Origin of the sequence: Deinococcus fonticola (assembly GCF_004634215.1) — a bacterium.
Lineage (GTDB): Bacteria > Deinococcota > Deinococci > Deinococcales > Deinococcaceae > Deinococcus > Deinococcus fonticola.
Genome location: NZ_SMMH01000014.1, coordinates 1 through 100412 on the forward strand (window position 1 = coordinate 1; position 100412 = coordinate 100412).

The window sequence follows — 100412 nt, forward strand, 5'->3', positions numbered from 1 at the left end:
GGTGGGATCCATCGCGGCGGCCGTGAAGGTGATTGCGGCGGTGAGGGTGGTCTTGCCGTGGTCGACGTGACCGATCGTGCCGACGTTCACGTGGGGCTTGTTCCGCTCAAACGTTCCTTTTGCCATGTTCTTACTCCCTCCAAGAGGTGGCCCAGCACTCATCAGGTGTGACACACAAAAATGGCCCTTTGTTCGGGTCTCCCCCGCGCATACCGCAGGGTTCTGATGGTGTGAAACCACATTGGGTTGATTCTCGCCAGGGCAGTGTCCCGCCATGCTGGCACGTTGCGCTGAGTTCAGCCGTGAGAGGGAAGTCCTCGGCGCACCGACTTACAAAGGTACAGCATTTGGCTTATGGACTCAAGTCAACGCACGGTCAGGGGCAGGGACAGAAAATGCAACTGCCCGTCACCGGGCAGGTAACGAGCAAAAGTGTTCGGCTATTTGGGACAATTCGGCATTGATTCTCACATGGCTATCTATGCGTATCGATCCATGACATCTGATTTATAGTGCTCACCATGTTGCGCGTTGCCGTCTTAGCTGTCTTCCTGTTTGCTTCTGTAGTCAACGCTCAAGAAAGCTGGCTCAAGATCGCAACGAAGACGCTTAGCCAAACCAGGGTGCAAGTCAATGTGCAGACCAACCTTCCTGACGGGGCCTGGCTGGGAGCGCAATTTATTCACTCGCAACAAAAGCCTAACGACCCAGCCCTGGATAGCATATTGGAAAGGCAAAAGGTGAAGGCTGGGAAGGCGATTTTTGTACTTGATATGGACAAATCGACTTCAACCATGCCCAGCGGGAAATGGCAAATTACAGTCTTCTACTCTCCGCTTTGGAGGGAAAATCAGGTTGTCCACGAGAAGTACCAGCTTACTTACAGAAAGCAAAGTAAAGAGCTTTTTCTGAAAGCGCACGGGATCGATTATAAATATTGGCTTAGCGCGAGAGCGCGTGGTCATCAGTTCTTCACCGAAATCAACAACGGCAATATAAACTCTTATAAAGCTTTTTTACGGTTGTGGGACTTAAACCGAATGTCTAAAGAATACGGGCCGTACACTAAATTTAATCCGAATAAAGGCAATGCTGAAGCTGCTGCCATCTACTATTTTCAATACTTAGACATGCAGTTTGCCGTAAATAAAGAGGGTCAGTTAATCAATATGGGTTCAGGTAGGGTACTTTCCTCGAAATAGCTCTGAAGTTAACCTTAACCCCGCAGCAACTTCACCGCCCGCACCACGTCTTGCGGAGTAATTTTCTCGCCGGGGTGGGCGCGGCAGCCCGAGGCGTACTGTTCGAGCAGAAGTTCTCCAGCGGCGTCGAGGGCGCTTCTGGTGCCCGAAAGCTGCGTGAGGATGTCCTGACACTCGCGGCCTTCTTCGATCATGCGCTGCAGGCCGCGCACCTGCCCTTCGATGCGGCGCAGGCGTTTGAGGATTTTCGTGTCGGTTTCGCTGAGGGGTGGATTGGCTGTGCTGGTGGGGTTGGTCATGGGGTTTCCTTTGCCTGGCGTTGCAGGGTCAGCAGTTGAGCGCGGGTGAGGGGGCCGAGGTGCCGGGCGGTCACCTGGCCCTTTGAATTGATGACAAGAGTAGTCGGAAATCCGGTGACGTGAAGTGCGGAAGTCACGTGTTCTCCCCCCAGCCACACCCCGTCGGAGCGGCCATTCAGGAACTTTCGGACGGTCTCCGGGGGCTCACCGACGTTCAGCAAGATGAGGTGGGAGTCGTTCCGCGCCTCGGCGATGAGCAGGGGCAGTTCGCTGCGGCACGGGCCGCACCAGGTGGCCCACAGGTTCACGACAGCAGGGCGCGGGAGTTCAGCGGGCCGGCCATCCAGGCGCGTGAATCGCACGTCCGGAAAGGTGGCGTCGGTGGCAGCAGGTTTCAGGAGCAGTGGGGCAACGCCCATGGCGAGGGCAGGCACGGCAGCGCGCAGGGCCGCAGGCAGAAGCGAGGTGCGCACGATCTCTTTTCTGGGGATGCCGATCACCCTGGGCGTATCCGCCAGAGTTTCCACACGTTTCATGTCACGCCAAGTCTGCATCAGCAGGTAAAGCAGGCCCGCGCTCAGTCCAGGCAGCCAGGCCCAGTTGCCGCGCCGCAGATCAAGGATGTCCCACACGTTATCCAGGAAGGGGCGCGAGGCCGTCAGTCCAGGCAGGACGGCCCACAACCGCGCCACGGCGAGGGTGATGAGGGCCGTGGTCTGCGCCTGCGGAAATTTTGCCAGCCCCAGCCACGTGAACAGCCCGAGCAGGAGGCTGAGGTTCTGCCAGTTGAGGACGGCGGGGCCGAGGTTCATGCCGTCCGGGCCGAAGCCGATCACAGGCGCCTCACTGGGTGACGGGGTATCCGGCGGCCATCCAATCGTTCATGCCGCCACTGACGTTTTTCACGTCCTTGCCCGCTTTTTTCAGGAGTTCGCTGGCCTGGGCGCTGCGGTTGCCACTGCGGCAGATGACGTACACGAGTTTGTCGCCCGGGACTTCGCTGGCGCGGGCTGCCACCTCGTCCAGCGGGAGGTTCACAGCGCTGGCAATGTGGCCCTCCGCGAACTCCTGTGGAGTGCGGACATCAAGCACGGAGGCGCCCGAGTCCACGGCGGTTTTCAGGTCTTGCACGCTGACCGTGGGGTATGTGCCGGTCTGCTTGGGGGCGCAGGACATCAGCAGAAATCCGGCGACGGGGAGTAAAGCAGGGAGCGTCCTCATACCCCACGTTATACCCCCCCGGCCTAAGTTGACAGAATACCCAGGGGGGGTATAACCTACAGCGTATCGAAGGAGGAGTCCCTATGTTCTTCAAACGCTTTTACGATACCGATCTGGCGCAGGCGTCCTACATGGTGGGCTGCCAGAAAACCGGAGAATGCCTGGTGATCGACCCCATCCGCGACACCCGGCCTTACCTGAACGAAGCCGCCGCGCAGAAACTGAACATCACTCACGTGACCGAAACGCACATTCACGCCGATTACCTGTCCGGCAGCCGCGAACTGGCCGCCCAGACGGGCGCTCGCCTGCTGCTGTCCGACGAGGGCGATGCCGACTGGAAGTACGACCACTGGGAACACAGTGACGCCGAGAAGCTTCATCACGGCGACACCTTCAAGGTGGGCAACATCAAGGTAGAGGTGAAACATACCCCCGGCCATACCCCGGAGCACCTCAGTTTCCTGGTGACCGATACCCCCCGTGGGGATCAGCCCGTCATGTACTTCACCGGAGATTTCGTGTTCGTGGGGGATCTGGGCCGCCCGGATCTGTTAGATGAAGCAGCCGGCGGTGTGGACACCCGTTTCGTGGGTGCGACGCAGATGTTCGCCAGCCTGCGCGACCACTTCCTGACTGTGCCGGACTTCGTGCAGGTGTGGCCGGCCCACGGCAGCGGCAGCGCGTGCGGCAAGGCGCTGGGCGCGGTTCCCAGCACCACCGTGGGGTACGAGCGAGCACTGGCGTGGTGGGTGCCGTTCGTGGAGAAAGGCGACGAGCAGGGCTTCACCGCTGAACTGCTGAGCGGGCAGCCCGACGCACCCCTGTACTACGGGCGCATGAAGCAGCAGAACAAGCAAGGCCCCGCCCTGCTGGGCGACGTGGTTCCCCTGAAGGAACTGCCCGTGTCGGACGTGCTCGGCAAACTTCAAGGCGGCGCGAGATTGCTGGACACCCGGCAGAAAGAGGTGCACCAGGCCGCCGCCCCCGTGGGCAGTGTGAACATCCCAGCCGGGAACACCTTCGAGACCTGGAGTGGCTGGCTGCTCACGCCGGAGAAGGAACTGGTGCTGCTCTCCCCCGCCCAGGACGCCGAAACGCTGCGCCGCCGCCTGTGGATGGTGGGGTTGGACCACGTGAGCGGGTTTATTCAGACCGCCGACCACCTGCCCACCGAGGAGACCCGGCCCTTCCCCGCGCATGAACTGCCCCAGCACCAGGGCGCCCTGATTCTGGATGTTCGCAAGAAAACCGAGTACGACGAAGGTCACCTCCCCGGCGCCAGACAACTCCACGCGGGCCGCCTCCCCTGGAAACTGAACGAATTGCCGCGTGACCAGGAAATTGTCGTGCACTGTCAGGGCGGAGCACGCAGCGCCGCCGCCGCCAGCCTCCTGCGGGCCGAGGGGTTCAACGTCACCGAACTGGCAGGCGGGTACGAAGCCTGGGAGAAAGCGGGCCAGCCCCAGCCTGCCACTTCCTGATGTTCGGATTCCTGAAGAAACTGCTGGGCCTGCCGGACGGCGTGAGCCCGCAGGACGCGCAGGCGATGGTGAAAACCGGAAGCGCCCTGATTCTCGATGTGCGCACATCTGCTGAACGCCAGGCCGCGCACATTCCCGGCAGCCTGCACCTTTCCCTGGATGAACTGGGCCGCAACGCGGGCAAGCTGCCGAAGGACAAGACCATCATCTGCCAGTGCGCCAGCGGGATGAGGAGCGCCGCCGCTGCCAAACAACTTGCCGCACAGGGCTTCACCACCCTCAACCTCAAGGGCGGCCTCGGCGGCTGGCAAAGGGCCGGACTCCCCACGAAGTAAATGTGAATCGGCTGTTTCGGCAGTCAACCGACCAGCCGATTCAGCAAAAGCGTCCGCGCAAGCCCTTCCGAACGGCACGCCATACATAATGTCCCAAAGGAAAACCCATGTCTTACACGGATCTTTTTACGGCAGAACTGGAAAGCAAGGTGCGCGAGGGCGCAAAAGTTTACGACGTGCGCGAACGTGACGAGTACACGAGTGGGCATATTCCCGGCGCCGTGAATATTCCTCTGTCGGAGCTGGTCGGGCGCGAGGATGAAATTCAGTTCCCGGCGATCATCGTGTGTCAGGCCGGTGGACGCAGTGCGCGGGCGGCCACGCACCTGGCGGGTCAGGGCCGGACAGACATCATGAACCTGCTGGGCGGCACCGGCGCGTGGCTTCAGGAGGGCCGTGAAGTGAGGTCTGGCGAGCAACCTTGATCCTGGCGTGGATGGGCGCGGCCCTGATCGGGCTGAGCCTGGGCTTACTGGGTTCCGGCGGCAGCATTCTGACGGTGCCTGTGCTCGTTTACCTGGTGGGCGAGGAAACCAAGCTAGCCATCACGGAGAGCCTGGCCATCGTGGGCAGCATCAGCCTGTTCGGAATGCTGCCCTACGCCCGGAAGGGGTTGGTGAACTGGCCACGCTTCGCGTGGTTTGGTGTGCCCGGCCTGCTGGGCACCACCCTGGGAGCCAGCCTGAGCCAGCACATGACCGGCAGCCTTCAGCTCACGATTTTTGCCGTGGTTATGCTGCTGGCTGCGTTCATGATGTTTCGCCCGGGCGCGAAGGAACAGCCTGAGCCGGGCCACTGCTCTCCCGGCTTCACGGCCCTTCAAGGTCTGGGCGTGGGCCTGCTGACGGGCGTGGTGGGCGTCGGTGGGGGCTTTCTGATCATTCCGGCGCTGGTGCTGCTGGGCAAACTGCCCATGAAGTACGCCGTCGGCACCAGCCTGGCCATCATTACCCTGAACAGTTACTCCGGGTTCGCCAAGCACGTCGCGCAAGCGCAGGGGCCGCTGCATTGGCCCCTCATCCTGATTTTCGCGGCGATTGGTATAGCCGGCAGCTGGCTGGGGTCGCGGCTCGGACAGAAGGTCAGCAACACGGCCCTGCGCAAAGGTTTTGCGGCGTTTCTGGTGGTCATGGGCGCTTACGTGCTGGGCATGAACGCCCCGAAGATCCTGCATTCCCCGTCAGTTCACCAACCGGCGCCCACCATTTCGTCGACAATGAACCGGTGACCGATTTCCTGCACTTCCTGCAAGCCCCCTGGCCCTGGTGGGTGGGCGGCCCGCTGATCGGGCTGACTGTGCCGCTGCTGCTCTGGCTGGGCAACAAGTCGTTCGGAATTTCCAGCAACCTGCGGCACCTGTGCGCCGCCGTGCTGCCGACCACCCGTCAACCCCGCCTGTTCGCTTACGACTGGCGCGCCGAACGCTGGAACCTGATGTTCGCCGCCGGGCTGGTGCTGGGGGGTTTCCTGGCGGGCGTGGTCTTTGCCAACCCGCACCCCGTGAACCTGAGTCCGGCAGCGCTGAGCACCCTGAACGGCCTGGGCGTCAACGTGACGCCGGGCCTGGTGCCGTCTCAGGTGGGCGACCTTCACCGGCCCGCCGCGGGGGCTTTGCTGGCCCTGTCGGGGCTGCTGATCGGGTTCGGCACGCGTTACGGTGGCGGATGCACCAGCGGGCACGCCATAACCGGCCTGAGTACCCTGCAACTACCCAGCCTGATCGCCACAGCGTCCTTCTTCGGGGCCGGGATTTTCAGCGCAAATGTCCTGCTGCCCCTCTTCCTGAGGTGGCTGACATGACCCGCTCCAGTGCCGCTGCCCAGACGCCCGCCCTGGCCGACACGCGGGCGGTCACCGGCCTGCTGGTGTACCTGCTGGTCGGCGTCTACTTCGGTGTTGTCCTGGTGAAATCCGAGGCAGCCAGCTGGTACCGCCTTCAGGAAATGTTCCGCTTTCAGTCGTTTCACATGTATGGCCTGCTGGGCAGCGCCATTGCCACCGGACTCGTGACCACCGCCCTGCTGCGCCGCTACGGGCACACCCGTGACGGTCAGGCGCTGCACATTCCGCAGAAGGAAAAAGGCTGGAAACGTTATGTACTGGGCGGCATCTGCTTTGGCCTGGGCTGGGGATTGACCGGGCTGTGCCCCGGCCCCATCTTCATCCTGCTGGGCGCAGGTATCTGGCCCATCCTGATCGTGTTCCTGTTCGCGCTGATCGGAACTTACCTGTACGGGGTGCTGCAACCGAGGCTCCCCCACTGAAGCAGGGACGTGGTTCAGCCTCATGCGTTAAGGCAAATTCCACCCGCCACCGCCCGCACCAGCGTACCCTGAAGCATGAGCGACATCCTGACCTGCCAGAAGTGCGAAACGAAAAACCGCGTCACCAACCCGCCCGCAGGTCAGGTGCCGGTCTGCGCCAGGTGCGGCGCTCCCCTGCCCTGGCTGCATGACGGCACCGACGCCAGTTTCGCGGAGGACACCAGGGCCGGCGTCCCGGTCATCGTGGATTTCTGGGCCCCCTGGTGTGGCCCCTGCCGGGTCATGGGGCCGATCCTGGAGCAGATCGCGAAGGATATGCCCGGTAAGGTTCGCATCGTGAAAGTGAACGTGGACGAGAACCCCCGTTCCCCGGCTCAGTTCGGCGTGCAGGGCATTCCCACGCTGGTGATGTTCAAGGACGGCGAAGCGGTGGATCAGATCGTGGGCGTGGTGCAAAAACCCCTGCTGGTCGAGCGGATCAGGCACTTACAGAATCTGGCGTGACCGCCCGTTCGTCCTGCTCTGGCGCTTCAAACTTCGTGATGAACAAGTCCAGTGCCGCGTCGTCGATTTCAAACGTTCCCGGCGTGAGGTTCCGGTTGCGTTCGGCCAGGCGCCGCCGCAATTCATGGCCTGGTACGTCGAAGTAAATCAGCCGCACTTCCGCGCCCACCGCTGCGGCCCGGACGCGGTAGTGTTCGCGTTCTGCACGAGTCCAGAACCCGTCGTCCAGCACGACATTCATCCCGGCTTTCAGGAGTTTTGCGGTCAACTCCCCTTGCAACTGCCGGATAACCGCCAGCCGCTCATCGAACACCTCGCGGGGCATGTGTTGACCGAACAGCGGCACCATCCAGTCGTCGGAGCTGAGGCGTAGGCTGCCGCGTTCCTCCAGTCGGCGGGCGTAAGTGGTCTTCCCGCTGCCCGTCAGGCCGCACAGCAGCGTCAGGGTGGTCATTTCCGGCGGGTGTAGTTCACGACGTCCCGGTCGAAGGCGCCGATCAGCATGACGATGCCCAGCAGGGTACCGAAGGGGAACAGCAGCAGGCTGAACACAGCGATCACGATGGCCGAGACGCGGCCCCAGTGTTTGCCTTCCAGCAGGGCGCGCCGGGTGTTGTAGAGCCACAGGATCAGGGCCATGGTCAGGATCAGGGAGATCCACAGCACAGCCTGAACCGTCTGCGGCGGCAGGGGCGGCAGGGTGGTGCCGGTGAGCTTGCCATACTCGGCCAGCGTGGCGTTCAGGTCGTTGCCCATGAAAGGGGTCATCAGCAGAGACAGGCACTGCGTGAACAGGCTGATCAGCAGGGGAACGGTCAGGAAAGCCAGTTTAGGCGGTCTGGGCTGGGTGGGGGGTTGCGTGGGGTGCGGAGTGGGGGCAGTCATTGCTGTCAGGTTAGCGTGCCGGTCAGGTTCTTTTCTCGTAGAGGGTGAAGGTGTCCGCCTGGCCCAGGGCAGGCAGCGTCATCTGAAATTGCCGCAGGGGCGTGAAACCCTGCTTGCGGTAAAACGCCTGAATACCAGCGTTGCGGCTGTAGGCATCGAACCGCAGCCACGGCGCCCCGGCCTCACGCGCCACGCGCTCGACTTCGCGCAGGCAGTGGGCGCCCAGCCCACGCCCCTGAATGTTCGGGTAGACGGCGAGGCGGTGCAGGTAAGCGGCGGACGCCTGCGGCTGCGTGAACCACTGCGCCTGATATTCCGCCGGCAGATCATAGTCCAGCGTGAAGGTGGCCATGAGTTCACCGTTCTCCTCCAGCACCCACACGAACCCCGCCGCAGCCTGCGCCTGAATGAGTTCCAGCGGATAGGCCACAGCCCAGTTGCGTAGACCGAGGCGCTGCTCGATGTCACGCCCGCACGCCTGCAAAAGTGCACTGACCTGCTCCGCTTCGCTGGCGGTGGCCCGGCGCACGGATTTCAGAGTTGACATGGGCTCATGCTACGAGAAACAGGCCAACAGAAAAGAGAAAACCCGCCACGGTGGGCGGGCTTCTCTTTCGGTTTGACCGGTTGACTTCCTTACTTCCCGTGCAAGTCATGCGTAACGGATGACTTGCACTTTTCCCACTCCCTCCGCTCGGTTTGCACCTGCGGGGCAAATGGAATTACTTCTTCATCAGCTGCTGCGCGAGGTTGTTCGGCACCTGGGTGTAGTGGTCGAAGAACATCGAGTAGCTGGCGCGGCCCTGGGTCATGGAGCGCATGTCGGTGGCGTACCCGAACATTTCGCTGAGGGGCACGAAGGCCTTGACGATCTGGGCGTTGCCACGGGCTTCCATGCCCTGAATCTGACCACGGCGGCTGTTCAGGTCACCGATGATGTCGCCCATGTAGTCCTCGGGGGTGGTGACTTCGACGCGCATGACGGGTTCCAGGATGGCCGGAGCGCCCTTCTGCACGGCTTCCTTGAGGGCCATGCTGCCGGCGATCTTGAACGCCATTTCGCTACTATCGACTTCGTGGTACGAGCCGTCGTACAGGGTGACTTTCAGGTCGACCACCGGGAAGCCCAGCATGGGGCCGCTCTGCATGGCTTCCTCGATGCCCTTCTGAGCGGGGGCGATGTACTCGCGGGGCACGGTGCCGCCCACCACGGCGTTCTCGAACACGAAGCCGGTGCCGGCTTCCAGCGGCTCGGCCTTGATCTTCACGTGGCCGTACTGACCGCGACCACCGGACTGACGGGCGAACTTGCTGTCCACGTCCACGGCCTTGGTGATGGTTTCACGGTAGGCCACCTGGGGCGCACCCACGTTCGCGTCGACCTTGTACTCGCGCTTGAGGCGATCCACCAGGATTTCCAGGTGCAGTTCGCCCATCCCGGCGATGGTGGTCTGACCAGACTCCTGGTCGGTTTCCACCTTGAAGGTGGGGTCTTCTTCGGCCAGTTTCTGAAGGCCCACGCCCATCTTTTCCTGGTCGCCCTTGGTCTTGGGCTCGATGGCGAGCTTGATGACGGGTTCGGGAATGTCGATGCTTTCCAGCAGCACGCGGTCGTCGCCGTCGCCGATCAGGGTGTTGCCGGTGCCGGCGTCTTTCAGGCCGATCACGGCGCCGAGTTCCCCGGCCTTCAGTTCGGTGACTTCCTCGCGGCTGTTGGCGTGCATCTTCAGCAGTCGGCCCACGCGCTCGCGCTTCTCTTTGCTGGCGTTGTACACGTAGCTACCGCTGGTCAGCGTGCCGCTGTAGATGCGGACGAAGGTCAGGCGGCCCACGTAGGGGTCAGCCATGATCTTGAACGCCAGCGCGGCCAGCTTGCCTTCGGGGTCGGCGGGGTATTCCTGCTGCTCGCCTTCCTCGTCGGTGCCTTTAATGGCTTCCACGTCCAGCGGGCTGGGCAGGTAGTCGATCACGGCGTCGAGCAGCAGCTGCACGCCCTTGTTCTTCAGGGCGCTGCCGCACAGAACAGGGAAGATCTGCTTGGCGATGGTGCCTTTACGCAGCGCCGCCACGATCTCTTCGCGGGTGGGTTCCTCGCCTTCGAGGTACTTCTCCATCAGGGCTTCGTCGACTTCAGCGGCGGCCTCAATGAGCTGCTGGCGCATCTCGCCCACCTTGTCCATGTACTGTTCGGGCACCGGGCCGACGGTCACGTCCTTGCCGAGGTCGTCGTTGAAGGTGTGGGCTTCCATGCGCACGATGTCGATGATGCCCTTGAACTCGTTCTCTGCGCCCATGGGGTACTGGATCGGGGCAGGAATGGCGCCCAGGCGCTCGCGGATGTCGTTGATCACCAGGTCGAAGCTCGCGCCGGTCTTGTCCATCTTGTTGGAGAAGGCGATGCGGGGCACGCCGTAACGGTCGGCCTGACGCCACACCGTCTCGGACTGGGGCTCGACGCCCTGGCTGCTGTCGAAAACGGCGACGGCACCGTCAAGCACGCGCATGCTGCGTTCCACTTCAATGGTGAAGTCCACGTGACCGGGCGTGTCGATGATGTTGACGGTGTAGTCCTCTTCGGTGCCGGTGCGCGTCCAGTGGGCGGTCGTGGCGGCGGCGGTGATGGTGATGCCGCGTTCGCGCTCCTGCTCCATCCAGTCCATGGTGGCGGCGCCGTCGTGCACTTCACCGATGTTGCGGTTGCGGCCCGTGAAGAACAGGATACGCTCGGTGGTGGTGGTCTTCCCGGCGTCGATGTGCGCGGCAATTCCGATGTTACGGAAGTGGGTCAGGTACTGCTGGGATTTCGTGATGGTCATAGGACTCCTGCGATGTTAGGGGCAACGTGTCTCGTCACCGTCAGATGGGCTTACAAGAGTGCGGACAGCAGCTTGGGCCACTGTCCACCTTCTCAAACGGCCCGGTCAAGCCAGTAATTTAAGTCAGAATTACCACTTGTAGTGGGCGTAGGCGCGGTTGGCCTCGGCCATGCGCTCCACGTCGTCTTTCTTCTTGATGGCCCCGCCACGGCCCTGCGCGGCGTCCATGATCTCGCCCGCGAGGCGCTCGATGGCGGTGCGCTCGGGGCGGCCGCCCACGGCGGTCATCATCCAGCGCAGGGTCAGGCTCTGCTGACGGCGCGGGCCGACTTCCACCGGCACCTGGTAGGTGCTGCCGCCCACGCGGCGGCTGCGGACTTCCACGCGCGGCTTGACGTTGTCGTAAGCCTGCTTGAAGACCTTCAGGGGTTCCTGGCCGGTCTTGTCCTGCACCAGGCGCATGGCGCCGTAGAAAATGCGGCTGGCCAGGTTCTTCTTGCCGTCTTCCATGATGCGGTTGATCATTGCGCTGACCAGCACGTCCTGATAGACCAGGTCGGGCTGAACGGGGCGCACTTCTGCTGCGCGGCGACGTGCCATGTTGACTCCTTGAGATTCACAACGCCCGGAAAATCGTGGGCGTGAAAGATTCGGTTTAGCTGACCTGCTTCACTGGCATCACCTCTTGAGGGGGTTCACTCACCGCCCTTCGTGATGTCGGAGCGGGGTTACTTCTTCTTGGCGGCGGCGCCCGCTTTGGGCTTCTTGGTGCCGTACTTGCTGCGGCTCTTGTTGCGGTCTTTCACGCCCTGGGTGTCCAGGCTGCCGCGCACGATGTGGTAACGCACACCGGGAAGGTCTTTCACACGGCCACCGCGGATCAGCACGACGCTGTGCTCCTGGAGGTTGTGGCCTTCGCCGGGGATGTAGGCGGTCACTTCGAAGCCGCTCGAGAGGCGCACACGGGCGATCTTACGCAGCGCCGAGTTGGGCTTTTTCGGCGTGGTGGTCTTCACGACGGTGCAGACGCCACGGCGGAAGGGGCTGCCCTTCAGTGCGGGAACTTTGCTTTTCTTCTGGAGAACCGTGCGGCCCTTACGAAGCAGTTGCTGGGTGGTAGGCAAAACATCACTCCTGTTTCTTGGATTGCGCGCCAGACTGTGGCCTGACCGCGCTTGAGAGGCTGCTTACCGCCAGGTATGAAAACCGTGGGGAAGCAGCGCCGGGTTGACGGACGGGCAGGACTTTCTCCTGCCGTGAGGTGGTCACAAGACGCATGAAACGCTGTCAGCATCCACGTTCTCGCCTTGCCAGTGCCGAAGTGGTGCCTCAGGGCAACCCTGGCGAGAGGCCAACTTCCAACCTTTTCAGGATACACGCTCAGGAAAACAATGGCAACTGCCGTCGAGTACGCTGCTGGGGCGTCAGTTTGGGGCGTCAATAAGTCATCTGGCGGGTGCAGTTCGGGCGAACCGGCGGCTAACCTGCCTCATGACCACTCCTGAGAAAACGCGCTTGCTGGCGGCTTACGACGCCCAGTGCCGGGATGAAGCCGAGGTGCTCGCCGCCGACAGGTCTGACCGCTGCGGGCCACTGTGGCGGGCCTGGTACGGAAAGCGGGGGTTCGTGACCTACTGTTCGCTGGACGGCCTGGATGGGCAGGCGCTGGATAACCTGATCGCGCAGACGGTGGCTGACTTCGCCGCCGATCCTGAAATTCAGTCCTTCGAATGGAAGACCCGTGGGCACGACCAGCCGGCCGACCTGCCCGAACGGCTGCTGAGACACGGGTTTCAGGCCGATGAGCAGGAAACGGTGATGGTGGGAGACGCGGCTCTCCTGGCGCAGGACATCGCCTTGCCGGAGGGGGTGACGGTGCGCCGCATCGACAACGTGCCCGACCCCTACCCCGAGATGGTCAGGGCCGCCGACGCGCAGGCCAGGGCCTTCGGTTTTCCTTTCGGCGTGGAGGATTTCATGCGCCGCCTCGAAAAGAAGCCGGGCCTGGTAGAAATCTGGGTGGCCGAAACCCCCGACGAGGTGGTCTGCACCGGACGCCTGGAAGCCGTGCCGGACAGCGAATTTGCCGGCCTGTGGGGTGGGGGCACGGTGCCGGAGTGGCACGGCAAAGGTATTTACCGCGCCCTCACCGCCGCGCGGGCCAGGTCGGCGCTGGCGCGGGGCCTGCGTTACCTGCAAAGCGACTGCACCGAATTTTCGCGGCCCATTCTGGAAAAAAGTGGGCTGCTGGCCGTGACCACCACCACGCCTTACCTCTGGAGGCGCTGAGGGCCGTTTTCCTCACATGCAGGCGCTAGCCTGGAGGAATGACCACTCAATCGGCCACCACCCAGTCCGAGGCTCTTTTTTCCCGCGCCAGGGCCGTCACACCCGGCGGGGTCAACAGCCCGGTGCGCGCCTTCAAGAGCGTGGGGGGCGTACCGCGCTTTATCGCCTCAGCTCAGGGCGCGTACCTGACGGATGTAGACGGCCACCGGTACGTGGACTACGTGGGGTCGTGGGGGCCGATGATCCTGGGGCACAACCACCCGGCGGTGCGGGAGGCGATTGCCGGGGCGCTGCTGACCGGAACGTCTTTCGGGGCGCCCGGCCCGCGTGAGGTCGAGCTGGCCGAACTGGTCACCGAGTTGACCGGCGCCGAGCGCGTGCGGTTCGTGAACAGCGGCACCGAGGCCACCATGAGCGCCCTGCGCCTGGCCCGCGGGGTCACAGGACGGAAGTTCATCGTGAAGTTCCGGGGCAATTACCACGGCCACGCCGACGGCCTGCTGGTGGAAGCCGGAAGCGGACTGCTGACGAACGCCGAGGGGCAACTGGGCGCGGCGGCCCCCAGCAGTGCGGGTGTGCCGGAGGAGTACGCGGCCCTGACCCTGGTCAGCGAGTACAACGACCCGGCGGCCCTTGACCGGTTGATAGCCGAGCGCGGTCACGAGATTGCCGCCGTCATTTTCGAGCCGGTGGTGGGGAATGCGGGCGTGCTGATTCCCACGCCGGCGTTCCTGGCCGCGCTCCACCGCGTGAAAGACGCCGGGGTGGTGCTGATCGCCGACGAGGTGATGACCGGCTTCCGCCTGAGCCTGAACGGCGCGACGGGCCTGCTGGGGCTACAACCCGACCTGCGCTGCTGGGGCAAGATCATCGGCGGGGGGCTGCCGGTGGGGGCTTACGGTGGGCGGGCCGACCTGATGGACTTCGTGTCCCCGCAAGGCCCGGTGTACCAGGCCGGAACCCTGAGCGGCAATCCCCTGGCGATGGCGGCGGGCCTGGCCACCCTGAAGGAACTGCGAGCGAATCCTGGCCTTTACACGCAACTGGAGACTTACACCGGGCAACTGGCAGAGGGCCTGAAAGCCAGCGCAAGGGCTGCCGGCCTTCCCCTCACGGTCAACCACATCGGCTCGATGCTCACGGCGTTTTTTATCGGCGCGCCAGACATTCGCACGTACACGCAGGCCGCACCCAGCGACACCAAAACTTTCGCGGCATGGTTTCAGGGATTGCTGGGCCGGGGGGTGTACTGGGCCCCCTCGCAGTTTGAGAGCATCTTCATCAGCGCCGCACACACCGACACCGAGTTGAATGCCACACTGGAAGCCGCACAAGCTGCATTTCAAGAGGTGAATTCATGACGCTGCTGACTGGTATTCCGGACGTGATCCGCGTCCTCAAAGAGAACAAGGTGATCGCCGTGGTGGGCTTTCACCGCGACACCATGAAACCTGCCCATTACGTCCCGGAGTACATGAGCCGCCAGGGGTACACCATCATTCCGGTGAACCCGTCGCTGGCGGCGCGCGGCGAGAGTTTCTTCGGGCACAAGGCCGTGTCCACCCTGGCAGAAATCAGCACGCCCGTGGACGTCGTGGAGGTGTTCCGCCGCAGCGACAAGGTGTACGACCACCTTCAGGACATCCTGAACATGCAGCCGCTGCCCAGGGTCGTGTGGTTGCAACTCGGCATCCGGGACGACAACGTGGCGCGTGAACTGACGGCGCGCGGCATCGACGTCATTCAGGACAGGTGCATGCTTGCCGACCACCGGGCCCTGCTGTAAAGAGCCGCGCTGTAAAGAAATGAACAGGGGGCGCCGCGCACGCTCCCCTGTTTCAGGCCGGCCCTTTTACCACAGCTCGTCGAGCAGCATGTAGTAGCGGATCTTATCCATATCGACTTTTTCCCTGCCGTAGTGATCCAGAAGCTGCTCGGCATACTCCACGCTCAGGTTATGCCGGGTGCTGCGGTACGCCAGCCCCAGGTCGGCGTGGCGGTCGGCAATTCCCAGCCGGCCCACATCGATGAGGCCCTCCAGCAATTCGCCGTTCACGATGAAGTTGGGCAGGCAGGGGTCGCCGTGTGTGACCACCAGGTCTTCCCAGACGGGCCTGGTCTTGACCAGTTCGTTGAAGACGCTGGTGGCCGTGCGCCCCTGACGCGCCTCGTCGAAGTCGCTTTCGTCGATCAGGCCGGCCTGCACTCGCTCGCGGGCCAGGTGCAGGGCCACGTTCAGGCTCATGTTGAAGGGGCAGTCGCGCAGGGGCAGGGCATGCAGTTCGCGCAGGGCGCGGGCCAGCAGGTTCACCAGGCGTTCGGGGTGCAGCAGGGCGTCCGGGTGGCTCAGGTCGATGCCGGGCAGGCGCGTCATGGCCAGGTATTCGTGCGTTGCGGTGGTGTCGTAGGCGACGACCTGCGGCGCGGGAAGGCGGCCCGCGAGCCAGCGCAGACGTTCGCGCTCCTGTTGCAGACTGACCCCCACTGCGCCTTGATGGCGCTGAATTTTGACGATGTGGCGGGTACTGCGCCACACCTGAGCGCCGCTGTGGCCGGTGTCGATCTGTTCCCAGCGGGCGGCGGGAAGCACGGCCCGCAGGCTGGCGGGCAGGTCGGGGGTGTTCATGCGGTTCAGGATAAGGAGGTTTCGTATTTTGCGCGTACACTGTCAGGAATGAAGGTTGGTTTACTGAATTCGGGGGCGGCGCGGCTGGGGGCCTACTGGGCCGCCTTCCTGCGTGAACTGGAGGTCGAGGTGGTGCCCGGCGCCATTACGGACGCGGAGGCGCTGGAAATCGGGGGGCAGAGTTTGCCGGGCGAGTCCCCGGTGGTGCAACTGGCGCTGGGCCGTATCCTGGCGCTGGGCCGGGTAGACGTGGTGCTGGTGCCGCAGTGGCCGGCGGTCAGTGGGGACGCCTGGAACGAGGCGTTCACGGATCTGTTGCCCCGGCGCATCAGTGGCCTGCCCACCCTGATTCCTGTGCCCGACGCGGGCGAGCAGGTAGAGGCGGTGGCCACCGAAGTGGGGCTGCGCCTGACGCGCAATGCCGGGCTGGTGCGCCGCGCCCTGGAACGCGCCCGCATTCTGCTGAACAGGAACAAGGGAGAGATGCCGGCCCTGAACCGCGCCTCGCAGGTGACGGTGGCGGTGATCGGGCCACGTGCCCTGCTGGGCGAGGACGTGCTGAGCGGCGGGCTGCGGCAGGCGCTGGAGGGGCTGGGCCTGCACGCCGTGTATGGCCCGGAGTTGCCGCTGGCCGAAACGTTGCAGCGCGCCGAGCGCCTGGAGAACGCCGCGAAACTCCCGGCGGGCGAGCGTGAGCTGTTCGGCAGCGCCTCGCTGCTGGCGGGCAAGAGTGCCGTGAAGGGCCTGATCTTCGCGCTGCCCCTGCACGACGGGGCCACGCGGGCGGCCCTGACGCGCATTGCCGGGAAAATGCACAAGCCCACGCTGCTGCTGGACGTGGCGGGCGGACAGGCGGATTTTCCGGAACTGGAGGCCTTCCGTGATCAGGTCACGCTGAGAACCTCCACGGTGGAGAGTGAAGCGTGAACTGGTGGCGCTGGTTGACGACACCCGACCCCAACCCCGGGTACACGACGGGCAAGTTGCTGAAACTGTTCGTGCGCGTGGCCGTTTTTGCAGTGCTGGCGACGCTGCTCAGTACGCTGCTGATGCCCACGCCGGTCGGGAAGTACCTGAACACCTGGTGGGGCAGCATGCTGCTGGTGCTGGTGCTGTACCTGCCGCTGATGCGCTTTCTGAGCGTCGACACTTTTGTTCCCCGGCGCTTCCAGGCGCCCCCCAGCACCAACGCTGCGGGCAAGACCGTGCCGTCCAGCACCGAGCGCCGCAAGGAGAAGAACCGCTACGCAGGTGTGCGTAAAGCCCCGCCGAAGTATGGTGGACGCCGCTGAGCCTGTGGGGATGAAAGCGGCATAAAAGTGCAAGGGCTGGCCAGCAATCTCCTGGGGCAGGCTCACGGCTTTCCTTGTGTCAGGGAAAACGGGACGACCACCGGCTGCTGAAAACAGAACGCTTCATGGGGCCGGCTGTCAGGATCATGTGAGGGCTGACCTGCTGTGATACCAGCATGATCTGGGTCGGGGCCATTCAACGGACGGGCAGCCTGAGCCGCCTGGAACCTTACCGGGGCGATGTGCGGCCCGTGACGGTGTACACGCATACTTTCGTGATGGGCGGCCGGGACAACCTGGCGGACGACCGCGAAGATCCTTTTTTTACCGGCACCGGCAGCACGCCCCAGGAGGCCGAGGCGCAGGCGCGCGCGGTGTATCTGAAGGCCATTTCCTGCACACACCGCATGACCCGCAAGACCCCCATGCTGCTGGAGTGCGAGATGTGTGGCGTGCAGCAGCGCACGCCGCTGACCCCGCAGCCCGCATCGGCAGCACCAGAGGCGGCGGTCAAAGCCGGGAAGCGTTCGCGCCGACCAGGCCTGCTGGGCTGGTGGCGTTCAGCCTGAAGCAAAGTGACAGCGCCCTGTCGCTAAGCAGGGGCCTTATCTTGCAGTGGCTTTCGCGTCTGCCCTGTGTTATGTTATTTACATAAGGAGGACAAAGATGTTACATATTGAATTTCTGACCGACCTGGGCGCACGCGTGACCGTGGACGTGGACAGCCCCGACAAACTCATGGACGTGCAGCGCCAGTACGGCCGGCTGGGCTGGACCAGCGGCGACATTCCCAGCGGCGGTTATCAGTTTCCGCTGGACAACGAGCAGGACTTCGACTGGTCACTGATCGGCGCACGCAAATGGACGAACCCAGAGGGCGAGGAAATGGTGCTGCACCGGGGCCACGCCTACCGCCGCCGCGAACTGGAAGCCGTGGACAGCCGCAAAATGAAGCTTCCCGCCGCTGTGAAGTACAGCCGCGGCGCGAAAAGCACCGACCCCGAACACGTACGCGAGAAATCCGACGGTGAATTCGAGTACGTGACGCTGGCTATTTTCCGTGGCGGCAAACGCCAGGAGAAATTCGCCCTTCCAGGTGGCACGGGCGCCCAGCGCCCTCAGGCCGCCGCTTCAGCTGCACGCCCAGCCCAACAGGCCCGCCCTCAGATGACGGCGGCAAAACCCGCCCCTCGCCAGAACGAGGAAGACACTCCGTTCTGACCCCGGAAGCGACCCAGCCCGGGGCCAATAACGCGGATTTCCAGCCTCCTTATCCCTGCCTCTCGACCGTAGTCAAGGGGCAGATTTGCTGGTTGAACGGCCCGCCACAAGTCGGCATATGGTGCCTGACGACAGGCTGTTCGCGCTGGAAGTCTCGCTGTTTTGAAAGAGGCGGATTACCCCTCTGTGCTGGCGCCGGGGCGGGTGGTCCACTGCGGCTCAGGCTGAATGGTTTCCGCCGGGGCCTTACCGGCTTCCAGCCCGCTGCTCTGCACGGTCTGGAGGGGCGTCAGCCGCATGCCCGGGGTGCACTCGATCTGGCAGGACAGCCGCGCCTGGCCCAGCAGTTCCTTCTCGGTGAGTTTGTCGTACTCGGCCACGGTCATGGTGTCCGGTTCGCCTTCCTGAAAGGACACGCGGCAGGTGGTGCATTTCGCCTGGCCGCCGCAGCGGTGCAGGATGTCCACCCCGCCGCGTTCCAGCGCCAGCACCAGCCGCTCGCCTTCCTGCGCTTCGATGCTGCCGAATCCCTCGACTTCAATGGTCACTGTCTGCGTCATGGTTCCCAGCATGACATGCCCGGCGCGTCAAGCCATGTTCAGGAAAACTCAATCGAAGCGGGTGTTCGGGCGCTTACCCTGCCTCAGCGCCTGCCTCATACAGCTTCCGTCTGTTTCCACTCGCTCTGCTCGGATTGAATCACTTCGTCAACGATTCAATCGGAATCCGTATCATCTATGGTGCGGAGTTTTTCGACCCGCTCGGCCAACGGGGTCAGGTTCAGGGCACGCAGGGCCTTGGCCGAGCGCGCCACCCCAGCGCCGTCCACGCGGCCCTGGTTCCATCCGGCAATGAGCATGGCGCACCCCTGCAGCGCGTCACTGACCGTCTCCTTGTGAAACATGGCGGCCAGGTTCCCCGGCTGGGCGGGGCTGGTCTGCTGCACCTGCGCCTGCACGTCCAGCACCACCTGCATGAACACCTGATCCAGCCGGGCGCGGTCTTCCGGCGAAATGGCTTTATCGACAGTCATACCGGGCAGTCTAGAGCAGGCCGCCTGGCAGGAAACGAGGCCCCGCCCTCAGGTGGAAAAACCGAAACGCCGCAGCACCTCGTCCGGAATGCGGCGCGGGCGCCCCGACGCCGGGTCGACCCACACCCAGTCGGTGCGGCACTCGGCGAGCCGCACAGGCTTTTCGGCGGCCGGGTTCAGGCGGTCGATGCTGTAGACGCGCGTGCTGCGCAGCCCCCCGCTGAACACCAGCGCCGTACGAACCCGCACCAGGTCGCCCAGCAGCGCGGGTTTCAGGTAACGGATGAGGTGTTCGCGCGCCACCGGCACGGCCCCCAGCGCCGCCAGGGCCGGGGTGCCCAGGCCCACGCTCAGGGCGTGCTGGCGGGCCACCTGCTCGCACCAGGCCAGGTACACGGTGTTGTTCACGTGGTTCAGGTCGTCCAGGTCGGCAGGCTGCACCGGCAACTGAATTTTGTAACGCTGCTGGGTTGGCAGGGTGTTCCAGTCCACCGGGTCGCCGGGCAGGCTCAGGTTCACGCGGTGAGCAGCGCGTTGACGGCCCGCGCGGCCCGCAGGTCGACCCGCGTAACGCCGCCCATATCGTGCGTCCAGAAGGCCACGCGCACCAGGCGGTAAAAGATATGCAAGTCCGGGTGGTGATCCATGGTTTCAGCCTGACGCGCCACCGCCAGCGCGAAATTCACGCCGTCGAGGTACTGCTCGAACGTCCATTCGCGCCAGATGCGCCCACCGTCCAGCGACCAGCCGGGCGGCAGTTCGGCCAGGACTTCAGCGTCAGCAAGGCGGGTGCGGCCCAGAGAAGGGGGTCGAGACATAGCGTCAGGGTAAAGCACTTCCGTGAAAAACCAGCAGGTTCGGAATCAGTCTTCCTGCACGGTCACGCCGCGCCAGAAGGCCACCCGCCCGGCAATCTGCCGCGCTGCTTCTTTCGGTTCGGGGTAGTACCACACGGCGTCCGGGTTGGTCTGACCGTTCACTTCCAGGGTGTAGTAATGCGCGGTGCCTTTCCAGGGGCACACGCTGGTCGTGTCGGATAGGCGCAGGAACTCCTGGCGGACGCTGCCCGCCGGGAAATAGTGGTTGCCTTCCACCACTACCGTGTCGGTGGACTCGGCGATGATCTGGCCGTTCCAGACCGCTTTCACTGCTGCTCCCCCAGGGCCAGCCGCACGTGCGCGAGGTGGTGGCGCAGGTGCCAGTCGTGCTTCACCGCCAGTTGCCACAAGTCCTGGCGGCCCTCGGTGGGGTGAACGACCTGACGGTCGAACTGCCCGGCGGGCGTGCCACGCAACAGGGCCACCCAGTGGGCGTTAAGAGGCTCGAGGAGTTGTGCCGCGACACTCACGGGTAGCGCAGCGTCAGCCAGGGTCAACCAGGCGGACTGATCGAACGGTTGAATCTGAAAGTCATCCTGCGTAAGGCCGTGACGCAGGCGGTTCAGGCCGTGCAGGTGGGCGTCCGCCGTGTGGTGCGCGAGTTGCTGCACCGTCCAGCTTGCGGGGCGGTACGTGCGCGTCAGGTCAACGGGCGTGAGCGCCTGCAAGGTGGCCTGCCAGTCGGTCACGGCCTGCGCCATGGAGTTCGCCAGGCCGTGCAGCGTGGCGGGCACGCGCTCCGCGTCGGGCAGCGCAGGCAGCGGGCCGATGGGAAACCGGGGGTCGCTCATGACCTCAGTGTAGTCGAGTCGAATCCAGATGGTTCTGAAGCCGATTTGAAAGTGTAAAGATGACACTTTTGACACGGGCTGACATTTCCCTGACATATTGAGCAAGAATCAGGAGGATTGTCATGGTCTTGTCAAAATTCATGCCCAACAACCCCAAGTTTGCCCTCAAGTTCGAGGAGTCGGCCCGCAACGCCCACGCCACCGCCACGGCCCTGGTCGACCTGCTGGAAAACTACACGGACGTCGAGAACAAGGTCGCCCGCATCAAGGATCTGGAGCACGTCGGCGACCGGCTGGCACAGGAGGTCACGACCCTGCTGGCCGACTCCTTCATCGTGCCCTTCGACCGCGAGGACATCATCGCGCTGAACAACGAACTGGACGACCTGGTCGACGACCTGGAGGAAGCCGCCAGTAAACTCAGCCTGTACCGCATCGCCAGGCCGCTGCCGCAGATGGCGCAGCTGGCCCGCCTGGCCGAACAGCAGTGCGCCCTGCTGGCCCAGGGCATGCCCCTGATCGAGCATCACGGTCATATCTCGCAACTGACCAGCCTGGCCGGGCAGATTCAGGCGCTCGAAGACCAGGCCGACGACCTGGGTGACGACGTGCAGCGCACACTGTACGACGGCGTGACCGACGTGCCCGGCATGATCAACGCCATGCGCAACGGCGAGATCGCGGGCCTGATCGAGAACGCCACCGACCAGGCCCAGCGCGTCTCGAAGACCGTGGCCGGCATCCTGCTGAAGAACGCCTGAAGGCCACTGAAACTTCATGGATACCGCTTTAATCAGCCTGATCGTCATCGTGGCCCTGGCCCTGGCGTTCGATTTCATCAACGGCTTTCACGACACCGCCAACGCCATTGCCACCAGCGTCGCCACCAGAGTGCTGACGCCCGCGCAGGCCATCGCCATGTCCGCCATCCTGAACGTGGTGGGCGCACTCATGGGGACGCACGTCGCCAAGACCGTCAGCAAGGACATCGTCTCGCAGGATTACGCCACGCTGGAACTGGTGGGGGCCGCCCTGGTCAGCGCCATCGCCTGGAACCTCTTCACCTGGTGGAAGGGCCTGCCGAGCAGCAGCAGCCACGCCCTGATCTTCAGCCTGGTCGGGGCCGGGGTCGCGGCGGGCGGCTGGGGCATCATCATTCCCAAGGGCGTGAAGAAAACCCTGATGGGCCTGGTGTACAGTCCAGCGCTGGGCTTCATCATCCCCATTATTCTGATGTTCCTGCTCTCGTGGCTGGTGCTACGGTACATGAAACCCCGCGCCGTCACGAGAAACTTCCGGGTGCTCCAGATCTTCAGTGCGGCCTTCATGGCCTTCTCGCACGGCGGGAACGACGCGCAGAAGACCATGGGCATCATCACTTTCGCCCTGAGCGCCTACTTCGGCACCAAAATCGAGGACGTGCCCACCTGGGTCATCCTGAGTGCCGCTGCCGCCATGGGCGCAGGCACCGCCGTGGGCGGCTGGCGCATCATCAAGACCATGGGCTTCAAGGTCGTCGACCTGAAACCTGTGGACGGCTTCGTGGCCGAAACCAGCGCCGCCTTGATCATCGAGGGAGCCAGCCGCCTGGGCATTCCCGTCAGCACCACGCACACCATTAGCACCGCCATCATGGGCGTCGGCACCACCAAGGGCTTCCGCAAAGTCAAGTGGCAGGTGGCCGGGAAAATCGTGCAGGCCTGGATTTTCACCATCCCCACCTGCATCGCCCTGGGCTGGCTGTGCTTCAAGGTGGCCGAACTGTTCGCCAGATAGCGCAGAGAGGCCAGAGCAAAGGGCAGAAAGCGGGGTGGCCGCTCTCTGCCCTTTCTCGTATCCTTTTTGCCGTTCTCAATCCTCGGCCAGGCGGCGCAGTTCGGATTCGTCGATAACCTGCACCTGGCGGCGTTCCAGGCGAATGAAGCCCAGGCGGTAGAACTCCCCGAGTTTGCGGCTGACCAGTTCCGGCACGGTGCCCAGCAGGGCGGCCAGTTCGCTGTTGGTGGGCAGTTGGTGGGGCTGGGGAGCCTGCTCCAGCAGGTACGCGGCCAGCCGCCCGGACAGCTCACTGAAGACCAGGCGGTCGATGCGCCCGATCAGTTCGGACTGGCGCCGCGCAAAGTAACCCAGCATCGCCTGCGACAGCGAGGGGCTGTGAAAGACGGCCTGCCTGACTTCGTGCAATGGCAGGCTCAGCAGTTCGGTGGGGGTTTGGAGGGCCTGGGCGCTGCCTGGAGCGGTGGCGCGGCTCTGGAAGGCCGCCACCAGCGCCACCAGTTGCCGGGGGCCGTCCACGTGCAGGGTCAGTTCGCGGGTACCGCCGCGTGACAGGCGGTAAATGCGGACGCTGCCGGTCTGGACGATGTACAGCCGCGTGACCGCTTCCCCCTCGCGGAACAGGTGATCCCCGCGCCGCAGGGTCAGGAACGATCCCAGGCGGGCCAGTGACTGCACTTCCTCGCGGTTCGCGCCGCTGAACACGGGCGTGTGGGTCAGGAGGTGCAGCGCTTTTTCTTCAGTCACGCGCTCATGCTGCCATGAAAGGCCCGCCGCCTCGCCTGAATATGAATATCGTCCAGGGGTGCGGCAGAGGGCCGGGTCACTCGTTCAGCAGGCACACCAGCACGCGGCTGTCCTGCCGGGCGTGCATGGACACCTCGGCGTCACCGGCGTGCGTAAGGACTTCCCCGCCGTTCAGCGTGCGAACCTCAGCCGTGGTGACCTCCACTTCCCCGCTCAGGACGGCAATGGTCACCTGGGCGTGCGCGTGGCGGTGCGGCGGAATGACGTTCCCGGCCTGCAGGGTAAACAGCAGGGTGCGGCCCGAGGTCGTTTTTGTGAGGATATCGGGCGCGGCGGCGCGGGTCATGGTGTACCTCCCGGGTTCATCAGGGCGAAGCGTTGCAGGTTGACGCGCATGCGGCTGGCCAGGGTCAGCAGCGTCTGCGCTTCGGGCGGTTCGAGGTGCTCGTTCAATGTTTCGGCCCACAGCTGTAGCCAGCGCTCAAAGTGCCGCTCGTCGGCGCCCAGGCCCATGTGCGCCGGGCCGGGCTGGCCCTTGTAGGCGCTCTGGGCCCCCAGCACCGCGCGCCAGAAGCCTTCCAGGCGCAGCATGTGCACCGGCCAGCCACCCCTGGGGAAGGGGCCGATCTTGCCCAGGAACACCGGGCCGAGCAGGTCGTCCTGCACCACCTGGGCGTAAAAGGCCCACAGCGTGCGGCGCAGGCGTTCCTCGCCGATGCGGGAAAACAGGGTGTCCTGCGGATCGGGCGAGAGCGTCATGTTTACAGTCCGAAGAAAGCGCGGTTTTTCTCGATGTATTCGCTCTCGTTTTCCGGCACGTCTTCCTCGGGGTAGATGGCGCTGACGGGGCAGGCAGGGACGCAGGCTCCACAGTCGATGCACTCGTCCGGGTGAATGAGGAGCATCTCGCCGGCGTCGTAGATGCACTCGACCGGGCAGACTTCGGTGCAGGCCTGATCTTTGGTGCCGATACAGGGGCTGGTAATCACGTGAGGCATGCCAGGCAGTCTGACGGGCGCGGGCGCGGCCGACCATGACCGGAGTCAAGCTGAAAAGAGCAGGGGGTGGAGGGAAGAGAGAAAACCTCTCCACCTTCCACCCGCTGCTTTTTCCCTTCAGCGTTTCTTGGGGGGTTCGTCAATGGCGACGCTGGCGGTCAGGATGACGTTCTCGCCGTCCTGCTCGATCTCGATTCTGCTGTTGGTGGACGGGAAGTAGCGCTGCACGACTTCCAGCAGGTCATTGCGCAGGGCCTCGACCTTCCCGGGGGGAATCTTGGCGCGGTCGTAGGCGAGCACCAGTTCCAGGCGGTCTTTCAGGGTTTCCTTGCTGCGTCCGCGTTTCATCCACGAAAACATGCTTAGCCTCCCCCGAACAGGCGCTTGATGGCGGCCCAGAAGCCCTTGTCCTCGTCGTACCGGGGGTAGGGCACGTCCTCGCCCCGGATGCGCCGGGCGGTGGCCATGAAGGCCTGACCGCTGGCACTGTTGCCCAGCACGGCGGGTTCACCGACGTTGGTGGACACGATGATACCCTCGTCCTCGGGGACAATCCCGATGGGTTTGACACCCAGGATGTCCAGCATGTCGCCTTCACTGAGCATGTTGCCGCTGGCGACCATCTTGGGACGCAGGCGGTTGATGACCAGACGGATCTCGCGGACGTTCCCAGCTTCCAGCAGGCCAATGATGCGGTCGGCGTCGCGTACGCTGGACACCTCGGGGTTCACGATCACCAGGGCCCCCTGCGCCGGCGCGGCGGCGGTGCGGAAGCCAGCCTCGATGCCGGCCGGCGAGTCGATCAGGATGCGGTCGAACTTCTCGTCGTCGATCAGGCCCTGCACCACCGTCTTGAAGACCTCGGGGTCAAGGGCGTCCTTGTCGCGGGTCTGAGAGGCGGGCAACAGGTACAGGTTCTCCACGCGCTTGTCACGAATCAGCGCCTGGTGCATCTTGCACTTGCCTTCCAGCACGTCGATCAGGTCGAACACCACGCGCGACTCCAGGCCCATGACCACGTCCAGGTTGCGCAGGCCCACGTCCACGTCGATCACGGCGACTTTCTCACCGAGCTTGGCTAATGCGGCCCCAATATTGGCGGTGGCGGTGGTTTTGCCCACCCCACCTTTTCCGGAGGTAACAACGATGACCTTGGCGTCCATGCGGGGGCAGTCTATCAAGTCCAGTCCCGCCCCGCAGAAGCCCCTCGCCAGAACGGACAGGCCTCTCCAGCCAGTCAGCCGGGCGCTGCACCACACGTTGTGAAAGTGTTCACAGTGAGAGACTTGTAAGGTCGATTTTCTTACGTTCAGGTCTGGGTTCAGGACGCCCTGACGCTCTCCCCCAACTTCGACAGAAAGGATACCTCCCCATGGCGATCTACGGCGATTTCGAATACCACGCATTCAGCGATATCATCAAGGTCTTGCAGCGGCACACCGGCGTGCTGTTCATGCGCACCGCCCTGGCGGGCCGCAGTGCCGAACTGCACCTGCAACAAGGCACCCTGAACGCCCTGTTCATCGACGGTTTCCCGGTCAGTGAAGCGCTGCGGGTGCGTGACACCATCCGCAGCCTGGTCAGCAGCGCCAGCGGCGAGTACACCTTCGAGGCTGGCCCCGTCAGCACGGCCCTGCACTTGCCGCTGGCCGAACTGATCCGCGACGTGATCAGCACAGCGGACATTGCCGAAACGCAACTGCCGCACCCCGAAACCCGCTTCGAGTGGCAGGTGCACGGCGCCCCCGCGCAGATTCCCGACCCGCTGCGGGACAGTTGGGATGCGGTGGGGCCCCTGCTGCGTCAGGGCGGCTCGGCCACCGACCTGGCCAGTGCCCTGCGCATCAGCGTGCAGGAAGCCCGCATTACCCTGTACCGCCTGCGGGCCGCTGGTTTGATCAGCCCCACCCGCGCCGCCGGCCTTTTCCAGACGCCCGAAACCACGGTGCCCAGCCTCCCGAACCCGGCGGACGGCGTGGGCCTGGCCGACCCGCGCGTCGCCTACGGACGGCCCACGCCGCCACCCCCCCCTGAGCAGGTCGGCCCCGTGCGCCGCCTGCTGAACGCCCTGCGCCGCCTGACCGGAGGCCCCGCATGATCAAACCCATGAAACTCGTCATTTCCGGCCCGGTCGGCGCTGGCAAAACCACCTTCGTGCAGGCCCTCTCGGAAACGGAAACCATCAGCACCGAGGCCGACGCCAGCGAGGACATCGGCAAAGCCACCACCACCGTGGCCTTCGACTTCGGCACCCTCAACATTGACGGCCAGGAACTGCACCTGTACGGCACGCCCGGCCAGGACAGGTTCGACTTCATGTGGGACGTGCTGTGCGAAGGCGCCCTGGGCCTGGTGCTGCTGGTCGCCGGCGACCGACCCCAGGATTTCCTGCACGCCCGGCACATCCTGGAATTCATCACCAGTCGCAACCCGGTGCCGTTCATCGTGGGCGTCACCCGTCAGGACCTGCCGTCGGTGTGGCACCCTGCCGACGTGGCCGCTTATTTCGACCTGCCCGCCACGCAGGTGCAGGGCGTGGTCGCCACCGATCAGAACAGTGCGCGCAACCTCCTGATTCGCCTGCTGGAAGAGGAATTGAGGAAAGAGCCGATCTGACCAGCGGCGGCACAGCCGCACTCGTGAACCACCTTTTGCCGAACTACGCCCTGGCCGTCGCCCCCACTGCGCTGGTGTGAACCTGAGCCCGCCGCATAGGGAAGCGATACAGCAAAAACTGTGGCCCGGTGCTGCAATTTGATTTGACCTCTGAACGCGCGTCCTCCGGGGCGCGTCCTTTTATTTCTCCTGTCTGGCCCTGTCCCAGACTTCGGCCAGTTCCATCAGCAGCAGCCAGGCCGGGGCCTTGATCTGCCCGTAGGCGGACAGGTTCGGGGCCGCAGCAGTGACTTTCAACTTGAACGCTGGCCAGAGTTGCACCTTGTCGGGGTGGATGCGCAGGTCATCACGGAACAGCCGGGCCAGGCGCGTCGTTTCGGTATCCGCCAGCCGCACGTGAATATTGCAGCGGGGCGCTCCGATGGAAGGCGCGAACACCAGTTTCGGCCACAGTTTTCCCCCAGCGGCTTCCTGCTGTTCCAAGGTTCCGGACGGTGGCGATACCCGGCGGCGGTCAGCACGGGGAGCGCCCTGCACGCCTCCAGGTCGTCCAACACAATCATCATGTCGATGCACGCTGTAGCAGACATGCCGGGACTGGAGGTGGAAGCGATGTGCTCGACGGCCAGGGCATCCGGCAGCAGGGCGCGAAGTTCGGCGGCCAGGGTGGCGGCCCGTGCGGCCCATTCGGGCTGGTAGGGCAGCACCTTCACGCCGTCCGGGCCGAGCTCGTCTGGGAAGGGCATGCCCGAGTGTAGGACGGCTCTGTCCCCTAGCCAGTAGCGCTCATGGCCCCCGCCTCAGCCTTTAGCATCTTCCAAACAAACGTTAGTTCAACAGGAGGGTGCAGCATGGAAGTGAAGTCCCTGGGTGACGTTCACCTGCAAATCAACGGGTGGCTTGACCGGTACAATTCCTCGCACGTGGACGTGGCTGCGCTGCTGTGCGACCGCCACGACCCGCAGAAAAGAGCCCTGAACTTCGAGAGTGCCGCCGGGCGCGTGGAAAGCCTCAGCTACGGTGAACTGCAGGAGAAATCCAGGCGTTTTGCCAGCGTGCTGCGCGGCCTGGGCATCGAAAAAGGCGACCGGGTGGCCTTGCTGCTCCCCAAGACGTCCGAACTGCTGATCGCAGCGGTGGCGCTGTGGCAGCTGGGGGCCGTTTACATTCCCCTGTTCACCGCCTTCGGCCCGGAAGCGGTGGAGGTGCGCGTGGAGGACTCCGGTGCGAAGGTCATCCTGACCGACAACACCAACTGCCCCAAACTGAACGGCGTGCAGGGCCGATCCATCGTGAACATCGACGACCGCGAAGGGCAGGGCGTAGGCGAGGACATCCCCTTCCACGCCAGCCTGAAACGCGCCGACCCGCTGGACGAGAACACCACAACGGACGGGAAAGACATGCTGGTGCTGCTGTACACCTCCGGCACCACGGGGCAGCCCAAGGGCGTGAAAGTGCCCGTGCATGCCCTGGCCACCTTCGAGTCCTATATGCGCTTTGCGCTGGACGTGCGCGAGGACGACATGTTCTGGAACATGGCCGACCCCGGCTGGGCCTACGGCCTGTACTACGGCCTCCTGGGGCCGCTGCTGCTGGGCCAGACCATCATGTACTACCAGGGCGCCTTCGACCCTGCCAGGGCCATTGAGATCATGCGGCGCTACGAAATCACCAACTTTGCCAGTGCGCCCACCGCTTACCGGGTGTTCCGCAGCGCCCACCTCGGCAAACCCGAGGGATTGAAGCTGCGCGTGGCCTCCAGCGCCGGGGAACCGCTCAACCCCGAACTGTACCATTGGGCCAGAGAAACACTGGGGGTGGAACTGTTCGACCACTTCGGGCAAACCGAACTGGGCATGGCGATCTGCAACCACCACCACCCTGCATTGAGCCGCAGCATCAAGCCCGGCAGCATGGGGCAGGCCATGCCCGGCTTCCGCGTGGTGATTCTGGACGATCACGGCAACGAGCAAGGCGACGGCGTGGAAGGCCACCTCGCCATCGACCGCCACGCCTCGCCGCTGTGCATTTTCCAGGAGTACTACAACGCCCCGGACCGGACCGCCGAGCGCCTGATGCACCACGGACGCTACTACCTGGCCGGGGACAACGCCAGCCGCGATCATGAGGGTAACTACTTCTTCAGCGGGCGCGGGGACGACATCATCCTCAGCGCGGGTTACCGCATCGGGCCATTCGAGGTCGAGAGCGCCCTGGTGCACCACCCCGCCGTGGCGGAGGCCGCCGTGGTCGGCAAACCCGACGAACTCAAGGGCGAAATCGTGAAAGCCCACGTGGTGCTGAAACCCGGTCAGGAAGCTACCGACGCCTTGAAAGAAGAACTCTCGCTGTTCGTGAAACAGAAACTCGCCGCACACGCCTACCCGCGCGAGATCGTGTTCGTGGATCAGCTTCCCAAGACGCCCAGCGGTAAAATCCAGCGCTTCCTGCTGCGGGCACAGGCGTAAGAGAAGGGCAAGAAAAACCCCTCCAGAACGGCCTTTGAAGCCGGTTTGTAGAGGGGTTCTCTATTTGCCGGAAGTTACTTGACGGCTTTCTCGACGCGCCTGACCACGCGCTCCTGCCCCAGCGCGGCCAGCATGTCCGGCAGGTCCGGGCTTTCCATGGTGCCGGCCACGGCGGCGCGGACGGGCGGCATGACCTTGCCCATTTTCAGTCCCTTCTCCTCGGCGTAATCGTGGAACATCTGCTTGATGCCGGGCGCGTCGAAGGTGGGCAGGTTCTTGAGTTTCGCGGCGAGTTCCGGCAACAGTTCCTGCGCGTCGTCGAGGGCTTTCTGGGCTTTTTCGTTCACCTCGAAGTCGTCCGACCAGAAGTAGGGGGTCTTCTCCATGAACTCGCTGAACACCTCGATGCGCGGCGTCATGAGTTTGACCACCGAGCGGAAGTAGCCGTCGTTCGGCAGGTCGGTCTTGTGCTGCGCCAGGAAGTCGTGCAGGCGCCTGGCCACCTCTTCTTCACTCAGCACTTCGCGCAGGTACTTGCCGTTGTACCAGCGCAGCTTGGCCAGGTCGAACACCGGGCCGCCCAGGGTCACGTCCTCCAGCTTGAAAACGCGCTGCAATTCGGCCAGATCGAAAATCTCCTTGCCTTCCGGGTGCGTCCAGCCCATGGTCGCCAGGAAGTTCAGCAGGGCCTCGGGCAGGAACCCCTGATTCATGTACCACTCGACGCTGGTCGGGTTTTTGCGCTTGCTGATCTTGGATTTATCGCTGTTTCGCAGCAGCGGCATGTGCGCGAAGACGGGCTGGGGCCACCCGAAAGCGCGGTACAGCAGGACGTGAACGGGCGTGCTGGTGATCCATTCCTCGGCGCGAACCACGTGCGTCACGCCCATGAGTTTGTCGTCCACGACGTTCGCCAGGTGGTAGGTGGGGAACCCGTCGGCTTTCAGCAGCACCTTGTCGTCGATTTCGCGGTTGGCAAAGTGGATGGGGTCGCGCAGCAGGTCATTCACCACAGTTTCGCCTTCCAGTGGCGTTTTCAGGCGGATCACGGCGGCTTCACCCGCGTCCACGCGCTTCTGTGCCTCGGCGGGGGCAAGGTCACGGCTGGGCACGGCAATCACGCGCCCTTCCTTTTGCGCCACTTCCCGCAGGGCCGCCAGTTCCTCCGAGGACTCGAAGGCGTAGTAGGCGTGGCCCGCTTCCACCAGCTTGCGGGCGTACTCACCGTACAGCTCCGTGCGCTCGGACTGGCGGTAAGGGCCGTTCGGGCCGTCCTGAAGCGGCGACTCGTCGGGCGTGAGGCCCAGCCACTGCATCATCTGAAAAATGCGTTTCTCGCTGTCCGGGACGTAGCGGTTGCGGTCCGTGTCCTCGATGCGCAGAATGAATTTTCCGCCCTGCTGGTGGGCCAGGGTGTGGTTGAACAGGCCTATATACGCGGTGCCGACGTGCGGGTCACCGGTGGGACTGGGAGCAATGCGGGTCACGACAGACATAAGGCACAGAATACGGCGCGGCAACGCAAACTGGACGGCGCAGCTGCCCCGGCGCCCCTACACTGAACCCATGCGAACCCTGACGGCCCTCCTGACTGGTGCCACTGTCCTGGTCGGCGCGGCGCTGGCGCAGTCGCCCTCACCGGTTCCTCCGTCCAGTTTGCCTATTCAGGCCATTCCGAATGGCCCGGACATCGACCTCGGCGGAAGTTACGTGGGCCGCCTCGTAGGGTACAACAACCAGTCCGCACTGCTGGACATTCAGCTGGAGGTGAACGGCCACGAGGTCACCGCTGCTCTGCTGAACCGCACGGATCGGAAGATCTACCGGGCCACCGGAACCCGCAGTGTGTTTCCGGGCAGTCCAGTGGTGGTGAACCTGCTGGGCACGTCCGGGCAGGGCAGCCCTTGTGAGGGCGGTGCGGCGGAGTGGTACATCGTGACGGCCACGTTCGTTTCCGCCAGTGCAACTACCGGGGCAGGCGGGCGTGGCACCGTCCAGCGCATGATCTGCGACCCCCTGGCCCGGCAGTTTCGACCAGACAACCTCAACAGCGGCTCACTGGAAATCGTCCGGAAATAGCCTGAGCTGCTAAAACATCCAGCGTCTGCCCCAGGCCCATTTGTGCGCTTAGCCAGAGGATAGGGCGAGGGAAGCCCACTTTTCTAGCGGCTGGCTGACGTTCTCGTTGCGCGCGCCTGCCTATGCTCTGGCGCATGGCGAGCAGCGAGAAGATTCAGGTTCCGGTAATCCTGTGGCACCCGGACGGGCAACGCGTGGCCGTGCAAGGGCGGGAGTTCCCGCGGCTGGAAGTCGAGCGGCATGGCAATCTGAAAAAAACCGTGCAGGAAACGTGGCAGCTGACCTCCTGGGAGTTACATGATGCCGGCATCGCCTTCGGCATGACGGGGACGCCCCGCCTGCTGGCCCTGTCCGGCGAATTACCGCCTCACCTGAGCTGGCTGGAAAAAGACCCGCCACCCCTTCCCTTCGAGCAGGTGTGGCAGCGTCCGGACTGGCAGGTGTGCGTCAGGCGTCGACTGGAACAGGCGGGCGTGCAGGCGACCGACTTCACCTCAGTTCACAGCCATGACCTGACCAGCATCGTCCGTGCCCAGACTCCAGCGGGCGAAGTGTTCCTCAAAACCTCGTCCACACCGGACGAAATGCGATTTACAGAGTATATCGCCGCAGCTTTTCCGAACGTGTGCCCTCCCCTGCTGGCCTGTCAGGTGCAGGAGGGCTGGCAGGTAACGGCGTCCGGTGGGCAGCTGCTGGACGCGGTGGCCGACTTGACGGCGTGGCAACAGGCCATCCGGCGACTGACCAAATTTCAGCAGTCGGCGCAGGCATCCAGGCTGGCGGCGCTGGGGGCCAGGGCTTATCCCCTTGAGGAGATGCGCGAGCGTATCCCGGCCTTCCTGAGCGACACGCCCCTTCTGAGGTCATGGGGGGTGCCAGAGGAGAACATCCAGGCGCTCCAGGGCGCGCAGCCCACCATCCGGCAGGCCCTGGAAAAGCTGGCGGCGCTGAAGCTGCCCGACCTGCCCGCGCACGGAGACGCCCACCCCCGCAACGCCCTTTACGGCGAACGCGGGAGTGTGTGGTTCGACTGGAGTGAAACCCTGAGCGCCGCCCACCCCTTCATGGATCTGGGGTGGTTCCTGGGTTTCACGCTGCACCCGGCCCGCCAGACCCTTCCTGTCCGGCAGACGCATCCGGAACTCGAAGCGCACCTCATCCAGAGCGTCCTCAGGGCTTTTGACCTTCCCGCCACGCAAGCGCCCCTGCTCGGAACCGCCATGACGCTGGCCTCCCTGCACCGCGCCGTGGTGTACGACGAGAAATTCAGGGAGTGGCAGGGCAATGTTCCCGGCTGGCGGCCCAATTACGTGCCCTTCGCCCTGCGGCAGGCGGCACGGGAACTGACGCGGCTCAGGGCATGACCCATTTCTGCACTTGACTTGCTTTCCGGGAAAGTACGCTGAAGGCATGAAACGGTTGATCGGTTTGCCCCTCCTGGCCCTGGTGGCCCTGCTGCCCGCCTGCGCCTGGGACCCCATTCCGCGCGGGCCGAACATCAACGTGAACGGCACGTACCTGGGCCGCATTGTCGGCAGCAACAACCAGTCGGCGCTGCTGGACGTGACGGTGGTCGAGAAGAACCTGAACGTCACGGCCACGGTGACCAGCCGAACCACCCAGGAGACGTTCACCATGCTGGGGACGCGCAGCGTGTACGACGCCAGCCCCGTGCGGGTGAACGTGATGACCAGCCTGGGTGCGGGAAGCCGTTGTGCCGGCGGTGTTCAGGAGAGGTACGGCGTGGACGTCAGTTTCTACAAAGACAAAAAGGATGTCGGGGTGGGTAACGTGACGCATGAGGTGTGCAACGCCAGCACCGGGCAGTTCGAGCACAGCAGCGTCAACAGCGGAGCGCTGGAACTCACGCGGAAGTAAGGCGGCCAGGCCGTGCATGAGAGGCCTTCCCATCCAACCGCCAGAATGGCCGGGTACGGTGGGGCATGACCTTGAAAGTGGCGTTTCCCGTGCTCGTATCGGCGGTGCTGGTGGGGTGTGGCATTCCCATTCCGAACGGCGTGAACCTGGACATTCCGGGGCCGTACGCGGCCAGCGTGAGGGGCCTGCAGGGCCAGGACGCGTACGAGGTGGTCATCAGCACGCAGGGCCTGAGCGCGTCGGCCACGTTCCGGCACCGCCTGAGCGGGCAGCAGTTCACCCTGACCGGCCAGCGCAGCAGTGAAGGGGCCACGCCCGTGCAACTCAACCTGACCGGCTACGCCGGCAGCGGCAGCGTGTGCCAGGGCGGCGCGACTGACTACTTCACGTCCTCGTTCACGTTCTACGCCTCGAAGCCCGGCAAGGCTTACGGGAACCTGTGGCGGGAAAGTTGTGACGCGGCTTCCAAAGAATTCCGCATCAACCCGGCCGGCGCAGGCGTGCTGGAGTTAACGAAAGGGTAAGCCTCTGGCAAACATCATCCAGGGGCAAAAACCCATGTCAGCGCCTCTTCTGACGGCGACCGGAAAGCTGGGGCGGTGTTCGCTGTACAGGTTCAGCGTTTGACTTCGTCCCGGCCGCGGGCGACGTCGCGGATATTGCGGCGGCCAAACGCGTGGGCGAGTTCCCGTTCGCTCAGGCGCAGGGTGGTGGGGCGACCGTGCGGGCAGGCCCAGGGCTGCTCGCAGGCGCTCAGGGCACTCAGGACGTGTTCGGCGCGCCCGTGATCGAGCATGCCGGCTTTCAGGGCCGGGGCGCAGGCGAGGCGGCCCAGCACCTCGCGCCGGGGATCGGGGTGCTCGCCCAGCGCGGCTTCCACGATCTGCTCGTGCAGGCGGGGAACCGGCAGGGTAGCCAGGGTGGCGGGCAGCGTGCGCAGGCGGGCCAGACCCGCGCCGAAGTCTTCCAGCGTCAGGCCCCAGCGGCGTAACCCCTCGCCCCTTTCGTGCAGACGGGCGGTCTGCTCGGGTGTCAGGTGCAACAGCTCCGGCTGCGGCAGTTCCAGCGCGGGCGCAGCCTCCAGTTCGCGCGTCAACTGCTCGTACAGCGCGCGTTCGTGCGCGGCGTGCGCGTCGATGACCCACAGGTCACCTTCGCCCTGGGCCAGCAGGTACAACTCCTGATAAATGCCGACCAGCGTCAGTTCAGGAAAATTCCGGGCGTTGACGGGCGCCCCCGTTTCCGGAGCGGCGCTCAGGGCGGGGGCCAGGCGTGCCAGCGGGTGCTCGGCCAGCGCGGCGGCCACGGCCTCACGCACGCGGGCACTCACGCCGGGCAGATCTGCCAGGGCCACCACCTGCTTGGCCGGGTGGACATTCGGGTTGTGGTCTTCAGGGGCGACCGACAGGTCCAGCACGCACAGCGGCGCCACCCCGGCCGGCAGCAGCTCCGCAAAGCCTTCAATGACGGCCCTTTCCAGTTCGGGCGGCGCCTGAATGGGCCGGCCGTTGACGCTGAAGTGCATGCGGTCACGCCGGGCGCGGGTCAGCTCCGGGCGCGACACCACGCCCCGGACGCCGCCCTGGTGGACATTCAGCACGCGGTTGGCACTCAGTGCACCGTACACGCTGGCCACGGCCCCCCGGTGGTCGGCGGGGGCGTGGGTCAGGCGGGCTTCGCCGTCCACCGTCAGTTTCCAGTGCAGCCCCGGGTGGTGCAGCACGTAGCGCCCCACCAGCGTGGTGATTTCCCGCGCCTCGGTATTCGGGCTGGCCTGCGTGCGCAGCCGCGCGGGCAACCCGGCGAAAAGGTGGCGCACCTGAACCGTCGTCCCGGCCGGCGCCGAGGTGCGCGACACCGTGATGTGCTCGCCGTGCGCCAGCACCTCTGAGGCGCCCACCTGGGCCGCGGGCCGGGTCACCAGCCCCAACTCGCCCGCCTGCGCCGCCGCCCACAACGCCTCTCCACGAAAGCCCAGTGTGGTCACGTGATCCACGGCCCGGATGTCCGGTTGCAGTTTGCTGGTGGCGTGCCGCACCGCCGCGAGCTGCACCGAATCGGCGGGAATACCGCAGCCGTTGTCGCGCACCTGCACCAGTTTCAGGCCTCCGCCCGCAAGCTCCACTTCAATGCGGGTCGCCCCGGCGTCCAGCGCGTTTTCGACCAGTTCGCGCACCACGTCCAGCGGGCGCGACACCACCTCGCCCGCCGCGATCAGGCGCGCCACGTGGGCGGGCAGAACATGAATAGCTGGGGCCACCTGCGTCATTCTGTTCACAGCATATCAAGTAGGCGAGGCCGGGAATGTGGTCGGAGAAAGCCCGGCAGACCTGCACGCAGGCGGACAGTTACTGCCCTCCTGTTTCTCTTCTGCGCCATCACCACAAATCTTTTCCAACCCCCTTACGCCTCCAGCAATTCCACCTGCCGGCCGTCCGGGTCCTGCACGAAGGCCATGTCACGTCCGCCGGGGCTGGGTTGCAGGTCGCGGGTGACGTTCACGCCTGCGGCCCGGAGCTGGGGCAGCAGGTCGCGCAAACCGGTGACGTAAACGGCGATGTGCTCGGGCCAGTGCGGGTGAACCTGCGGGGTTTCGCCTGCGATCTGGAAGAACTGGAGTTTGCCTTCGCCCAGCCGCAGCACACCCCGGCGATACCCTTCATGCGTCAGGATGTCCTTTTCGGTCACGCCGCCCAGCCGCCCGTAAAAGGCGAGGGTGGCGCTCAGGTCGCGGGTGATGAAGGAGACGTGCTTGAGCATGCGCTCAGGGTAACGTGGAGAGGCAGAAAATAAAAAACCCGCCTTCTCTGGCGGTGATAATAAAAAGATAGCCCGTTATGCGCGAAAAGTCAAATTCATGCGCCGCATCGAAAAAAGTGTGTGTCAGCGCCGGAAATGACAAGAGCCTGAGAGCTGGCGCTGCATAAGACCTCTCCCCTATCCTGGGGCATGTTCCTGCTGCGCCCTCCGACACCGGCCCAGACCGAACAGTTCCTGACGGCACAGCGGGCGCTGAAGGCCACCAGTTACCGTGAACTCTGCGCGACCCGTGAGGGACAGTGCCCGGTGGGCTACCTGTCCGATCAGCACCGCTTCGTGCTGGGCGCCGGAGAGGCGTACTTCCGGCGGGCGGTGGCGGCCCTGCGCTCGTGGCAGGTCTTCGAGACGCCTTGGGTGACCCTGCTGAACCCGGACGCGCCGTTCGAGGTGGGCGCCACGCTGGCGCTGCTGGTGCGCCACCTGGGGTTTTACAGCCTGATCGGCAACCGCGTGGTGTACCTGCTCGACGAGGAGCGCCGGGTGGGGTTCGGGTACGGCACGTTGGAAGGGCACGCGTTCGCGGGCGAGGAACGTTTTGTGGTGGAGTGGTTGCCGACCGGTGAAGTGGTGTTCGAGCTCTTCGCGTTCTCGCGCCCGGCCCTGCCGCTGGCACGGGTGGGGCAGCCGGTGGTGCGGCGGTTTCAGGCGGCAGGTGCGGCGCAGTACGGCGCAGCGATGGTGCGGGCGGTGCAGGGGCCTGAAGCGTCTCCTCATGATCCAGATGGGGGAAACGCTTCCAGCATGCCCTGAACTACACTCTGGGCATGACCTCACCAGCCACAGTCACCACGGCCGCGCCGGAGTGGTACAAGAGCGCCGTTTTCTACGAGCTGTCCGTGCGCACCTTCGCCGATGGCAACGGTGACGGGAAAGGCGATTTTCCGGGCCTGACCGCCAAGCTGGATTACCTCAAGAACCTGGGCGTGGACGTGCTGTGGCTGCTGCCTTGGTTTCCCAGCCCGCTGCGCGACGACGGGTACGACGTGGCCGATTACCGGGGCATTCACCCCGACCTGGGCACGCTGGAGGACTTCAAGACCTTCCTGGCCGAAGCGCACGGGCGCGGCCTGCGGGTGATCGGCGACCTGGTGACCAACCACACCTCAAGTGATCACGCCTGGTTTCAGGAGGCGCGCAAAGGCCCGAAACTGCCCGACGGCAGCGACAACCCGTACTTCGACTACTACGTCTGGAGCGACACCGGCAGCGAGTACGGCGAGGCGCGAATCATCTTTGTGGATACCGAGACCAGCAACTGGACGAGGGACGAGCAAAGCGGCCGGTTTTACTGGCACCGCTTTTTTTCCAGTCAACCCGACCTGAACTACGACAACCCGAAGGTGGTGGAGGAGTTGCTCTCTGCCGCGCGCTTCTGGCTGGATCTGGGCCTGGACGGCTTCCGGGTCGATGCCGTGCCGTACCTGATCGAGCGCGAGGGCACCAACTGCGAGAACCTGCCCGAAACGCACGACATCCTGAAGAAGATGCGCCGCATGGTGGACGCCGAGTACCCGGGCCGCCTGCTGCTGGCCGAGGCCAACCAGTGGCCGGAGGACGTGGCGCAGTACTTCGGCACCGAGGAAGACCCCGAGTTTCACATGTGCTTCAACTTCCCGGTGATGCCGCGGCTGTACATGAGCCTGAAAAAGGAGGACACCACCTCCATCCGCGAGATCATGGGCCGCCTGCCCCAGATTCCCAGTTTCGGGCAGTGGTGCACCTTCCTGCGCAATCACGACGAACTGACGCTGGAAATGGTCACCGAGGAGGAACGCGCCTTCATGTACGCCGCCTACGCGCCGCAGGCGGAAATGAGGATGAATGTCGGCATCCGCCGCCGCCTGACGCCGCTGCTCGACAATGACCGCCGCCGGATTGAATTGCTCAATAGTGTGCTGCTGGCCCTGCCCGGCAGTCCCATCCTGTATTACGGCGACGAGATCGGCATGGGCGACAACATCAGCCTGTTCGACCGCAACGGCGTGCGCACCCCCATGCAGTGGAATGCGGGCCTGAACGGCGGGTTCTCCACCGCTGCGCGAGAAGCGTGTTTCTTTCCGCCCATCGACGACATGGTCTACGGTTTCGAGCGGGTGAACGTGGTCGCCGCCGAGAGAGACCCCGGCAGCCTGCTGCACTGGACGTCGCGCATCCTGGGCCTGCGCCGCCAGTACCCGACCTTCGCCACCGGCGACCTGCACTTCATCGACACCGACAACCGGGCCGTACTGGCCTTCGTGCGCCAGGATCAGAATGCCACGCTGCTGATCGTCAGCAATTTTGCGGCCACGCCCCAGAGTGTCACCCTGAACCTGGCCCAGTTTGCCGACAAAACCCCCATGACGCTGGCGGGCGGTTCCAATTTCCCGGCCATTCCGCAGGACGGGGGGTACACGCTGGCGCTGGGCCGGCACGATTACTACTGGCTCAAACTGGACTGAGCCGGGTTTGAAGGCAGTGCTGAACGCTGGAGTCTGAATACAGGGACAAAGCCCGCAGAAGGGCCGAAAGACCGGTCACGTCAACCTGAATTGATGGATTTAATTTTTCCGCTGTGGGTGTGCCTATCCTGTCTGGCACACCTGTATTTCTTTCCTGGCGGTCGCCATAAGCCGTGTCTTCTACACGCCTGACACGGCCCGCCAGCGCGTTACCGACCTTGCGCGTGCCGCACAGGTTTGGCGCCCAGAGGGCGGCACAGAGCGGGGACACAGACTTTCCGGCCCTGGTCGACAAAGACCCCAGTACCGGCAGCAGCGAAGCGGGCCTGACTGTCACTCCGGCCGCCTACTTGAACGCCAATGACACCCTCAGCGGGAAATTCAGCAGCAGTCCAGCCAGGTCGTGAGCCGGGCCGGGAACACGGCCAACTTCATGGCGCAGCCTGGTCAACCTGGGCCACAGCGGCCCTACGCATTTTCACACCCGCGCAGATGGCGCTTGCCTGGAACGAGTTGACTGCCTGGGTGCACAGGGGCATGCCCCTATCAGGCGGGCTGAACATCACGAAACGCTAAACCCCGGCGGCGCGGCCAGGGGCGTACCCTGCGGCATGACCATCAAGGCGCTGTTCTGGGATATCGGCGGGGTGCTGCTGACCAACGGCTGGGACCGCGAGCAGCGGGCTGACGTGATCGCCCGTTACGGGCTGGACGCCACCGACTTTACCGAGCGGCACAAACTGGCCGTGCCGGAACTGGAGCTGGGCCGCATGACCCTCGACGAGTACCTGAGTCAGGTGGTGTTCTGCACGCCGCGCGAGTTTTCGCGTGAGGATTTCCGGGCCAGCATGGAGGCCGAGAGCCAGCCGAAGGAAGAGGTGCTGGCCCTGGCGCGTGAACTGGGCGGGCGCCACCGCATGTATTCGCTGAACAACGAAGGGCACGACCTGAACGAGTACCGCATCCGCACTTTCGCATTGCATGATTTCCTGCTGGGGTTTTTCACGTCGTGTTACCTGGGTGTCATGAAGCCCAACCCCGCCATTTACCGCCTGGGTCTGCACCTGGCGCAGGTCTCTCCCGCCGAAGCGGTCATGATCGACGACCGCATTCAGAATGTGGAGGCGGCGCGCTCGGTGGGCATGCAGGCGGTGCAGTACATCAACGCGGCGCAACTGCGCGACGAACTGGCAGCACTGGGCATCCACTGAAGCCCATTCAGACGGCAGTCAGGGCAGTGTGCTGCACTGGGCCATGACCGCAACCTGGCGAAACCTGCTGGCTTTTGTGCTCGGCTGCACCGCCGTGGCGCTCGGTTTCTGGGGGGTGCTGCAAGGGGTCAAACTGCACCACCTGCTTCCCCTGTTGGGTCTCCCGGCAGGGGCGGTTCTGCTGCTGGCAGCCTTCCGGATTTCCCTCAGCGAGTCAACGCCAGGGGCCAGAGACGCGGACAGGTGAAATTCACATCCCGGCGGAGTACAAGTGAAGGCATGCGTCCTGTACCTGTCCTGCTGACGGCTTTACTGCTGGCTGTGCCTGCTTCAGCCGCGGGCGTAGGGCTTCGTTCATTGCTCACCGGCAGCGGCGGTCAGCTGCGGGCCGGCGGGAATTCGTTCGTGGTGGTCAAACGCACCAGTGACCTCAAGCGCTTCGAGCTGGGTGTCATCGTGGCGAACCGGGCCGGCGACCGGGTGCTTGATCTGATTCTGGCCGTCAAGCGCCCGACCCTTTCCCCCAGTGAACTTGACTTGCTCAGGGGAAACGCCGCTTACGCCGCCACGCGCTGCTTTGGGCTGGACGCCACCCAGCTTCCGGTCTTCAACGCATGGATCACGCAGCAGAATGCCGGGGCGGGCCAGCGGGTCAGCGCCACCTTCGGCAAGGTAACGGCCATTTATGTGCGCCAGAACAAACCCGCCGCGCCGTACACCACCGTGGAGCTGTACCGCGAGGCCGACCGGCCCGGCATGGGGGCCTGGGTCAACTACTGCACCCGCTGACTGGCGCCAGTCTTTAGGTTTTTAACCCAGTTCGGCTTCCTGCACGATATGCAGAACGCGCTCGCGGATCTGGCGTTCCTCGCGCAGGTAACGCTGGGCGCTCATCTGCACGCCGATGCTGGCGACCACCTGATCGCCGTGGTGGTAGGGCACACCCAGAGTGCACTGCCCCGGAATCCATTCCTCGATGCTGTAGGCGTACCCCAGGCGGCGCACGCGGGCCACTTCGGTCTTCCATTCGTCCAGGGTGGTGATGCTGCTTTGCGTGCAGGCCTCGAAGGTGCTGGGGGTAATGTCGTTGAAGGCGTACAGCAGTTTGCCGCTGGCGGTGGCAGTGGCCGGCAGGTAGATGTCGAGCGGCAAGTCGATGTCCGCGTCGGGGTGGCGCTCGCGGATGGCGGCGACCACGTCCTCGCCTTCCAGCAGGCACAGGAAAGCCACGGATTTGACTTCCAGAGCCAGGCGCGTGATCAGGGCGCGGGCATCCTGGAACCACGGCAGCGCGGCCGTCAGTTGTGCACCCATCTCACTGATGTGCCAGGACAGGCGGTACTTGCCGTGTGGGGTGCGGCGCAGGAACCCGGCTTCGGTCAGGCCGGCCAGGTAGGCGTGCGCGGTGGCGCGGGGAACATCGAGGTGCGCGGCGAGGGCACGCACACCCCACTCGGGCTGGTCGGCGCTGAAGGCACCGAGGATGGTGGAGGCTTTCTGCAAGGACAGCACCCGTCCAGCCTACAGGGACACAGCGCGATTGTATAGCCCAGGCGTGCCCGTAGGTTCAGCTGCGCCACACCTCATCCGTCACGTCCGTCTAGGAATCATGCAGTTTATTAAGCCAGAAGAAAGCAATTCATTAAGACAAAACGCCACCGCCCAGAGCCAGGGTAGTCGTGAAATGAGTTTTCTCGATTACTGAGATTAAGGTTGTCCATTATACTGTCGTCCATGCAGTCCCCTCAGATGCCGCTCACGTCCTCAGGACTACTGACGGACATTGGGCGGCAAAGAATCGGGGGGGTTAATCAAGACGCCGGTATGGCCCTGGACTTGCCCCGGGGCGGGCTGTACGCCGTAGCAGATGGCATGGGCGGCCACGCCGCTGGGGAACTGGCCGCCAACCTGGCGCTCGATACCCTGACGCAGAACTACCTGGAAGGCCGGGGCCAGCCGCCCGAACGCCTGGCCGAGGCGGTGCAGGCCGCCAATCTGGCTGTGATCCGGCACGCCGTGGGCGAGTCCGTCGGTATGGGCACCACCCTGCTGGCCATCCTGATCGACGGCGGCGCGGCCCTGGTGGCGCACGTCGGCGATTCCCGCGCCTACCTGCTGCGCGACAACGAACTGCTGCGCCTCACCGACGATCACTCCTGGGTGGCCGAGCAAGTACGTCTGGGGTTCCTGACCGAGGAAGAAGCGCACGAGCACCAGTGGAAAAGCGTGGTAAACAATGCCCTGGGCGGCGAGGAGCGCGTCAGGTTGGAACTGTTCGGGCTGCCCGTGAAGGCCGGTGACCGCCTGCTGATTTGCAGTGATGGCCTTAGCGGCGTGGTGGCAGAACCTGAACTGCTGCGTTTCCTGAGCCGCCGCGACGCGCCTGAAACCGTCACGCGCCTGCTGGTGGACGCTGCGAACGACGAGGGTGGCCCCGACAACATCACGGCCGTGATCGTGGATGTCATGCGCACCCTGCCGCTGCCCCGTTACGCCCTGCCCCCCCGCACGCCAGACGGGCCGGAGTACGTGGACGTCCTGCTGACTGCCCGGCGCGGCAGCAGCCTGGTGACGTACCTGATCCTGACCCTGGTGTACTTCACTCTGCTGGGCATGATCCTGATTCCCGAGCATCGCACGCTAATCGGCCTGCTGGGACTGCTGCTGCTGGCCGTGATCGTCTTTCTTCAGGGGAGGGTGCAACGCGGCCTGGTGGCCGCCCGGAGTACCCGCCCGGCGGTGGCCCTCAAGCGCGTCGGCACCTCCCTGCGTTCAGACCCCGACCCCCCGGAACGCAAGTTGAACTGACTCTCGCCTGCCCAGGGTGCAGTGCTCCGTGAAACCCCCGGGCCGCGTGCCCTGAACCCTTCCGGGCATTACAGTACGGTCATGAAAGAAATTATCCAGACGGACACCGCGCCCGCCGCCATTGGCCCCTACAGTCAGGCCGTGAAGGTGGGGCACCTGCTGATCACCAGTGGACAGATTCCCCTGACCCCCAGCGGCGACCTGGTGGCGGGAGGCATTGCCGAGCAGACCGGGCAGGTCATGCGTAACCTCGAAGCCCTGTTGGCCGCCGCTGGCAGCGACCTGAACCGCGTGGTCAAGACTACCGTGTTCCTGGCCGACATGAACGAATTCGCCGCCATGAACGCCGTGTACGAGCAGCATTTCACCGCACCGTACCCGGCCCGCAGCACTGTGCAGGTCGCCCGCCTACCGCGCGACGTACGCGTCGAAATTGAAGTGATCGCCGACCTGAGCTAAGTCGGCTGAAGCCAGAACGCCCCGGTGAAAAGCCCGGAAGCTTTCTGGTCTGGCGCATAGAATAGGGGGTTTGTGCCTTCCGTCTCGACGCTAGGCCCCCATTCGTGGCATTGTGCTGGGGTGTTTGTCCTACCTGTTCGCTTCGAGCGAAGTCCCAAATTGCACAGCATGCTCAGCGAGCAGGACTACCCGGTGGGTACGCGCGTGGTCGTGCAGGGCAAACGCGGCCCCGAAGTCGCCACCGTGCGCGGCCAGGCCAGCCCACCCGACCCCAAAGGCCGTTACGGCGCGTTGCTGCGGGCCGCCAGCCCGGAGGAACTGAACCGCTGGGAAGACCTGCACCGGCAGGGCGAGGACTTGAAGTGGCTGCTGCGGGCCCGGGCCCGCGAACGCCGCCTGCCCGTGAAACTGGTCGCGGTGGAGTTCACGTTGGACGAGAGCCTGGTGACCATCAGTTACAGCGCCGACGAACGCATCGAGCTGGGGCCACTTATCGCCGAGTTGCGCGAACACACCCGCGCCCGCGTGAACTTTGCCGCCATCGGCCCGCGTGAGCAGGCGCAGATGCTGGGCACCCTGGGCGCGTGCGGCCGCGAGAATTGCAGCAGCACGCACCTTCAGGATTTCGCGCCGGTCAGTATCCGCATGGCCCGCGACCAGCAACTGCCGCTAAACCCTGAAAAACTCAGTGGGCCGTGCGGGCGACTGCTGTGCTGCCTGCAGTTCGAGCACACCCAGTACCTGGAACTGCTCAAGGATTTGCCACGCAAGAACGCCCGCGTGTGTCATGAAGGCAGCGGCGCCTGCGGGAAGGTCACCAAACTTCACCCGCTGAAAGGCACCGTCGACATACATACCGAGCAGGGGCCGGTGTACGACCTGCCCGCCAGTGAATTGAAACGCGCGACTGACACTCCAGCCAGCCACCCTGGCAAAAGCCGCGCCGAAAGCCCTTCAGAGTCAGAAAGATAGTCCGCCTGACGGGCCAGGCTCGACGCTATACAAAAGCGGCACCCTGGGCATTGACGACTGAACAGTGGGCGGAGCCATACGGCGTCAGTCGTCAATGTTCGTGGTTCCGCTTCTTCCCATACCTGAGAAGGTGGAAGAGTCCTCTGTGCTGTCGGGTACTTGGATTAGAGATTCAGCGACAGCCAGTCAAAATCTAACGATTCAGGATCAACGCCATTCGTAGGATTTCACACAGATGCCACTGACCGTGAAAATCATCGCGTACAGCGCAGTCAAGCGACTGACGCAGAGAACAAATAAGAAAGGTGAGAGAAAGAAAGCCATATAAACGGAATCCAAGGCCTTCTTCCTTCACACTCATGACCTATCTAACCAGCAGTTTTACTAGCGAACCCGCAGGAGATTATTTAGGCGCGCTAGAAATGCCGAACAGGAACGTGGACGTCTGTGTGGTCGGCCCCCACTGGTACCCGATGGTCGGCCCGATCAGGACGGGCAGGCGCTTATCGTAAATCAGGATGTCCCCACGCAGATAGGTGTAGTCGCCCGTCCAGTTACGGGTGGCGCGAATGCGGAAGCCGCCCAATCCGGTGTTCTGGTTAGGGTTAATCGGCGTCCTGAGCAGCAGGCTGCCATTCGTCTCCTCGTAACGGGCGAAGTTGAAGTCCGGAATGGCCACCTTACCGAACGCGAAACGTTCAAGGTGTGAGACATCCAGCAGCAGCGTACGGCTGGGATTATAGGTGGCCCCAAAGGTCAGATCCACGCTGGTCTGCGCGGTGGACTGCGCCGGGAAAGTGTACAGCCGTGCGGTGGCCACGCCGCGCACCGAGGTTGCCGGGTTCAGTTTCAAGGTATCCCTGGCGGTCACTTCCGACTGCGTGTAGGGAGCAACGACACCCTTTTGCTCGGCGATACCCACATTGTTCAGGACGCGCACCTTGTTATTCGCCACCGTGAAGGCGTACCCGACGGAGACCTTGGAATGATAGCCCGCGCCCTGCCATTTGGCGCTCCACTGTACACCCGTGTAGGGATCGTAGGTCATTTCCGCACGGGGAATCCCTGTTTTGGCGGTCGCGCCGTTATCAAACACACCAGCTGCGATCAGGACACCCTGGTAACGGGTGAAGAGGTTGTATTCCCAGTAATTGGGGCGTTTGGCCAGTGTGAAGCGAATGTCCTGCGTCAGCGGCAGTGGGAAGGCCCTTATCCCAAAGCCGTCGGACGGCGTAACCAGCACAGTCGTGGAGCCGAAACGCGAAAAGTAGTTGGGGGGAAACTTGGCGGCGAAGGCCTCCAATCCCGAAGGCTGGGGGGCTGACGCGGGGGTCACCGAACTTTGCGCTAGGGCACCCCCGCTCAACAGAGTCAGGGTGAGGAGCTTGTGTCCCAAGGACAAGCGGTTAGTAGTGAGGAGTTGAGTCATAAGCCACGTATACTATAACTTTGTTAACCGTTCACTTTTCCAGTTCAACAGTCAAAATTACTTCTACACTTTTTTACGCCCAACTCATTTTCGAGTCATGAGAAACTTGAGGCACGAAATCTCACTTCCCTACAAACTGATATTTTTGCGCATCTATAAGTCTTCTTCACTGTCTACAGGAAAAGAAAGAGTAATATCTTACAATCCGCTCGTACACCAAGGCAGTTTGCAAGGCCCGTCTATGATGCCTTGGTGGGGTCGATTACCGACCAGAATAAAAAGTCGAGAGAGACAGGTTCCTCGACTCTTCGTCAGCTTTACTTGTCTGCTGGGAAAAAGCACCACAGCATAGAAAAAGACCTGAGCTGAACGCTTGGTCGTCCGTCGTGCAGCCGATGACCTCAGCCCGTGGTGTTGAACTTGTTTTCTGGAATCATGTCGGCGAGTAAAAGCCGAACGGTCTGGCTGTCGTTCCGGCGGGCACCCTCGACCAGACGGGTCAACTCGTGTTGCAAAATATTCGGATTGACCTGCTGTAGGTTCGCGCTGAAAATCTCGCTGTGGCTGGTGGCGCTGGTACCCTCGCCGCTGGTCAGCAGTTCCTCGTACAGCTTCTCGCCAGGACGAATGCCGCTGTAGACGACATCCACGTTCCTGGCCCCACTGAGGCGGATCACGTCATGTGCCAGATCGGAAATCTTGACTGGCTCACCCATGTTGAGCAGGTACACCTTGCCGTTTTCCGCGAGCCCTCCGGCCTGGAGCACCAGTCGGGCTGCCTCGGGAATAGTCATGAAGTACCGCACCATGTCGGGGTGGGTCACGGTAATCGGGCCTCCCATCCGAATCTGCTCCATGAAGGTCGGCACTACGCTGCCGCGGCTGCCCAGCACATTCCCGAAACGCACCGACACCAGGGCCTGATGCACATTGGCACGCGCGGCCCCGGCTGCCACCACCATCTCGGCGACTCGCTTGGACGCCCCCATCACGCTGGTGGGATTGACCGCCTTATCGGTGGACACATTCACCAGCCGCGTCACACCGTACTTCAGCGACAGCTCCACGATGTTCTGGGTGCCCACCACATTGTTGAGGATGGCCTCCGAGGGTGTCTGTTCCATCAAGGGCACGTGCTTGTGGGCCGCCGCGTGAAACACCACTTCCGGGCGATACTCAGCAAAAACCGCTTCCAGCCGGGCCAGATCCCGCACATCGCCGATCAGACCAATGTGTTTGATTTCAGGCCAGTGGCGCACCAGTTCCTGCTGAATGGAAAAAATGCTGTTTTCACCACGCCCGAACAGCAGCAGGGTGGCCGGGCCGAATGGCACCAGCTGACGTACGATTTCCGAACCGATGCTGCCTCCCGCCCCCGTCACCAGAATGACGCGGCCCTTCAGGTAACTGGCGATTTCGGACGTATTTAACTTGACTGGAGGGCGGCGCAGCAGATCTTCCAGATTCACCTCACGAATCTGGCTGATATTCACGTCCCCGCTCAGAATTTCGAATACTCCTGGGATAATGCGGTAACGCACCTGGGCTTCACGTGACAGGTCAACCACCCGCCGCACGAACTCACCCGAGGCGGAAGGAACGGCAATCAGCACTTCTTCTGCCTGCTCGCGCTGCACGACCGCCAGCAGGTCACTCACCTGCCCAAAGACTGGCAGGCCCACCACGCGTTGCCGCTGTTTCAGGGGTTCGTCGTCCAGAAAACCGATGGGTTGCAGGCCCGCCTCCGGGTGACGCTGCATTTCACGAACGAACATGCTGCCGGCCTCACCAGCCCCCACGACCAGCACACGGCGCAGGGGGCCGGCTTCGCGGCGCTGCGTGGTTTCGTGAAGCAGGCGCACCGTCAGCCGCACTCCACCCATCATCAGGAAAGCCAGGCCGCCGGCCAGCAGCGGGATACTGCGTGGAAAGTCCAGCCAGGGCCGCAGAATGAATCCGGCGGCAAACACGATCAGGGTCGTGAAAGCCACCATGCGGGCCAGCAGGTTCAGGTCGAGGACACCGACCCGGTTCCAGGCCTGGTGGTGCAGGGCGTACCTCAACTCCATGACCGCCATGACCAGGGCGCTTATCAGGAGGTATGCCCAGACACTTGGGGGGATGCCTTCTCCAAACAGGGTAGGGCGTCTGAAGGCATAGGCCAGGAAGCCCGCTGCCAGCCACACGCCCAGATCGATCAGAAATTTGGTGAGGGCCGTTGAAGGGGGCATGTTCACTCTTGCTGGGCCTGGCGCATCACGTCTTCAACGATGTCTGCCATGCGGCCTACGTCTTCCGGGGTGAGGGTAGGGTGAACGAGAAACATCAGGGACGTTTCGCCGAGTTCCTGGGCCACCGGCAACCGCTCCTGAGGCCCGTACCCTGCGTCCGTAAACGCCTTTTCTAGATAGATTTCAGAGCACGAGCCACTGAAGCAGGGCACCCCCCGGGACGTAATCTCGTTCATGATGCGGTCACGGTTCCAACCTTCGCGCAGTTGCTCGGGCTTCACGAACACGTAGTACTTGTAGTAGGCGTGGTCAATCTCTGACGGCGGCAGGGTCAACCGGAAAGCCGCCACTGCCCCGAAACGCTCGTTGAGCACAGCGGCGTTGGCCCTGCGCCGCGCTGCCCATTCCGGGAGTTTCCGCAGTTGAATGCGCCCAATCGCCCCCTGCACCTCGAGCATGCGCCAGTTCGTGCCGAATGACTCGTGCAGCCACCGGAACCCCGGCGGGTGCTCCTTGTTGTACACCGCGTCGTAACTCTTGCCGTGATCCTTGAAGGCCCAGGCTTTCTTCCACACTGCCGTGTCGTTCAGCGCCAGCAGTCCGCCCTCGCCACCCGTGGTCATGATCTTGTCCTGGCAAAACGAGAAGGCTCCAGCGTGCCCGATACTGCCCACCGGTCTCCCCTTGTAAAAAGCCCCGTGTGCCTGGGCACAGTCTTCAATGACAATCAGGTTGTGCTCGCGGGCCAGTGCCATGATGGGATCCATGTCACACGGCCAGCCCGCCAGATGAACCGGAATGATGGCCCTCGTTCTGGAAGTGATCAGCGGGCGAATAGTCTCCGCCGTGATGTTCTGAGACACCGGGTCGACATCAGCAATGACCGGAACACACCCACGCATCACCGCCGCACTGGCCGACGCGATAAACGTGCGCGTCGTCGTGATGACCTCGTCGCCTTCACCGATCCCGAAGGCATACAGGGCCAACTCCAGTGCCAGTGTGCCGTTATGGAGGGCAATGGTGTGGTTAACGCCCAGATAGTCTGCATACTCCCGTTCAAACTCACGGCACACGTTGCCTGTCCAGTAATTCACCTTGCCGGACTGGAGGACATCGTTCACAGCTTGAATCTCATCCGGCTCGAAGACGGGCCAGCCGGGCAAGGAGCGCTGCTGCGCTGCCAAAGGTTCAATCACCTTCATACCCACTCATCATAAAGACATTGTGGCACCGTGAAGGCGTTCGACGCACTCTATGAAGAAGCATCAGGTTCATATCGTTAGGACAGGTGCCAGCCTGGAGAGCGTTCCTTGATGACGCGCGCGGGCACGCCGACCGCTGTGGTATTGGCTGGAAGGTCGCCCTGTACTACCCCCCCAGCCCCTACGATTGACCACGCTCCCGTATGGCTACCGGGCAGGTGTACCGATCCAGCCCCCGTGAATACACCTTCATCCAGATGAACGCCGCCCGCCAGCCGTGTGCCTGGTGCCACATGTACAAAATCAGCCAATCTGCAGTCGTGATCGACACTTGCGGCCGTATTGACAATGACGTGTTGTCCAAGCCGGGCTCCCGGCTGAATTATACTTCCGGCCATCACGACGCTCCCTGCCCCAAGAACAACGTCAGGAGCAATCCAGGAGTGGGGATGTACCAGGGACACCCAGGTCACATGAGCGAATTGCTGAGCGATGCGCCGACGTATAGCATTGCCACCAATAGCGATTACCGCCTGTGTGTCTGGGATATCGGGAAGGGCAGCAATACCCCCCTGCACCAGATATCCCAGAACGTCCGTCACAGCCCCATCATCGTAAAGCTCTATATGTTCAATCCCTGCTGCAACTGCCATAGCAACCATAACTTTGGCGTGTCCCCCCGCTCCTATGATGCTGAGTCGGCGCACGCGTTAAATCCCCTTCTTCTGGCGGGCCCTTCCAGATGCTCCGGTAAATCTCGGCATGGTCGCCTCACCCTGCGCACTGATCCCTTCGCGTTTGAAGACTTTCTGCACGGTCAGGAGCAGAATCTTCCAGTCCAGGGCCAGCGTACGGTTCTCGACATACCACACGTCGAGATTGAATTTTTCCTCCCAGGACAGCGCATTGCGTCCGTTTACCTGCGCCCAGCCGGTGATCCCGGGCCTAACCTCGTGGCGCCGTGCCTGCCGGGAAGAATAGAGGGGAAGGTACTCCATCAGCAGTGGGCGCGGCCCCACCAGACTCATATCGCCCCATAAAACATTCAGGAGTTCCGGCAGCTCATCGAGACTGGTAGCCCGTAAGAACTTTCCAAAGCTGGTCAGACGGAGATGGTCGGGAAGTAACTCACCGTCGGGGCTGCGCTGGTCAGTCATGGTACGGAATTTCAGCATCAGGAAAGGTTGGCCATGAAGGCCAGGCCGCACCTGCTTGAAGAGAACCGGCGAGCCGAGATTAAAACGTACCAGTAAGGCAAGCAACCCCAGGGGAAGAGCCAGTATCAACAGAGCACCCGTCGAAACACCAAGGTCGAATAGGCGCTTTTCAAAGATCCTCATCGGTGTGACTGCCGACCCGGTCTTAGGGTTTCCAAGATGTTCGGGGCCGAGCAGCCCCAGCGCAGTCAGCATCTGCTGATTGACCAACTCTACACTGTACAGGTTCCGTACCAGTTCCAGGCTGGCCTGTCCCATAGTTTGACGCTGTTCGGGAAACCGAATGAAGGTCTGGATAGCACTGACCAATTCCGGGACGTTTTGTACTGGAACTTTAAGCCCATTGACGCCCTCCTGAACCGTACCCCGGCAACCTGGAGCATCTGTGGTGATAATGGCACGGCCCGTGGCCATGGCCTCCAGCACCGTGCGGGGCGTACCTTCCCGGTATGAAGGCAGCACATAGACACTGCACGCAGCCAGCGCAGGGCGAACATCCTTCAATTCCCCCAGATACTCCACAATCCCTTGCCTTACCCAGTCGTTTAACTCCTCCTGATGAATGGCGGCTGGATTAGAGTCGAGCGGGCCAGCCAGCTGAAAACGGACTTGCGGATAATGCGTTCGGATCTGCCGGGCAGCCTCAACGTACTCACCAATGCCTTTTTCCCTCAACAGCCTGGCAATCAGTAGAAAAACAGGCTGCGGAGGTACGGAAGTCGGCTTATAATGCCTCAAATCCACGCCACTCCCGTTGACGACGACCGTTTTCTCAACGTCTACCAGGCCACGCCGCACAAACAAGTCCCGGTCATCTTCATTCTGAAAGATCGCCCGCTGTGCGCCGTTCAGGGCGGCTTGATAGAGAATTCCCACCCCCCGGGAAAGCAAACGGCGTTTCAGACTAGTTCCCTGGAAGGTGTATCCCAGGCCAGTAATCAGGGCGTAGCGTTCGGGGACTCCTGCCAGGCGAGCCGCCAGCAGGCCGTAAACGACAGGTTTGATGGTGTAGGACAGCAAAATATCAGGCTGTAGATTCCGCAGCACTTTCACCAGCTGCCATATGTCGCCCATATCCTTTCGTAGGCTAAGGCCCGTACGCTCTAGGGTAATAGGCTGATAATGCGCCCCCCACTCGCTAAGTTGAGCCTGCACTTCCGGCGCTTCTCCCGGAGCCACCGCAATGACCTGGTGTCCCTGCGCCAGGAGGGCGCGAATCAGTGGCCCCCTGAAGTTCACAAGGGAGGGTGCGTAGCCCGCCATGACCACGATTCGTTTCGGAATCATCAGAGGTGATAGTACTCGCGGTACCAGGCCACAAAACGCTCCAGACCGCTTTCGATGCTGGTCGCGGGTTTGAAGCCCACGTCGCGGATCAGGTCGTCCACGTTGGCATAGGTAGCCGGCACGTCACCGTCCTGAATGGGCAACATGTTCTTGATTGCCTTGCGTCCCAGTTTCTCTTCTAGCACTTGAATCAGGTGGAGCAGTTGCACCGGATTATTGTTGCCGATGTTGTACAGGCGGTAAGGCGCGCTGCTTGTGCCCGGGTCAGGGTGCGCCCCCGACCAACTGGGGTTACTGGTCGCCACATGGTCGGTCACGCGCACCACACCTTCCACGATGTCATCCACGTAAGTAAAGTCGCGCTGCATCTGGCCGTAGTTGAACACGTCGATGGGCCGACCTTCCAGAATGGCCCGGGTGAACAGAAACATCGCCATGTCCGGGCGACCCCACGGACCATATACCGTGAAGAAGCGCAGACCGGTGGTGGGCAGGCCATACAGATGGCTGTAGGTGTGGGCCATCAGTTCGTTGGCTTTCTTGGTGGCGGCGTACAGGCTCAGCGGGTGATCAACATTGTCATGCACGCTGAACGGCATGCTGGTGTTCAGGCCGTACACACTGCTGCTGCTGGCATAAACCAGGTGCTGCACGTTGAAATGCCGGCATCCCTCCAGAATGTTCATGAAGCCCACCACGTTCGAGTCGATATAAGCATGCGGATTTTGCAGGCTATAGCGTACGCCGGCCTGCGCGGCCAGGTTGACCACTTTCTCCGGGCGATGCTGTTGAAAGAGGAGTTCCACCGCGTCCCTGTCTTCCAGGTTCCCTTCCACCAGCGTGAAGTTCGGTTGGCCCAGGAGGCGTGCAGCCCGGTCGCGTTTCAGGCTGGGGTCGTAGTAGCTGTTGAAGTTATCAAACCCAACCACTTCATCTCCACGCGCCAGCAGGCGCTGAGACAGGGTAGAACCAATAAAGCCGGCGGCACCAGTCACCAGAATTTTCATCACAGGCTCCAGTAACGACCCGGCAGGTCGGATTCCGAGAGGGCGGACTTCACGTCCACGAGTACGCCCTGCGGGCTCAGCATCCCTGTCAACTCCTGGCGGGGCAGCTCAAGGTAAATGCGGTGAGAAACAGCCAGCATCAGGCCATCAAGCTGACGAAACTCCGGCAAGTCCGTCAGTGTCAGCCCGTACTCGTGCTGGGCCTCGGCGCTGTCTGCATAAGGGTCGTGAATTAGCGGCTCAATGCCAAATTGACGCAGTTCCGCCACGATGTCCGGCACCCGACTGTTGCGCAGATCCGGAACATTTTCCTTGAAGGTCAGGCCCAGCACGCCCACCCGCGCCCCTTTGACTGGAATATTCGCCGCGATCAGTAGTTTCACGAGTTTCTGGGCCACAAAAGCGCCCATTCCATCATTGACACGGCGGCCGGCAAGGATGACCTGCGGGTAGTACCCCACTTCCTGCGCCTTCTGGGTCAGGTAGTAGGGGTCGACGCCGATGCAGTGCCCCCCCACCAGACCCGGCCGGAACCCCAGGAAATTCCACTTCGTGCCCGCGGCTTCCAGTACGTCCAGCGTCCGGATGCCCAGACGATCGAAGATAAGGGCCAGTTCGTTCATCAGTGCAATATTCAGATCACGCTGGGTATTTTCGATGACCTTGGCCGCCTCCGCCACCTTGATGGTCGGGGCCCTGTGAATGCCCGCCTTGATGACCGCCCCGTACACGTGCGCCACGCGCTCCAGGGTTTCGGCGTCCTGCCCGGCCACCACCTTAACGATCTTCTCGACCGTATGTACCTTGTCGCCGGGGTTGATACGCTCCGGACTGTAGCCCAGCTTGAAGTCATGGTACTGCCGCAATCCCGAGACCCGTTCCAGCACAGGGCCGCAGATCTCCTCGGTGACACCCGGATACACCGTGGACTCGTAGACCACCACGTCGCCAGGCTTCAGGTAACGGCCCACCGTTTCACTGGCTCGGATCATGGGGGTCAGGTCGGGAGAATTATGCTCGTCTACCGGGGTGGGCACCGTCACGATGAACATAGTGCATCCCGCCAGGTCATCCGGCTGAGCCGAGTAGCGCAGGGAAGACTCGCGCAGCCGAGTGGCCTCGACTTCCTCGGTACGGTCGTGACCCGCCTGCAATTCCTGTATCCGTCCCTGATGAATATCGAACCCCAGGACTTCCGAGAACTGCTCTGCCAGGGCAATGGCCAACGGTAATCCCACGTAACCTAATCCAATCACTGCAATACGTTCATTATTCACGGGTTTTTTCCTCTTGAAGCCATAATTCCAGAACTAGTAGTGCGTAGATGATATAGCCCCAGTTACGTTCCGTTAAAGTTTCATGCCGCAACAGGCTGTCCACAAAAGCGGAGTCTAGATAGTCTTTGACCAGTGCCTGTGGATGGCCCAGTGTATCCATGAGAAGCGGCCTCAGCTCACCGTTCAGCCAGTCTAACAGCGGGATTTCGAAGCCCCGCTTAGCCCCCTGAATCACTTCGTCGGGCAGCTGCTCCCGGTAAGCGTCTCGCAAAATGGCCTTGGGCATTCCGCCACGCACCCGGAAAGAGTCTGGCAGCCGCCAGGCGAACTCAGCCAACCGGTGATCGAGCAAGGGCGAGCGGGCCTCCAGCGAATGGGCCATGGTCGCCATATCCATCTTGACCAGCAGGCCGCTGAGTAAAACCATTCTGGTATCGAGATTCAGTTGTTGATCCAGGGCCCGCAATCCGGGCTGTTGCAAAGCCGCCAGGCGATCCTCGGTGGACAACACTGGGCCGCCTTGCCAGACCGCTTGTTTGTCCTGTTCACGCAGCATGTCGCCGGTCCAGGCCAGGTAACGGTCGACCGACGACAGGGCCAACCCCCGCGTGAACCGGGCGGCCAGACCCAACGGTGACCGGCGCTGCTGGGCGAAAGGTCCTAAAACCCGCGCGGCGGCCTGCGCGGCCGCGGGCGGCAGCCAGTCGAAGCGGGCGCTTTGCACGGCAGCCACATACCGCCGGTAACCGGCGAAGACCTCGTCTCCGCCGTCACCATTGAGCACCACTTTCACCCGTTCACGGGCCAACCGGGAAATCTCCAGGCTAGGAATGGCGCTGGAATCCGAATAGGGCTGATCGTACTGCCGCACCAGCCGCTGCAAGCCTGCCAGGGGGCTGGGTTGAATGTACAATACCTCGTTGTGTATGCCCAGCGCCGCCGCCGTTCGCCGCGCCACGGGCGACTCGTCGAAGCCCTTTCCGGTATTGACGGTAAACGTCTGCAGCGACTCACCCACCTCGCGCGCCGCCTCAAGCGCCACCACGCTGCTGTCGACCCCACCCGATAGAAACACGCCCAGCGGCACGTCCGAACGCAGCCGCAAGCGCGTCGCCTCGCCCACCAGCGAGCGAACCTGCTCCATCGCCTCGGGGTAAGTCAAATCGAGCTTGGGCAAGAAGGTGGGTTCCCAGTAGCGCTGCGTTTGTATACCCCCGGGCCCGAACATCATCCAGTGCCCTGGCTCCAGGGCGTAGACACCCAGAAACACGGTACTGGGCTGAGGCACCACGCCCAGCGAAAGGTAATCGTAGATGGCCTGTTCATTCAGTTTCCAGCGTTCGCCGGCGGCCTGGGCTAGCGGGCGCAGCGCCTTCAGTTCAGACCCAAAAATTAGGCCGCCGGATGCAGGACGCATGTAATACAGCGGCTTCTTGCCAAAGCGGTCTCTTGCCAGAAAGACCCGCTCATTTTTGAGGTCATGAATGCAGAAGGCGAACATTCCCCGCAATTCGGACAGCATCTGGGGGCCACGTTCTTCAAAGAGATGCACCAGAACTTCGGTATCCGAGGCCGTTTGAAAGACATGGCCACGCGCTTTTAGGCCTGCTCTCAGTTCACGGTAATTATAGATTTCACCGTTGAAGACCACGGCCAGGGTACGGTCTTCGTTGTAAATGGGTTGCTGGCCGCATTCCACGTCGATAATGGCCAGCCGGCGCATGCCCAGATGACACCACTGCTCCTGATGAATGCCCTGGCCATCCGGCCCCCGATGCTTGATGGCCTGCAAGGCGCGGTGCAAAGCCGCCTGGCCCTGTTCCGGCTCCAGAGCAGGCACGGCAAAACCCCCCGCAATGCCGCACATGGTTAGCCTCTTCCTTGCCGTACCGCCTGAAAGACCGCGGCCAGGGTCGCCACCTGCGAATGCAGGCTGAAGCGCTCCTCGACCCTTTGCCTACCCCTCAGGCCTAGACCCCGGCCCAGATCGGGGAGGTCGAGCACCTGGCGCAGACGCTCTTCGAGTTCCGAGGCGTCACGCCCCAGAAAGCCGTTCAGGCCGTCTTCAATCACTTCGCGGTTGGCGCCGATGTCCGAACCCAGGCCCGGAATCCCCACCGCACCATATTCAATTAACTTGAACGCACATTTACCGCGCACATAGGCATCATCGAGGAGGGGCATTACCCCCACATTAAACCGCTGCAACTCCTCGACTTCACTCGAAAGTGACCAGCGCACAAAGGTGGCGCCAGCGGCTTCCACCTCGGCCTGAACATCTGGACTGGCAATCACGCGAAATTCTGCCCCGAACTGCTGGCAGACCTGGAGCAGGCCCGGCAAAAAGGGCAGCAGATACCGCCTGAAGGTCGAAGCCGTACCAATCCAGCCCACCACAGGCCGTTCACCAGGCTGTGGGGGAGGCCGCACGGCGTAATGTGCCGTGTCCACCACGGTGGGAATGACATACACAGGGACGCCCGGGGCCACCTTCCGCACGTAGTCTGCCAGATAGGCGTTGCCGACGGTGACCGCCGCGCTGGCCCGTAGAAGGTGGTCAATGGGATACCCGGTAAATACGGCGTCATCCATGTCAAAGACAATAGGCACGCCCGAGCGAATAAAGCCGGCATCGAAAAATCGCTGAGCAAAAGGGGCCGTTTGCCTGGAAATGAAAATAGCATCGTATTTGGTCTTGACAGAACGGGCTTGCAGGAGGCGGTCAAGACTTGCCACGGCCACCCGCGCCAGGACAAGAGGATGATTAGGACGCCCCAGAGTACGCAGCTGAAACGCTTGCGAGGTCAAAAAGGAACGAACATCAAGATGAATCCCGCGCTGACGCAACGGTTCAACAAATTGAAAGATGCGGTAGCGGGAGCTGGGGCCAGCAAGTGGATAGGGGGAAAGAGCAAGAATTTTCATTCTATTCTTTCCGATACCAATGCAGCATACATTTTTGAGTATTGCTCAAGTGCTAAGCCCGAACCGAAACGTTCTTTAACCCTAAATAAATTATTCTCTATTATTTTTTTTAGTTCTTCCTCGTCTATTTGTAGTATATCTTCAATCGCACCAACCAGAGAAAGCACATCTGGAGCAAATCTAAACACTATGAACCCGTCTAGCACTTCATCTAATTGCTGAATATTCGAAGCTAAAAGAATACAGCCGCTAGCAATAGCCTCAACGGCAGAAAAGCCAAAGCTTTCAGTAAGCGAGGGTAGGATGAAGAACCTTGACTTACTCATTAGCTCCGTCGCTTCATGAGTAACATGATTTACCGCAATATTAGGATTACCTTTCGACGCATAACATAACTCTTCATATAGTTCTCCGTAACCATATAGATGAAATTTTACATCCGAGTATCGACGGAGAATTAAATTCGCGGCTTCGATGACGATAGATGGATTCTTTTCGTTTGCGTACCTACCAATATATAAAAAATCAATTTCTTTATTAGAGATTTCACAATAATCATTAACATTAAGTGATTCTTCATTGAGCCAATTAGCAATTGGAACAGATTGAATCCTATAGTCCCTCAAGAGATGATGTGCCAAAGTTTTACTCACTGCAATACGCAATCCGACCCGCAATGCTAATGCTAATTCAAGCTTATTTTTAATTTTTTCCATTTTTCTATCTGAAATACCAATATATTGATGGAAAGTATATACGAATCTTCTCGGATACATTAATATCAGAGGGGCGAAAGAAATTATAGTCAATCTGCCATTTAAATGTACAATTGAATTACTAAATTCGTGTCTATTAATTATAAGCCTCACCCAGTTAAACAAAAAATTTATTCCACGAAAATCCATAGGAATTTGACCTTGGGGTATTTCAAATTTTGAACTAGGTTTCAAAATCATCACTTCAGAAAATATAGGCTTCATCAGAAGAGCAAGGTTATTAGCATAAGTCCAAACGCCAGAAGGTAGATCAGTTGATACAATAATTATCAGTTTTCTATTAATTTTTTCCATTATTTCCATCTCCTTCCGAATGACCGATTAACACTATATAGTACAAAGCGCCTATAATGGGATCTGCGAGGGTGCTTCCTGTTAAGCTAATAGATAGCATGCCTGTTAAAAAGATAAATTTTACACTACCTCTTTCAGAATTATAAATTAGAAGACATACGTAAATTATAAAAAGAAAGAGAGAAATTAGACCAAATATAGACAATAAATCTAGAAAATAGTTATCTGATGTCAAACCTACGAGAGCGTGAAATCGCAGTGTGCCGCTCCCAAAAAACAAAGTGTTAAAATTCTCAGCCCAAAGATCATAGCTATCTTTCCAATATACGAAACGGGTGAGAATAGAATCGTTAGAGTTAGTATCGGTCATGAAAGAATCACTGATTCTATCCAGTTTAATCTTTTCCGAAACATACGAATAAAGAAAGGCAACAGGGAGCGCATAAAATATAGGAGTAGTCGACCAAAAAGAAAATTGTTTAGCTCTTAAATTTTTAACTATTCTGTCGAACATAAGTAAAACGCTCATAATAACAAACGCCAGTAAACTACTCCTTGACTGGGTCAAAACTAAACCAAATAGACATATTAATAAGCAAAAAGAGTAATACAGAGAAAGCCTGTCCATAAGACGATTAAGACATAATGCGGCCGCTAGGCAAAGAAGGGCTCCCCACTCATTGTAGCTAGCTTGAGTTCCTAAACCATCGCCTCCGGCATAAGAAAAAGGCCCCGCAATTCTATGTAGGTTGGGAACGGTAAAAAATATAAGAATTGACGATAAAGCCAAAATAGATGATGTAAATACAAATACGCCATCTAAATCATATTTCTTACCATAGGCTAGGTTTACTATAGCAGGAGCCCACAATAAGGTAGAAAGAATTCGCAGATTTTTTGAAATGTCTAGACCGAACTCGGAAAATAAAAAATAATTCATGCAAGAAGATATAAACCACAAAATAGCTAAAATAAAAAGAATTATCGAAGATAATTTAATTTTTAAATCTCTGTTGAGAAAAAATGAGCTAAAATAGCAAATTAATAATAGTATATCAGAAAAACGCAAAAATCCTATACTAAGAATTGGATTCAATATCAATGATGCAGGCAAAATACCCATGTAGAAATAGGGTGATTTAAGCACTAGCAAATCTCATATTTCTCCCTAAAGTTTTTTAGGGTCGATTCATCAGTATGATTTGTTTTGAAAGAATCTATAATTGCGGGAAAGTAAGCTCTTCTAACAATTTTTTGATCAACATTGCGCTTTAAAATTTTGCTAAATAAATATCCAAAACCTCCTGAAGATATAATTAAAGAATATACTCCAAATGCAAGCAGCCATAAAGAGCTAACAATAAAACTATTATTTCTTTTAACAAAAATAATCTTTGAGAGCATACCAAGGTACAAATAATCCGTGCGATTTGGATGATGTGAACCATGTGCATCATGATATAAAATCAGTCTTGGGTCATAAATAAGCTTCGCTCCACTCTGTCGCAGCCTTAAACAGTATTCCCAATCTTCTTTTCCGAAAAAATAGGCTTCAGATAGGTATCCAATTCGCTCAATAGATCTTCTAGGTATACACATAAAGGCCCCAGATATGAAAGATCGCTCATTCTCCAGATCATATTGACCAGTATCAACCTTACCATAACCAAAGTATTTGATATTTCCAAGAGAGTCGACACTTCCTCCAACGCTCCAAATTTTATTTGTATCAGGCCAGTTCAGAATCTTGCCCCCCATTATACCAATAGTTTTATCTTCCGAGAGCCGCTTTTGTATATAAGTAAAATCAATGCTATATATTCGGCAATCGTTATTCATAAGTATCATAACTTCGCAGCCATCATCATAAGCAGCCTTCAAAGCACGATTACACCCTGCGGCAAAGCCGAGATTACTGCCATTTTCAATAAATGAAACATTATCATAGTGTTTAAATTTTTCCTTCAATAATAATAGAGATGTATCTATAGAGCCATTATCGGCCAGGTAAATAGTAATTGGCTGCCCTATAAGCGACAACATCAAACTCTCACTATCATCAAAACTGTTCCAATTCAGTATTACAATACCAACTTTGTACATATGCACGATACCTCCCTATCTTATAGAAAATTTAAAGGGCCACAGTCCACTTCTTACGGTTTGTATTGACATTATCAGCAGATTAAGAGACTCAAGCATTACCACACCTAATGCATAACCAATCACACCAAATCTCATTCCAAAAAATAGGATAAATGGTATACCAATAGCAACTGAAACAAGGATTGAGACTGTTATGACATCTTCTCTACCTATAGAATTTAACCAAAAAGACCCCAATGCATACATTATAGAAATAGGGATCATAACAAGTGAGTATACTGTTATTACTCTTTTTACTTCATCGTATTGTTGGCCAAAGAGTAAGTCTACAATAGGACTACCAAATACACGTAGAATAATCACATATAGCAGATTAAGAAATAACAATATAAATCCAAGTCGGGTAACTAAATACTTTTTCTTTTCCCATTCAGATATTTTTATTAGTTTACCGTAGTAAGATTTAACTCCAGTATCGTTTACAACATTAATAGCTTTACATAATTTTTCACTGTTTGAAAAAACGGCTGCCGCCGATGCTCCAAGAAGCACATAAACTATAAAGCTGTTTAGGGCGGTATATAAGCTAATTACAATTCGATTTAAAATTAGTCCCCGGCTATCATACGAAAAACGGAAAACTTCACTCATAATAAAATCGGATCGTTTAAATCCATTTTCTAGAAATACCGTATAATTTGCGATTAAACTGTATAAAGAAAATAATACTACGTAAAGCGGAATGAGAAATTTAATGTCGATCACTTCTATAGATATAAAAAAGCTAATTAATAATATAGAGATCTGTACGACAAAGTCGGCCATAATTATAATATGGAGCCTATCTTTATATATATAAAACCAAGTTGGAATAAAACCTTGCGCAATACCAAGAATAATTCCATAAAAAATAGTATCAGCAGGAAAACTCGAAAATAAAGCAAAGACTAAACCAAATATCATCACGATAATCGAAGTCAAAAATTTAACAGAAAAAACTAGTGCTGATATATTATTTAGGCTGCCTTCATTAGCTAAACGAGGGGCAGAAATGTTTGTTCCAAACTCAACAATGAGAAAGATCCAAGCAGCGAAAGACAACATAGCAGCATAGGAACCCAAAAAATCTCTTGAAAGACTATGACTTAACAAAGAAAGACTCAGAAAGGGTACAATGGTTCTTAAACCAGAAAATATAATATTCCTAAATAGCATGATTTCTATAAGCCATCCTTACCTAGCCCTTATCTTCATGCCACAAACCCACACCAAATATGTCCCAACTTAGCCGGCCTTCGTTCGGGTCTTCCAGATTGAACTGGGCGTCCATGGTATACAGCAGCGTGGCTCCCTGATCACCTGCCTGATACCCGTGGGCCACGCCACTGGGAATATGCACCAGCGTGGGCTGCTCGCCACTGAGCACGAGCTTGCGTCTGGTGCCCAGTGTGAGGCTGTCGGCGCGGCAGTCCACCAACCAGATCATCAGTTGCCCTTGCAGCACACACCAGATCTCGTTCTGCTCTTCCTTGACATGAATATGAAAGGCATTCATGCGGTTGGGCGCGGCCCATGAAACGCTGATCTGGCGAGGAACAAGTGCACCGGGCAGTTGCTGAACCCCCTGGTCGTTCAGGCGCAGATATTCCATGAAGGCGCCGTTCTCGCTTCTGTTCTTTCGCAGCGGATGCGTCCAGACCCCTTCAATTTGCGGTGCGGCAGGATAAGACTCAAACGTCAGGGCCTCGGCGTAAGGCGCGGCAAGTTTTATGGTGTGGTCAGGCATACTGTTTCTCCAGGCTTATTCTCCTCAGATACTGACCGTACCTGTTCTTGGCCAGTTTCTCGGCCTGGGCCAGCAGGGCATCGGTGCTGATCCAGCCACTGCGCCAGGCGATCTCTTCGGGCGAAGCGACCTTGAGGCCCTGGCGGTGCTCGATGGTCTGAATGAATAGGCTGGCTTCCAGCATGCTTTCATGGGTGCCGGTGTCCAGCCATGCGAAACCGCGCCGCATCAGTTGCACGTCGAGTTGTTGGCGATTCAGATACACGCTGTTCACATCCGTGATCTCCAGTTCACCCCGCGCCGAGGGCTTGATCCCCTTCACGATATCCACGACCTGTTCATCATAGAAGTACAGACCTGTGACCGCGAAATCAGATTTGGGTTTCTGCGGTTTCTCTTCAATAGAAAGCGCTTTCCCTGTGTCATCGAAGTCCACGACACCATAACGCTCCGGGTCGCCCACCTGATAGGCGAACACTGTTGCGCCGGTGGTTCTGGTATTGGCGTGGTGCATCAGATCCGATAGGTCGTTGCCGTAAAAAATGTTGTCTCCCAGAATCAGCGCACTAGGCTGGCCCTTCACAAAGTCCTCTCCGATCAGAAAGGCCTGTGCCAGGCCCTCGGGTTTGGGCTGCACCGCGTACTGAAGGTTGAGGCCCCACTGCCGGCCGTCTCCGAGCAGTTGCTCGAAGCGCGGCGTGTCCTCGGGGGTGGAGATGATCAGGATGTCACGCATCCCCCCCAGCATCAGGGTGGTCAGGGGGTAGTAGATCATCGGCTTGTCGTAGATGGGCAGCAGTTGTTTACTGACCGCCAGGGTAGCCGGGTAGAGGCGCGTGCCGCTTCCACCGGCCAGGATGATGCCCTTTCGGCTGACCATCCCATGTTCCGGTATCTGTGCCGGCATCTGTTTTATCGTCATTGTGCGCCGCCCTCGGCCAGCCGCTGGGCGTACTGCCGGTCGTAATATTCACGAAATTCACCACTGCGAATGGGCGACCACCACCACTCGTTCTGGGCATACCACTTCGTCGCTTCGGCCACGGCTTCCTTTGGATCGTAGCGGGGCTCCCAGGCCAGGCGGCGCAGCTTCTCCACGTTCATAGAATAGCGGCGGTCATGCCCCGGGCGATCGGCCACGTGTTTCACCAGCGCGTAGTCTTTGCCCAGGGTGGTCAGGACAATGTCGACCATTTCCAGGTTGGTCATTTCACGGCCTGTACCGACGTTGTACACCTGGCCCGCTTCGCCCCTCAGCAAAACGGTTTCTATGCCAGTGCAGTGGTCATACACGTGCGCGTAGTCGCGCATCTGCTGGCCATCTCCGTAGACGGGCAAAGGCTCACCCAGCAGGGCGTTGGTGCTGAACAGCGGAACGGCCTTTTCGGGGTACTGATAGGGGCCGACGTTGTTGGCGCCGCGGGTGATGGTGACCGGCAGTCCGTAGGTGATGAAGTAGGCCTGGACAAGCTGGTCGGCCGCCGCTTTGCTGGCGGCGTAGGGACTGCGGGGAGCCAGTTCGTCTGTCTCGACACTCTGATGCCCGTCACGGATATGGCCATAGACCTCATCGGTACTGATGTGATGAAGGCGAATGCCCAGTTCACGAACCACCTCAAGCAGCACGTGGGTACCACGCACATTGGTCTCGGTGAACACCAACGGCCCAAGAATGCTCTGATCGACATGGGTCTCGGCGGCAAAATTGACGATCAGATCTATGTTTTTCGTCTGGCAGGTCTGGCGCACAAGCGCCAGGTCACCTATATCACCCACGACCAACTCCAGACGTGGGTCGTTCCAGAGGTCGTGGAGATTCTCACGGCGCCCCGCATAAGTCAGTTTGTCGTAAACGACCACCTGATCCTGGGGGTGTTGGCCCAACCAGTAGCGCACAAAATTACTGCCGATGAAGCCGCATCCGCCTGTTACGAGAAGGTTCATGTTTTCTGGGTCTCCGTTGAATTGGGTTCGTAGCTGTACCCGTAGCCGTAGCTGTAAGCACTGTCGTCGGCATTGGATTTATTGATAATGAAGCCCAGCAGGTTGACGCCGGCATGCTCGGCACGCCGCAGAGCGCTGCGGATGGCCGTCATTTTGGTCTGACCGTGCTCCACGACCAGCAGGACACCGTCGGCATGCTTCCCAAGAACCAGACCGTCCACCAGGGCCAGCAAAGGAGCACTATCGATCAGTACGATGTCGAACTGTTGCCGCCACAGAGTCAGGGCGTGGCCGATGTCAGCCCTGTTCAGGACGCCCAGGCTGTCCTGAACGCCTCGGCCGGCGGGCAGGAGAGAGATGTTGGGCGCCACTTCCAGCACCTGCACATTCTCTGGGCTGGTCAAGGCTTCGGGGGTGGTTCGGGCACCGCCTTGCCCCACCAGCTGCTGCCACTGGCCCTGATCGTTGAATTTGCGCCAGACGTTTTCCTGAGTCCCGCGACGCAAATCGGCGTCCACGATCAGCACCCGCTGGCCGTTGGAGGCGAACCCATCAGCCAGCGTGGCTGTGGTGCTGGTCTTTCCTTCGCCTGGAGCGGTACTGGTCACCATGACGATAGGGCGGTTCTTATCTTTCAGCAGGGTCATCAGATTGACCCGCAAGAACCCCAACGCCTCGTAAGAACCACTTTGCCGGGCCGCGCGCACAATGCCTAACATCAGGGTGCTGCGCTGGCGCAGGCGCGGCAAGACCCCCAGGGTAGGAAGGCCCAGCGGCAACAGGTCGTCTTCAAGCCGGATGGTCCGGTCCGTGACCGTCAGAAGGGCACTGATGCTTATGGCCAGCAGCAGCCCCAACACCCCCGCCAGCACAGCGTTTCTAAGGGGTTTGGGGGCCACTGCCCGGCCTGGCGTGACCGCGTCGGACAGCGGGCTGAGGACGCCGTTAGCCGACACTTCCAGGATATTGACCTGCGCCAGGTTGCCCTCGAGAGTGGCCCTTCTGGCAATCAGGGTTTCGCGTTCTACCCGGTTGGTGGTGGCGTCCAGCTGGGTATCGATCTGCTGAAGCTGGGCACGAAAACCAGTCTGTGCTCTTTTGATCTGTTGCAGCGCACGGTTGACATCCCAGTTCAACAGGGCCTTGGCGCTGACGTTGGCCAGGGTGCGGGCCGCGGCAGGTGTTCTGGCGCTGGCGCGCACGGTATAGATGCCGTTCCCGTAATTGTCGAGTCGCGCGGTCAGGCTGAGGGTTCTGAGCCGCTGAGCACTCAACTCGCCGGTCAGCGCGCTGATCAGGCGGGCCTTTTCCTCCTGGGGAATATCAGGGGTCTGGCGCACATTCTGGATGACGTCCTGAATCACGGGGGTGCTCTGAAGCGCCTGGGCCAGCGCCCCTTCCGGCAAGGGCGGGGCTTTGACACTGGCATTACCGAACACAGCGTCCTGGGGTTGACTCTGAACGTTGGCGGCAATCAGATTGCTGCTGGCCTGATACACCGCCGGTTGCCGTGCCGACCAGGCATAAGAGATCAGCATAAGCAGCAGTGCCGAGCCGAGAATGAATTGCCAACGCCGTTTGAGACCTCGCCAGAGCACATTAAGGTCAACTTCCTGCTGTTCCCGAATTTCATTGGTCATGTCCGCCTCATCGCTCGGCCCGTTCAGCTCTGCAGTTTCAGTATATGCCGCCCCCTAGAGAGACGACGACAATCCTCATTGGAGCCACCTATCTATGAAAACTCCATGAGTATAAGAGGCCAGTGCGTTTCTTCGATCTGTGCAAACTATGATTCGGAATCAGTTTGGGGCGTATAAAATAGAATGTATCGTCTTTTGAACCCTTCTCACAAAAGATACCCATATATTCTTAATTCAAAACTCATATTATTAAAAAGTCCTATAGCCGTACGAGACCTCTGGTCTGAGCCCCAACGCTACCGACTGGGAACCCCAACAAGGAGTCACCATGCATAAAATTCTTTTGACCGGCGGTACAGGTCGCCTGGGCCAGGAACTCCAGCGCCTGATTCCGGGCATTCAGGCGCCTGGCCGTTCAGAACTGGATGTGACCAGTGCCGACCGAACGCTCGAGTTGATCCAGCAGGCCCGGCCGCAGCTCATTGTTCATGCCGCCGCCTATACCAATGTTGGCCAGGCAGAACAGGAACGCGAGCGCTGCTGGCAAATTAACGTCGCCGGAACCCGCCACGTGGCGCTGGCGGCTAACATGATTGGGGCAAAACTGCTCCATATCTCGACCGATTACGTCTTCAGCGGCGAACAGGGCAACTACCGCGAAACGGATACTCCCGGCCCGGTGGTCAATTTTTACGCCCTAACGAAACTGGTGGCCGAGGAAGCCGCGCGCCTGGCCAGACAGCACCTGATTGTCCGCACCAGTTTCCGTCCCCGTGAATTTCAGTATCCGGTGGCGTTTGCGGACGTGTTTACCGGACAGGACTATGTTGATGTGATTGCCCCACTCATCGCCGAGGCAGTTCTTCACGCCGACCAGATTCCGCACGAGCTGCTGCATATCGTCACCGAGCGCAAAAGCGTGTATGAGCTGGCACGCAGACGCAATCCAGCCGTGCGTCAGGGCAGCAGGGCGGACGTCAAGGTGGTGTTGCCGGCTGACGTTTCACTGAATACTGAGCGCTGGCAGGCCCTCAGGGGGACGTGGCAACCGGCTGAAACCGCCAGCGACGAATAAACAGGTTACGATCCGCCAGTTCCTTGAAGTACGGATTAGTGAGGGTGATGCTGAGGGGTTGCTCCCCCACCGGCACCCGAACCAGTTGCCGCATGGCGCCCGCGTGCAAGGTTTTGATCAAGCGCCCTCCCTGTTCGATGGTCAGGACAGGAAAGCGGCCTGCGCCACTGCGCCCGACGGCTTTAAATTGAAGTTGCCCCGCCGAGCATGGCTGAACAGTCAGCGTTGCATGTGACGTGAAGACGGTCGCCGCGGCCCATCTCTCCCCGGTATTGGGGGGCAACTGCACGGCTTTCACGCCGGTGCAGGGTGCACCCACCAGCCTGATCTCCTCCAGAACAGCCGACCGAACTTCCGAACGGTAGTAATCGTTCAGGTAGGCCAGCCGCAGCAGCCCCGCCTCAGGCAGAGCGAGCTCCAGCGTCTGCCGCTGCACGGCAGCATCAATCCGCGCGATCTCGCGGCTGTTGAGAAACACGTGCAGGCGCGGCTTTTCATCTCCCGCCTCCCGGCCCTGCACCTCCAGAGTGAGGCGGCCCGCCTGGCACAGCCGGGTTTCGATCCAGGACACCCCTTTAAAAGCGAAGCCCTCTGCATCTGGCAGCACCCCATTCGGATCCCGCTGAAAACCGGTGGTGAACTGCGGCGGCGCAGTACATGGGGCGGCGCCGGCCTGCACAGAGGCGACCGCCAGCCCCGCCGGTTGCACAGGCCAGACACTGAGCCAGGCCAACAGTGCAGCGGAGGTTGCCGCCACCAATACTGACAATGCAAGAGTCCCGAACACCTTCATGGTCGTCGTTTGACCTCCCAGTGGTAGACCGCCAGAGGTTGCAGCCCCCTGGACGGCTGGGCATACACCAGCAGCTCAAGGCGTTGAGAAGGTACCGCCGCCAGACTGGGAATCTCCCACTGGATCATGGGCGACTGGTCAGAGGTCACCCCAAACACGCTGGTGCGCAGGGGACGGCAAGTGGGGGTGCAGGTATTCAGGGCCGCCATGTATTGTCCTGGCGGCAACCTGAACTGGACGAAGACGGGGTAATCCTTGATGGACGAGACACGCTGCATGGCCAGCAGGGTCTGGATCTGTACCTGCTGGCCCGGCCCTTGCTTGCCACCGACGCCAGGCCAGCCCAGCAGCAGCACCGGCACAGAGAGCAGCAGGGCCGGCAAAAGCGTTCCCAGGGCCAGGGCGCCCTGAAGTCTTTCGGTCTTCATGTTCACCAGCTGCGTTCCGGCCACCAGCCAGAACAGCTCGGCCGAAAAGGGACTGGGAACCAGCAGGGTGTTGTCCGTGATGCTACTGACCAGCAGACCCATGACCACGGCTGCCGCCAGCGGCTCCGGGCGCGCCCGCACGAACGAAGCGGTCACCACGCTGCCTAGCAGCAGCAGGAGACCCGCCAGACCCGCCGGCCCGGTCTCGGCGAGCTGCTGCAAGATCGCGTTGTGCGCGATCAGCCACGGTTGTCCCAGGGTACTGAGCCAGCCGGGACAGGTGGACTGCTGCTGCCGGGTGGTGTTCACGTCGAACAGCAAACATTGCTCCGGTTCGCTCAGGTAATTGCCCAGGCGGTAACTGCCGACCCCGTTCAAGGGGAACTCATGAATGACTGTCCGGGTATTGCGCCACACCACTTCCCGGCCACTTACGTCCACCTGCACCAGCCGGCCAAGCGCCTGCACAGTGTCACGCGACCCGACCATCACCCCGCCGGCCACCGCCACTACGCCCACCGTGACCAGCAGAAAGTAACGCTTGCGGCGCAGCAGAACCAAGCCGGACAGGACACCGACCAGCGCGGCCAGCAGGGGCCCTCGACTCCCCGACAGTAGCAGCACGACCAGCGCCAGAATGCCCAGAGGAACGCGCCAGTACCAGCGGCCCGCACTGAACAGGGCCAGCCACACCGCCACGGCCCCCGCCAGGCCCAGCGTCACGGAAGTCATATACGGGTGATTCAGGCGGTAAACGAAGAAGTCCACCTGGTTGAACAGGTTCGTGGCGATGGCTGTTAAGAACACCGCCGCCAAGCCCCAGGCCAGCGGGCGCGTCCTTGCGGCCGAACCGAGCAGCGCCCCTGTCCCGATCAGGCCCAGGATCAGTAAGGTGCGTCCCAGGGCCAGCACGCTGGCCAGCAGCGGCTCGGGGGCAAACAGGGCTGGCAGCTGTTGACTGAGGGCATAGAAGCCTAGAATCCAGAGAGTAAGGGAGGGCAATTTTTTGAGGCCTGGCAGCCCGAGCAGCGCCAGAGTAGACAAAACGTAAAGGGGGGCCAGGAAAGCCAGCCAAACCGGAATCCACCTGGGCGGGACGGAGTCCGGAACATCTGGGGTCGAGGCGGCTGTCACCCGTGGACTATAGCGGGATTCGCTATGGGCGCCCCGCCAGACCACCGGGGGGGGGCGTGGATCGGGCTGAACTGGCCAGGAGGACACCAACGCTCAACTGAATGCCGCCAGGCGGCGAATGCACTGCCGTTCAGTACAGAAAAGCTTCACGCACTTTTCTTCCACTTCCCTTTGCTGCGGTAACCGACTTTATTGCCGGTCTGGGCGGTGCGGGTTTTGACCTGTTCATCGTCGTAGCGCAACATCACGGCCAGGCGGGCACGGCTGATGATGTGGTGAGGATGCTTGGGGACGAACGCCGTCACGATGTCCACGTGGCCGTCGCGGTAGTGCTGCACCACCGCGTGAAGGGGGAGTTTCACGCCGTGCGCCTCAAAGTACCCGCACACCAGCCAGCGGTGGTCTTCGGGGTAGACGGCGCGGACACGACCGGCCAGCAGTACGTGCAGGATGTCGTGTTCCAGAAAGCCTTCGGCGCGGGCATGCTGGATGGCGTGCGGGCAGATGTGGTATCGGCTGTCGTAAACAGCGTCGCGGAGTCTGGTGTGGGCGCGTTTCAGGCTGAAATCGTCGGTGGCGATGCCATTCAGTTCCACTTCCCGCTGTGGTTTCAGGGGGGTGCTGGTTTGGGCACGGGCAGGTGGAGGGGTGGGCGTGCGCCGGGCGGCTTTCTCAGCGCGGGACAACTGGGCGCGCAGAGCCAGCAGGTTATTTCCGGCCTGCACGCCTTTGCTTTGCCCTTCCTGCTGGGGTTTGGCCGGCTGGGGCCTGGTGGCCCGTGGGGACGTTCCCTGGCCTGGTTTCACGGTGTGTCTGGTCATGAACCTCACCTCCCGGAGAACTGCTGCTGCCTGCTGCGTTGCTCCGGGTTGGCGGTGAGGTCTGGCGTGCCTTCCCTGAAAACAAAACGCCCCTCAAACACACTTTATGGTGTTCGTGGGGAGGCAGGCAACGTACCCTGTTCAGGGCATGGGCCGAGCATAGCACAGCGCGGGGTGAGCTTGCGGTGAGACACGCTCCTGACACCTTCTGCGGCTTTCTTTAGGCTGGAAGGACATTGAATTTAGTCGTGAAGCCTTTTCGCCTTCTGGAGGTTTGTTCATGATTCGCTCAATGCAGGTCACGGATTTGCCAGACGTTCTGGCCTTGTTGCACTGGATGGACGCTGCGCCGGAACGCGAGGTGTTCGCCCCAAGTGCGCGCGACGGGCAGGAGTTGCAACTGGACTGCGAGGACAGCACCTGCCTGGTCGACGCTGGCGAGGACGGCGTGGTGGCTTACTGCGCCATTGCGCCTTTCCGGGATGGGATGGTGCTGGAGGGCCCACTCAGCGAATCCGGTCAGGTGGCGGGCCTCCTGAAGAAGGCGCTGGAGCAGGCCGAGGGCCTGCCCGTGTACGCTTTCTGCTCGCGCGAGAATACCCCCGTGCGCGACGCGCTGGAGGCGGCCGGCCTGACGCCCATGCACAGCACGGCCTTCTACACGGCGCCGCTGTCTCACTTTAAGGAAACAGACGTGCCGGACGGTTACGCCCTGACAAACGCGCTGTCCATCGCGGATTACCGCGCCCTGTACAGGGCCGCCGAGGACGCCTGGGCAGGGCGCCTGGACTGGATGCCGGAACAGTTCGACGCGCATTTCGCGCGCGAGGACGTGAAACTGGTGGCCCTGACGCGAAACGGCAAGCCCGCCGGGTTCGCGGAACTGGAATTCCACCCGGACGACGCCCGCGCCGAGGTGACGTACCTGGCCGTTCACCCCGCCGAACGTGGGCAGAAGCTGGGCCGCGCCCTGCTGAACCTGGCTGCTGCCGAGGCCGCCAGGCACCCGGAACTTCGCACCCTGCGCACGCGGGCGCATGACCACATGAAGGCCGCCCGCACGCTTTACAGCCACCTGGGTCTGCGTCATAGCCGCAGCGTCGTGACCTACTTGTTGGAAGGGGACGAGGAAGCCTGAAGGCCAACACCACCCCGCACACGAAGGCGTCAGAGGGGCCGAATGTCACGCTGGATCACCTGATCGTGGCCGCCCGCACCCTCCAGGAAGGCCGGGCGTGGCTGGAAGGTCGCCTGGGCGTTCCCCTGCAACCCGGTGGAGAGCACGAGACCTTCGGCACGCACAACGCCCTGCTGTCCCTGGGGCCGGGGGCTTACCTGGAAGTCATCGCGGTGAATACGGCTGCGCCCAGGCCACAACGCCCACGCTGGTTTGCGCTGGACACGCCCGAGTTGAACGCGAAACTCCGCGCCGGGCCGCAACTGATTCACTGGGTGGCCGCCGTACAGTCCCCCCTTTCAGGCGCACTGGAACTCTCACGCGGAGCCAACCGCTGGCAGCTCATCGTTCCCGACGACGGCAGCCTGCCCACGCCGGGCGCGGCCCCGACCCTGATTCACTGGCGCACGCCCCCGCCGCCCACCACCCTGCCGGACGCGGGCGTGCGCCTGCTGGAATTGCAACTGGGTACGCCCGAACCGGATCGGCTACGCGGCATCCTGAACGGCTTGAACTTCCACGGAGACGTGACCGTGTATGACGCCCCGCAAGTCGAGTTGAAAGCCCGGCTGGAAACCCCGAGCGGCCTGGTGGATTTGTGAGCCGAGCAGCAAACCAATGGCCGACAGCCCCGCACCAATGTGCCGGGGTTATTTTGCGCGACGATCAGAACCGCATCCTGACGGTCAGGCAGGCCTACGATCTGCGCCTATGGGGCGTGCCGGGCGGTGTGGTCGACCCCGGCGAAACGCCGCACAGGGCCGCCGTGCGCGAAGCCCTGGAGGAGATCGGCGTACATGTCGAACTGACGGGCATCATCGGCAGCTACCTGTTGATGGGCGGCGGCTGGCCGGACATTCAGGCCTATATGTTCACCGCGAACATCACCGCTGGCACACCGCGCGTCGTGGACAAAAGGGAAATAGCCGCGCTGGAATGGCGTTCGCCAGCCGATCTGCCTTCTCCCCTGCTGCCGGACGTCGCTGCCGCACTGGAGGACTTACGGATGGGACATGCTGGAGCGGTTCGCGGCGTGACCCGTCAACTCGACCTGGGCCGGGTTCCCCTGTGACTTCTGGGCACACGGCGGATTACATTGCTGATTTACGCGCGCTGATCGGCGACCATCCGCTGAATTTGATGGGCGCGGCAGCCATTCTTCTGGATGCGGAAGGGCGTGTGCTGTTGCAGAAACTGGCCTACCGCGACGTGTGGGGCCTGCCAGGCGGCCTGTGCGAACTGGCCGAGGCGCCAGAGGACACGCTGCGCCGCGAGGTCTTTGAGGAAACCGCCCTGACGGTACACGCGGCCCAGTTGCTGACGCTGCTGACCACCCCGCTGCGCACCCTGCCGAACGGGCATCATACGCACTGCGTCCAATTCCATAGGATTGAGGAAAAACGCCCCAATCCTATTTCATTTCCCGCAGCGCGTATTTTTTGCTTCTCCCTCCGGTCGGGTTATATCGCCCAAAACAAGCGATATCACCGCAATTGGTATCAGGCAGCGTTCTACACGGCCCTGTACCTGGTGACCGGGTGGGAAGGCGAGCCCGTGGCCGACGGCGTGGAGAGCGGTGAACTGCGGTTCTTCGCCGCGCACGAGTTACCGGCGCCGCTGCGCGGAGTGGCCGGCCAGTGGGCCGCCGAGTGGCTAAGGCAAAGGATTTGACACATGCGGCCATCCGGCCTGCTTCACTGACGCCTGAACTTCACCCCTGACCTGCCGGGCGGCGACGCGTATCCTGTAGCGCATGACGGACACGCCCTCCACCCCCGACGCGGCGGACAGAAAGCCGATGGTCGCGCCCAATTTCATTACGGAAATCATCGAGAAGCACCTGGAGGAGGGGAAGTACCCCACGGTCGTGACGCGGTTTCCGCCTGATCCGAGTGGGTACGCGCACCTGGGGCATATTTTCGCTTCGTTTCTGGATTACCGCACGGCCGCGCAGTACGGTGGGAAATTCAACCTGCGCATGGACGACACGAACCCTGAGCTGGTCAAGCAGGAGTACGTGGACAGCATGGTGGACGACCTGAAGTGGATGGGGCTGGACTGGGAAGACCGGCTGTACTATGCCAGCGATTACTTTGGCCGCTACTACGAGTACGCCGAGCAACTGGTGCGGCAGGGAGACGCCTACGTGGACAGCGTGAGTGCGGCGGAAATGTCGCGCCTGCGCGGGAATGCCCATACGCCGGGGACGCCCAGCCCCTACCGTGAGCGGAGTGTAGAGGAGAACCTGGATTTGCTGCGCCGCATGAAGGCCGGCGAGTTCGAGAACGGCGCGCACGTGCTGCGGGCGAAGATCGACCTGAGCAGCCCCAACATGAAGCTGCGCGACCCGGTGCTGTACCGCATCGTGAAGCACCCGCACTTCCGCCAGGGCGACGCGTGGTGCATCTACCCCGCCTACGACTTCGAGCACCCCCTTCAGGACGCCATCGAGGGCGTGACGCACAGCATGTGCAGCCTGGAGTTCGTGGACAACCGCGCCATCTACGACTGGCTGATGGAGAAACTGGCCTTCGATCCGCGCCCGCACCAGTACGAGTTTGGCCGCCGGGGCCTGGAATACACCATCACCAGCAAACGCAAGCTGCGCCGGCTGGTGCAGGAAGGCAAGGTGAGCGGCTGGGACGACCCGCGCATGCCCACCATCCGTGCTCAGCGGCGACTCGGGGTAACGCCTGAGGCCATTCGGCACTTCGCGTCTCAGATTGGGGTGAGCCGCACCAACCGCACGGTGGACATTGCCATGTACGAGAATGCCGTGCGCGACGACCTGAACCACCGCGCCCCGCGTGTGATGGCGGTGCTCGATCCTATCAAGGTGACGCTCACAAACCTGAACGCTGGGCAGACCCTGAGTCTTCCCTACTGGCCGTTCGATGTGGTGCGCGACAGTCCCGACGGTCTGGTGGCCCTGCCGGGCGGCGAGCGCGTGGCCCCCGAACAGGCCGTGCGTGACGTGCTGCTCACCCGCGAGATCTACATCGAGCGCGACGACTTCAACCCCGAGCCGCCCAAAGGCTACAAACGCCTCACACCCGGCGGCACGGTGCGCCTGCGCGGAGCCGGCGTTATTCGCGCCGACGACTTTCAGACGGACGACGCCGGACAGGTCACGCACATTCACGCCTCGCTGCTGGGCGAGGATGCCAAAGCAGGCGGCGTGATTCACTGGGTCAGCGCCGAGAAAGCCCTGCCCGCCGAATTTCGCCTGTATGACCGCCTTTTCCGCGTGCCCCACCCCGAGGGCGAGAACGAAGCCGATGACGACGACAGCGCCGGCATCTCCGAACACGACGCCGAGCAGGCGCAGACGCCTGTAGACGCCGGGTACATGCGCTACCTCACGCCGGACAGCCTGCAAGTCAGACGGGGGTTCGTGGAGCCCAGCGTCCTGAGCGACCCGTCCGACACCCGTTACCAGTTCGAGCGTCAGGGCTACTTCTGGCGCGACCCGGTGGACAGCAAAGAAGACGCGCTGGTGTTCGGGCGAATCATCACGCTGAAAGACACCTGGGCCAAGGAACAGAAGGCAGAAGGCGCAAAGCAGTCGGCGAAAAAGGCTCCTTCCAACCTCGCGGGGGACGCGAAGGGCATTTCAGGCGAAGGCCGGGCCGAGGCGCAGAAAGCTCAGCCTAAACAGCCTTCCCTTTCCCCTCAGCAGGAGGCTGAGGTCGCGCGCCTGACCGCTCTGGGCGCGGCCGAAGCCGACGCGCGGACGCTGGCGAAGGATGACGCCTTGCTGACCTTTGTGAAAGGAGCCGTACAGGACGCTTCTTTTGCTCAGGTAGCGTCGTGGATCGTGAATGACCTCGCGGTGGGGGTGCGGGCAGGCGACGTGAAGGTGAAGGCCGCCGACCTCGCGCCGCTGGCCCGGATGCTGGCAGAGGACAAAATCACCACCCGCGTGGCCCGCGACGCGCTGGCCCGCGCCGCCGCTTCCGGTGACGCGCCCGCCGCCATCATCGAGCGCGAGGGCCTGAACGCGGGCCTCAGCGACGAGGACTTGCAAAAAGCCATTGAGGCCGTGCTGAACGCCAACTTGGATAAGGTAGAAGCTTACCGTGGCGGCAAAACCGCCCTGATGGGCTTCTTCACCGGGCAGGTCATGCGCTCCACAGGTGGGAAGGCCCAGCCGCAGAAAGTGGCGGAGGCGTTAAAAGCCGCCCTGGAAGGGTGAAGGAAGGCGCGCCGCTTCTGCGTCGGCTTTAACAACCGAGCGCAACAGGGCTGCTGTCGGACATGGGTTCCTCGTCCGACAGCACAGTGTCGGAGTGAGCCGGTGTTGTCCTGAAAGGGTTTGTTCGGGCTGGGCCGGCTGATCTGCTGCCCCAATTTGCCACCAGAAAGTCCACTTAGAAAACCGCTGCTGTGCGATCCACGGCGCGTGGTCGGCGCTTTTATTGATCGCCGGGTCGACCCGCCGCGACGTTAATCAGCGGTTAGTAAGAGAAGCGAAATGCTCAACGGATTACCGTGAGGCTGTCAAGTCCCTGGCGGTACGCCGCACCATTTCAGAAGAACACGTCACAGAGGGATTTTTCACACTCTCCATACCACCGCTCGGGGGAAGCAGCGAGACCAACTTATGGCTAAGGTAAATCAATGAAATTCCTGTTCATCGTCCTGCTTATTATCGCCGCGGCCATTGTCCTGCTGCGTCTGCGCCGCGTCGCGCGTGACCGCAGCGAAGCGCCGGGCACGGCCCCCGTTCAGCCGGACAGCTATGCCCAGCCGCCCGGCACCAACGTCCTGGCCGAGGAGACCGACGCCCGCCCGGAAGTGGCCGCCACGGCCCTGGCCGCCGCCCGCGCCAGTGTGGCCCAGGACATCCCCGACGAGGTGCTGGCCGACGTGCTGCTGGATACCACGCCCCAGCAGGCCGCCCGTCTGTTCGCCGGAGTCTCGCAGGACGTGATGGCGGGCGCCATCGGCCAGCAAACCCAGGGAGTGCATTTCGAGGGGCAGGCCCAGGCGGACGACCTGGCGCGCCTGAGCAACCTGTCCAGCGCCGTGGACGACCTGGACATCTGGAATTTCGGGGACGACTCCGGCAACAAGTCGGCCTGAAGGCAACGACTTCTTTTTCACCAGTGTGCCCCGGCGGCTCATGCTCATTGGCGTGAGTGAAGCCGGGGCCTTCGCCGTTATCATGGGCAGCATGACCCCCGAACCTGTCCGGCGCGCCCTGCTGAACATCCGCAGCGGGGGGCAGCAGTTGAAGGTGGACATCCTGCGTTCCGGCCTGGTGCGCCTGACGGTCACGGGCCGCGGGGGCGGCGAACTGCTGTGCGAAACCCTGGAAGACCTGCTGCTGGACGCGGCGGCCTCACCACTGCTGGGGCAGGAACCGTACGAGCAGCTTTGCTGGGAGCTGGACATGATGGCCCTGCGCGGCGACGGCAACCACTGACCGCGCAACCACTGGCCGGCAGCGGCCCGCTGTTCCCCCTTCAGGAACGCCCGCACCCCCCTGGGCCGCTCCCGCGTTATTGTGGGGCGTAATACCAATTTCCTTTGGGAGGACACCAACCATGACGATGAAACAACCCGTCCGCGTCGCCGTGACCGGAGCCGCCGGTCAGATCGGGTACAGCCTCTTGTTCCGCATTGCCAGCGGGGACATGCTCGGCAAAGACCAGCCCGTGATTCTGCAACTGCTGGAAATTACCCCCGCGCTGAAAGCCCTGAACGGCGTGGTCATGGAGCTGCGCGACTGCGCTTTCCCGCTGCTGCACGACGTGGTCATGACCGACGACCCCGAAGTGGCCTTCAAGGACGCCGACTACGCCCTGCTGGTGGGCGCCATGCCCCGCAAGGCCGGCATGGAGCGCGGTGACCTGCTGGGCGCCAACGGCGGCATCTTCAAGCCGCAGGGCGAAGCGATCAACAAGGTCGCCAAGCGCGACATCAAGGTGGTCGTGGTCGGCAACCCCGCCAACACCAACGCCCTGATCGCCCAGCAGAACGCGCCCGACATCGATCCCCGGCAGTTCACGGCGCTGGTGCGCCTCGACCACAACCGCGCCCTCTCGCAACTGGCCGAGAAGACCGGCGCCGCGGTCAAGGACATCAAGAACGTCACCATCTGGGGCAACCACTCCTCGACGCAGTACCCGGACCTCTCGCAGACCACCGTGAACGGCCAGCCCGCCCTGGAGCAGGTCGACCGCAGCTGGTACGAGTCCGAGTACATTCCCACCGTCGCCAAGCGCGGCGCGGCCATTATCGAGGCGCGCGGAGCAAGCAGCGCCGCTTCCGCTGCGGGCGCCGCCATCGACCACATGCGCGACTGGGCGCTGGGCACCCAGGAAGGCGAGTGGACGAGCATGGCGATTCCCTCGGACGGCAGCTACGGCATCCCCGAGGGCCTCATCTACGGCTTCCCGGTGCGCATCAAAGGCGGCCAGTACGAGATCGTGCAGGGCCTGGAAGTCAGCGACTTCAGCCGCGGCAAGATGGACGCCACCGCCAAGGAACTGGAAGAGGAACGCGAAGAAGTGCGTAAACTCGGCCTGGTCAAGTAAACACGTGCAATAAACACCCCTGTTCACCCCAGACAGACGGCTCAGCTTGAGTCGTCTGTTCTTCTTTGAAAAGATGAGGCATGCCTGATCATGAATCGCTGCAAGCGTGCATGGATTTTGCTGTCGCCCGGTACGACCGGCTGCACCGGGAAGACCCCGCGCAGGCCCCCGCCGAGGTCTGGACGGGCGTGCAAGACCGCCTGGCCCGCTATTTCGGGGAAAAGAGCATCGCCGCAGACGACCACGCGGAGTACCTGGCCGCCGCGCAGCGGGCCGTGTACCACCACACCGGCCACCTGTTCGAGGAAAGCGGCCGCTGACCCCAGCCGGGTGGCCTCCGGCAAGCCTCACCCGCCTGGCGGCCGGCGTTCATTACAGTGGGGCATGACTTCCCTGTGGAACCAGCCCGCCGCCGACCTGTTGCGCGCCGCCAGCAGTCACCAGGCCACCCCGGGCGGCGCGGGCACAGCGGCCCTGAGCGCCGCGTTCGGTACGGCCCTCGTGCACATGGCCGCCGTGATTACCCTGCAAAAAAACCGCAAGGCCGACCAGGAACCCGGCGAGTGGCCGCGGCGCATGGCTGAGCTGCACACCCTGATGCTGCGCCTGCATGACCTGGCCGACCAGGATGTGGAAGTGTTCGGCGAGTTCGTGGCCGCCACCCGTCTGCCCAGAGCCACTCCCGCCGAGCAGGACGCCCGCGAGGAGGCGCTGAGCACCGCTGGCGACGAGGCCCGCCACACGCCCCTGGCGATTGCCCGCACAGCCCTGGCCGCCCTGCAGCTGGCCGAGGAGCTGCTGCCCGGCACACACGCCGAGGTGACCAGCGACGTGGGGGCCGGGGCCGCCCTGCTGCGCGGCGCGGTGGACGCCGCCCTGCTGACCCTGGACATCAACCTGCGCCGCCTGACGCCGGGGGAACGCCAGCCTCTGCAAGAGCAGCGGGCTGAGCTGACCGCGCAGGCCCACGCCGCCGCCGAACGCGTCCTGCAAGCCGCCCAGGCCCGCATCGCGGCGGACAATGCCTGAAGGCTTGACAGAATGCAGGAACCTGAGTACATTAACTGAGCCTGAAACGCGCTCAACTTCGAGCGTCCAAGTGTGCCGAGGTGGCGGAATTGGTAGACGCACTAGTTTCAGGGACTAGCGCCGCGAGGTGTGTGGGTTCAAATCCCATCCTCGGCACCACAAGAACCCCAGCGAAAGCTGGGGCTTTTGCTTATGCTGAACGGTAATGACGGGCATCAGCGCAGAATTCCTGAACGACTGGCGCGAGCGAGTGCGCCACAATATGCTCACGCACCCCGAACACCACCTGAGCTGGCGACTCAGGCGTGATTTCTACGTGGAACTGGGGAACGAAACACCGGAAGCCAGAGCGTTCCGGGGCTGGCTGGCGGTGCTGTGCGCTCAGAAGGTACTACCCATTGCCATGACCCACCTGCCGGACGAGTCTTTACCCTTCCGGCAATTGAGCGCCGCCTTGCAACTTCTGAAGGGAGGAATTCCGGCGGAAAGTATTCAACGGTTACTGGACGTGGGTTATCACTTCGTCTACCACGAGTGTTTAGACGGGTCGCACCGACGGGACGTCCAGCGGGCCGTGTTTTGCGGTTACAAGGCCCTGTTGGAAGCGCAGGGAGAATTCCAACCTGATCCATTCGGAGGACTGGGGCCGGAATGGGTGGACTCCGCCGAAGCAGAGTTCCAGTCTGCGGCGACTGCCGAGGCCGCTTCCTACGCGGCGACAGCCTGGGCAGGCTCGTCTGGAACAGATGACGCCGATATCCTCGTTATTGATCCTGAGAGGCTCAGAGACTTCTGGCTGTGGTGGCTGGATGAGGGGTGGCCCATAGCTTTTCAGCTTGCGCAACGCTTTCAATTCGTGCCACGCCTGCAACCGAACCCTGTTTCGTTGAAGGCTGACCTGCATTCAGAACTGTTGAGCGAGTACGACAAAGAGGAGTGAAGAATAGGTCTCCACTCCCCCTCCTCAACCCTGATTACACCGCCTGCGTGGCGGCCAGTTTCTCCAGCACGGCGGGGTCTTCGAGCGTGCTGGTGTCCCCGGTGATCTCGTTTCCGGCGGCGATCTGCCTCAGGAAGCGGCGCATGATCTTGCCCGAGCGCGTCTTGGGCAGGGCGTCGGCGATGTAAATGGCGTCGGGGCGGGCCAGGGCCCCGATCTCGCGGGTGACGTGCCGGCGCAGTTCGCTGGGGTCGGCGGTGTGGCCGTCCTGAATCAGGATGAACGCCACGACCGCCTCGCCTTTCACCGGATCCGGGCGGCCGACCACGGCGGCCTCGGAAACGCTGCTGTGGCCGACCAGCGCGGATTCGATTTCCATGGTGCCGAGGCGGTGGCCGGAGACGTTCAGCACGTCGTCGACGCGGCCCACGATGGTGTAATAGCCGTCCTGATCGCGGCGGGCACCGTCCCCGGCGAAGTACACGCCCTTAATTTCGCCCCAGTAGCTCTTGCGGTAGCGTTCGTCGTCGCCGTAGACGGTGCGCAGCATGCTGGGCCAGGGGCGTTTGATGACCAGCAGGCCGCCGTCGTCCGGGCCGAGTTCCTCGCCTTCGTGGGTCATCAGGCCAGGTTCCACGCCGAACATCGGCAGGCCCGCGCTGCCGGGCTTGCTGGGGAAAGCGCCGGGCAGGGTGGTCAGCATGATGGCGCCCGTTTCGGTCTGCCACCAGGTATCCACGATGGGGCAGCGTTCCCCGCCGATGACGCGGTAGTACCACATCCACGCCTCGGGGTTGATGGGTTCGCCCACCGAGCCGAGCAGGCGCAGGCTCGACAGGTCGTACCGGCCAGGAATCTCGTCGCCGTGCTGCATGAAGGCGCGAATGGCGGTGGGCGCGGTGTACAGAATCGTGACCCTGTGCTTCTGGATGATGTCCCAGAAGCGTCCCCAGTCGGGCTGGTTGGGGGCGCCCTCGTACATGACGACGGTGGCGGCGTTCAGCAGGGGGCCGTACACGCTGTAGCTGTGGCCGGTGACCCAGCCGATGTCGGCAGTACACCAGTAGATGTCGTCGTCTTGCAGATCGAAGACGGTTTTGGTGGTCAGGTAGGTGCCGACCATGTAGCCGCCGGTGGTGTGCTGCACGCCCTTGGGTGTTCCGGTGCTGCCGGACGTGTACAGCAGGAACAGGGGATGCTCGCTGTCGAGGGGCACGGCCTCGTGCTGGTCGCTTTGCTTATCGACCATGTCGTGCCACCACACGTCGCGGCCTTCCGTCCACCACTCCACGGGCGTCCCGGCGCGTTTCACCACCAGAATTTTTTCCAGTCCGGGCGCGAGCTTGGCGGCCTCGTCGGCGTTCACTTTCAGGCTGACGGGTTTGCCCCGGCGGAAACCGGCGTCGGCGGTAATCAGCAGCTTGCTCTTGGCATTGTTGATGCGCTCCGCGAGGGCCGACACCGAAAAGCCCCCGAACACCACGCTGTGGGCCGCGCCGATACGGGCACAGGCCAGCATGGAGATGGCCGCTTCGGGAATCAGGGGCATGTACAGGGTGACGCGGTCGCCCTGCTGCACGCCGAGTTCCAGCAGGGCGTTGGCGGCCTGGCACACCTCTTTAAGCAGTTCGGCGTACGTGTAGGTTTTGACCTCGCCGTCCTCGCCTTCCCAGATGATGGCTTGCTTGTCACCGTAGCCGCGCTCCACGTTGCGATCCAGGCAGTTGTAGGCGATGTTCGTCTGCCCGCCCACGAACCACTGGGCGTGGGGTTCCTGCCAGTCCAGCACCTGATCCCACGGCCTGAACCAGTGGAGTTCGTTCGCCACCTCAGCCCAGAACTGATCCGGCTCGTCCAGGCTCTGGCGGTACAGGCGTTCGTACTCGGCCCGGCTGACTTTCGCGCTGGCCTGGAAGGCTTCGCTGGGGTGAATGACGCGGGTTTCGTGCAGCATCGCGTCGATGTGGTCGGTGGGATGGGGATGTGTCATCGGGGTGACCTCCAGTCAGGAGAAACGGGTTCCACGGCCATAAAAAGACAGCAATTTGGAGTTCGTTCACTGTACCGCACGCCCTCAAATCCCCGCTGTCGTCACCACAGGCGTACTGAACCCGGTCTAAAATCAGGGAAAATCCCGACTGGAAGCCACTTTTCAGGTTCAGAAAAGGCGTGGACAGCGGCAGCTTATCCAGACGAATTCACAGCGTATGACACGCCGCAACCCACCAGCCAGGGTGCGTCTCAGAGAGGCGCTCCGCCGCCGCCTGCGCTTCCACATCCGTCTGCGCCAGCGCAAAACAGGTGCTGCCGCTGCCGCTCATCAGGGGCGAACGCAGGCCCACGTCACTCAGGGCATGCAGCGCGCGAATGATCGCCGGGTGGCGCGCCACCACCTCCGGTTGCAGGGCGTTCAGGTAAGGCACGTCCGCCCGCTGTTCGAGTGCGGCCAGAATGGCGCCCACCTCCAGCGGTTCCGTGAACCCGCCCGCTTCATCCAGCCAGGTGTAGGCATCACGGGCACTGACCTCTACGCCCGGATTCACCAGCACCAGCGACGTTTCCGGCACCTTCAGCGGCGTCAACCGCTCGCCCACGCCCTGTGCCAGGGCCGCACCCCGCAGCAGGAAGAAAGGCACGTCCGCCCCCAGTTGCAGGGCCAGGGCGGGCAGATCCACGTCTGCCGGGTACAGCTCGGCCAGCGCCAGCAGCGTAGTGGCCGCGTCACTGCTGCCCCCGCCCAGCCCGGAGGCCAGCGGCAGATTCTTGTGAAGCACCACCTCCAGCCCGGCCCCCACCCCCGCCGCCGCCAGGTAGGCGCGGGCCGCCCGGTAGACCAGGTTGCGTTCGTCCGTGGGCAACTCGGCACCCTCCACCCGCAGCGACAGCGACGCAGCGGGCGCCAGGCTCAGCGCGTCCCCCACCGAGAGCGGCACCATGATCGAGTGCAGGTCATGGTAACCATCCGCGCGCACCCCCAGCACGCTCAGGCCCAGGTTGATTTTTGCAGGCGCGAAGTAGCGGTCAGTCATGCCTGTTCACCCTCCCACACGGCCGCCAGGGCTTCGGCCAGGGCCAGGTCGCCGGGGGTCGTGACCTTGAACAACCGGGCGTCCCCCGGCACCAGCCGCACCCGCCCGTTCCCCTCGGCTTTCAACAGCCGCGCCACCAGCCCGGCATCGTCCGTCGCGGCAAACCCGTCGGTGACGGCCTGTGCGTGCGCCTTCAGGATCAATTCGCGCCGAAAGGCCTGCGGAGTCTGGACGGCCCACAGGCCCTCGCGGGGGGTCAGGTCACCCCAGTTGCCGCCCGCCTCCGCCCGCACCAGCGTGTCTGCCACCGGCAGCGCCAGCGTCGCCGCGCCCGACTCGTGCACGGCCTCCAGCAAGTCCAGCACCACGTTCTCCGGCAAAAAGGGCCGCGCCGCGTCGTGAATCAGCACGTACTCCGCCGAAGTCGCCCGCAGGAGCCGCGCCACACTGTCCTGACGGGTCGCCCCACCCACAATGGCCCGCGCATCCAGCCCAGGGGGCAACTCCATTCCCTCCGGCAGGGCCACCACCACCTCATCCACCAGCGGACGCAACGCCGCCACACTCCGCGCCAGCAGACTTTGCCCGCGCACCTCCACGAACGCCTTGGGCCCCCGACCCAGGCGCGAGCCCGAACCCGCCGCCGGAATCAGCGCGGCTGTGGTGCCGGACAGAACACAGGCCGAGGTCATCCTTCCTCACGCCAGCGTTTGAAATTCGGGGCGTCCAGCCTGAACTGGTCAAGGACGCGCGCAGTGACGAAGTTCAGCAGGTCTTCGACGTTTTGCGGCGCGTGGTAGAACCCCGGCGAGGCCGTCATGAGGGTGGCTCCGGCGTCATGGGCGCTCAGCATGTTCTGCAAGGTGGGGCGCGGCAGCGGGTCTTCGCGCACCACCAGCACCAGGGGGCGGCGTTCCTTGAGGGTGACGTGCGCGGCGCGCGACAGCAGGTTGTCCGCGAAGCCGTGCGCGATTTTGGCGAGGGTGCCGGCACTGCACGGAATGACCAGCATGCCGTCGGTGCGGAAGCTGCCGCTGGCGACACTGGCGGCCAGATCACGGTCTTCGTGCACGGCGCTGGCCAGGGGCGTCAGGTCGCCCAGTTGCGGGCCGCCCTCGGCCGTCATGACGCGCTTGGCGCCGCTGGACACGATCAGGTGGGTTTCCACGTTCAGCACCTGCAGGGCCTGAAGCACATTCAGGGCATACGGAATGCCGCTTCCACCGGAAACCCCCACCACCAGACGCATAAAAGCAGACTAGCAGGGAAGGCCGCGAATTGAGGGCGAATGGCCGAGGGCCGGGACAGTGGCTGGGTTCCGGGAACCGCCTGCTGGAAAAACAACCTCCCCTGCATGTTTTTCCATTCATGACGCTTGCCCCAGAAACGCTTCAGGACAGGCAATAAACATCCCTGCCCGGCTTGTGACAGCATGACCGCGTGACCCGAATCCGCCCCCGTGACGACGCTGCTCAGGCGCTGCTGGACATGCTGGCCCTGTCACTGGGCGGGGCGGTGGCGCTGGGGTTTGCGCGCTTTGCCTATGCACTGCTGCTGCCCACCATGCGCTCGGAACTGGGCTGGTCGTTCACGCTGTCCGGCGCGATGAATGCCGCGAATGCGCTGGGCTACCTGCTGGGGGCCCTGACGGCAAACGTGCTGGGGGCGCGCTGGGGCCTACGGCGAACATTTCAGCTGGGGATGCTGGTCACAGCGGGCAGCCTGCTGCTGTGCGCGGTCACGGCGCAGGAGACGCTGCTCCTGATCCTGCGGCTGGTGGCGGGACTGGGTGGGGCGTGGGTGTTCGTGAGTGGGGGCGCGCTGGCGGCGCTGGCCGCGCGGGCTCACCCGGCGCACAGTGCGCGGCTGCTGGGGGTGTTTTACGGCGGGGCGGGCATTGGCATCGTGCTGTCGGCCCTGCTGCTGCCGCCCCTGTTGCAGGCGGGCTGGCGCGGCGCGTGGCTGGCCCTGGGCCTGGCGTCCGTGTTGTGTCTGGGGTTGACGTCAAGCACCCTGGCGCGGCTGCCGGACCGGGCCAGGGCGGCTCCGGCGGGGCACGACCACACGCCGCTGAAGCCTCTGTTCTGGGCGCTGGCGGCGTACACCTGCTTCGGCATCGGGTACATCGCCTACATGACCTTTATCGTGGCGTTCCTGCGGCTGGTGGGCGCGGGCGGCCTGGTCACGCCGTTCTGGGCGCTGCTGGGGGTGTGCGTCATGGTCAACCCGTTCGTGTGGGGGCCACTCGCCGCGAAAGCCAGGGGAGCGCGGGCCATGAGCATTCAAATGCTCACCCTGGCCGTCGGCGCGGGGTTGCCGCTGGTGTCGCATCACCCGTTAGCCCTGCTGCTTTCGGGCACGCTGTTCGGCCTGAGCTTCCTGGCGGTGGTCACCTTCACCACCATCATCACCCGGCGCGTCCTGCCGGAGCACGCCTGGGCGCGGGGCATCGTGGCATTCACCAGTATTTTCGCGGCGGGTCAGGTGACCGGGCCGCTGCTGACCGGCCTCCTCGCGGACAGTGCGGGGGGCTTGCGCCTGGGCCTGGGCGTCAGCGCCGCCGTGCTGCTGCTGGGCGCGGGGCTGGCGCTGCTTCAGCCGGCCACACAGCAGACCGCCCGCTGAAACAGAAAGTGGCGAGAAGACAAGAAGAAAGAGAGAGGCTGGCGAAGCCTCTCCCTGTGGATGTCGGAATTGCTGAGGGTCAGCGGGTGCCGAGACCGTCGAAGGTGTCGATGGGGTGGCTGTCCCACTCAGTGGCGGGCACGAAGGCGTCGGCAGGGTTGTTGTCCCCGACGATGACGCTCAGTTTGCGGCGCAGGGTGACGTTCTCGCCCCACTTGGTGGCCACGCCCACCTGACCGAAAACGTCGATGACGGCGCCGTCTTTCCTGAGCACCAGGGCGTCGTCACCATTGAAGTTGGTCACGGCACTGACGGTTCCCAGGGCCTTCAGGGCGGCACTGGCCGAGCCGTTCACGAAGACCAGGGTGGCCCCGGCGTTCAGCGTACCGCTGAGTTTCTGGATGTTGCCGGCCGTCGCCGATCCGTTCGAGTACAGCTCCAGGCTGTACTTGCTCAGGTCCAGGGCGCCAGAAGTGGGGTTGTACAGTTCGATGGCCTTGTTGTTGCTGCTGCCTTCCACGTACTCGCTGATGATCAGGTCACTGCCGGTGGGTGGGGGCGGCGTGACCACCAGAGGCGTCACCGTCACGATTTTCTGCGCGGTGGCCGTCTGGCCGTTCGCCTCGGCGGTCACGGTCACGCTGAACGTTCCGGCAACGGCGAAGGCGTGCTGGGCGCTGGTGGCCGTGCCTGCCAGGGTCTCGGTCGAGCCGTCACCCCAGTTAACACTGACGGTGCCCGGCGTTTCGCTGGAGGCAATGCTCAGCGTGTAGGGTTGCCCGGCACTTACGCTGTCCGCGCCGCTCAGCGTGACGCCGAAGGTGGGTTTCACTTCGTCCCTGTTCAGGTTCAGGCCCACCAGCACGGGGTCGTGGTCGGAGGCGCGGTAGGGGTTGTTCTGCCACAGGTCCGGGCTGGTGCAGGTGGAGGTGGTGCACTCCGGCAGCTTCTTGTATTCGGCGTTGTAATCGGCCAGCGTGGGTTCGTCGGCGTTGATGTGCCACTCGGTCACGCCGGTGACCTGCTGGTCCAGGCTGGTGCTGGCCAGCGCGTGGTCGAGGTAACCGAACAGTCCGCCGAACTGGTAGCTGTAGCGTTCCTGGGCGGGAATGCGCAGGTTCTCGCTGACGAAGCCGCCCGCCATGATGGTCTGGATGGGTTTTTCCTGTCCGTAGGCGTTGAAGTCGCCCATGAGCAGCACGTCCTGGTCGCCGCTGCGGGTCTTGAGTTGATCCACGAAGGTCAGCAGGCGGGTGGCCTGCCCGGTGCGCAGGGTGTTCCAGCAGCCCTCGCCGGTGTCCACGTCGCCAGTGCTGGGGCAACTGCCCTTGCTCTTGAAGTGGTTGGCCACGACGGTCAGCACGCCGCCGGTGCCTTTGTCCTGGAAGGTCTGGGCCAGGGGCGGGCGGCTGTGGATGGGGTCGTTGTCGATCACGTAACTGCCCACAGGCGTGACCCGGGCCGGTTTGTAGATGATGGCGACCTTGATGGCGTCGGTGCCGATGGTGCCGGTCTGCACGCCCCGGTACACTTCGCTGCCGTAGGCGCTGTTCAGGGCGGTCACCAGGCTGTTCAGGGCGGTGTCGCCGCTGTTCTGCACTTCCATCAGGGTAACGATGTCGGCGTCCAGCCCCCGGAGCGCGTTCACGATCTTGGTCTGTTGCCGCTGAAACTCGAAGGTGCTGTCGGCCCCACGGTCATTCTGGCCGCCGAGGGTCGTGAAGTAGTTCAGGACGTTGGCGCCGGCGACTTTCAGGGTGCCGCCCACGGGTTCGGGCGCGGCGGGGCGCGGGTTGGCGTCCGTGAAGGTGGGCGCAGCGGTGGGTTCCACCTTGAACACATTGTTGGCGTAGTGCAGCACGCCGCTCAGGTTCGCCACGGTGTCCCCGGTGCGGCGCGTGCCGGCCGCGCTCAGGTAGGGCAGGTTGGCGGGGTTCTGGGTTGTGTTGGCGTCGTCCAGCACGATCTTGCGGGCAGCGTTCGCCTCGGGAGTGGTGCTTTCGTTGCCGTTGGTGGGGTTGAACAGGCGCCCGCCGCTGCTGAGGCCCAGTTCGCCGTAGCGTCCGTAGCCGTAATTGTCGGTCACGGTCAACGTTTCGGGGAAGGTGACGCGCATGCCCTCGTATTTTTCGAGGTCGGTGAAGGGGGCTTTCAGTTCCACCGGGTTGACGCTCAGGCCGCTGGCGCAGGTGACAAAGGCGCTCAGGGTGTCCACCTGGGTGCTGCCGTAAAACTCCTTGACGGTGCCGGTGAACTGCACCAGGTCGCCCACCTTCACCGCCTGGGACGCGTTACCGGTGTATACGAACACGCCGTCACTGGTGCCAGCGTCCCCGTCTCCCCCGTCACGGGCCTGCACGAAGAAGCCGCGCAGCCCGGCCTGGAAGTCGGCGGTCACGACACCGCGCACGGTCACGGTCTGGCCCAGCAGCGGGCTGCTGTCGCCGCTGCCCTGAATGGCCGGAATGGCGGTCACGGGCGTGGGCGACACCGGGCAATGGGCCACGGTGTTCAGCACCACCTTTACCTGGCTGCCGCCCTCACTGTGATCAAAGGTCGCGGTGCCGGTCTGGGTGACCTGCCCGTCGCTGCTGGTGCCGGTGACACTCACTGTCAACCCGCTGGCGCTGGCGACCGCCTTGAAGACGGTGCTGGCCGCGTCGCCCGTGATGGTCATCGGCTGCGACTCCTCGCCCAGCTTGGCGCTCAGGGTGGTGGTTTCCGGCAACAGCGGGCCGGCGGTGACGGTCACGTCCGCTTTCACGCGCTGCGGCGTCAGGTCACCCGTGATCTTGCCGCTGGCGAAGTTGACCTCGGCGCTGGACTTGTACAGCACCACGCCGCCTTTCTCGTCGTAGGCGCGGACGGTCAGGGTGTACTTGGGGTCGCCTTTGGGCAGGTTTGCCAGCGTCACCTTCACCTGGCCGCCCACCACTTCAGCGCTGAACACGCGGGTGCCTTTGCTGCCCACCGCCTCCAGCGTCACGAACTTGACGTCCTCCGGAAACACCAGCTTGAAGACCGGGTCAGCCAGCGCCTGGCCTTGCAGGGCGGCGCTTTCCAGCGTGACTGAAGGCTGCACCGAGGGCTGCACGGCCGGTTTTTGCGCCGTGGGGGTCTTCGCGCCGGTGGCGGGGGTGAGGCTCTGGGCCTGAGTGGGTGCGGTGGGGGTGGGGGCGGTGGGGGCCGCCTGCATTCCGCAGGAGGCGAGAATCAGGGAGCCGGACAGCAGCAGGGCGTGTTTCAGACGCATAGTTCTCCTCGTGGACGGGGTGTCCAGAATGGTTGAATTGACCGGGTTCAAAGCATAGTCGGGTCTCATCAGCTTTTTGTGAACTGTTCACAATCGCAGTTCAAAAAAGAGAAGGAGGGTGTCAGGGAGCCTGCAGGGCCTTTCCGCTTCCCTCGGCCTCGCGGCGACCGAACAGCAATGGCAGGCACGGGCCGCCTTCTTTCATTGTCTGCAACAGCGTCTTCCGGTTTGGCCTGGGGTAGACTGGCCGAACTTGACAATCCAGGAGGCTGTTCCTGTGGCGCAACTGAAATTTCCGCATTACCACACTTACGACGAGTTGACGCAGTACCTCGAGGACGTGGCGCGAGACCACCCCACGCTGGCGAGGCTGTCCAGCATGGGCAAAAGCTACCAGGGCCGCGACCTGTGGGTGCTGACCCTGACGAACACCGAGAGCGGGCCGGACAGCGAAAAACCCGGCTACTGGATCGACGCGAACATCCACGCCGGCGAGGTCACGGGCGGCGCGGCGGCCCTGTGGACGATCGAGCACCTGCTGAGCCATTACGGCCAGGACAGCGCCGACGGGCGGCAGGCCACCGAACTGCTGGATCAGCACGCCCTCTACATCGCGCCGCGCCTCTCACCGGACGGGGTGGAAGCTTTCCTGACCACGCCCATGCAGGTGCGCTCCAGCCTGCGCCCCTACCCTTTCGAGGACGAGCGCGAGGGCCTCTATCCGCACGACATCGACGGGGACGGCCGCATTTTGCAGATGCGCGTGCCCGACCCCAAAGGCCCCTGGAAAGTCAGCGAGAAAGACCCCCGCTTGATGCGCCGCCGCACCTTTCAGGATTCCGGGGCGCAGGAGGCGGGGGAGCAGTTTTACCAGGTGTACGGCGAGGGCCTGATCCGCGATTACGACGGCTACACCGTGAAGGCCGCGCCCACGCAGTACGGCCTGGACCTGAACCGCAACTTCTTTTTCGACTGGGGCCCGGAAGGGCAGCAGCGCGGCGCGGGGCCCTACCCTGCCAGCGAACCCGAGACCCGCGCGCTGGCGGACTTTTTCGCCAGGCACCCCAATATCAACGGCGCACAGTCGTACCACACCTACGGCGGCGTCATTTTGCGCCCGTACAGTGGCCGCGCCGACGACACCCTGCCCACCCACGATCTGCGCGTGTTCAAGCAGATGGGCCAGGGCGGCACGGACCTCACCGGCTACCCGCACACCAGCGTGTTTCACGGGTTCCGCTACGACCCCAAGGAAGTGCTGCGCGGCGGGCTGTTCGACTGGTTCTACGACTCGCTGGGCATCTTCGCGTTTGCCACCGAGCTGTGGGACGTGGTCGCGGCCGCCGGCATCGGCGAGGAGAAAGGCGGCGTCCTGACCCGCGACTTCATCGAGTGGGGCCGCGATCACCCCGAGGAAGACGACCTGAAACTCCTGAAATTCAACGACGAGCAGAACCTGGGGGGCTTCGAGCCCTGGCGCCGCTTCGAGCACCCGCAACTGGGCGCGGTGGAAATCGGCGGCTGGGATTACCGCACCTTCTGGGGGGTCGCGCCCCTCAAGTTTCTGGAAGAGATTGCCGATAAGAACGCCCGCTTCACGCTGGCGCACGCCGGGGCGAACCCGCGCCTGAACTGGAAGGTGGTGGACGTCAGGCCCCAGGAAGGCGGCCTCTACCACCTGGTCGCCGTGCTGGAAAACACCGGCTTCCTGCCCACCTACACCAGCGCCCGCGCGATGGAACGCCAGGCCGTGCAGCCCATCCGCGTGAAGGTACAGGGAGGCAGGCTGCTGAGCGGCGAGGCCACCCAGGAGATCGGCCAGCTGGAAGGCCGCAGCGCCGTGCAGGGTGGTTTCGCGCCCACCTTCGCCAGGCAGGAGCAGAAACTGGAGTGGGTGATCCGGGGCGAAAAAGGCAGCAAGGTCACGCTGGAAGCCGCCGGGCAACGCGCGGGCGTGGCGCGGGCAGAAGTCGAACTCGGCTGAGCGTGCCAGGGAAGCGGGAAAACATGCCAGGGAGGTGGTTTTCCCGCCGTCGAAAACGTTTTGTACGCCTGACCCTCTTCACCGGCAGGGTTTCGTTATGCTCTGCGGCATGACCCGCACTTTTCAGTGTTTTGTGGCCCTGGGTGACAGCGTGACCGAGGGCATCGGCGACGCGGTCGCGGGCTTCCCGCAGATGGGCGCACACGACGCGCTGGCCCTGCGCCTCAAGGCACTCAACCCTGACCTGAAGTACGTGAACCTGGCCCGGCGCGGCCTCCTGAGCAGTGAAATTCTGGCGACCCAACTGGAAGAGGCCATGGCCCTCCAGCCCGATCTGGTCAGCATTATTGCCGGGGCCAATGACCTGCTGATGCGCCGCTGGCACCCCGAGCAGTTCGAGCAGGACTTCGGTAGGCTGCTGGGCGCCTTTCCGGCCGCCACCGAGCGCCTCACCATGACCCTGCCGAATTTCTCCATTCCCATCGGCATGCCCGCCAGCATGACCCTGCGCTTCGAGCGGCAGTGGACACAGGCCAACGAGATCATCCGTCGCCTGGCCCGGCAGCACGACGCCCTGCTGCTGGATGTCGGCGCGGACACCGCCTTTCATCACGCCGATGTGTGGAGCGCCGACCGCGTTCACCCCAATGCCCGTGGGTACGCGCTGGTCATGCAGGACATGCTGGAGTTGCTGGGCCTGCCTTGAACAAAGCGGCTCCAAGCCCCTCACCACGGCCCGAAGACCAGAGGTGAACTTCCTGGGAATTCTCTGATGGTTTTGTTCCGGAGCGGCCCTCCAAATTCCGCCGAGCCTGGAAGAGGACCGCGCAGGCCTCCATTCTCTGTGCTGATCGCCCAAATTCACTCGCTGCGCTCGGACGGCAGGCCATCCGTTTTCTGGTCAAATGCTCTAAAATGGTCAGTGTGAACACGAGACGACTGTTGCCTCTGGTTTCCGCCCTGCTGCTCGGCTCGGCTGGCGCCGCTCCCTTCACCATGACGGTGCTGCACACCGACGACCTGCACGGTCACCTCGACCCGGTGAAAATCGGCGAGAACACCTACGGCGGGTACGCCCGGCAGACCACCCTGATCAAGCAGTACGCCGCGTCCGATGTGAACCCGCTGGTGCTGTCGGGCGGCGACACCTTCCAGGGCACGCTGTTCTACAACGTGTACCAGGGCCTGGCGGACGTGCTGTTCATGAACTACCAGGGCTACCAGGCCATGGCGGTGGGCAACCACGAGTTCGACAACGGCCCCGAAGCCCTGGCGAGGTTCGCGCAGAAAGCGCAGTTTCCGCTGCTGGCCAGCAACATCGACGTGAGCACCGAACCCCTGCTGAAAGACCTGATCAAGCCCTACGCGGTGCTGAACGTCGGCGGCGAGAAGATCGGCGTGATTGGGGCCGTGACCCCGGACCTGCCCCTTATCAGCAGCCCTGGCCCGAACGTGAAGATGCTGGAACTGATGGCCAGCCTCAAGAACAGCGCCGACGCCCTGAGTGCGCAGGGCATCAACAAGGTCGTGCTGGTCTCGCACCTGGGCTACAGCGTGGAGCAGCAGGTGGCCGCTGCGGTACCCGGCATCGACCTGATCGTGGGCGGGCACAGCCACACACTGCTGGGCACCTTCGACAACAAGGACTTTCCCAAGTCCGAAGGGCCTTACCCGACCGTCGTGCAGAACCCCGACGGCAACAAGACCCTGCTGGTCGCCGCCTGGGAGTGGGGCAAGGTGCTGGGCCGCATCAAGGTCACCTTCAATGACGCCGGCGCGGTGGACAGCTGGGAAGGCAACCCCATTCCCGTCAGCAAGGACATCGCCGAGGACGACACCAGCCGCCGCATGATCGCCACCCTCAGCGTGCCGATCGCCAATCTACGCCAGCAGGTCGTGGGCAACACCGGCACCGGCCTGAACGGCAACCGCGAAGTCGTGCGCAAGCGCGAAAGCACCATGGCCAACGTCCTGGCCGACGCCGCCCTCGCCGCCGCGCAGCCCGCCGGGGCGCAACTGGCCTTCGTGAACGGCGGGGGGGTGCGCGCCGGCATCGACCAGGGCCCCATCACCTTCGAGGAAGCCATCACCGTGCAGCCCTTCGGCAACAGCCTCAGCGTGCTCGACCTGACCGGCGCACAGATCCGCGCCGCGCTGGAACACGGCGTCGCCACCTGGAGCGAGAACAAGGGCCAGTTCCTGCACGTCTCCAAGGGCGTGTCCTACACCTTCGACCTGAGCAAACCCGCCGGCAGCCGCGTGACCGCCGTGACCCTGAACGGCCAGCCCCTGGTGGACAGCCAGACCTACAAGGTCGCCATGAACAACTTCACGGCCGGCGGCGGCGACGGCTTCACCATGTTCCAGGGTGCCAAACGCCTCGACACCGGCACGCTGGACGTGGACATCCTGGTGAACTACCTGAAGGCCAACCCCACCCTGAGCGCCCAGAACGAAGGCCGCATCGTGATCGTCAACGAACCCGCCGCTAAATAAGTTTTACAAGCGAGAAACCGCCCGTCACGAGGATGGGCGGTTTCTTTTTTGTCGCACTTTATTGATCGGCCACGCAGGTGTTCCCCGCAGGGTCGTACATCTGGCCCTGGTCGCATACCGGTTGCGGCCCGCTGCACGCACTCAGCCCCAGGGTCAGTACGACGAAGGCCAGCACTTTCCAGCTTTTCAGAAGTCTCATACGCCAGAGTACATCCTGGCCCCGGCCCAGAGCAGTTCTCCGAATTCCGTTCTGCGGAGAACATCACTCCGCATAACTCCACTCTCCGTCCTGCTCGTCTGAATTCACTCGCGCTGCTCGGACAACAGCACGGCGTGCTTTTGTCTAATGCTCTAGCACACCCTTACCCCCCTTTCCCCAGGCGCCCGATTAACTCCACGCCGAACGCCACGCCTTTCACGAAGTGCTCCTTGACGATATTCTCGTTGGGGGCGTGGACGCGGCCGGCGCTGTTGCCGATGCCCGCCGCCACGCAGGGCACACCGAGGGTATCCGTGAAGGGGTGCATGGGGCCGCTGCCGCCCGCGCTGGGGTGAACGACGGGTTCGCCGTGAACGTCTCGGGCGGCGCTGATGCACGCCTGGACGAAGGGGGCGGTCATGTCGCTGCGGGCGGATTTCTGGTGGGCTTCGAGTTCGACGATCTCCACGTCCTGCAGGCCCTGGGCGTCCAGGTGAGCGCGCAGGAGGTGCACGATGTGCGCCGGATCCTGATCCGGCACCAGGCGGAAATCGAGTTTCACGAAGCCCTCGGCGGGCAGCACGGTTTTGCTGCCCTGGCCCTGGTAGCCGCCGCCCCAGCCGTTGACGTTCACGATGGGTTTGAAGTTGGTGCGGTAGGCGTACTCGGTTCCTTCGGCGAAGACGCGCTTCAGGCCGAAGGTATCTTTCAGGTGTTTCTCGCCACTGTCGATGGTCTCCAGGGCCGCGAGGTCGGCGGGCGTGGGTTCGCGCACAGAATCGTGGAAGCCGGGGATCAGGATATGGCCCTGGTCGTCGCGGATGCTGGCAACCGCCCTGGCGAGGCGGTACAGGGGGTTGTCGACGACGGCCCCGAGGCTGCTGTGCAGGTCACTGTCGGCCAGTTTGCAGCGCAGCTCGACGGCGATGATGCCCTTCAGGCCGAGGCTGATGACGGGCCGCCCGTCATCGCGCAGGCCGCCGAATTCCCACCAGCAGCCGTCGGCCTGCAGCTGCGCCTGGTGCGTCTCCACGAACTGCACCAGGCTGGGGCTGCCGACTTCCTCTTCACCTTCAATGAGCCACTTGATCCTGATGGGAAGCTGCCCGCCGTGCTGTTCCTTGACGGCGCGGACAGCGGCCAGACGCGAGGCCAGTTCGCCCTTGTCGTCGCTGGCCCCACGGCCGTACAGTCGCCCGTCGCGTTCGGTGAGGGTAAAGGGCGGGCTGTGCCACAGTTCGACGGGGTCTTCGGGTTGCACGTCGTAGTGGTTGTAGATCAGCAGCGTGAACGGCCCTTCCCCGGCTTCGGCCAGCAGGATGGGCGCGACCTCACCGGGGAACGCCTGCACGCGGAAGCCCTCGGCTTCCAGCAGGCGCGAGACGGCGGCGGCAGTTTCGTTCAGCATGCGACCCTGCGCGGACACGCTTTGCAGCGCCACCAGGTCACGAAGGTCAGTCAGGCCGCGTTCGACGTGCGCCGCCAGGTCAGGTGTGGTCATACCCAGAGGGTAATGCAAAACGCCCGCTGAAGGAGGCGAAACGGAATACAAGAGCATCCGCGCGATCCCCCTGCTTGCCCTTCGCCTTCTTCTATGGTGAGAGGCGTACGAAATGGCGCTACACAGGAGGGCAGCGGCGGAAGAATGAAACGCAGACCTCGCAAAGGAGGCGTGCGGCGACCTCCGATGTCCCAGAATCCATTTAGGCCCGCATGGGCCCTGCTTCACCTGTACCAGTACCGCGAAAAGCAGAACGCCCGGCGGGAGATTCCGGACGTTCCAGCGGGAGAAAGGCACCTTGAAGGAGGAGGCAAGGTGCGAGGAGGTGTTCGGTCAGGGTTTACGTTTTGTCCAGCTGTAGGAACGGAAGGCGTCGACACCGAACCACACGGCAAACACACCGGCGATGATGGCGGCTGACATCTTGTTCACGTTGAAGGCGCGGTAAGCGATAAAGGCGCACACCACGGCCAGCAGCAGGCTGAGCAGGAACACAACGTTGGGAGGAACGCGCCGACCGAACATGAGACCAGCTTACTGAGACTCATCTAACAAAATCATTCCAGTTGCCCCAGCGTAAGTTCATGCAATGCCGGGGGAAAGATTAACTGTTGCCCAGGAAGTCCACCTGCACGGCTTTGGCCTGCGCTTCCTGCCGCGCGGTGCTGAGCTGGGCATGAACAGCCGGGCGCAGGGCGCGTTCGGGCTTTTGCCACAGCGCCTGGGCCACGCGGCTGGCGCGGCGCACCAGGATGGCCTCGCCCGGCTGCGCCAGGCTGATGGCCGCCAGCAACGCCTGGGCGCTGGGCGGCAGGTCAGCCGTAAAGTCCAGGTTCACCAGGGTGGTGACGCGCTCGGTGCCGCCCTGATCGGTGTTGCGGCGCAGGCTCACGCGGGCTTCCGGCTGGGCGGGCCGCTGCTCGATCAACACGTCGGTCTGCGGCAGGTGCGGCCCGCCCCCGCTGCCCCGGCGGGCGTCGTTGGCCAGGGCATGGGCGCTGAGCATGTGCCGCCCGGTGCGCGGGGCGTAGCGGGCGTGCAGGTGCAGGCCGCGCTGCTCTGCTTCGTCCAGCAGTTCGCGGGTGGCATCGGCCAGCAGCTGCGGGCCGCGCCCACGGGCCACGCAGGCAATGACCGCCTGGTTGTCGGTGTGAACAGTCAACGCCTCGCCAGCCGGCGCGGCCCGCACGGCTTCCAGCACCGCGCGCAACTCGGCGGCGTTGTTGTCGGGCGAGTCCAGCAGGCCCTGAAAGCGGACGGGCAACTGGCCGGGCCGCAGCAGCACCATGCCCCAGCCGCCCAGGCCGCTGCCGTCGGACTGCTCCTGCCAGCTGGCGTCCACGTAAGCGTGATTCACGGTCTTTCGCCCCCGAGCGCCGCCCACCATCTGCCCTGTGCCATTTGCGTTCTCACTATGCCTGATGTCCTGACGCGGGAATGCGATACTTCTCTTCATGAGTGAGCTGGATGTTCTGGATCTGTACAAGCAAACCGGCGCCTTTCACGAGGGCCGCTTTCTGCTGGCCTCGGGCCGTCAATCGCCGTTCTTCCTGCAGTCCACGACGCTGCTGCAGCACCCCAGGGCCATGATGCAGGTGGGCGCGGCCATGGCCCGCAAGGTGATGGAAGCGGGCCTGACCCCGGATTTCGTGGTCGGCCCGGCCATGGGCGGCGTCACCCTGGCCTATGAGGTGGCGCGGCAACTCTCGGAAGCGCAGCCGGACATCAGGGGAATTTTCGCCGAGAAAGACGGCATGGGCGGCATGAAGCTCCGCGAGGCCTTCAGCATTCGCCCCGGCGAGACGTTTATTGCCACCGAGGACGTACTGACCACTGGCGGCAGCCTGCTGCGCGCCGTGAAGGCCGTCGAAGCGCACGGCGGCAAGTGCATTGGTCTGTGCACCATCATCGACCGCCGCCAGGAAACCGGGCCGCTGCACGGCTACCCCCTGATGAGCCTCAAGGAACTGTACTTCGACACCTACGCCCCGCACGAAGTTCCGGACTGGCTGGCCGAGCGGCCGCTGCAAGAGATTTAAGGAGTCGCCATGATCACTGTCATGAACCGCATTTTCGTGAAGCCCGAATTTGCCGAGCAGTTCGAGGAACGCTTTCGCACCCGCGCCGGACTGGTGGACAGCATGCCGGGCTTTGTGCGTAACGAAGTGCTGCGCCCCACCCGGGCCGGCGACCCGTTCATTGTCCTGACCTACTGGGACAACATGGGCGCCTTTACCGCCTGGACGGAATCGGACGCTTTCAAGCAGGGCCACGCCCGCAGCGGCAGCCTGCCCCGCGAAGCTTTCAGCGGCCCCAACGTGCTGGAAATCCACGAGGTGATTGGGCAGGGTGCCCAGTAACCCATCTGCAGGCCGAACTTATGCGGACTCGGATGGAATCACTTCGTCAGCGATTGCATCCGAGCAAAGCGAGTGGGAGCAGGGCGGGTTCCAGGCGTGGCGTTTGCAAACCAGCGCTTTCCCGGTGGGTCAACGGAACAGAGAGAACCCGTATTACCCCGCCCAGGCGCCTGCAAAGGTTTCGGCGGGGGTGTTCACGTGCATTACGGCGTCCCCGCCCGTGGCGGCGAAGAAGCGCTGCACCAGTTCGTAGCCCAGCGCGTACCCGGCCCAGCGGGGAAGCTGCCTGTCCACCGAGCCGAAAAACCAGGCGTTATGGTCGTAGGGCTGGTGCAGTTCGGCCTGTGCCCGCTGCCAGAGCCCGGCCATGTTGGCGTGCGCAGCCGCGTAAATGGGGGGCTGACCGCGCTCCTCGGCTTCATAGAGCAGATTACAGAATTACGCCGTTCGGGGAAAAGCACCCCAAACGGCTCCATTCTTCCATCTGCTCCGCTGAATTCACTCACTCTGTTCGGACAGAAAAAGACTAAAAATATAGTCTTTTTCTGTCAAATGTTCTCGTGCTGCGCCAGGCCCTCCGAGACGAGGGCTTCCAGCAGCGTGCGCCCGTAGCCGACGCCCTGCCAGCGTTTGGCATGGTGCAGTTCGTGGCCCAGGTGCAGGGGCAGTTCCCTGCGCCACAGACGCTCGAAATTCGGGTTGCCGGGGTTGACCATCAGCTGCACGAAGTGGCCCTGCGGCGCGTATCCCACCAGGCCCAGCTCCGGAATATCCCAGTGCGGGTCGACCAGGAGCGCCACATCCACCCCGTCAAGCTCCAGCCGCGCCGCGTGCCAGCCCAGGGCGTCCTGGGTGACTGACCTCAACTCTGCTTCAAGTTCAGGCGTCATTCTCTTGCCGGCGTTCAGGACGTGCAGGACGTTCGTGCCTTCAATATGGCGCCATATGTACCCCCGCTCGCCCGAGTTGCACTGACGCGGAACTCAGGCGCGGAACCCAGGCACGGGCAGGTTACTGACTGATGAACAGCTGCGTTTCGGTCTTGCCCTTGGCCTTGTCGTACTGGCACTGCATGACGGCGGGTGAAAGGGTGCGGTGCATGGTGCCGCCGCTGGCCTGCAGCTCGACCGGGGACTGCCATTGCAGGCCGGTGCGCTGCGGCTGGCCTTGCTGCTCGGCGATGGGCTGAACCTGGCTGACGATTTCGCGGGAGGAGGCCGGCACGTTCACGTGCAGGGTTTCGCCGGCCTTCAGGAGTTTCACGTCCTGGATCAGTTTATTGAGGTTGCCCTGCGACACGGGCTGGCCCTGGAACACCACGGTGGTTTGCAGCTGGCCGGTCTCGTGCAGGTTTTCCTTGCACTGGTCGATGAAAGCGTACTTGGAAATCCCGTAGGCATTGCGGTCGCTGTACAGGGGGTTGTCCCGCACGGCGTAGGCGGTGACCACGCCCAGCAGCAGGGCGAGGATCAGCAGGTAGACGGGAAAGGTGCTGCCCGCACGACCGGGGGAACGCTGGAGGGTCGAGTTACTCATGACCTGCCTAGCATACCGTTCCGGCGCGGCCCCGGGCGCATCTCCTGCAGGCACACCGGCCTTGTGCCGGAGCAGCGCGGGGCAAAAGAGGGCGCGGGCGTTAGAGTTCCGTGATGAAAGGCGACTAGAATACGGCTTCGGAGTGTAGCTTGACTGATCCTGAACGCATCCCTTCCGGCTACCGTCTGATTCGTTCCATCGGGCGGGGCAACACCTCGCAGGTGTACCTGGCGACCACCCAGGAGGGCCGCGAGGTGGCCCTGAAGTTGCCGCACCCGGAAACAGTGAAAGTCCATGAGTCCGCCGAGCGGTTCGGTAACGAGGTCAGGCTGACCCTGAAGTTCCGGCACCCGCACATCGTGCAGGGTTTCGGCGGAACGCCCTTCGGCCAGCAGGCTTTCCTGGCGATTCAGTATTTCCCGCTGGGGGCCCTGAGTGAACAACTGGTGCTGCGCCAGGGCCGCAAGCTGGAGTTGCCGGAGGCCCTGCGCATCCTGGCGGACATTGCCGGGGCGCTGGCCTACCTGCACAAGAACGGCGCGGTGCATCAGGATGTCAAAACCCAGAACGTGTACGTGAACCCGCAGGGCCGCGCGGCATTGGGGGACCTGGGCAACACCTACTTCATGGCGCAGGGCGGCAAGGTCAGCGGCAGCCCCTACTACATGGCCCCGGAGATCTACCACGGCGAGAACAGCAGCAGCGCCAGCGACGTGTACAGCCTGGCGGTCATGATGTACGAGCTGCTGACCGGACAGCGGCCCTTCAGCGGCGGCAGTTACGAGGAACTGATGGTCGCGCACCTGACGCGTTTCCCCACGCCGCTCTCGCATCTGAGCCCGCTGGTGCCCCGACCCGTCAGCCGCCTGGTCGAGCAGGGTATCGCCAAGCGCCCGCAGGATCGGCCCAGTGCCGACAGTATTTACCGCGCCCTGCTGGACGCCCTGGGCGAGAAACCCGACGACGAGGAAGAGGAAGAAGCGCACACGCCCGCCACGTATCAGCCGGGCCGTCACGGCACTGCCCCACGCGGCGCCACCCCGCCAGGCAGCCCCCCGGCGACGCCGTCCTCAGAGCCCAAGAAGAGCAGCAGGGGCTGGAACCCCTTCAAGAAGAAGTCATAAGGGCTCCGGCCACTCAGTGAGGAAGTCGCTGTGAACCCCCGCCCAGCCTGAACAACAGGTGTCCCGGACGTGCAGGGAGCCAGCCGATGTTTTGCTGGTTCGAGAACAAATGGGGAGGCGCAGGCCCACGGCCGCCGCGCCGGCCGGTGACTCCGCTGTCTGCAAGTCAGCCGGAAATGAGGCGAACCAGAATGATGGGGCAGGGCAACAGACTTCAGGCTGCGAAGAATCGACCGAGAACGAAGGCCAGCGCACCCGCGAGTCCGAGGGGCAGGCCGACTTGTTTAGCCTGCCAGGGGCTGACATGAATCCCCAACCCGATCAGCAAGCAAGCTCCTGCAAGAAGGGTAAAGTCAACCCCATCTCCTTCCGCCAGAAAGGTGCCGGCACGCCAACAGAGCATGAAGGCGCCGACAATCAGCATCAGCGCAATGAACGCCCGCCCCTGAGCAGACATGGGGGCCTCTGAACCACTCTCCACTGCAGCGGTACTGGAGGTGCTGACCGGCGTGCGACCAGCAGCACGGATTTCCGGCCTGGCCGACTGCACCTGACGCGGAGGCTTCCTTCGCCTGGAGCGGAGCGAGGCGCCGATCACCAGGCCAGAAGCCAGCATGGAAAACCACGTTCCGGGGGCAAGACTCAGGCTCTCAGGCGACATCAACGGGAGGCAGAACATCAACAGCACCACGACCACCGCTCTGGACTGCACCCAAGAAGGCGGACAGGGGGTCAAGTCACATCTGGGCTTGATGATACTGGGCCGCAAACTCTGCCGGGGGCACGTACCCCAGACTGGAGTGTAATCGCCTCTCGTTGTACAGGG

Annotated in this window: 113 protein-coding genes, 1 tRNA gene and 1 pseudogene; 53 read left to right on the forward strand and 62 right to left on the reverse strand. The window is 62.4% G+C overall.

Annotation, left to right across the window (positions count from 1 at the left end; all coding sequences use genetic code 11):
* Window positions 1–126: GTP-binding protein (locus E5Z01_RS09725; RefSeq protein ID WP_240738287.1), on the reverse strand; the 126-nt coding region annotated here is incomplete at its 3' end.
* A 395-nt stretch (window positions 127–521) separates the two neighbouring features.
* On the opposite strand from E5Z01_RS09725, the gene E5Z01_RS09730 reads away from it, so the two are divergent.
* Window positions 522–1202 (forward strand): hypothetical protein, encoded by a 681-nt coding sequence (locus E5Z01_RS09730; protein ID WP_135229187.1) that lies wholly within the window; start codon window positions 522–524, stop codon window positions 1200–1202.
* A 14-nt stretch (window positions 1203–1216) separates the two neighbouring features.
* Here the strand turns inward: E5Z01_RS09730 and E5Z01_RS09735 are convergent, their stop codons facing one another.
* The 3 genes from E5Z01_RS09735 to E5Z01_RS09745 are packed head-to-tail and all read right to left on the reverse strand — an operon-like array spanning window position 1217 to window position 2722.
* The gene (locus tag E5Z01_RS09735; RefSeq protein WP_119763489.1) at window positions 1217–1501 is read right to left on the reverse strand and encodes a metal-sensitive transcriptional regulator; all 285 of its coding nucleotides are present in this window, start codon (window positions 1499–1501) and stop codon (window positions 1217–1219) included.
* Window positions 1498–2337, reverse strand: coding sequence for a TlpA family protein disulfide reductase (locus E5Z01_RS09740; RefSeq protein ID WP_135229188.1), 840 nt, complete (start codon window positions 2335–2337; stop codon window positions 1498–1500). Before E5Z01_RS09740 ends, E5Z01_RS09735 begins: the two co-directional genes overlap by 4 nt.
* 7 nt (window positions 2338–2344) lie before the next feature.
* Window positions 2345–2722, reverse strand: a complete 378-nt coding sequence (locus E5Z01_RS09745; RefSeq protein ID WP_135229189.1) for a rhodanese-like domain-containing protein — start codon at window positions 2720–2722, stop codon at window positions 2345–2347.
* Window positions 2723–2805: 83 nt separating this feature from the next.
* On the opposite strand from E5Z01_RS09745, the gene E5Z01_RS09750 reads away from it, so the two are divergent.
* The 7 genes from E5Z01_RS09750 to trxA all read left to right on the forward strand — a co-directional run bounded on the left by E5Z01_RS09750 (window position 2806) and on the right by trxA (window position 7309).
* Window positions 2806–4206, forward strand: a complete 1401-nt coding sequence (locus tag E5Z01_RS09750; RefSeq protein WP_135229190.1) for an MBL fold metallo-hydrolase — start codon at window positions 2806–2808, stop codon at window positions 4204–4206.
* Entirely contained in the window at window positions 4206–4541 is a 336-nt protein-coding gene (locus E5Z01_RS09755; RefSeq protein WP_119763497.1) for a rhodanese-like domain-containing protein, read from the forward strand. The genes E5Z01_RS09750 and E5Z01_RS09755 overlap by 1 nt, the downstream gene beginning before the upstream one ends.
* 107 nt (window positions 4542–4648) lie before the next feature.
* Window positions 4649–4966: a rhodanese-like domain-containing protein gene (locus E5Z01_RS09760; protein ID WP_119763499.1), complete on the forward strand. Its 318-nt coding sequence runs from the start codon at window positions 4649–4651 to the stop codon at window positions 4964–4966.
* Complete coding sequence (locus E5Z01_RS09765) at window positions 4963–5769, forward strand: sulfite exporter TauE/SafE family protein (RefSeq protein ID WP_135229191.1); 807 nt, start codon at window positions 4963–4965, stop codon at window positions 5767–5769. The genes E5Z01_RS09760 and E5Z01_RS09765 overlap by 4 nt, the downstream gene beginning before the upstream one ends.
* Window positions 5766–6341, forward strand: a complete 576-nt coding sequence (locus E5Z01_RS09770; RefSeq protein WP_135229192.1) for a YeeE/YedE family protein — start codon at window positions 5766–5768, stop codon at window positions 6339–6341. The genes E5Z01_RS09765 and E5Z01_RS09770 overlap by 4 nt, the downstream gene beginning before the upstream one ends.
* Window positions 6338–6805 carry a YeeE/YedE family protein gene (locus E5Z01_RS09775; RefSeq protein ID WP_135229193.1) on the forward strand — a complete coding sequence of 156 codons (468 nt, stop codon included), beginning with the start codon at window positions 6338–6340 and terminating at the stop codon, window positions 6803–6805. The genes E5Z01_RS09770 and E5Z01_RS09775 overlap by 4 nt, the downstream gene beginning before the upstream one ends.
* 75 nt (window positions 6806–6880) lie before the next feature.
* Complete coding sequence (gene trxA / locus E5Z01_RS09780) at window positions 6881–7309, forward strand: thioredoxin (protein ID WP_135229194.1); 429 nt, start codon at window positions 6881–6883, stop codon at window positions 7307–7309.
* On the opposite strand, the gene E5Z01_RS09785 is transcribed toward trxA, so the two are convergent.
* The 6 genes from E5Z01_RS09785 to rpsL form a co-directional block, all read right to left on the reverse strand.
* Complete coding sequence (locus E5Z01_RS09785) at window positions 7284–7763, reverse strand: P-loop nucleotide/nucleoside kinase family protein (RefSeq protein ID WP_135229195.1); 480 nt, start codon at window positions 7761–7763, stop codon at window positions 7284–7286. The genes trxA and E5Z01_RS09785 overlap by 26 nt on opposite strands.
* Window positions 7760–8194 carry a hypothetical protein gene (locus tag E5Z01_RS09790; RefSeq protein ID WP_135229196.1) on the reverse strand — a complete coding sequence of 145 codons (435 nt, stop codon included), beginning with the start codon at window positions 8192–8194 and terminating at the stop codon, window positions 7760–7762. The genes E5Z01_RS09785 and E5Z01_RS09790 overlap by 4 nt, the downstream gene beginning before the upstream one ends.
* A gap of 22 nt (window positions 8195–8216) precedes the next feature.
* Window positions 8217–8741: a GNAT family N-acetyltransferase gene (locus E5Z01_RS09795; protein WP_135229197.1), complete on the reverse strand. Its 525-nt coding sequence runs from the start codon at window positions 8739–8741 to the stop codon at window positions 8217–8219.
* Between the two features lie 175 nt (window positions 8742–8916).
* Window positions 8917–11010, reverse strand: coding sequence for an elongation factor G (fusA, locus tag E5Z01_RS09800; protein ID WP_135229198.1), 2094 nt, complete (start codon window positions 11008–11010; stop codon window positions 8917–8919).
* Between the two features lie 129 nt (window positions 11011–11139).
* On the reverse strand, window positions 11140–11610 hold the full coding sequence (rpsG, locus tag E5Z01_RS09805; protein WP_135229199.1) for a 30S ribosomal protein S7: 471 nt from the start codon (window positions 11608–11610) through the stop codon (window positions 11140–11142).
* Between the two features lie 128 nt (window positions 11611–11738).
* Window positions 11739–12134 (reverse strand): 30S ribosomal protein S12, encoded by a 396-nt coding sequence (rpsL, locus tag E5Z01_RS09810; RefSeq protein WP_119763521.1) that lies wholly within the window; start codon window positions 12132–12134, stop codon window positions 11739–11741.
* A 367-nt stretch (window positions 12135–12501) separates the two neighbouring features.
* Here rpsL and E5Z01_RS09815 point away from each other — a divergent pair, with 367 nt between their 5' ends.
* The 3 genes from E5Z01_RS09815 to E5Z01_RS09825 are packed head-to-tail and all read left to right on the forward strand — an operon-like array spanning window position 12502 to window position 15085.
* Window positions 12502–13299, forward strand: coding sequence for a GNAT family N-acetyltransferase (locus E5Z01_RS09815; RefSeq protein ID WP_135229200.1), 798 nt, complete (start codon window positions 12502–12504; stop codon window positions 13297–13299).
* 38 nt (window positions 13300–13337) lie between these two features.
* On the forward strand, window positions 13338–14660 hold the full coding sequence (gene hemL / locus E5Z01_RS09820; protein ID WP_135229201.1) for a glutamate-1-semialdehyde 2,1-aminomutase: 1323 nt from the start codon (window positions 13338–13340) through the stop codon (window positions 14658–14660).
* Window positions 14657–15085 (forward strand): CoA-binding protein, encoded by a 429-nt coding sequence (locus E5Z01_RS09825; protein ID WP_119763527.1) that lies wholly within the window; start codon window positions 14657–14659, stop codon window positions 15083–15085. Before hemL ends, E5Z01_RS09825 begins: the two co-directional genes overlap by 4 nt.
* Before the next feature lie 66 nt (window positions 15086–15151).
* Here the strand turns inward: E5Z01_RS09825 and E5Z01_RS09830 are convergent, their stop codons facing one another.
* Window positions 15152–15925: an APH(3') family aminoglycoside O-phosphotransferase gene (locus E5Z01_RS09830; RefSeq protein WP_135229202.1), complete on the reverse strand. Its 774-nt coding sequence runs from the start codon at window positions 15923–15925 to the stop codon at window positions 15152–15154.
* Between the two features lie 48 nt (window positions 15926–15973).
* On the opposite strand from E5Z01_RS09830, the gene E5Z01_RS09835 reads away from it, so the two are divergent.
* The 4 genes from E5Z01_RS09835 (at window position 15974) to E5Z01_RS09850 (ending at window position 18438) form a co-directional block, all read left to right on the forward strand.
* Window positions 15974–16852 (forward strand): hypothetical protein, encoded by an 879-nt coding sequence (locus tag E5Z01_RS09835; RefSeq protein ID WP_135229203.1) that lies wholly within the window; start codon window positions 15974–15976, stop codon window positions 16850–16852.
* Entirely contained in the window at window positions 16849–17217 is a 369-nt protein-coding gene (locus E5Z01_RS09840; protein WP_135229204.1) for a hypothetical protein, read from the forward strand. Before E5Z01_RS09835 ends, E5Z01_RS09840 begins: the two co-directional genes overlap by 4 nt.
* Window positions 17218–17393: 176 nt before the next feature.
* Window positions 17394–17786 carry a hypothetical protein gene (locus E5Z01_RS09845; protein ID WP_135229205.1) on the forward strand — a complete coding sequence of 131 codons (393 nt, stop codon included), beginning with the start codon at window positions 17394–17396 and terminating at the stop codon, window positions 17784–17786.
* A gap of 97 nt (window positions 17787–17883) precedes the next feature.
* Window positions 17884–18438 carry a single-stranded DNA-binding protein gene (locus E5Z01_RS09850; RefSeq protein WP_135229206.1) on the forward strand — a complete coding sequence of 185 codons (555 nt, stop codon included), beginning with the start codon at window positions 17884–17886 and terminating at the stop codon, window positions 18436–18438.
* A gap of 176 nt (window positions 18439–18614) precedes the next feature.
* Here the strand turns inward: E5Z01_RS09850 and E5Z01_RS09855 are convergent, their stop codons facing one another.
* The 6 genes from E5Z01_RS09855 to E5Z01_RS09880 form a co-directional block, all read right to left on the reverse strand.
* On the reverse strand, window positions 18615–18998 hold the full coding sequence (locus E5Z01_RS09855; RefSeq protein ID WP_119766424.1) for a 2Fe-2S iron-sulfur cluster-binding protein: 384 nt from the start codon (window positions 18996–18998) through the stop codon (window positions 18615–18617).
* Window positions 18999–19153: 155 nt separating this feature from the next.
* Window positions 19154–19471: a hypothetical protein gene (locus E5Z01_RS09860; protein ID WP_119763535.1), complete on the reverse strand. Its 318-nt coding sequence runs from the start codon at window positions 19469–19471 to the stop codon at window positions 19154–19156.
* A gap of 48 nt (window positions 19472–19519) precedes the next feature.
* Window positions 19520–19990, reverse strand: a complete 471-nt coding sequence (locus tag E5Z01_RS09865) for an acyl-CoA thioesterase (protein WP_240738278.1) — start codon at window positions 19988–19990, stop codon at window positions 19520–19522.
* Window positions 19987–20289, reverse strand: coding sequence for a 4a-hydroxytetrahydrobiopterin dehydratase (locus E5Z01_RS09870; RefSeq protein WP_135229207.1), 303 nt, complete (start codon window positions 20287–20289; stop codon window positions 19987–19989). Before E5Z01_RS09870 ends, E5Z01_RS09865 begins: the two co-directional genes overlap by 4 nt.
* Before the next feature lie 45 nt (window positions 20290–20334).
* Window positions 20335–20619 (reverse strand): DUF427 domain-containing protein, encoded by a 285-nt coding sequence (locus E5Z01_RS09875; protein ID WP_135229208.1) that lies wholly within the window; start codon window positions 20617–20619, stop codon window positions 20335–20337.
* On the reverse strand, window positions 20616–21140 hold the full coding sequence (locus E5Z01_RS09880; RefSeq protein ID WP_135229209.1) for a DinB family protein: 525 nt from the start codon (window positions 21138–21140) through the stop codon (window positions 20616–20618). Before E5Z01_RS09880 ends, E5Z01_RS09875 begins: the two co-directional genes overlap by 4 nt.
* A 122-nt stretch (window positions 21141–21262) precedes the next feature.
* On the opposite strand from E5Z01_RS09880, the gene E5Z01_RS09885 reads away from it, so the two are divergent.
* Together E5Z01_RS09885 and E5Z01_RS09890 are read left to right on the forward strand one after the other, a co-directional pair.
* Entirely contained in the window at window positions 21263–21901 is a 639-nt protein-coding gene (locus E5Z01_RS09885) for a DUF47 domain-containing protein (RefSeq protein WP_135229210.1), read from the forward strand.
* A 16-nt stretch (window positions 21902–21917) separates the two neighbouring features.
* Entirely contained in the window at window positions 21918–22916 is a 999-nt protein-coding gene (locus tag E5Z01_RS09890) for an inorganic phosphate transporter (protein ID WP_135229211.1), read from the forward strand.
* A 75-nt stretch (window positions 22917–22991) separates the two neighbouring features.
* On the opposite strand, the gene E5Z01_RS09895 is transcribed toward E5Z01_RS09890, so the two are convergent.
* From E5Z01_RS09895 to minD, 6 genes are all read right to left on the reverse strand, one after another.
* Complete coding sequence (locus E5Z01_RS09895) at window positions 22992–23663, reverse strand: Crp/Fnr family transcriptional regulator (protein WP_135229212.1); 672 nt, start codon at window positions 23661–23663, stop codon at window positions 22992–22994.
* Window positions 23664–23739: 76 nt separating this feature from the next.
* Complete coding sequence (locus tag E5Z01_RS09900) at window positions 23740–24009, reverse strand: cupin domain-containing protein (RefSeq protein ID WP_135229213.1); 270 nt, start codon at window positions 24007–24009, stop codon at window positions 23740–23742.
* The gene (locus E5Z01_RS09905; protein WP_135229214.1) at window positions 24006–24422 is read right to left on the reverse strand and encodes a group III truncated hemoglobin; all 417 of its coding nucleotides are present in this window, start codon (window positions 24420–24422) and stop codon (window positions 24006–24008) included. Before E5Z01_RS09905 ends, E5Z01_RS09900 begins: the two co-directional genes overlap by 4 nt.
* A 2-nt stretch (window positions 24423–24424) precedes the next feature.
* Entirely contained in the window at window positions 24425–24661 is a 237-nt protein-coding gene (locus E5Z01_RS09910; RefSeq protein WP_119763553.1) for a ferredoxin, read from the reverse strand.
* Window positions 24662–24778: 117 nt separating this feature from the next.
* A complete protein-coding gene (gene minE, locus E5Z01_RS09915) occupies window positions 24779–25021 on the reverse strand; it encodes a cell division topological specificity factor MinE (protein WP_119763555.1) in 243 nt (80 codons plus the stop codon).
* Window positions 25022–25023: 2 nt separating this feature from the next.
* Window positions 25024–25824, reverse strand: a complete 801-nt coding sequence (gene minD / locus E5Z01_RS09920; RefSeq protein ID WP_119763557.1) for a septum site-determining protein MinD — start codon at window positions 25822–25824, stop codon at window positions 25024–25026.
* 209 nt (window positions 25825–26033) lie between these two features.
* On the opposite strand from minD, the gene E5Z01_RS09925 reads away from it, so the two are divergent.
* Window positions 26034–26759, forward strand: a complete 726-nt coding sequence (locus E5Z01_RS09925; RefSeq protein ID WP_135229215.1) for a DUF4388 domain-containing protein — start codon at window positions 26034–26036, stop codon at window positions 26757–26759.
* The gene (locus E5Z01_RS09930) at window positions 26759–27277 is read left to right on the forward strand and encodes a GTP-binding protein (protein WP_119766426.1); all 519 of its coding nucleotides are present in this window, start codon (window positions 26759–26761) and stop codon (window positions 27275–27277) included. The genes E5Z01_RS09925 and E5Z01_RS09930 overlap by 1 nt, the downstream gene beginning before the upstream one ends.
* Before the next feature lie 180 nt (window positions 27278–27457).
* On the opposite strand, the gene E5Z01_RS19975 is transcribed toward E5Z01_RS09930, so the two are convergent.
* Together E5Z01_RS19975 and E5Z01_RS20365 are read right to left on the reverse strand one after the other, a co-directional pair.
* Window positions 27458–27853 carry a GrpB family protein gene (locus tag E5Z01_RS19975; protein WP_420810837.1) on the reverse strand — a complete coding sequence of 132 codons (396 nt, stop codon included), beginning with the start codon at window positions 27851–27853 and terminating at the stop codon, window positions 27458–27460.
* A pseudogene (locus E5Z01_RS20365) lies at window positions 27808–28023 on the reverse strand (GrpB family protein); the annotation flags it as partial. The pseudogene E5Z01_RS20365 and the gene E5Z01_RS19975, both read right to left, overlap by 46 nt.
* A gap of 105 nt (window positions 28024–28128) precedes the next feature.
* On the opposite strand from E5Z01_RS20365, the gene E5Z01_RS09940 reads away from it, so the two are divergent.
* Complete coding sequence (locus E5Z01_RS09940; RefSeq protein ID WP_135229217.1) at window positions 28129–29748, forward strand: AMP-binding protein; 1620 nt, start codon at window positions 28129–28131, stop codon at window positions 29746–29748.
* 74 nt (window positions 29749–29822) lie between these two features.
* Here the strand turns inward: E5Z01_RS09940 and gltX are convergent, their stop codons facing one another.
* On the reverse strand, window positions 29823–31244 hold the full coding sequence (gene gltX, locus E5Z01_RS09945) for a glutamate--tRNA ligase (RefSeq protein ID WP_135229218.1): 1422 nt from the start codon (window positions 31242–31244) through the stop codon (window positions 29823–29825).
* A gap of 70 nt (window positions 31245–31314) precedes the next feature.
* Here gltX and E5Z01_RS09950 point away from each other — a divergent pair, with 70 nt between their 5' ends.
* The 4 genes from E5Z01_RS09950 to E5Z01_RS09965 all read left to right on the forward strand — a co-directional run bounded on the left by E5Z01_RS09950 (window position 31315) and on the right by E5Z01_RS09965 (window position 34229).
* Window positions 31315–31827 (forward strand): hypothetical protein, encoded by a 513-nt coding sequence (locus E5Z01_RS09950; protein WP_135229219.1) that lies wholly within the window; start codon window positions 31315–31317, stop codon window positions 31825–31827.
* Window positions 31828–31961: 134 nt separating this feature from the next.
* Complete coding sequence (locus tag E5Z01_RS09955) at window positions 31962–33191, forward strand: phosphotransferase (protein ID WP_167757857.1); 1230 nt, start codon at window positions 31962–31964, stop codon at window positions 33189–33191.
* A gap of 46 nt (window positions 33192–33237) precedes the next feature.
* Window positions 33238–33705, forward strand: a complete 468-nt coding sequence (locus E5Z01_RS09960; protein ID WP_135229221.1) for a hypothetical protein — start codon at window positions 33238–33240, stop codon at window positions 33703–33705.
* A 65-nt stretch (window positions 33706–33770) separates the two neighbouring features.
* Window positions 33771–34229, forward strand: coding sequence for a hypothetical protein (locus E5Z01_RS09965; protein ID WP_135229222.1), 459 nt, complete (start codon window positions 33771–33773; stop codon window positions 34227–34229).
* 92 nt (window positions 34230–34321) lie between these two features.
* Here the strand turns inward: E5Z01_RS09965 and mutL are convergent, their stop codons facing one another.
* Complete coding sequence (mutL, locus tag E5Z01_RS09970; RefSeq protein WP_167757858.1) at window positions 34322–35974, reverse strand: DNA mismatch repair endonuclease MutL; 1653 nt, start codon at window positions 35972–35974, stop codon at window positions 34322–34324.
* A gap of 134 nt (window positions 35975–36108) precedes the next feature.
* Window positions 36109–36465, reverse strand: coding sequence for a VOC family protein (locus E5Z01_RS09975; RefSeq protein WP_135229223.1), 357 nt, complete (start codon window positions 36463–36465; stop codon window positions 36109–36111).
* Window positions 36466–36654: 189 nt separating this feature from the next.
* Between E5Z01_RS09975 and E5Z01_RS09980 the strand changes: the two genes are divergently transcribed.
* The 6 genes from E5Z01_RS09980 to E5Z01_RS10005 all read left to right on the forward strand — a co-directional run bounded on the left by E5Z01_RS09980 (window position 36655) and on the right by E5Z01_RS10005 (window position 40966).
* The gene (locus E5Z01_RS09980; RefSeq protein ID WP_135229224.1) at window positions 36655–37275 is read left to right on the forward strand and encodes a DUF1990 family protein; all 621 of its coding nucleotides are present in this window, start codon (window positions 36655–36657) and stop codon (window positions 37273–37275) included.
* A gap of 14 nt (window positions 37276–37289) precedes the next feature.
* A complete protein-coding gene (gene treS, locus E5Z01_RS09985; protein ID WP_135229225.1) occupies window positions 37290–38966 on the forward strand; it encodes a maltose alpha-D-glucosyltransferase in 1677 nt (558 codons plus the stop codon).
* A gap of 173 nt (window positions 38967–39139) precedes the next feature.
* A complete protein-coding gene (locus E5Z01_RS09990; protein ID WP_135229226.1) occupies window positions 39140–39373 on the forward strand; it encodes a hypothetical protein in 234 nt (77 codons plus the stop codon).
* Between the two features lie 204 nt (window positions 39374–39577).
* Window positions 39578–40177 carry an HAD family hydrolase gene (locus E5Z01_RS09995; RefSeq protein ID WP_135229227.1) on the forward strand — a complete coding sequence of 200 codons (600 nt, stop codon included), beginning with the start codon at window positions 39578–39580 and terminating at the stop codon, window positions 40175–40177.
* Window positions 40178–40220: 43 nt separating this feature from the next.
* Window positions 40221–40424, forward strand: coding sequence for a hypothetical protein (locus E5Z01_RS10000; protein ID WP_135229228.1), 204 nt, complete (start codon window positions 40221–40223; stop codon window positions 40422–40424).
* 74 nt (window positions 40425–40498) lie between these two features.
* Window positions 40499–40966: a hypothetical protein gene (locus tag E5Z01_RS10005; protein WP_135229229.1), complete on the forward strand. Its 468-nt coding sequence runs from the start codon at window positions 40499–40501 to the stop codon at window positions 40964–40966.
* A gap of 21 nt (window positions 40967–40987) precedes the next feature.
* Here the strand turns inward: E5Z01_RS10005 and E5Z01_RS10010 are convergent, their stop codons facing one another.
* Window positions 40988–41689: an IclR family transcriptional regulator gene (locus tag E5Z01_RS10010; protein WP_135229230.1), complete on the reverse strand. Its 702-nt coding sequence runs from the start codon at window positions 41687–41689 to the stop codon at window positions 40988–40990.
* A 222-nt stretch (window positions 41690–41911) separates the two neighbouring features.
* Between E5Z01_RS10010 and E5Z01_RS10015 the strand changes: the two genes are divergently transcribed.
* The 3 genes from E5Z01_RS10015 to E5Z01_RS10025 all read left to right on the forward strand — a co-directional run bounded on the left by E5Z01_RS10015 (window position 41912) and on the right by E5Z01_RS10025 (window position 44416).
* Entirely contained in the window at window positions 41912–42985 is a 1074-nt protein-coding gene (locus E5Z01_RS10015) for a PP2C family protein-serine/threonine phosphatase (RefSeq protein ID WP_135229231.1), read from the forward strand.
* Window positions 42986–43066: 81 nt separating this feature from the next.
* Window positions 43067–43444, forward strand: coding sequence for a RidA family protein (locus E5Z01_RS10020; RefSeq protein ID WP_119763591.1), 378 nt, complete (start codon window positions 43067–43069; stop codon window positions 43442–43444).
* A 168-nt stretch (window positions 43445–43612) separates the two neighbouring features.
* Complete coding sequence (locus E5Z01_RS10025; protein WP_167757859.1) at window positions 43613–44416, forward strand: PSP1 domain-containing protein; 804 nt, start codon at window positions 43613–43615, stop codon at window positions 44414–44416.
* 403 nt (window positions 44417–44819) lie between these two features.
* Here the strand turns inward: E5Z01_RS10025 and E5Z01_RS10030 are convergent, their stop codons facing one another.
* The 17 genes from E5Z01_RS10030 to E5Z01_RS10115 all read right to left on the reverse strand — a co-directional run bounded on the left by E5Z01_RS10030 (window position 44820) and on the right by E5Z01_RS10115 (window position 65540).
* Window positions 44820–45719, reverse strand: a complete 900-nt coding sequence (locus E5Z01_RS10030) for a hypothetical protein (RefSeq protein WP_135229233.1) — start codon at window positions 45717–45719, stop codon at window positions 44820–44822.
* A gap of 527 nt (window positions 45720–46246) precedes the next feature.
* Window positions 46247–48076 carry a polysaccharide biosynthesis protein gene (locus E5Z01_RS10035; protein WP_135229234.1) on the reverse strand — a complete coding sequence of 610 codons (1830 nt, stop codon included), beginning with the start codon at window positions 48074–48076 and terminating at the stop codon, window positions 46247–46249.
* A gap of 2 nt (window positions 48077–48078) precedes the next feature.
* Window positions 48079–49281: a DegT/DnrJ/EryC1/StrS family aminotransferase gene (locus E5Z01_RS10040; protein WP_135229235.1), complete on the reverse strand. Its 1203-nt coding sequence runs from the start codon at window positions 49279–49281 to the stop codon at window positions 48079–48081.
* A gap of 77 nt (window positions 49282–49358) precedes the next feature.
* Window positions 49359–49988, reverse strand: a complete 630-nt coding sequence (locus E5Z01_RS20370) for an acetyltransferase (protein ID WP_420810838.1) — start codon at window positions 49986–49988, stop codon at window positions 49359–49361.
* 3 nt (window positions 49989–49991) lie between these two features.
* Window positions 49992–51785, reverse strand: coding sequence for a sugar transferase (locus tag E5Z01_RS20225; protein WP_205750482.1), 1794 nt, complete (start codon window positions 51783–51785; stop codon window positions 49992–49994).
* On the reverse strand, window positions 51785–52792 hold the full coding sequence (locus E5Z01_RS10060; protein WP_135229277.1) for an NAD-dependent epimerase: 1008 nt from the start codon (window positions 52790–52792) through the stop codon (window positions 51785–51787). The genes E5Z01_RS20225 and E5Z01_RS10060 overlap by 1 nt, the downstream gene beginning before the upstream one ends.
* Window positions 52792–54069: a nucleotide sugar dehydrogenase gene (locus tag E5Z01_RS10065; protein WP_135229236.1), complete on the reverse strand. Its 1278-nt coding sequence runs from the start codon at window positions 54067–54069 to the stop codon at window positions 52792–52794. The genes E5Z01_RS10060 and E5Z01_RS10065 overlap by 1 nt, the downstream gene beginning before the upstream one ends.
* Window positions 54062–55936, reverse strand: a complete 1875-nt coding sequence (gene asnB, locus E5Z01_RS10070; protein WP_135229237.1) for an asparagine synthase (glutamine-hydrolyzing) — start codon at window positions 55934–55936, stop codon at window positions 54062–54064. The genes E5Z01_RS10065 and asnB overlap by 8 nt, the downstream gene beginning before the upstream one ends.
* Window positions 55937–55938: 2 nt before the next feature.
* Window positions 55939–56994: a glycosyltransferase family 4 protein gene (locus E5Z01_RS10075; RefSeq protein WP_135229238.1), complete on the reverse strand. Its 1056-nt coding sequence runs from the start codon at window positions 56992–56994 to the stop codon at window positions 55939–55941.
* Window positions 56991–58064, reverse strand: a complete 1074-nt coding sequence (locus tag E5Z01_RS10080; RefSeq protein WP_167757860.1) for a glycosyltransferase family 4 protein — start codon at window positions 58062–58064, stop codon at window positions 56991–56993. The genes E5Z01_RS10075 and E5Z01_RS10080 overlap by 4 nt, the downstream gene beginning before the upstream one ends.
* Window positions 58051–59187, reverse strand: coding sequence for an O-antigen ligase family protein (locus tag E5Z01_RS10085; RefSeq protein WP_135229240.1), 1137 nt, complete (start codon window positions 59185–59187; stop codon window positions 58051–58053). Before E5Z01_RS10085 ends, E5Z01_RS10080 begins: the two co-directional genes overlap by 14 nt.
* Before the next feature lie 23 nt (window positions 59188–59210).
* Window positions 59211–60167: a glycosyltransferase family 2 protein gene (locus tag E5Z01_RS10090; RefSeq protein WP_240738288.1), complete on the reverse strand. Its 957-nt coding sequence runs from the start codon at window positions 60165–60167 to the stop codon at window positions 59211–59213.
* Window positions 60168–60182: 15 nt separating this feature from the next.
* On the reverse strand, window positions 60183–61274 hold the full coding sequence (locus E5Z01_RS10095) for an MATE family efflux transporter (RefSeq protein ID WP_135229242.1): 1092 nt from the start codon (window positions 61272–61274) through the stop codon (window positions 60183–60185).
* 133 nt (window positions 61275–61407) lie between these two features.
* A complete protein-coding gene (locus E5Z01_RS10100) occupies window positions 61408–61956 on the reverse strand; it encodes a dTDP-4-dehydrorhamnose 3,5-epimerase family protein (RefSeq protein WP_135229243.1) in 549 nt (182 codons plus the stop codon).
* Entirely contained in the window at window positions 61949–62863 is a 915-nt protein-coding gene (gene rfbA / locus E5Z01_RS10105; protein WP_420810839.1) for a glucose-1-phosphate thymidylyltransferase RfbA, read from the reverse strand. The genes E5Z01_RS10100 and rfbA overlap by 8 nt, the downstream gene beginning before the upstream one ends.
* Window positions 62864–62874: 11 nt before the next feature.
* Entirely contained in the window at window positions 62875–63900 is a 1026-nt protein-coding gene (rfbB, locus tag E5Z01_RS10110) for a dTDP-glucose 4,6-dehydratase (RefSeq protein WP_135229244.1), read from the reverse strand.
* Window positions 63897–65540 carry a polysaccharide biosynthesis tyrosine autokinase gene (locus tag E5Z01_RS10115; protein ID WP_135229245.1) on the reverse strand — a complete coding sequence of 548 codons (1644 nt, stop codon included), beginning with the start codon at window positions 65538–65540 and terminating at the stop codon, window positions 63897–63899. Before E5Z01_RS10115 ends, rfbB begins: the two co-directional genes overlap by 4 nt.
* A gap of 328 nt (window positions 65541–65868) precedes the next feature.
* On the opposite strand from E5Z01_RS10115, the gene E5Z01_RS10120 reads away from it, so the two are divergent.
* A complete protein-coding gene (locus E5Z01_RS10120; protein ID WP_135229246.1) occupies window positions 65869–66615 on the forward strand; it encodes an SDR family oxidoreductase in 747 nt (248 codons plus the stop codon).
* Here E5Z01_RS10120 and E5Z01_RS10125 read toward each other — a convergent pair.
* The 3 genes from E5Z01_RS10125 to E5Z01_RS10135 all read right to left on the reverse strand — a co-directional run bounded on the left by E5Z01_RS10125 (window position 66572) and on the right by E5Z01_RS10135 (window position 69791).
* Window positions 66572–67186 carry a hypothetical protein gene (locus E5Z01_RS10125; protein WP_135229247.1) on the reverse strand — a complete coding sequence of 205 codons (615 nt, stop codon included), beginning with the start codon at window positions 67184–67186 and terminating at the stop codon, window positions 66572–66574. The two genes, E5Z01_RS10120 and E5Z01_RS10125, sit on opposite strands and share 44 nt — an antisense overlap.
* Before the next feature lie 218 nt (window positions 67187–67404).
* The gene (locus E5Z01_RS10130; RefSeq protein WP_135229248.1) at window positions 67405–68838 is read right to left on the reverse strand and encodes an O-antigen ligase family protein; all 1434 of its coding nucleotides are present in this window, start codon (window positions 68836–68838) and stop codon (window positions 67405–67407) included.
* 278 nt (window positions 68839–69116) lie between these two features.
* Window positions 69117–69791, reverse strand: coding sequence for a DUF4258 domain-containing protein (locus E5Z01_RS10135; protein ID WP_135229249.1), 675 nt, complete (start codon window positions 69789–69791; stop codon window positions 69117–69119).
* A gap of 280 nt (window positions 69792–70071) precedes the next feature.
* Here E5Z01_RS10135 and E5Z01_RS10140 point away from each other — a divergent pair, with 280 nt between their 5' ends.
* The 12 genes from E5Z01_RS10140 (at window position 70072) to E5Z01_RS10195 (ending at window position 79479) form a co-directional block, all read left to right on the forward strand.
* Window positions 70072–70929 carry a GNAT family N-acetyltransferase gene (locus E5Z01_RS10140; RefSeq protein WP_135229250.1) on the forward strand — a complete coding sequence of 286 codons (858 nt, stop codon included), beginning with the start codon at window positions 70072–70074 and terminating at the stop codon, window positions 70927–70929.
* Complete coding sequence (locus E5Z01_RS10145; RefSeq protein WP_420810840.1) at window positions 70926–71570, forward strand: VOC family protein; 645 nt, start codon at window positions 70926–70928, stop codon at window positions 71568–71570. The genes E5Z01_RS10140 and E5Z01_RS10145 overlap by 4 nt, the downstream gene beginning before the upstream one ends.
* Window positions 71567–72040 (forward strand): NUDIX hydrolase, encoded by a 474-nt coding sequence (locus E5Z01_RS10150; RefSeq protein WP_276321249.1) that lies wholly within the window; start codon window positions 71567–71569, stop codon window positions 72038–72040. The genes E5Z01_RS10145 and E5Z01_RS10150 overlap by 4 nt, the downstream gene beginning before the upstream one ends.
* The gene (locus tag E5Z01_RS19990) at window positions 72037–72639 is read left to right on the forward strand and encodes an NUDIX domain-containing protein (RefSeq protein ID WP_240738282.1); all 603 of its coding nucleotides are present in this window, start codon (window positions 72037–72039) and stop codon (window positions 72637–72639) included. The genes E5Z01_RS10150 and E5Z01_RS19990 overlap by 4 nt, the downstream gene beginning before the upstream one ends.
* 82 nt (window positions 72640–72721) lie before the next feature.
* Window positions 72722–75163, forward strand: coding sequence for a glutamine--tRNA ligase/YqeY domain fusion protein (locus E5Z01_RS10160; protein WP_135229252.1), 2442 nt, complete (start codon window positions 72722–72724; stop codon window positions 75161–75163).
* Between the two features lie 425 nt (window positions 75164–75588).
* A complete protein-coding gene (locus E5Z01_RS19995; RefSeq protein WP_240738283.1) occupies window positions 75589–76053 on the forward strand; it encodes a hypothetical protein in 465 nt (154 codons plus the stop codon).
* Window positions 76054–76105: 52 nt separating this feature from the next.
* Window positions 76106–76396: a hypothetical protein gene (locus E5Z01_RS10170; RefSeq protein ID WP_135229253.1), complete on the forward strand. Its 291-nt coding sequence runs from the start codon at window positions 76106–76108 to the stop codon at window positions 76394–76396.
* A gap of 121 nt (window positions 76397–76517) precedes the next feature.
* Window positions 76518–77510 (forward strand): malate dehydrogenase, encoded by a 993-nt coding sequence (locus tag E5Z01_RS10175; protein ID WP_119763648.1) that lies wholly within the window; start codon window positions 76518–76520, stop codon window positions 77508–77510.
* Window positions 77511–77590: 80 nt separating this feature from the next.
* Complete coding sequence (locus E5Z01_RS10180) at window positions 77591–77830, forward strand: hypothetical protein (protein ID WP_135229254.1); 240 nt, start codon at window positions 77591–77593, stop codon at window positions 77828–77830.
* Between the two features lie 64 nt (window positions 77831–77894).
* Window positions 77895–78539: a cyclodeaminase/cyclohydrolase family protein gene (locus tag E5Z01_RS10185; protein ID WP_135229255.1), complete on the forward strand. Its 645-nt coding sequence runs from the start codon at window positions 77895–77897 to the stop codon at window positions 78537–78539.
* Between the two features lie 74 nt (window positions 78540–78613).
* Window positions 78614–78698: transfer RNA gene (locus E5Z01_RS10190), tRNA-Leu, on the forward strand.
* Window positions 78699–78744: 46 nt separating this feature from the next.
* Window positions 78745–79479, forward strand: coding sequence for an Imm5 family immunity protein (locus tag E5Z01_RS10195; protein ID WP_135229256.1), 735 nt, complete (start codon window positions 78745–78747; stop codon window positions 79477–79479).
* A gap of 34 nt (window positions 79480–79513) precedes the next feature.
* Here the strand turns inward: E5Z01_RS10195 and acs are convergent, their stop codons facing one another.
* The 4 genes from acs to E5Z01_RS10215 form a co-directional block, all read right to left on the reverse strand.
* Entirely contained in the window at window positions 79514–81469 is a 1956-nt protein-coding gene (gene acs / locus E5Z01_RS10200) for an acetate--CoA ligase (RefSeq protein WP_135229257.1), read from the reverse strand.
* Window positions 81470–81677: 208 nt separating this feature from the next.
* Window positions 81678–82508 (reverse strand): 4-(cytidine 5'-diphospho)-2-C-methyl-D-erythritol kinase, encoded by an 831-nt coding sequence (locus tag E5Z01_RS10205; RefSeq protein WP_135229258.1) that lies wholly within the window; start codon window positions 82506–82508, stop codon window positions 81678–81680.
* Window positions 82505–83200: a 2-C-methyl-D-erythritol 4-phosphate cytidylyltransferase gene (gene ispD / locus E5Z01_RS10210; RefSeq protein ID WP_135229259.1), complete on the reverse strand. Its 696-nt coding sequence runs from the start codon at window positions 83198–83200 to the stop codon at window positions 82505–82507. Before ispD ends, E5Z01_RS10205 begins: the two co-directional genes overlap by 4 nt.
* On the reverse strand, window positions 83197–83757 hold the full coding sequence (locus tag E5Z01_RS10215) for a UbiX family flavin prenyltransferase (RefSeq protein ID WP_135229260.1): 561 nt from the start codon (window positions 83755–83757) through the stop codon (window positions 83197–83199). Before E5Z01_RS10215 ends, ispD begins: the two co-directional genes overlap by 4 nt.
* 191 nt (window positions 83758–83948) lie before the next feature.
* On the opposite strand from E5Z01_RS10215, the gene E5Z01_RS10220 reads away from it, so the two are divergent.
* Window positions 83949–85133 carry a YbfB/YjiJ family MFS transporter gene (locus E5Z01_RS10220; RefSeq protein WP_240738284.1) on the forward strand — a complete coding sequence of 395 codons (1185 nt, stop codon included), beginning with the start codon at window positions 83949–83951 and terminating at the stop codon, window positions 85131–85133.
* A 79-nt stretch (window positions 85134–85212) separates the two neighbouring features.
* On the opposite strand, the gene E5Z01_RS10225 is transcribed toward E5Z01_RS10220, so the two are convergent.
* Window positions 85213–88386, reverse strand: coding sequence for an ExeM/NucH family extracellular endonuclease (locus tag E5Z01_RS10225; RefSeq protein WP_135229261.1), 3174 nt, complete (start codon window positions 88384–88386; stop codon window positions 85213–85215).
* Between the two features lie 253 nt (window positions 88387–88639).
* Here E5Z01_RS10225 and E5Z01_RS10230 point away from each other — a divergent pair, with 253 nt between their 5' ends.
* From E5Z01_RS10230 to E5Z01_RS10240, 3 genes are all read left to right on the forward strand, one after another.
* On the forward strand, window positions 88640–90370 hold the full coding sequence (locus tag E5Z01_RS10230) for a M14 family metallopeptidase (RefSeq protein ID WP_240738285.1): 1731 nt from the start codon (window positions 88640–88642) through the stop codon (window positions 90368–90370).
* Between the two features lie 109 nt (window positions 90371–90479).
* Complete coding sequence (locus E5Z01_RS10235; RefSeq protein ID WP_167757861.1) at window positions 90480–91076, forward strand: SGNH/GDSL hydrolase family protein; 597 nt, start codon at window positions 90480–90482, stop codon at window positions 91074–91076.
* 218 nt (window positions 91077–91294) lie between these two features.
* A complete protein-coding gene (locus E5Z01_RS10240; protein WP_240738286.1) occupies window positions 91295–92866 on the forward strand; it encodes a bifunctional metallophosphatase/5'-nucleotidase in 1572 nt (523 codons plus the stop codon).
* Between the two features lie 58 nt (window positions 92867–92924).
* Here E5Z01_RS10240 and E5Z01_RS19500 read toward each other — a convergent pair whose 3' ends face one another.
* The 4 genes from E5Z01_RS19500 to E5Z01_RS10255 form a co-directional block, all read right to left on the reverse strand.
* Window positions 92925–93065, reverse strand: coding sequence for a hypothetical protein (locus tag E5Z01_RS19500; protein ID WP_167757862.1), 141 nt, complete (start codon window positions 93063–93065; stop codon window positions 92925–92927).
* A gap of 163 nt (window positions 93066–93228) precedes the next feature.
* Window positions 93229–94566, reverse strand: a complete 1338-nt coding sequence (locus E5Z01_RS10245; RefSeq protein ID WP_135229264.1) for a M20/M25/M40 family metallo-hydrolase — start codon at window positions 94564–94566, stop codon at window positions 93229–93231.
* Window positions 94567–94899: 333 nt separating this feature from the next.
* Window positions 94900–95091 carry a hypothetical protein gene (locus E5Z01_RS10250; protein WP_135229265.1) on the reverse strand — a complete coding sequence of 64 codons (192 nt, stop codon included), beginning with the start codon at window positions 95089–95091 and terminating at the stop codon, window positions 94900–94902.
* A gap of 79 nt (window positions 95092–95170) precedes the next feature.
* On the reverse strand, window positions 95171–95923 hold the full coding sequence (locus E5Z01_RS10255) for a ribonuclease HI (RefSeq protein WP_135229266.1): 753 nt from the start codon (window positions 95921–95923) through the stop codon (window positions 95171–95173).
* A gap of 97 nt (window positions 95924–96020) precedes the next feature.
* On the opposite strand from E5Z01_RS10255, the gene pyrE reads away from it, so the two are divergent.
* Together pyrE and E5Z01_RS10265 are read left to right on the forward strand one after the other, a co-directional pair.
* On the forward strand, window positions 96021–96605 hold the full coding sequence (pyrE, locus tag E5Z01_RS10260) for an orotate phosphoribosyltransferase (protein WP_135229267.1): 585 nt from the start codon (window positions 96021–96023) through the stop codon (window positions 96603–96605).
* Between the two features lie 9 nt (window positions 96606–96614).
* On the forward strand, window positions 96615–96926 hold the full coding sequence (locus E5Z01_RS10265) for an antibiotic biosynthesis monooxygenase family protein (protein ID WP_135229268.1): 312 nt from the start codon (window positions 96615–96617) through the stop codon (window positions 96924–96926).
* 153 nt (window positions 96927–97079) lie between these two features.
* On the opposite strand, the gene E5Z01_RS10270 is transcribed toward E5Z01_RS10265, so the two are convergent.
* From E5Z01_RS10270 to E5Z01_RS10280, 3 genes are all read right to left on the reverse strand, one after another.
* Window positions 97080–97295, reverse strand: coding sequence for a DUF2268 domain-containing putative Zn-dependent protease (locus E5Z01_RS10270; protein ID WP_135229269.1), 216 nt, complete (start codon window positions 97293–97295; stop codon window positions 97080–97082).
* A 179-nt stretch (window positions 97296–97474) separates the two neighbouring features.
* A complete protein-coding gene (locus tag E5Z01_RS10275; RefSeq protein WP_135229270.1) occupies window positions 97475–97816 on the reverse strand; it encodes a DUF2268 domain-containing putative Zn-dependent protease in 342 nt (113 codons plus the stop codon).
* A gap of 121 nt (window positions 97817–97937) precedes the next feature.
* Complete coding sequence (locus tag E5Z01_RS10280) at window positions 97938–98462, reverse strand: hypothetical protein (RefSeq protein WP_119763680.1); 525 nt, start codon at window positions 98460–98462, stop codon at window positions 97938–97940.
* A 149-nt stretch (window positions 98463–98611) separates the two neighbouring features.
* On the opposite strand from E5Z01_RS10280, the gene E5Z01_RS10285 reads away from it, so the two are divergent.
* Window positions 98612–99586 (forward strand): serine/threonine-protein kinase, encoded by a 975-nt coding sequence (locus E5Z01_RS10285; protein WP_135229271.1) that lies wholly within the window; start codon window positions 98612–98614, stop codon window positions 99584–99586.
* A 214-nt stretch (window positions 99587–99800) separates the two neighbouring features.
* Here E5Z01_RS10285 and E5Z01_RS10290 read toward each other — a convergent pair whose 3' ends face one another.
* Complete coding sequence (locus tag E5Z01_RS10290; protein WP_135229272.1) at window positions 99801–100283, reverse strand: hypothetical protein; 483 nt, start codon at window positions 100281–100283, stop codon at window positions 99801–99803.
* Window positions 100284–100412 lie beyond the last annotated feature (129 nt).

Bases quoted from the DNA above. Each gene is read 5' to 3' on its own strand.
- E5Z01_RS20225 (WP_205750482.1), bottom strand. From the start codon at position 51,785: ATGATTCCGAAACGAATCGTGGTCATGGCGGGCTACGCACCCTCCCTT.
- E5Z01_RS09845 (WP_135229205.1), top strand. From the start codon at position 17,394: ATGATCTGGGTCGGGGCCATTCAACGGACGGGCAGCCTGAGCCGCCTG.
- E5Z01_RS09950 (WP_135229219.1), top strand. From the start codon at position 31,315: ATGCGAACCCTGACGGCCCTCCTGACTGGTGCCACTGTCCTGGTCGGC.
- E5Z01_RS10040 (WP_135229235.1), bottom strand. From the start codon at position 49,281: ATGAAGGTGATTGAACCTTTGGCAGCGCAGCAGCGCTCCTTGCCCGGC.
- E5Z01_RS09855 (WP_119766424.1), bottom strand. From the start codon at position 18,998: ATGACGCAGACAGTGACCATTGAAGTCGAGGGATTCGGCAGCATCGAA.
- E5Z01_RS09760 (WP_119763499.1), top strand. From the start codon at position 4,649: ATGTCTTACACGGATCTTTTTACGGCAGAACTGGAAAGCAAGGTGCGC.
- E5Z01_RS09905 (WP_135229214.1), bottom strand. From the start codon at position 24,422: ATGACGCTCTCGCCCGATCCGCAGGACACCCTGTTTTCCCGCATCGGC.
- rfbA (WP_420810839.1), bottom strand. From the start codon at position 62,863: ATGCCGGCACAGATACCGGAACATGGGATGGTCAGCCGAAAGGGCATC.
- E5Z01_RS10275 (WP_135229270.1), bottom strand. From the start codon at position 97,816: ATGACGCCTGAACTTGAAGCAGAGTTGAGGTCAGTCACCCAGGACGCC.
- acs (WP_135229257.1), bottom strand. From the start codon at position 81,469: ATGACACATCCCCATCCCACCGACCACATCGACGCGATGCTGCACGAA.
- E5Z01_RS10180 (WP_135229254.1), top strand. From the start codon at position 77,591: ATGCCTGATCATGAATCGCTGCAAGCGTGCATGGATTTTGCTGTCGCC.
- minE (WP_119763555.1), bottom strand. From the start codon at position 25,021: ATGTTTTCGTGGATGAAACGCGGACGCAGCAAGGAAACCCTGAAAGAC.
- E5Z01_RS09955 (WP_167757857.1), top strand. From the start codon at position 31,962: ATGGCGAGCAGCGAGAAGATTCAGGTTCCGGTAATCCTGTGGCACCCG.
- E5Z01_RS09775 (WP_135229193.1), top strand. From the start codon at position 6,338: ATGACCCGCTCCAGTGCCGCTGCCCAGACGCCCGCCCTGGCCGACACG.
- E5Z01_RS10250 (WP_135229265.1), bottom strand. From the start codon at position 95,091: ATGTTCGGTCGGCGCGTTCCTCCCAACGTTGTGTTCCTGCTCAGCCTG.
- E5Z01_RS10075 (WP_135229238.1), bottom strand. From the start codon at position 56,994: ATGAAAATTCTTGCTCTTTCCCCCTATCCACTTGCTGGCCCCAGCTCC.
- E5Z01_RS19995 (WP_240738283.1), top strand. From the start codon at position 75,589: ATGAAATTCCTGTTCATCGTCCTGCTTATTATCGCCGCGGCCATTGTC.
- E5Z01_RS10175 (WP_119763648.1), top strand. From the start codon at position 76,518: ATGACGATGAAACAACCCGTCCGCGTCGCCGTGACCGGAGCCGCCGGT.
- E5Z01_RS10020 (WP_119763591.1), top strand. From the start codon at position 43,067: ATGAAAGAAATTATCCAGACGGACACCGCGCCCGCCGCCATTGGCCCC.
- E5Z01_RS09750 (WP_135229190.1), top strand. From the start codon at position 2,806: ATGTTCTTCAAACGCTTTTACGATACCGATCTGGCGCAGGCGTCCTAC.
- E5Z01_RS10185 (WP_135229255.1), top strand. From the start codon at position 77,895: ATGACTTCCCTGTGGAACCAGCCCGCCGCCGACCTGTTGCGCGCCGCC.
- E5Z01_RS09860 (WP_119763535.1), bottom strand. From the start codon at position 19,471: ATGACTGTCGATAAAGCCATTTCGCCGGAAGACCGCGCCCGGCTGGAT.
- E5Z01_RS10100 (WP_135229243.1), bottom strand. From the start codon at position 61,956: ATGCCTGACCACACCATAAAACTTGCCGCGCCTTACGCCGAGGCCCTG.
- asnB (WP_135229237.1), bottom strand. From the start codon at position 55,936: ATGTGCGGCATTGCGGGGGGTTTTGCCGTGCCTGCTCTGGAGCCGGAA.
- E5Z01_RS10235 (WP_167757861.1), top strand. From the start codon at position 90,480: ATGACCCGCACTTTTCAGTGTTTTGTGGCCCTGGGTGACAGCGTGACC.
- E5Z01_RS10195 (WP_135229256.1), top strand. From the start codon at position 78,745: ATGACGGGCATCAGCGCAGAATTCCTGAACGACTGGCGCGAGCGAGTG.
- rpsG (WP_135229199.1), bottom strand. From the start codon at position 11,610: ATGGCACGTCGCCGCGCAGCAGAAGTGCGCCCCGTTCAGCCCGACCTG.
- E5Z01_RS10280 (WP_119763680.1), bottom strand. From the start codon at position 98,462: ATGAGTAACTCGACCCTCCAGCGTTCCCCCGGTCGTGCGGGCAGCACC.
- E5Z01_RS10265 (WP_135229268.1), top strand. From the start codon at position 96,615: ATGATCACTGTCATGAACCGCATTTTCGTGAAGCCCGAATTTGCCGAG.
- hemL (WP_135229201.1), top strand. From the start codon at position 13,338: ATGACCACTCAATCGGCCACCACCCAGTCCGAGGCTCTTTTTTCCCGC.
- E5Z01_RS09925 (WP_135229215.1), top strand. From the start codon at position 26,034: ATGGCGATCTACGGCGATTTCGAATACCACGCATTCAGCGATATCATC.
- E5Z01_RS10000 (WP_135229228.1), top strand. From the start codon at position 40,221: ATGACCGCAACCTGGCGAAACCTGCTGGCTTTTGTGCTCGGCTGCACC.
- E5Z01_RS09910 (WP_119763553.1), bottom strand. From the start codon at position 24,661: ATGCCTCACGTGATTACCAGCCCCTGTATCGGCACCAAAGATCAGGCC.
- E5Z01_RS10160 (WP_135229252.1), top strand. From the start codon at position 72,722: ATGACGGACACGCCCTCCACCCCCGACGCGGCGGACAGAAAGCCGATG.
- E5Z01_RS10085 (WP_135229240.1), bottom strand. From the start codon at position 59,187: ATGGGTATTTTGCCTGCATCATTGATATTGAATCCAATTCTTAGTATA.
- E5Z01_RS10115 (WP_135229245.1), bottom strand. From the start codon at position 65,540: ATGACCAATGAAATTCGGGAACAGCAGGAAGTTGACCTTAATGTGCTC.
- E5Z01_RS09745 (WP_135229189.1), bottom strand. From the start codon at position 2,722: ATGAGGACGCTCCCTGCTTTACTCCCCGTCGCCGGATTTCTGCTGATG.
- E5Z01_RS09960 (WP_135229221.1), top strand. From the start codon at position 33,238: ATGAAACGGTTGATCGGTTTGCCCCTCCTGGCCCTGGTGGCCCTGCTG.
- mutL (WP_167757858.1), bottom strand. From the start codon at position 35,974: ATGACGCAGGTGGCCCCAGCTATTCATGTTCTGCCCGCCCACGTGGCG.
- treS (WP_135229225.1), top strand. From the start codon at position 37,290: ATGACCTCACCAGCCACAGTCACCACGGCCGCGCCGGAGTGGTACAAG.
- E5Z01_RS09940 (WP_135229217.1), top strand. From the start codon at position 28,129: ATGGAAGTGAAGTCCCTGGGTGACGTTCACCTGCAAATCAACGGGTGG.
- E5Z01_RS10090 (WP_240738288.1), bottom strand. From the start codon at position 60,167: ATGTACAAAGTTGGTATTGTAATACTGAATTGGAACAGTTTTGATGAT.
- E5Z01_RS09785 (WP_135229195.1), bottom strand. From the start codon at position 7,763: ATGACCACCCTGACGCTGCTGTGCGGCCTGACGGGCAGCGGGAAGACC.
- E5Z01_RS09980 (WP_135229224.1), top strand. From the start codon at position 36,655: ATGTTCCTGCTGCGCCCTCCGACACCGGCCCAGACCGAACAGTTCCTG.
- E5Z01_RS09835 (WP_135229203.1), top strand. From the start codon at position 15,974: ATGAAGGTTGGTTTACTGAATTCGGGGGCGGCGCGGCTGGGGGCCTAC.
- E5Z01_RS09900 (WP_135229213.1), bottom strand. From the start codon at position 24,009: ATGACCCGCGCCGCCGCGCCCGATATCCTCACAAAAACGACCTCGGGC.
- E5Z01_RS09870 (WP_135229207.1), bottom strand. From the start codon at position 20,289: ATGTCTCGACCCCCTTCTCTGGGCCGCACCCGCCTTGCTGACGCTGAA.
- E5Z01_RS09735 (WP_119763489.1), bottom strand. From the start codon at position 1,501: ATGACCAACCCCACCAGCACAGCCAATCCACCCCTCAGCGAAACCGAC.
- E5Z01_RS09815 (WP_135229200.1), top strand. From the start codon at position 12,502: ATGACCACTCCTGAGAAAACGCGCTTGCTGGCGGCTTACGACGCCCAG.
- E5Z01_RS10205 (WP_135229258.1), bottom strand. From the start codon at position 82,508: ATGACTGACCGCTACTTCGCGCCTGCAAAAATCAACCTGGGCCTGAGC.
- E5Z01_RS09825 (WP_119763527.1), top strand. From the start codon at position 14,657: ATGACGCTGCTGACTGGTATTCCGGACGTGATCCGCGTCCTCAAAGAG.
- rfbB (WP_135229244.1), bottom strand. From the start codon at position 63,900: ATGAACCTTCTCGTAACAGGCGGATGCGGCTTCATCGGCAGTAATTTT.
- E5Z01_RS10035 (WP_135229234.1), bottom strand. From the start codon at position 48,076: ATGCCCCCTTCAACGGCCCTCACCAAATTTCTGATCGATCTGGGCGTG.
- E5Z01_RS10215 (WP_135229260.1), bottom strand. From the start codon at position 83,757: ATGCGTCTGGTGGTGGGGGTTTCCGGTGGAAGCGGCATTCCGTATGCC.
- E5Z01_RS19500 (WP_167757862.1), bottom strand. From the start codon at position 93,065: ATGAGACTTCTGAAAAGCTGGAAAGTGCTGGCCTTCGTCGTACTGACC.
- pyrE (WP_135229267.1), top strand. From the start codon at position 96,021: ATGAGTGAGCTGGATGTTCTGGATCTGTACAAGCAAACCGGCGCCTTT.
- E5Z01_RS10225 (WP_135229261.1), bottom strand. From the start codon at position 88,386: ATGCGTCTGAAACACGCCCTGCTGCTGTCCGGCTCCCTGATTCTCGCC.
- fusA (WP_135229198.1), bottom strand. From the start codon at position 11,010: ATGACCATCACGAAATCCCAGCAGTACCTGACCCACTTCCGTAACATC.
- E5Z01_RS10245 (WP_135229264.1), bottom strand. From the start codon at position 94,566: ATGACCACACCTGACCTGGCGGCGCACGTCGAACGCGGCCTGACTGAC.
- E5Z01_RS09730 (WP_135229187.1), top strand. From the start codon at position 522: ATGTTGCGCGTTGCCGTCTTAGCTGTCTTCCTGTTTGCTTCTGTAGTC.
- E5Z01_RS10270 (WP_135229269.1), bottom strand. From the start codon at position 97,295: ATGGCCGGGCTCTGGCAGCGGGCACAGGCCGAACTGCACCAGCCCTAC.
- E5Z01_RS09975 (WP_135229223.1), bottom strand. From the start codon at position 36,465: ATGCTCAAGCACGTCTCCTTCATCACCCGCGACCTGAGCGCCACCCTC.
- E5Z01_RS10095 (WP_135229242.1), bottom strand. From the start codon at position 61,274: ATGTTGTCTTTCGCTGCTTGGATCTTTCTCATTGTTGAGTTTGGAACA.
- E5Z01_RS10120 (WP_135229246.1), top strand. From the start codon at position 65,869: ATGCATAAAATTCTTTTGACCGGCGGTACAGGTCGCCTGGGCCAGGAA.
- E5Z01_RS09880 (WP_135229209.1), bottom strand. From the start codon at position 21,140: ATGAGCGACCCCCGGTTTCCCATCGGCCCGCTGCCTGCGCTGCCCGAC.
- E5Z01_RS09885 (WP_135229210.1), top strand. From the start codon at position 21,263: ATGGTCTTGTCAAAATTCATGCCCAACAACCCCAAGTTTGCCCTCAAG.
- E5Z01_RS10025 (WP_167757859.1), top strand. From the start codon at position 43,613: ATGCTCAGCGAGCAGGACTACCCGGTGGGTACGCGCGTGGTCGTGCAG.
- E5Z01_RS09850 (WP_135229206.1), top strand. From the start codon at position 17,884: ATGTTACATATTGAATTTCTGACCGACCTGGGCGCACGCGTGACCGTG.
- E5Z01_RS10060 (WP_135229277.1), bottom strand. From the start codon at position 52,792: ATGAAAATTCTGGTGACTGGTGCCGCCGGCTTTATTGGTTCTACCCTG.
- E5Z01_RS09755 (WP_119763497.1), top strand. From the start codon at position 4,206: ATGTTCGGATTCCTGAAGAAACTGCTGGGCCTGCCGGACGGCGTGAGC.
- trxA (WP_135229194.1), top strand. From the start codon at position 6,881: ATGAGCGACATCCTGACCTGCCAGAAGTGCGAAACGAAAAACCGCGTC.
- E5Z01_RS10135 (WP_135229249.1), bottom strand. From the start codon at position 69,791: ATGACCAGACACACCGTGAAACCAGGCCAGGGAACGTCCCCACGGGCC.
- minD (WP_119763557.1), bottom strand. From the start codon at position 25,824: ATGGACGCCAAGGTCATCGTTGTTACCTCCGGAAAAGGTGGGGTGGGC.
- E5Z01_RS10080 (WP_167757860.1), bottom strand. From the start codon at position 58,064: ATGGAAAAAATTAATAGAAAACTGATAATTATTGTATCAACTGATCTA.
- E5Z01_RS09795 (WP_135229197.1), bottom strand. From the start codon at position 8,741: ATGTCAACTCTGAAATCCGTGCGCCGGGCCACCGCCAGCGAAGCGGAG.
- E5Z01_RS10140 (WP_135229250.1), top strand. From the start codon at position 70,072: ATGATTCGCTCAATGCAGGTCACGGATTTGCCAGACGTTCTGGCCTTG.
- E5Z01_RS10015 (WP_135229231.1), top strand. From the start codon at position 41,912: ATGCAGTCCCCTCAGATGCCGCTCACGTCCTCAGGACTACTGACGGAC.
- ispD (WP_135229259.1), bottom strand. From the start codon at position 83,200: ATGACCTCGGCCTGTGTTCTGTCCGGCACCACAGCCGCGCTGATTCCG.
- E5Z01_RS09830 (WP_135229202.1), bottom strand. From the start codon at position 15,925: ATGAACACCCCCGACCTGCCCGCCAGCCTGCGGGCCGTGCTTCCCGCC.
- E5Z01_RS09790 (WP_135229196.1), bottom strand. From the start codon at position 8,194: ATGACTGCCCCCACTCCGCACCCCACGCAACCCCCCACCCAGCCCAGA.
- E5Z01_RS09965 (WP_135229222.1), top strand. From the start codon at position 33,771: ATGACCTTGAAAGTGGCGTTTCCCGTGCTCGTATCGGCGGTGCTGGTG.
- E5Z01_RS09995 (WP_135229227.1), top strand. From the start codon at position 39,578: ATGACCATCAAGGCGCTGTTCTGGGATATCGGCGGGGTGCTGCTGACC.
- E5Z01_RS09890 (WP_135229211.1), top strand. From the start codon at position 21,918: ATGGATACCGCTTTAATCAGCCTGATCGTCATCGTGGCCCTGGCCCTG.
- gltX (WP_135229218.1), bottom strand. From the start codon at position 31,244: ATGTCTGTCGTGACCCGCATTGCTCCCAGTCCCACCGGTGACCCGCAC.